Annotated in this window: 97 protein-coding genes and 4 pseudogenes; 64 read left to right on the top strand and 37 right to left on the bottom strand. The window is 38.9% G+C overall.

All coding sequences use genetic code 11. The features are described 5' to 3' along the window. From J582_RS09400 to J582_RS09385, 4 genes are all read left to right on the top strand, one after another. A partial coding sequence (locus J582_RS09400; protein WP_171073039.1) for a BCCT family transporter occupies positions 1 to 217 on the top strand: 217 nt, incomplete at its 5' end. A 117-nt stretch (positions 218 to 334) separates the two neighbouring features. After that, on the top strand, positions 335 to 2,401 hold the full coding sequence (locus J582_RS09395; protein WP_032047801.1) for a choline transporter: 2,067 nt from the start codon (positions 335 to 337) through the stop codon (positions 2,399 to 2,401). Between the two features lie 11 nt (positions 2,402 to 2,412). Then, positions 2,413 to 3,027, top strand: coding sequence for a MarC family protein (locus tag J582_RS09390; RefSeq protein ID WP_002054351.1), 615 nt, complete (start codon positions 2,413 to 2,415; stop codon positions 3,025 to 3,027). Between the two features lie 261 nt (positions 3,028 to 3,288). After that, a complete protein-coding gene (locus J582_RS09385) occupies positions 3,289 to 3,804 on the top strand; it encodes an acyl-CoA thioesterase (RefSeq protein WP_002054353.1) in 516 nt (171 codons plus the stop codon). A gap of 130 nt (positions 3,805 to 3,934) precedes the next feature. Here J582_RS09385 and J582_RS09380 read toward each other — a convergent pair whose 3' ends face one another. Further along, on the bottom strand, positions 3,935 to 4,132 hold the full coding sequence (locus tag J582_RS09380) for a hypothetical protein (RefSeq protein ID WP_002054416.1): 198 nt from the start codon (positions 4,130 to 4,132) through the stop codon (positions 3,935 to 3,937). Positions 4,133 to 4,634: 502 nt separating this feature from the next. Between J582_RS09380 and J582_RS09375 the strand changes: the two genes are divergently transcribed. Next, positions 4,635 to 5,633, top strand: a complete 999-nt coding sequence (locus J582_RS09375) for a CobW family GTP-binding protein (RefSeq protein ID WP_032047799.1) — start codon at positions 4,635 to 4,637, stop codon at positions 5,631 to 5,633. A gap of 40 nt (positions 5,634 to 5,673) precedes the next feature. Here the strand turns inward: J582_RS09375 and dctA are convergent, their stop codons facing one another. Continuing rightward, positions 5,674 to 6,936, bottom strand: coding sequence for a C4-dicarboxylate transporter DctA (gene dctA, locus J582_RS09370; RefSeq protein WP_002054365.1), 1,263 nt, complete (start codon positions 6,934 to 6,936; stop codon positions 5,674 to 5,676). Positions 6,937 to 7,125: 189 nt separating this feature from the next. Between dctA and J582_RS09365 the strand changes: the two genes are divergently transcribed. From J582_RS09365 to pgaD, 5 genes are all read left to right on the top strand, one after another. After that, positions 7,126 to 7,656, top strand: a complete 531-nt coding sequence (locus tag J582_RS09365) for a YaeQ family protein (protein WP_002054386.1) — start codon at positions 7,126 to 7,128, stop codon at positions 7,654 to 7,656. Between the two features lie 87 nt (positions 7,657 to 7,743). Continuing rightward, positions 7,744 to 8,085, top strand: a complete 342-nt coding sequence (locus tag J582_RS09360; protein WP_002054441.1) for an FKBP-type peptidyl-prolyl cis-trans isomerase — start codon at positions 7,744 to 7,746, stop codon at positions 8,083 to 8,085. Positions 8,086 to 8,321: 236 nt separating this feature from the next. Further along, the gene (gene pgaB / locus J582_RS09355; protein ID WP_032047797.1) at positions 8,322 to 10,316 is read left to right on the top strand and encodes a poly-beta-1,6-N-acetyl-D-glucosamine N-deacetylase PgaB; all 1,995 of its coding nucleotides are present in this window, start codon (positions 8,322 to 8,324) and stop codon (positions 10,314 to 10,316) included. Positions 10,317 to 10,329: 13 nt separating this feature from the next. Further along, the gene (pgaC, locus tag J582_RS09350; RefSeq protein WP_004888283.1) at positions 10,330 to 11,586 is read left to right on the top strand and encodes a poly-beta-1,6-N-acetyl-D-glucosamine synthase; all 1,257 of its coding nucleotides are present in this window, start codon (positions 10,330 to 10,332) and stop codon (positions 11,584 to 11,586) included. A gap of 85 nt (positions 11,587 to 11,671) precedes the next feature. Next, positions 11,672 to 12,091, top strand: coding sequence for a poly-beta-1,6-N-acetyl-D-glucosamine biosynthesis protein PgaD (gene pgaD, locus J582_RS09345; RefSeq protein ID WP_022575072.1), 420 nt, complete (start codon positions 11,672 to 11,674; stop codon positions 12,089 to 12,091). Positions 12,092 to 12,198: 107 nt separating this feature from the next. Here the strand turns inward: pgaD and J582_RS09340 are convergent, their stop codons facing one another. Continuing rightward, on the bottom strand, positions 12,199 to 12,987 hold the full coding sequence (locus tag J582_RS09340; protein WP_032047796.1) for a crotonase/enoyl-CoA hydratase family protein: 789 nt from the start codon (positions 12,985 to 12,987) through the stop codon (positions 12,199 to 12,201). A 247-nt stretch (positions 12,988 to 13,234) separates the two neighbouring features. On the opposite strand from J582_RS09340, the gene pnuC reads away from it, so the two are divergent. The 4 genes from pnuC to J582_RS09320 are packed head-to-tail and all read left to right on the top strand — an operon-like array spanning position 13,235 to position 15,285. Beyond that, positions 13,235 to 13,825 (top strand): nicotinamide riboside transporter PnuC, encoded by a 591-nt coding sequence (pnuC, locus tag J582_RS09335; RefSeq protein ID WP_022575070.1) that lies wholly within the window; start codon positions 13,235 to 13,237, stop codon positions 13,823 to 13,825. 46 nt (positions 13,826 to 13,871) lie between these two features. After that, the gene (locus tag J582_RS09330) at positions 13,872 to 14,471 is read left to right on the top strand and encodes a hypothetical protein (protein ID WP_032047795.1); all 600 of its coding nucleotides are present in this window, start codon (positions 13,872 to 13,874) and stop codon (positions 14,469 to 14,471) included. A 21-nt stretch (positions 14,472 to 14,492) separates the two neighbouring features. Next, the gene (locus J582_RS09325) at positions 14,493 to 14,960 is read left to right on the top strand and encodes a hypothetical protein (RefSeq protein ID WP_004710151.1); all 468 of its coding nucleotides are present in this window, start codon (positions 14,493 to 14,495) and stop codon (positions 14,958 to 14,960) included. A 22-nt stretch (positions 14,961 to 14,982) separates the two neighbouring features. After that, positions 14,983 to 15,285, top strand: a complete 303-nt coding sequence (locus J582_RS09320; RefSeq protein ID WP_032047794.1) for a hypothetical protein — start codon at positions 14,983 to 14,985, stop codon at positions 15,283 to 15,285. Between the two features lie 41 nt (positions 15,286 to 15,326). On the opposite strand, the gene J582_RS09315 is transcribed toward J582_RS09320, so the two are convergent. Continuing rightward, complete coding sequence (locus tag J582_RS09315) at positions 15,327 to 16,139, bottom strand: IclR family transcriptional regulator (RefSeq protein WP_032047793.1); 813 nt, start codon at positions 16,137 to 16,139, stop codon at positions 15,327 to 15,329. 273 nt (positions 16,140 to 16,412) lie between these two features. On the opposite strand from J582_RS09315, the gene J582_RS09310 reads away from it, so the two are divergent. The 14 genes from J582_RS09310 to J582_RS09245 all read left to right on the top strand — a co-directional run bounded on the left by J582_RS09310 (position 16,413) and on the right by J582_RS09245 (position 29,868). Next, positions 16,413 to 16,718, top strand: a complete 306-nt coding sequence (locus J582_RS09310) for a non-heme iron oxygenase ferredoxin subunit (protein WP_000118514.1) — start codon at positions 16,413 to 16,415, stop codon at positions 16,716 to 16,718. A gap of 27 nt (positions 16,719 to 16,745) precedes the next feature. Further along, positions 16,746 to 17,045, top strand: coding sequence for a recombinase-like helix-turn-helix domain-containing protein (locus tag J582_RS09305; RefSeq protein ID WP_000847096.1), 300 nt, complete (start codon positions 16,746 to 16,748; stop codon positions 17,043 to 17,045). Between the two features lie 16 nt (positions 17,046 to 17,061). Further along, positions 17,062 to 18,129: an aromatic ring-hydroxylating oxygenase subunit alpha gene (locus J582_RS09300; protein ID WP_032047792.1), complete on the top strand. Its 1,068-nt coding sequence runs from the start codon at positions 17,062 to 17,064 to the stop codon at positions 18,127 to 18,129. After that, positions 18,122 to 18,886, top strand: coding sequence for an SDR family oxidoreductase (locus J582_RS09295; protein ID WP_032047791.1), 765 nt, complete (start codon positions 18,122 to 18,124; stop codon positions 18,884 to 18,886). Before J582_RS09300 ends, J582_RS09295 begins: the two co-directional genes overlap by 8 nt. A gap of 11 nt (positions 18,887 to 18,897) precedes the next feature. Further along, positions 18,898 to 19,827 (top strand): VOC family protein, encoded by a 930-nt coding sequence (locus J582_RS09290; protein WP_000627784.1) that lies wholly within the window; start codon positions 18,898 to 18,900, stop codon positions 19,825 to 19,827. A gap of 29 nt (positions 19,828 to 19,856) precedes the next feature. Next, complete coding sequence (locus tag J582_RS09285; protein WP_032047790.1) at positions 19,857 to 21,068, top strand: NAD(P)/FAD-dependent oxidoreductase; 1,212 nt, start codon at positions 19,857 to 19,859, stop codon at positions 21,066 to 21,068. A 42-nt stretch (positions 21,069 to 21,110) separates the two neighbouring features. After that, positions 21,111 to 22,334, top strand: coding sequence for an MFS transporter (locus J582_RS09280; RefSeq protein WP_016804087.1), 1,224 nt, complete (start codon positions 21,111 to 21,113; stop codon positions 22,332 to 22,334). A 23-nt stretch (positions 22,335 to 22,357) separates the two neighbouring features. After that, positions 22,358 to 22,879, top strand: coding sequence for a cupin domain-containing protein (locus tag J582_RS09275; protein WP_000211626.1), 522 nt, complete (start codon positions 22,358 to 22,360; stop codon positions 22,877 to 22,879). 36 nt (positions 22,880 to 22,915) lie between these two features. After that, on the top strand, positions 22,916 to 23,740 hold the full coding sequence (locus tag J582_RS09270; RefSeq protein ID WP_032010796.1) for an alpha/beta fold hydrolase: 825 nt from the start codon (positions 22,916 to 22,918) through the stop codon (positions 23,738 to 23,740). A gap of 15 nt (positions 23,741 to 23,755) precedes the next feature. Continuing rightward, a complete protein-coding gene (locus J582_RS09265) occupies positions 23,756 to 24,550 on the top strand; it encodes an SDR family oxidoreductase (protein ID WP_002132569.1) in 795 nt (264 codons plus the stop codon). Between the two features lie 15 nt (positions 24,551 to 24,565). Beyond that, positions 24,566 to 25,357 carry an aspartate dehydrogenase gene (locus tag J582_RS09260; protein WP_032047789.1) on the top strand — a complete coding sequence of 264 codons (792 nt, stop codon included), beginning with the start codon at positions 24,566 to 24,568 and terminating at the stop codon, positions 25,355 to 25,357. A 13-nt stretch (positions 25,358 to 25,370) separates the two neighbouring features. Beyond that, a complete protein-coding gene (locus J582_RS09255) occupies positions 25,371 to 26,837 on the top strand; it encodes an aldehyde dehydrogenase (RefSeq protein ID WP_032047788.1) in 1,467 nt (488 codons plus the stop codon). Between the two features lie 38 nt (positions 26,838 to 26,875). After that, positions 26,876 to 28,516, top strand: coding sequence for a thiamine pyrophosphate-binding protein (locus J582_RS09250; RefSeq protein ID WP_032047787.1), 1,641 nt, complete (start codon positions 26,876 to 26,878; stop codon positions 28,514 to 28,516). Positions 28,517 to 28,671: 155 nt separating this feature from the next. After that, positions 28,672 to 29,868 (top strand): hypothetical protein, encoded by a 1,197-nt coding sequence (locus tag J582_RS09245; RefSeq protein WP_032047786.1) that lies wholly within the window; start codon positions 28,672 to 28,674, stop codon positions 29,866 to 29,868. A gap of 62 nt (positions 29,869 to 29,930) precedes the next feature. On the opposite strand, the gene J582_RS09240 is transcribed toward J582_RS09245, so the two are convergent. After that, a complete protein-coding gene (locus J582_RS09240) occupies positions 29,931 to 31,229 on the bottom strand; it encodes an MFS transporter (RefSeq protein ID WP_032047785.1) in 1,299 nt (432 codons plus the stop codon). 234 nt (positions 31,230 to 31,463) lie between these two features. On the opposite strand from J582_RS09240, the gene def reads away from it, so the two are divergent. Continuing rightward, positions 31,464 to 31,946 carry a peptide deformylase gene (gene def / locus J582_RS09235; RefSeq protein WP_016804077.1) on the top strand — a complete coding sequence of 161 codons (483 nt, stop codon included), beginning with the start codon at positions 31,464 to 31,466 and terminating at the stop codon, positions 31,944 to 31,946. Between the two features lie 178 nt (positions 31,947 to 32,124). Continuing rightward, a complete protein-coding gene (locus tag J582_RS09230; RefSeq protein ID WP_032047784.1) occupies positions 32,125 to 33,447 on the top strand; it encodes a glutaminase in 1,323 nt (440 codons plus the stop codon). Here the strand turns inward: J582_RS09230 and J582_RS09225 are convergent. Continuing rightward, positions 33,414 to 34,202: an AraC family transcriptional regulator gene (locus J582_RS09225; RefSeq protein WP_002054435.1), complete on the bottom strand. Its 789-nt coding sequence runs from the start codon at positions 34,200 to 34,202 to the stop codon at positions 33,414 to 33,416. The genes J582_RS09230 and J582_RS09225 overlap by 34 nt on opposite strands. Before the next feature lie 106 nt (positions 34,203 to 34,308). Between J582_RS09225 and J582_RS09220 the strand changes: the two genes are divergently transcribed. After that, a complete protein-coding gene (locus tag J582_RS09220; RefSeq protein ID WP_032047783.1) occupies positions 34,309 to 35,529 on the top strand; it encodes an MFS transporter in 1,221 nt (406 codons plus the stop codon). Between the two features lie 67 nt (positions 35,530 to 35,596). On the opposite strand, the gene J582_RS09215 is transcribed toward J582_RS09220, so the two are convergent. Continuing rightward, positions 35,597 to 36,742, bottom strand: coding sequence for an aldose epimerase family protein (locus tag J582_RS09215; RefSeq protein WP_032047782.1), 1,146 nt, complete (start codon positions 36,740 to 36,742; stop codon positions 35,597 to 35,599). A gap of 192 nt (positions 36,743 to 36,934) precedes the next feature. Between J582_RS09215 and J582_RS09210 the strand changes: the two genes are divergently transcribed. Continuing rightward, the gene (locus J582_RS09210) at positions 36,935 to 37,381 is read left to right on the top strand and encodes a hypothetical protein (protein ID WP_022575055.1); all 447 of its coding nucleotides are present in this window, start codon (positions 36,935 to 36,937) and stop codon (positions 37,379 to 37,381) included. A gap of 67 nt (positions 37,382 to 37,448) precedes the next feature. Here J582_RS09210 and metH read toward each other — a convergent pair whose 3' ends face one another. Beyond that, complete coding sequence (metH, locus tag J582_RS09205) at positions 37,449 to 41,135, bottom strand: methionine synthase (protein WP_004710100.1); 3,687 nt, start codon at positions 41,133 to 41,135, stop codon at positions 37,449 to 37,451. A 463-nt stretch (positions 41,136 to 41,598) separates the two neighbouring features. Between metH and J582_RS09195 the strand changes: the two genes are divergently transcribed. Continuing rightward, the gene (locus J582_RS09195; RefSeq protein WP_004710095.1) at positions 41,599 to 43,230 is read left to right on the top strand and encodes an inorganic phosphate transporter; all 1,632 of its coding nucleotides are present in this window, start codon (positions 41,599 to 41,601) and stop codon (positions 43,228 to 43,230) included. Between the two features lie 162 nt (positions 43,231 to 43,392). Next, positions 43,393 to 44,727: a D-serine ammonia-lyase gene (locus tag J582_RS09190; protein ID WP_032047781.1), complete on the top strand. Its 1,335-nt coding sequence runs from the start codon at positions 43,393 to 43,395 to the stop codon at positions 44,725 to 44,727. A gap of 43 nt (positions 44,728 to 44,770) precedes the next feature. Here J582_RS09190 and J582_RS0104510 read toward each other — a convergent pair. The 5 genes and pseudogenes from J582_RS0104510 to J582_RS09175 all read right to left on the bottom strand — a co-directional run bounded on the left by J582_RS0104510 (position 44,771) and on the right by J582_RS09175 (position 50,609). Beyond that, positions 44,771 to 46,316 (bottom strand): annotated as a pseudogene (locus J582_RS0104510) (hypothetical protein). Between the two features lie 541 nt (positions 46,317 to 46,857). Further along, entirely contained in the window at positions 46,858 to 47,022 is a 165-nt protein-coding gene (locus tag J582_RS25845) for a hypothetical protein (protein ID WP_004710089.1), read from the bottom strand. Between the two features lie 120 nt (positions 47,023 to 47,142). Further along, a complete protein-coding gene (locus J582_RS09180; RefSeq protein WP_031997351.1) occupies positions 47,143 to 48,150 on the bottom strand; it encodes an SUMF1/EgtB/PvdO family nonheme iron enzyme in 1,008 nt (335 codons plus the stop codon). Continuing rightward, positions 48,147 to 49,822, bottom strand: a pseudogene (locus J582_RS0104505) (arylsulfatase). Before J582_RS0104505 ends, J582_RS09180 begins: the two are co-directional and overlap by 4 nt. Positions 49,823 to 49,991: 169 nt before the next feature. Further along, positions 49,992 to 50,609 carry a rhomboid family intramembrane serine protease gene (locus tag J582_RS09175; protein ID WP_032047780.1) on the bottom strand — a complete coding sequence of 206 codons (618 nt, stop codon included), beginning with the start codon at positions 50,607 to 50,609 and terminating at the stop codon, positions 49,992 to 49,994. A gap of 158 nt (positions 50,610 to 50,767) precedes the next feature. Between J582_RS09175 and nfuA the strand changes: the two genes are divergently transcribed. Beyond that, the gene (nfuA, locus tag J582_RS09170; RefSeq protein WP_002054458.1) at positions 50,768 to 51,406 is read left to right on the top strand and encodes a Fe-S biogenesis protein NfuA; all 639 of its coding nucleotides are present in this window, start codon (positions 50,768 to 50,770) and stop codon (positions 51,404 to 51,406) included. A 168-nt stretch (positions 51,407 to 51,574) separates the two neighbouring features. Then, positions 51,575 to 53,839 carry a TonB-dependent siderophore receptor gene (locus tag J582_RS09165; protein WP_032047779.1) on the top strand — a complete coding sequence of 755 codons (2,265 nt, stop codon included), beginning with the start codon at positions 51,575 to 51,577 and terminating at the stop codon, positions 53,837 to 53,839. A gap of 23 nt (positions 53,840 to 53,862) precedes the next feature. Here J582_RS09165 and J582_RS09160 read toward each other — a convergent pair whose 3' ends face one another. Continuing rightward, positions 53,863 to 54,870: a hypothetical protein gene (locus J582_RS09160; RefSeq protein WP_031997342.1), complete on the bottom strand. Its 1,008-nt coding sequence runs from the start codon at positions 54,868 to 54,870 to the stop codon at positions 53,863 to 53,865. Positions 54,871 to 54,896: 26 nt separating this feature from the next. After that, positions 54,897 to 55,922 (bottom strand): alpha/beta fold hydrolase, encoded by a 1,026-nt coding sequence (locus J582_RS09155; RefSeq protein ID WP_004888237.1) that lies wholly within the window; start codon positions 55,920 to 55,922, stop codon positions 54,897 to 54,899. Positions 55,923 to 56,207: 285 nt separating this feature from the next. Between J582_RS09155 and J582_RS0104500 the strand changes: the two are divergent. Beyond that, positions 56,208 to 56,820 (top strand): annotated as a pseudogene (locus J582_RS0104500) (carbonic anhydrase). Between the two features lie 32 nt (positions 56,821 to 56,852). Here the strand turns inward: J582_RS0104500 and J582_RS09150 are convergent. Continuing rightward, positions 56,853 to 57,476 carry an arylesterase gene (locus tag J582_RS09150; RefSeq protein WP_002054308.1) on the bottom strand — a complete coding sequence of 208 codons (624 nt, stop codon included), beginning with the start codon at positions 57,474 to 57,476 and terminating at the stop codon, positions 56,853 to 56,855. Between the two features lie 44 nt (positions 57,477 to 57,520). Here J582_RS09150 and J582_RS09145 point away from each other — a divergent pair, with 44 nt between their 5' ends. Together J582_RS09145 and J582_RS09140 are read left to right on the top strand one after the other, a co-directional pair. Continuing rightward, positions 57,521 to 58,213, top strand: a complete 693-nt coding sequence (locus J582_RS09145; protein ID WP_002054374.1) for an ABC transporter ATP-binding protein — start codon at positions 57,521 to 57,523, stop codon at positions 58,211 to 58,213. Between the two features lie 3 nt (positions 58,214 to 58,216). After that, positions 58,217 to 60,676 (top strand): ABC transporter permease, encoded by a 2,460-nt coding sequence (locus J582_RS09140; protein ID WP_032047778.1) that lies wholly within the window; start codon positions 58,217 to 58,219, stop codon positions 60,674 to 60,676. Position 60,677: 1 nt separating this feature from the next. Here J582_RS09140 and J582_RS09135 read toward each other — a convergent pair whose 3' ends face one another. Continuing rightward, positions 60,678 to 61,487 carry a rhomboid family intramembrane serine protease gene (locus J582_RS09135; protein WP_004710072.1) on the bottom strand — a complete coding sequence of 270 codons (810 nt, stop codon included), beginning with the start codon at positions 61,485 to 61,487 and terminating at the stop codon, positions 60,678 to 60,680. A 76-nt stretch (positions 61,488 to 61,563) separates the two neighbouring features. Here J582_RS09135 and mtgA point away from each other — a divergent pair, with 76 nt between their 5' ends. The 3 genes from mtgA (at position 61,564) to J582_RS09120 (ending at position 65,252) form a co-directional block, all read left to right on the top strand. Further along, positions 61,564 to 62,241 carry a monofunctional biosynthetic peptidoglycan transglycosylase gene (mtgA, locus tag J582_RS09130; protein ID WP_004710069.1) on the top strand — a complete coding sequence of 226 codons (678 nt, stop codon included), beginning with the start codon at positions 61,564 to 61,566 and terminating at the stop codon, positions 62,239 to 62,241. 104 nt (positions 62,242 to 62,345) lie between these two features. Continuing rightward, entirely contained in the window at positions 62,346 to 64,424 is a 2,079-nt protein-coding gene (ppk1, locus tag J582_RS09125; RefSeq protein ID WP_004710068.1) for a polyphosphate kinase 1, read from the top strand. Between the two features lie 237 nt (positions 64,425 to 64,661). Further along, a complete protein-coding gene (locus tag J582_RS09120) occupies positions 64,662 to 65,252 on the top strand; it encodes an SPOR domain-containing protein (RefSeq protein WP_031997335.1) in 591 nt (196 codons plus the stop codon). Positions 65,253 to 65,283: 31 nt separating this feature from the next. On the opposite strand, the gene oxyR is transcribed toward J582_RS09120, so the two are convergent. The 4 genes from oxyR to rubA all read right to left on the bottom strand — a co-directional run bounded on the left by oxyR (position 65,284) and on the right by rubA (position 68,635). Beyond that, positions 65,284 to 66,192 (bottom strand): LysR family transcriptional regulator OxyR, encoded by a 909-nt coding sequence (gene oxyR / locus J582_RS09115; protein ID WP_002054474.1) that lies wholly within the window; start codon positions 66,190 to 66,192, stop codon positions 65,284 to 65,286. A gap of 6 nt (positions 66,193 to 66,198) precedes the next feature. Continuing rightward, positions 66,199 to 67,143 (bottom strand): esterase EstB, encoded by a 945-nt coding sequence (estB, locus tag J582_RS09110; protein ID WP_002054414.1) that lies wholly within the window; start codon positions 67,141 to 67,143, stop codon positions 66,199 to 66,201. Positions 67,144 to 67,196: 53 nt separating this feature from the next. Then, on the bottom strand, positions 67,197 to 68,378 hold the full coding sequence (gene rubB / locus J582_RS09105) for a rubredoxin reductase RubB (RefSeq protein WP_004888226.1): 1,182 nt from the start codon (positions 68,376 to 68,378) through the stop codon (positions 67,197 to 67,199). A 92-nt stretch (positions 68,379 to 68,470) separates the two neighbouring features. Continuing rightward, entirely contained in the window at positions 68,471 to 68,635 is a 165-nt protein-coding gene (gene rubA / locus J582_RS09100) for a rubredoxin RubA (RefSeq protein WP_000760495.1), read from the bottom strand. Positions 68,636 to 69,077: 442 nt separating this feature from the next. On the opposite strand from rubA, the gene J582_RS09095 reads away from it, so the two are divergent. Beyond that, entirely contained in the window at positions 69,078 to 69,518 is a 441-nt protein-coding gene (locus tag J582_RS09095) for an SRPBCC family protein (protein WP_031997183.1), read from the top strand. Positions 69,519 to 69,540: 22 nt separating this feature from the next. Here J582_RS09095 and J582_RS09090 read toward each other — a convergent pair whose 3' ends face one another. Further along, positions 69,541 to 70,029 carry a YqiA/YcfP family alpha/beta fold hydrolase gene (locus J582_RS09090; protein WP_004710061.1) on the bottom strand — a complete coding sequence of 163 codons (489 nt, stop codon included), beginning with the start codon at positions 70,027 to 70,029 and terminating at the stop codon, positions 69,541 to 69,543. A 257-nt stretch (positions 70,030 to 70,286) separates the two neighbouring features. Between J582_RS09090 and lysS the strand changes: the two genes are divergently transcribed. The 5 genes from lysS (at position 70,287) to cysN (ending at position 76,378) form a co-directional block, all read left to right on the top strand. Further along, positions 70,287 to 71,816 carry a lysine--tRNA ligase gene (gene lysS / locus J582_RS09085; RefSeq protein ID WP_031997181.1) on the top strand — a complete coding sequence of 510 codons (1,530 nt, stop codon included), beginning with the start codon at positions 70,287 to 70,289 and terminating at the stop codon, positions 71,814 to 71,816. Between the two features lie 186 nt (positions 71,817 to 72,002). Continuing rightward, complete coding sequence (locus J582_RS09080) at positions 72,003 to 73,445, top strand: capsule assembly Wzi family protein (RefSeq protein ID WP_031997179.1); 1,443 nt, start codon at positions 72,003 to 72,005, stop codon at positions 73,443 to 73,445. 256 nt (positions 73,446 to 73,701) lie between these two features. Then, on the top strand, positions 73,702 to 73,833 hold the full coding sequence (locus tag J582_RS25835) for a hypothetical protein (protein WP_002054314.1): 132 nt from the start codon (positions 73,702 to 73,704) through the stop codon (positions 73,831 to 73,833). After that, complete coding sequence (cysD, locus tag J582_RS09075; protein WP_000140408.1) at positions 73,826 to 74,734, top strand: sulfate adenylyltransferase subunit CysD; 909 nt, start codon at positions 73,826 to 73,828, stop codon at positions 74,732 to 74,734. Before J582_RS25835 ends, cysD begins: the two co-directional genes overlap by 8 nt. Before the next feature lie 30 nt (positions 74,735 to 74,764). Beyond that, positions 74,765 to 76,378: a sulfate adenylyltransferase subunit CysN gene (gene cysN / locus J582_RS09070; RefSeq protein ID WP_031997177.1), complete on the top strand. Its 1,614-nt coding sequence runs from the start codon at positions 74,765 to 74,767 to the stop codon at positions 76,376 to 76,378. A 52-nt stretch (positions 76,379 to 76,430) separates the two neighbouring features. Here the strand turns inward: cysN and J582_RS09065 are convergent, their stop codons facing one another. Then, positions 76,431 to 76,979, bottom strand: coding sequence for a DUF2239 family protein (locus J582_RS09065; protein ID WP_031997175.1), 549 nt, complete (start codon positions 76,977 to 76,979; stop codon positions 76,431 to 76,433). 222 nt (positions 76,980 to 77,201) lie between these two features. Here J582_RS09065 and J582_RS09060 point away from each other — a divergent pair, with 222 nt between their 5' ends. Then, on the top strand, positions 77,202 to 77,714 hold the full coding sequence (locus tag J582_RS09060; RefSeq protein ID WP_002054476.1) for a hypothetical protein: 513 nt from the start codon (positions 77,202 to 77,204) through the stop codon (positions 77,712 to 77,714). A gap of 46 nt (positions 77,715 to 77,760) precedes the next feature. On the opposite strand, the gene J582_RS09055 is transcribed toward J582_RS09060, so the two are convergent. The 3 genes from J582_RS09055 to J582_RS09045 form a co-directional block, all read right to left on the bottom strand. After that, entirely contained in the window at positions 77,761 to 79,098 is a 1,338-nt protein-coding gene (locus J582_RS09055) for a CitMHS family transporter (protein ID WP_002054475.1), read from the bottom strand. Positions 79,099 to 79,649: 551 nt separating this feature from the next. After that, positions 79,650 to 80,975, bottom strand: a complete 1,326-nt coding sequence (locus J582_RS09050) for a hemolysin family protein (protein ID WP_002054376.1) — start codon at positions 80,973 to 80,975, stop codon at positions 79,650 to 79,652. A 122-nt stretch (positions 80,976 to 81,097) separates the two neighbouring features. Then, positions 81,098 to 82,087, bottom strand: coding sequence for a LysR family transcriptional regulator (locus J582_RS09045; RefSeq protein WP_001047619.1), 990 nt, complete (start codon positions 82,085 to 82,087; stop codon positions 81,098 to 81,100). Positions 82,088 to 82,675: 588 nt separating this feature from the next. Here J582_RS09045 and J582_RS09040 point away from each other — a divergent pair. Further along, the gene (locus tag J582_RS09040) at positions 82,676 to 84,280 is read left to right on the top strand and encodes an isocitrate lyase (RefSeq protein WP_002054455.1); all 1,605 of its coding nucleotides are present in this window, start codon (positions 82,676 to 82,678) and stop codon (positions 84,278 to 84,280) included. A gap of 61 nt (positions 84,281 to 84,341) precedes the next feature. On the opposite strand, the gene J582_RS09035 is transcribed toward J582_RS09040, so the two are convergent. Together J582_RS09035 and J582_RS09030 are read right to left on the bottom strand one after the other, a co-directional pair. Next, a complete protein-coding gene (locus tag J582_RS09035; RefSeq protein ID WP_022575036.1) occupies positions 84,342 to 84,821 on the bottom strand; it encodes a copper resistance protein NlpE in 480 nt (159 codons plus the stop codon). A 203-nt stretch (positions 84,822 to 85,024) separates the two neighbouring features. Next, the gene (locus J582_RS09030) at positions 85,025 to 85,348 is read right to left on the bottom strand and encodes a hypothetical protein (RefSeq protein ID WP_004710055.1); all 324 of its coding nucleotides are present in this window, start codon (positions 85,346 to 85,348) and stop codon (positions 85,025 to 85,027) included. Positions 85,349 to 85,542: 194 nt separating this feature from the next. Here J582_RS09030 and J582_RS09025 point away from each other — a divergent pair, with 194 nt between their 5' ends. From J582_RS09025 to J582_RS0104490, 9 genes are all read left to right on the top strand, one after another. After that, positions 85,543 to 86,418, top strand: a complete 876-nt coding sequence (locus J582_RS09025; protein WP_031997169.1) for an urease accessory protein UreD — start codon at positions 85,543 to 85,545, stop codon at positions 86,416 to 86,418. 100 nt (positions 86,419 to 86,518) lie between these two features. After that, positions 86,519 to 86,821, top strand: a complete 303-nt coding sequence (gene ureA, locus J582_RS09020; protein ID WP_002054385.1) for an urease subunit gamma — start codon at positions 86,519 to 86,521, stop codon at positions 86,819 to 86,821. 11 nt (positions 86,822 to 86,832) lie between these two features. Beyond that, on the top strand, positions 86,833 to 87,141 hold the full coding sequence (locus J582_RS09015) for an urease subunit beta (protein ID WP_031997167.1): 309 nt from the start codon (positions 86,833 to 86,835) through the stop codon (positions 87,139 to 87,141). A 37-nt stretch (positions 87,142 to 87,178) separates the two neighbouring features. After that, positions 87,179 to 88,879 carry an urease subunit alpha gene (ureC, locus tag J582_RS09010; protein ID WP_032047777.1) on the top strand — a complete coding sequence of 567 codons (1,701 nt, stop codon included), beginning with the start codon at positions 87,179 to 87,181 and terminating at the stop codon, positions 88,877 to 88,879. Between the two features lie 69 nt (positions 88,880 to 88,948). After that, positions 88,949 to 89,431, top strand: a complete 483-nt coding sequence (ureE, locus tag J582_RS09005; protein ID WP_031997163.1) for an urease accessory protein UreE — start codon at positions 88,949 to 88,951, stop codon at positions 89,429 to 89,431. Next, positions 89,418 to 90,083, top strand: coding sequence for an urease accessory protein UreF (locus J582_RS09000; RefSeq protein ID WP_031997161.1), 666 nt, complete (start codon positions 89,418 to 89,420; stop codon positions 90,081 to 90,083). Before ureE ends, J582_RS09000 begins: the two co-directional genes overlap by 14 nt. A 26-nt stretch (positions 90,084 to 90,109) precedes the next feature. Further along, positions 90,110 to 90,724, top strand: coding sequence for an urease accessory protein UreG (gene ureG, locus J582_RS08995; protein WP_000140200.1), 615 nt, complete (start codon positions 90,110 to 90,112; stop codon positions 90,722 to 90,724). A gap of 9 nt (positions 90,725 to 90,733) precedes the next feature. Further along, a complete protein-coding gene (locus J582_RS08990) occupies positions 90,734 to 91,303 on the top strand; it encodes a HupE/UreJ family protein (RefSeq protein ID WP_031997158.1) in 570 nt (189 codons plus the stop codon). A 57-nt stretch (positions 91,304 to 91,360) separates the two neighbouring features. Next, entirely contained in the window at positions 91,361 to 91,819 is a 459-nt protein-coding gene (locus J582_RS0104490) for a hypothetical protein (protein ID WP_031997155.1), read from the top strand. A 73-nt stretch (positions 91,820 to 91,892) separates the two neighbouring features. Here the strand turns inward: J582_RS0104490 and rsmD are convergent, their stop codons facing one another. Together rsmD and mrdA are read right to left on the bottom strand one after the other, a co-directional pair. Next, positions 91,893 to 92,438, bottom strand: coding sequence for a 16S rRNA (guanine(966)-N(2))-methyltransferase RsmD (gene rsmD / locus J582_RS08985; RefSeq protein WP_016804902.1), 546 nt, complete (start codon positions 92,436 to 92,438; stop codon positions 91,893 to 91,895). After that, the gene (gene mrdA, locus J582_RS08980; protein WP_032047776.1) at positions 92,438 to 94,456 is read right to left on the bottom strand and encodes a penicillin-binding protein 2; all 2,019 of its coding nucleotides are present in this window, start codon (positions 94,454 to 94,456) and stop codon (positions 92,438 to 92,440) included. Before mrdA ends, rsmD begins: the two co-directional genes overlap by 1 nt. Before the next feature lie 236 nt (positions 94,457 to 94,692). Between mrdA and J582_RS08975 the strand changes: the two genes are divergently transcribed. The 4 genes from J582_RS08975 to J582_RS08960 all read left to right on the top strand — a co-directional run bounded on the left by J582_RS08975 (position 94,693) and on the right by J582_RS08960 (position 97,576). Further along, positions 94,693 to 95,211, top strand: coding sequence for a hypothetical protein (locus J582_RS08975; RefSeq protein ID WP_031997151.1), 519 nt, complete (start codon positions 94,693 to 94,695; stop codon positions 95,209 to 95,211). Positions 95,212 to 95,272: 61 nt separating this feature from the next. Then, the gene (locus J582_RS08970; protein ID WP_004710044.1) at positions 95,273 to 96,586 is read left to right on the top strand and encodes a membrane protein; all 1,314 of its coding nucleotides are present in this window, start codon (positions 95,273 to 95,275) and stop codon (positions 96,584 to 96,586) included. A gap of 85 nt (positions 96,587 to 96,671) precedes the next feature. Further along, the gene (gene adk / locus J582_RS08965; protein WP_002054405.1) at positions 96,672 to 97,325 is read left to right on the top strand and encodes an adenylate kinase; all 654 of its coding nucleotides are present in this window, start codon (positions 96,672 to 96,674) and stop codon (positions 97,323 to 97,325) included. Between the two features lie 71 nt (positions 97,326 to 97,396). After that, positions 97,397 to 97,576: a hypothetical protein gene (locus J582_RS08960; protein WP_002054380.1), complete on the top strand. Its 180-nt coding sequence runs from the start codon at positions 97,397 to 97,399 to the stop codon at positions 97,574 to 97,576. On the opposite strand, the gene nth is transcribed toward J582_RS08960, so the two are convergent. Then, positions 97,573 to 98,259: an endonuclease III gene (gene nth / locus J582_RS08955; RefSeq protein WP_022575029.1), complete on the bottom strand. Its 687-nt coding sequence runs from the start codon at positions 98,257 to 98,259 to the stop codon at positions 97,573 to 97,575. The two genes, J582_RS08960 and nth, sit on opposite strands and share 4 nt — an antisense overlap. Then, complete coding sequence (locus J582_RS08950) at positions 98,260 to 99,051, bottom strand: RnfABCDGE type electron transport complex subunit B (RefSeq protein ID WP_022575028.1); 792 nt, start codon at positions 99,049 to 99,051, stop codon at positions 98,260 to 98,262. Positions 99,052 to 99,322: 271 nt separating this feature from the next. On the opposite strand from J582_RS08950, the gene gdhA reads away from it, so the two are divergent. Next, positions 99,323 to 100,726: an NADP-specific glutamate dehydrogenase gene (gene gdhA, locus J582_RS08945; protein ID WP_079378112.1), complete on the top strand. Its 1,404-nt coding sequence runs from the start codon at positions 99,323 to 99,325 to the stop codon at positions 100,724 to 100,726. A 54-nt stretch (positions 100,727 to 100,780) separates the two neighbouring features. Here the strand turns inward: gdhA and J582_RS08940 are convergent, their stop codons facing one another. The 5 genes and pseudogenes from J582_RS08940 to J582_RS0104485 all read right to left on the bottom strand — a co-directional run. After that, complete coding sequence (locus J582_RS08940; RefSeq protein WP_031997139.1) at positions 100,781 to 101,890, bottom strand: META and DUF4377 domain-containing protein; 1,110 nt, start codon at positions 101,888 to 101,890, stop codon at positions 100,781 to 100,783. Between the two features lie 170 nt (positions 101,891 to 102,060). Then, the gene (locus J582_RS08935; RefSeq protein WP_031997137.1) at positions 102,061 to 102,837 is read right to left on the bottom strand and encodes a dioxygenase; all 777 of its coding nucleotides are present in this window, start codon (positions 102,835 to 102,837) and stop codon (positions 102,061 to 102,063) included. Positions 102,838 to 102,949: 112 nt separating this feature from the next. Next, positions 102,950 to 103,429: a 23S rRNA (pseudouridine(1915)-N(3))-methyltransferase RlmH gene (gene rlmH / locus J582_RS08930; RefSeq protein ID WP_031997135.1), complete on the bottom strand. Its 480-nt coding sequence runs from the start codon at positions 103,427 to 103,429 to the stop codon at positions 102,950 to 102,952. A gap of 300 nt (positions 103,430 to 103,729) precedes the next feature. Continuing rightward, positions 103,730 to 106,159: an endopeptidase La gene (lon, locus tag J582_RS08925; RefSeq protein ID WP_004710036.1), complete on the bottom strand. Its 2,430-nt coding sequence runs from the start codon at positions 106,157 to 106,159 to the stop codon at positions 103,730 to 103,732. A 337-nt stretch (positions 106,160 to 106,496) separates the two neighbouring features. Continuing rightward, positions 106,497 to 106,885: pseudogene (locus J582_RS0104485) on the bottom strand (IS5-like element ISAba27 family transposase); the annotation flags it as partial.

Here is a 106,885-nt window from a genome sequence, read left to right as displayed (position 1 = left end):
CTTATTATTAGCAGGTAGTTTTAACTCCATGCAAAGTGCAGTGGTGTTATGTGGTTTACCATTTTCTGTGATTATTTTGCTTTATATGTTTGGCCTAGCCAAAGCCCTAAAGCAAGATGATTTTGACCCGAATGTTGCGAAAAAGCAGTTAGCTATTTCAAAAGACATTTCTATTCCATCGAATTGTGACCAGAACAAAGTGACCGAAGTTTTATAACCTTGGTTCATCACATTTATTTATATTTTTTGCGTTCAAAGCAGTCTTTTCATTATTGTTAAATAGTGAAAAGACTAAATTGAATATTTTATTTTTCTTCTATTCCTTGAGGATTGTATGGCAACAGATAATCCAAGAGCAGTTGATGATTTAACATTATCTAAATCTAAAAAAGACCCGCTTAACCGTGTGGTTTTTTATATTTCAGCTCTAATCATTTTAATCTTTTCTCTCGTTACTTTTTTATTTAACGATTTCGCAAATCGAACCATTAACACCGTTCTTGCGTGGGTAACGTCAACCTTTGGCTGGTATTATTTACTGGCTGCTACGCTGTATATGGTGTTTGTCATTTTCATTGCCTGTTCACGATATGGTGAAATTAAACTTGGTCCTAAACACTCAAAGCCTGAGTTTAGTTTACTGAGTTGGTCTGCCATGCTGTTTTCGGCAGGTATTGGTATCGATTTAATGTTCTTCTCGGTGGCCGAGCCATTATCTCATTATATGCAGCCGCCTGTTGGTGTAGGCCAGACCTATGAAGCGGCACGCCAAAGTATGGTGTGGACGCTGTTTCACTATGGTTTGACCGGATGGTGTATGTATGCCTTGATTGGTATGGCACTTGGTTATTTCAGTTATCGCTATAACTTACCGCTTACCATTCGTTCTGCACTTTACCCAATTTTTGGGAACAGAATTAATGGGGCAATTGGCCATAGTGTAGATACTGCCGCCGTCATCGGGACAATTTTTGGTATTGCGACCACCTGCGGGATTGGCGTAGTACAGCTGAACTATGGTTTACATGTTTTATTAGGACTGCCAGAGAATATCTGGATGCAGTTTGCACTCATTGCCATTGCAGTCGGTATTAGTATTATTTCAGTGACATCTGGGGTGAATAAAGGCCTTAGGATTTTGTCTGAAATCAACATTTATGTATCAATTGGTCTTTTACTGTTTATTTTGTTCTTGGGCAATACCGAGTTTTTACTCAATGCGCTGGTACAAAATATTGGTGATTATTTAACTCGCTTCCCAACCTTAGCCTTACAAAGTTTTGCTTTTGAGCAACCTAAAGATTGGATGAGCAGTTGGACCTTGTTCTTCTGGGCATGGTGGATTGCTTGGTCGCCATTTGTAGGTTTGTTTTTGGCTCGTATTTCTAGAGGCCGTACTATTCGTGAGTTTGTGTGCGGGACTTTAATTATTCCTCTGTTATTTACCTTAACGTGGTTATCCATTTTTGGTAATAGCGCATTGCACAGCGTGATTTTTGAAGGCAACCAAACTTTGGCTGCAACGGTATTATCAAATCCGGCACATGGTTTTTATGACCTGTTAGCGCAGTACCCAGGTTTTACCTTCATTGCTTCAATCGCAACAGTGACAGGTCTTTTGTTCTATGTGACTTCTGCCGATTCGGGTGCATTGGTTTTAGGTAACTTCACCACTAAGCTTACTCATATTGATAATGATGCACCGCGTTGGTTAAGCGTGTTTTGGGCAATTGCCATTGGGTTATTAACGCTCGCTATGCTGATGACCAACGGGATTACCGCTTTGCAAAATGCAACCATCATTATGGGATTGCCGTTTAGTTTCGTGATGTTCCTTGTCATGGCGGGGCTTTATAAGTCGCTCAGACTTGAAGACTATAGGCATGCCAGCCGAAGTATGAATGCAGCACCTGTAGTGGGTAACGTCGATATTCTCAATTGGAAACAGCGTTTGACTCGGGTTATGCATCATCCGGGAACGTCTGAAACCAGACGAATGCTCGATACCGTTTGCAAACCTGCTGTTCAAGCTGTTGCCGATGAACTCATTAAGCAAGGTATGAATGTAGACGTGCAGCAAACACCACTTGAAGATGAAGAGGCGCTATATCACCTCGATCTCACCATTCATTTGGAAGAAGAGCAAAACTTCGTTTATCAGATTTGGCCAGTCCGTTATAGCGCGCCTAACTTTAGTCAGCGTGTAAAACGAGGCAAACAGTTCTATTACCGTCTCGAAACCTATCTTTATGAAGGTTCTCAAGACAATGACCTTGTGGGTTACAGTAAAGAACAGGTTATTAATGACATTTTAGATAAGTATGAAAGACATATGACATTCTTGCATATTAATCGTATTAGCCCTGGGAACCGTCCATTATTCCCAGATCCACAAGCTTAAGGGGAATATGCATGGTTTCACCATATCTGCATTCTTTTGCTTTATTTTTCTCGTTGCTCAATCCATTTTTAATGAGCATTTATATGATTGGCCTGATCCGCCATTCAGAAACCAAGGTATTTAACAAAGCCTTAATTCAGGGCAGCTTGATTGCTTATATCGTCTTTATGCTGTTTGCATGGGGTGGTGAAGCAATCTTTAGTAAATACCTGAATGTACGCTTTGAGGCTTTCCAGATTTTTGGTGGTCTTATCTTTTTAGTGATTGGTTATCGCTATGTGTTTCAGGGAGCCGATACGATTGGTGAAATGCGCGGTGCACCTGAGCATTTAGCTGGAACGATCGCTATGCCTTTTATGATCGGGCCGGGCACCATTAGTGCTGCTGTGGTGACAGGCATTGAAATGTCGATTGGTGCTGCGGCACTTGTGATCGGGTTTACCATGTTTTTAACATGCAGTATTTTGATTTTGATGAAATTTTCACATGATCATTTACGCTATAAACATGCAAAATACATTGATCGCTATTTCGATATTGTCGGGCGTTTATCTGCTTTATTAATCGGTACGATTGCTGTTGATATGATTATTAATGGTATTACCGGACTGATCCATAAAGTATAGCGAACCTCATATAAAACGATGCTATGTCATTTAAAATGGAACAAAATGGCATAGCATCTTTTGATTATTTTTGACCGCTCACTAACTGCTTATTTAAGAAAAACTAAAAAATTATTAAAAATAATAGCTTAAAAAATATTCGTTCAAAAAAAGAATTAACAATATTAAAAAATACGATGCTATGTAGTGGATTTAAGCATGTTTTTTTTGTGAATTATCAACCATAATGTTTTCTGAGCTTGTTTGAGACAGAGTTGAGTCATGCCTACATTAGATGAAATGACAACCGTAACTGATGATCAGTCAGAATTAACCATGTCAGTTTTAATGACGCCGGATATGGCAAATTTTTCAGGTAATGTTCATGGTGGAACAATTCTAAAGCTGCTAGACCAAGTGGCCTATGCTTGTGCAAGTCGTTATTCAGGCAGCTACGTCGTAACGTTGTCTGTAGACAAAGTAAATTTTAAAGAACCGATTTATGTGGGCGAACTCGTTACATTTTTAGCGAGTGTCAACCATGTGGGTCGTACTTCAATGGAAGTGGGTATTCGTGTAGAAGCACAGAATATTCAAAAGCGTACCGTGCGCCACACCAATAGCTGTTATTTCACGATGGTTTCGGTTGATGAGAATGGTAAACCTCGTGAAGTGCCTCAATTAAAACTCGATACAGAGTGGAAACGCTGTCGATTTGAAGCGGCAGAACACCGCAAGGTATTACGCCTACAAGAAAATCATAATCCTTCTTGTAGTATGTATAAGAAAACTTCTTAAAAAGAAAAATGACTAAAATAAAAAAGATCGAACCGCAGCATGGTTCGATCTTTTTTTATTCACTGAAATTCAACTTCCTGTTTCGTTTCAGCAAAATTATCTCTGAGCTTGGAGGAGAGTACAGAGATAATTATTGAGCAGCAGGAGCAGCTTCAGAAGCAGAACCTACCGCTTCAGATGCAGCATTTGCAGTGTTTGCTTGTTCTTGAGTTGAAACTACAACTTTATCTTCTGCTGGAGCATGAACTTTATCATGTTTAGAAGCAGCAAAAGTTGAAGCAGCAGTTAAAGCTAGGGTAGTAGCGAGTAAAGTTTTAGCTAATTTCATTTTATGGCATCCTTAAATTCATTAAAAAATAAATCAAACCTAATCGTTCAACCTAACGGAGATAAAACATGTATGGCTGAATGACTAAGCTAGGACACATGCTAAGCCGAGCTTTGGATTACATCAATTAACTTAACAATCTATTACGCCTATCTTAACAATATGAAATATACGGGCCGTTTATGTGCGTCTACTGTAAAATTAAAGCGCTAGTTGAATGCTAAAAATGTGAAAGAATATTTCTTGTTGAGTAAAAAAAAGCCAAATTGTTTACGTAAACAAAACACTCTGGCATGAATTATGAATGCCTATAAATAGAATATTCCGTTTAATTCTTTTTTATCTAAAGTTAATTTAAATAATTGATGAGATTTATGTCACATAAAGGTTGTTTTAGCCGGATAATTGAAAACTATAGCTTCAAAATGAAAAAACATTTTCATAGTAGTTAAACAGTGATATACCTTTTTTAGTTTTTAAACCTTGTTGATTTGAGCCACCTGTGAAAATTATTGCCCAAAAAACTGTTCCTACCCATATTATTTCAGGGTTTTTAGGGGCAGGGAAAACGACGTTATTACAGCATTTGTTAAGTCAAAAACCCAAAAATGAAGTGTGGGCGGTTTTAATGAATGAGTTTGGGCAAATTGGAGTAGATCAACAGCTCTTACCACAAGATCAGGGCTATGCAGTAAAGGAATTATTGGGCGGCTGTTTATGTTGTAGTAGTCAACTCCCAATGCATATTGCTTTGGCTCGCTTGTTAAGTGAACAAAAGCCAGACCGACTTTTTATTGAACCTACTGGGCTTGGCCACCCTTCGCAATTATTTGATCAGTTAACTGAACCGCATTGGCAAAACAGCTTGGCTATACGTGCATTGGTTACAGTTGTCGATGGTAGCCGTTTGCATGACACCAATTGGGTTAAACAAAATCTGTATGAAGATCAGTTAAAAGCTGCACAAATTGTAGTGGTCTCTCATGCTGACACCATGACTTTTGAAGATGAACAGGCACTGGTTGAGCTTAAAGAAGAATACCAACCTTATCACCAGCAATGGCTAAAGACCGAGCATGGTCAACTTGAACTAGCACAAATTGATGTGCCTGCTCGTTTAACTGCACGCTCTATACAACCTTTACTGAAGCTTCAAAAACAAATGACCGAAGCTGAAGTTGCTAAAGAAATTCATCAATTGCCATATCACTATGTTGAATCGGCACAAGGTTACATTGTGGCGGGTTGGAAATTACCTAAACGTTGGAAGTTTGAATTTTATGCTCTGCTCGATGTGTTATGTGCACAGAAAGGCTGGCTACGTATTAAAGGAATTTTTAATACAGATCAGGGATGGAAGACCTTTAACTTTAATCCTGAACAGTTTAATTATAAGTCTGGTGAAGAAGGGATTGATAATCGTGTTGAAATGATTAGTCAACATGACCACGACTGGCTGGCATTTGAAACTGAATTATTAGACTGCAGAATTGCTGAATAGAGAACATTGAAAAGATACTTCAATGTTCTCCATAAGAAATTCAATTTTTTATATCAAGTACTTGTTTTGCTTGTGCATGGTCGATGTCTTTTTCCCAATGGGCAATGACTACGGTCGCAACACAGTTACCAATGAGGTTGGTACAGGCACGGATAATCCCGATAAACCAGTCTACAGACAGTAAAAGTACTAAACCAATTGCAGGTAAGCTTGGAATGACTGAAAGTGTTGCAGCAAGAATCACTAAGGCAGATCCCGGAATACCATGTGCGCCTTTAGAGGTAATGAGCGAAACCAGCAAAATAGCCAACAAGTCATGCATAGAAAGATCGATATTGCAGGCCTGTGCAATAAAGATCACCCCTAGAGTTAAGTAAATTGAAAAGCCATCTAAATTAAAAGAATAACCGGTTGGGATGACCAGACCGACTGTTGAATCTTTAATGCCTAGGTTTTTAAGCTTTTTCATGACTTGAGGAAGTACCGAGTCAGAAGAGGCGGTCCCTAATACAATCGCGAGCTCATCTTTAAAATAGCCCACAAACTTGAAAATGTTCAGGCCGGTAAGCTTTAGAATTGAACCTAAAACAATCACAACAAATAAAATGCAGGTTGCATAAAAGAGTAAAACCAGATAACCGAGTTGCAGGAGTGAGTCTGATCCAAATTTTGCAGTGGTATAGGCAACTGAACCGAATACACCAATTGGAGCTAGGCGAATAATCAGTCCCATAATTTTAAAGAAAACTTCAGAAAAAGCTTCAAGTGCCTGACGTACCAGTTCTGCTAAATGTTTAGGAATTAAAAGGAGAGAAACACCAAACAAAATCGCGATGAGTAAAATCTGTAAAATATCGCCGTTGGCAAAAGCAGCCGTAAATGTTTTAGGAATAATATTAAGCAGAAAGTCCGAACCCGTATGCATGTCGTGAGCACGGTCGGTATAGGTACTTAAATCTTTAGCATCTAAATGGCTAATATCAATATTCATGCCGACGCCCGGTTTAAAGACATAAGCAACAATAATTCCCAAAATTAAAGCAATACTGGTGACGACTTCAAAATAAAGAATTGTTTTTGCACCGACTTTGCCCATTTTTTTAATGTCGTTCGCACCATAGATTCCCAGTACTACTACACAGAATACAATTGGAGCAATCAACATTTTAATGAGAGAAATAAAACCATCACCAAGAGGTTTTAAAGCTAGGGAGAAATCATGAAAAGCAAGACCCACTGCAATACCAAGGAAGAGAGCGCAGAGGACTTGTAGAAATAAACTACGTTTAAGTTTTTGCCACATAAGTCATCAAATCAAAAGAGAGGAATACAACCCTTTAAAGCAAAAAGCCCGCCAACTTTGGAAGTACTCGGCTGTTTTGGAATAAGATGCAAATGAAGCATGAAAGAAGTTTTGTATTACTGAGTTTTTTCTATAATTTTGTAATTAAAATCGAGTATTCTTAGCGCCAAATTTTTGGACATCTCAACTATGGCGCTTAAAGCAACAATTTATAAGGCAGACTTGAATATTGCCAATATGGATGACCATATTTATGGCGATTATCAATTGACTCTTGCCTTACATCCTTCAGAAACTTTAGAACGATTAATGGTTCGTGTTATGGCATTTGCACGCTTTGCCAGTGATAGTCTTGAATTCACCAAAGACCTTTTTGAAACCGATGAGCCAGCACTTTGGCAAAAAGACCTAACAGGGCAGTTAGAAACCTGGATTGAAGTTGGTTTACCATCTGAAGATAAAGTCAGAAAAGCCAGTGCTCGTTGTAAAACTGTGGCAATTGTTGCCTATGGTTCCCAAGTCGAAGACTGGTGGAAGAGAAACAGTAAAATTAAAACACTGGGTAATGTTCAAGTATGGCAAATCGCGCCTGAAAGTACAGCAGAGTTAGAACAACTTTGTGAACGTACCATGCAGCTACAGTTAAATGTTATGGATAACGAATGGACTTTGTTAAGTGACAAGGGCCAAGCAAATGTGGTGTGGACACAATTACAGTAAAACTGAAAAGCGCAACAAATTTTACAACTTCACTTGCTAGACTAAAGATTGAGTCTGAGCTGTGAAATTAAATGAAACGGAAATGTTATGATCACTGAATTAGAAATTATCGATTTAAAAGTAGGCGAAGGTAAAGAAGCGGTTAAAGGCGCCTTGATTACCACTCACTATACAGGGTGGTTAGAAGATGGTACTAAATTTGACTCTTCTATTGATCGCGGAAATTATTTCGAATGTGTGATTGGTACAGGCCGTGTCATTAAAGGTTGGGACCAAGGCATCATGGGAATGAAAGTTGGTGGTAAACGTAAACTTATTGTTCCTGCGCATTTGGCTTATGGCGAACGCAAAATGGGTAAAATTATTCCGGCAAACTCAAACTTGATTTTTGAAATTGAATTGTTTGATGTAAAAACTCGTGATGAATGAAATCAAAATTTTACCGTTTGATTTTTTTATATAAGCTTTAAATATGAATATATTCGTTATTTATATTTTAGCTTTTTGAATATTTAAGATTATTTTCAGTTTATTTCATTATAAAGGTGAACTGAAAAACTGTTCTTTTGGGGCAGTTTGAACTTAAGAACTAAATAAATAAGAGTTTTAGTTCTTAAGTTTAAATTTCACATAAATAATCTATATTGCTATTGAGACGCTATTTCATGATTACCCGTTTTGCATCTCCTTTGTTGAATCTAACGCTTGGCTTAGCTTTAGCAGGCTTGTCAGGTATAGCACTAGCTAAGCCTCCTAAAATAGATGCTTCAGAACTTACTGTTATTGGCTATCATGAAATTACCGATACTAAAAATGCCTTAATTCCTCAATATGCAGTGACCACAAAACAATTTGGTGAGCATATCGATTGGCTGCAAAAAAATGGTTTCCATTTTATTACTGTAGATCAGTTGATTCGTGCTCATCAGGGCAAAGCTGCACTGCCGACCAAACCAGTTTTATTAACCGTAGATGATGGTTATCAGTCTTTTTATCAAAATGCCTATCCAGTTATTAAGGCTAAAAAAATCCCGGTAGTGCTTGCCGTTGTTGGTTCATGGCTAGAGCCAAAAGCAAATCAAAAAGTAGATTTTTCTGGCGAAGAAATTTCACGTGATAAAATCTTAAGCTGGCCTGAACTTAAAGAAATGCAAGACAGTGGTTTTGTTGAAATTGCAAGCCACAGCTATCATTTACACCGTGGTATTACCGGTAACCCACAAGGCAATTCTGAACCTGCGGCGACAACTCGTTTTTATGACGTAAAAACTAAAACGTATGAAAACGACAGCCAATATCAGACCCGAATTTATAATGATTTAAAAAAGAATAATCAGTTGCTTAAAGAACATGGTATACGTTCACCACGTATTATGGTGTGGCCATATGGTCGCTATAATATGCAAACTGTTCAAATTGCTAAAAAGCTTGGTATGCCAATTACTATCACACTTGATGATGGGGCAGATCATGCAAAACAGTCTCTACAAAATATGAGTCGTATTTTGGTAGAGGGTGGAATGAGCACGAATGATTTAGCTCAAGAAATTAAAAATCGTGAGTTAAATTTAACGGATAATAATCGTCCGCAAAAAATCATGCATGTGGATCTCGACTATATTTATGATCCAGACCCGCAACAGCAAGAGCGTAATTTAGGTAATTTACTCGACCGTATTAATGCAATGGGTGTAAATACAGTTTATTTGCAGGCTTTCTCTGATGCAGATGCGAACGGTTCTGCCGATATGGTATACTTCCCAAATCGACATATTCCTATGCGTGCTGATTTATTCAACCGTGTTGCATGGCAAATTCAAACACGTACTCCTGTAAGCCGTATTTATGCGTGGATGCCATTATTGGCATGGGAACTACCAAAAACTGATCCAGTATCAAAAGACTTGGTTGTGACCCAACAGGATAAGACGAGTGGACACCTCAATATGGGATACATTCGTTTAAGTCCTTTTTCACCAGAAGCGCGTCAAACTATCCGTGAAATATATGAAGATTTAGCAAAATCATCGTCTTTTAATGGAATTTTATTCCATGACGATGTGACCTTGTCTGATTATGAAGATGCAAGTCCAGATGCTTTAAAAGCTTATGCAAAACAAGGCTTACCAACAGACTTGGCAAAAATTCGTGCGAATGACGAAGATTTGCAAAAGTGGACTGCATTTAAAACAAGATATTTAGATGATTTTGCAATGCAGCTTGTTGATGAGGTTCGTCAATATGAACCGTTCCTGTTAACAGCACGTAATTTATATGCGCAAGTGGCTTTAAAACCATATGCGGAAAACTGGTACTCTCAGTCACTTGAAGAGTCACTAAACCGTTATGATTTTACTGCTATTATGGCGATGCCATATATGGAGCAAGTGAAAAATCCAGATCAATTCTATAAAGATATGGTTGATCGCGTGAAAAAATATCCAAATGGCATTAAGAAAACAGTTTTTGAGCTACAGGCAACAAACTGGCGTAATAACGAAAAGGTACCTTCAACTGAAATGGCTGCGACGATTCATTCTCTCTATGAACAAGGTGCAATGCATGTTGCATACTATCCAGATGACCCAATTAAAGATCATCCGGACGTGAACGTGATGCATAAAGCATTTGCTGAAAAGTCATCTCGTCTTGTGCCATAGACGAGGCTGAAACATGACAATCTTTGCTGCAATATGGTCGCACGCCCTAAAATTCGTTTTTTATTATCCATTGTTTATGTCATATCTATGGATGATTGGTGCGATCATTTTCTATTGGAAGGAACGTAAGGCTCCACCTTATGATCAACCCGCTCCATTAGAAAGCTATCCGAAAGTTGCTGTACTCATCCCTTGCTTTAACGAAGGTGATAATGCAGAGGAAACCATTAGCCATGCTTTAAAACTGGATTATCCAAATTTTGAAGTCATTGCGATTAATGATGGTAGTTCGGATAATACGGGTGAAGTGCTCGATCGTTTAGCTGAACAATACGAAAAACTTCGTGTTGTTCATCTTGCACAAAACCAAGGAAAAGCGATGGGACTACAGGCGGGCAGCCTGATGACTGATGCCGAATTTTTAATTGGTATCGATGGCGATGCTTTGCTTGACCCACATGCAGCAAAATGGATGATTCGTCATTTTCTTCAGAACCCAACGGTTGCAGCTGTAACTGGAAACCCACGTATACGCACGCGTTCAACTTTGTTAGGCCGTATTCAAGTCGGTGAGTTTTCTTCGATTGTGGGAATGATTAAACGTGCTCAGCGTACATTTGGTCGTTTATTTACAGTGTCTGGTGTAATTACAGCTTTCCGTAAAAGTGCTGTTCATCAAGTCGATTATTGGTCACCAAATATGTTGACTGAAGACATCGACATTACTTGGAAGTTGCAGCGTGCAGGCTGGGACATTCGTTTTGAACCGAATGCCTTGGTTTGGATTTTGATGCCTGAAACTTTGAATGGTTTATGGAAACAGCGTTTACGTTGGGCAATGGGTGGAGCACAGGTTTTAATTAAAAACATTGATGTGTTCACCAAACCAAAATTGAATTTTTTATGGCCTCTCATGTTTGAGCTTTGCTTAACTTTAGTATGGTCATATTTAATGCTGGCAATGGCTTTATTGTGGTTGGTACATTTTATTTTACCAATCCCTGCTTTAGCCGTTGTGAGTTCCCCATTTTTACCGTATGGTAGCGGTATTTTATTGGGGGCAACCTGTCTAATTCAGTTTGCTTTAAGCAAATGGATGGATAGTCGCTATGAACCGCATCTAGGAAAAAATTATTTCTGGATGATCTGGTATCCATTGGTCTTTTGGCTAATCACCATTTCGGCAACCATTGTGGCATTTCCTAAGGTCTTACGACGTGGAGATGAGAAACGAGCACGTTGGGTGAGCCCGGATCGGGGCATTCGTTAGATGAAATGCAAGAGTCATGAGATTTTAAAGATCGTGCTGTATTGATGTCTGGGGAAAACCGCAGCACTTCGTTAGGTAAAGAGAAATGAAGACAAATTCGTTGATTATTGATTTACGTCGTCAACTACCATGGCACAAACGCTATGTTTCTACAACAAGCACAGCCATGATGTGGGGCGGTTGGTTGTTGTTGTGGCGTCCGTTTGTATTTATTTGGGTATTGGCAGAGCTCCAAAAAACTCATTTAGTACATCGTTTGTTTAGTGCTTTTGGTGTAGGAATTGAACATGGCATTACTGCTCTGATTGCTTGTGCAATTGGCTTGCTGCTCTGGAGTCATGTGTTGCCTGAACGCCGTGTTGGAGGGAGTGCACTTAACATGAAACAGACAGATGATTATGCACGTTACTTTGATTTGCCAGAACAAGAAATTGAACAGGGCCGTAGCCAAAAAATTACGGTCGTTCACCATGATGAATTTGGTAAAATCGTTAGAGTTGAATAAATCTAATAAATAAAAGAAAGCCCACTTCATGTGGGCTTTCTTTTTTGCATATTTACTCTTAGTGAGTCATAAATTTTAGACCCCGAAGCCTAGTGTTTAAATCGATTTTATTTACCTTTAAAAACAGGCGGTCTTTTTTGTAGCATAGCGAAAACACCCTCTTGAACATCTTGTGTGGTCAGTAAAGGTTGTAGATGATTTTGCAATTGATGAAAAGCAACCTCGTAACCTTCATTAATAGCTTCACGTGCAGAGGCAAGAGTGGCTTTTACGGCAAGGGGCGCTGCTTGAGTAATATGTTCAGCGAGTTCTATGGCACGGTTAAGCTCCGTACCTTCTAGGCAAACTTCTGTAATCAGGTTCATATCCAAGGCTGCTTTGGCATCAAAAGAGTCACCTGTAAGCAAATAGCGCATGGCTTTGGCCCAACCCGCGGCTTGAGTGAAACGTGCAGTTGCTCCCCCAAAAGGTAAGATACCACGTTGAACCTCCATTTGAGCAAACTGAGTATTTTCACTTGCAATCGCAATATCTGCGTTAAGAAATAGTTCTATGCCAGCGGTATAGCAATAACCCTGTACTGCCACAATCAAAGGTTTACTCAGTTTTCGGCCTACTGTGCCCCACGGGTTAATTTCATTTTCACTAAAATCAAAAACACCTGTAGCAAGCTTAGGTTGTAACTCAACCAAATCTAAGCCAGCTGTAAAATGGTCACCGTGAGCAAAAACAATCGCACAGCGCAGGGCGTCATTATTTTCATATTCGGTGAGCGCTAGTGATAAGTCTTTAATCATGTGACTATCAAAGGCATTACGTTTTGCTGCGCGATCTAAGCCAATTAAAAAAATATGTCCGCGAGTTTCACGGCTGACTTTTCCTTCTTGATTTGACATATTTTCAAGCTCTTTTATTTGTCTCTCATTATCTTTTAAACAATCATTTAAAAACTAGCAAATAGAAATTGTTAGTGACTTGATCAGTATTTCTTTTGTCTATGTATTGAAGTAAATCAATTTCATACGAAAAGACAGATCCTAAGATAATGTCAATTTTCATGATTTATTTAAATTAGCAGTTTGCTTAGTCTCATATTTTTCTCATAATACGCTGTTAAATTGATCTCAATAAGCAGCTTCTCTTATGTCACCTCTAGAAATTTTTGCAGTCTTAATTAGCCTCATTGGAGTCGGATTAACGGTAATCCGTAATATGTGGTGCTGGCTGTTTAATTTCTTCGCCTTTGTTTTATACGCTTATTTGTTTTACGAATTTAAGCTTTATGGTGAAACGATTTTGCAGTTCTTTTTTATGGCTGTAAATTTTTATGGCTTTTACTATTGGCTCAAAGGAAAGCAGCAAGATCATGACATTCGTATAGAACCAATAGCTCGTAAAGTTGCAATTTTTCAAATGGTCATTGCCGCGGTAGGTGGCTTGCTCTTTGGTCTGATACTTAAAAATTTTACCGATGCAGCGGTGCCTATGCTCGACTCACAGCTTGCCGCATTTAGTTTGCTTGCCACTTACTGGACCAGCCGAAAGCATATTGCGACATGGATACTTTGGGTATTTGTCGACATTATTTATGTGGGAATGTTTATTTATAAAGATCTATTTTTAACTTCTGCCTTATATGCAGCCTTTGTCTTAATGGCAGCTTATGGTTGGTATCAATGGGAAAAGGTGAAAAGAAAGCAGGTTGATCATATAGATTTAAAAAAAACTATTTAATGTATGAGAAAATATTAAAACAATAATCCTGTTTGGAAATTATTTGATGACTCATACTTTAAAAAAACTTTTATTTTGTTTATTTCTTTGTTCTGGTTATGCAAATGCTCAGATTAACGCTGTTCCTTTAAAGCAGCTTAGTAAATTACCGGATTCATGTCAGAAAGATGAAGCTGTTGAAAATAATAAATTAGCTATACAGACGGCACAGGTAAAAATACAAAGCTATTCTTGCTTTAAGCCTGATATAGCTGATGCGCTAGGCTATAACGTATTTGCTATCAATTTAGATAAAAATAAAACCTATTATTTTAAAGCGCAAACTCAGGATATATCCTCAATAGCAGGTCAGACTATACATAAAATTGATTCTGAAACCTTTGCAATAGACAATTATCAGGAGCGTGGTGGAAATTTTATTATTTTTTGGATAGCGGACTGGTCAAATATTTATACACAAGATATTTCTTACTATACGGATGATGAAACTTCCATAGATAGTTTTATTAAAGACAGACAGATTTATTTACAGAAGAAAAAATATTTGGATAATACCAAAACTAAAAAAGTTGGATCTCCTTTAATCATTATGAAAGACAAACAAAAAGGTTTGATCATAAATAAGAGTGAGGCACAAAACTTTTAAATCATTAATTTCTGGATTTTTATGAAAAATTTAACTCATATATTTTTATTTTGTATTGGCTTTTTAGTAGCAACTACCTCTTATGCGCAAGTAAATATTAAACCATTATGGCATGGTAAAGTATTGAACAGTTTTGATATTCCTTTAAATAATTTGAAAAAGCCAAAGCAGGTTATTAAAGGTGAGGCTGATGAATGCAATGGTGGTTATTTTCCAGATCAATGGGTATATGAAGATGGAGTGATACTCTCTACGGGATCTTTAGATAAGGTATATGTAAGCCAGCAAAATGGTCTAAAGTATGGTTCTCGATTATTTAATCATTTAACTACCGAGAATGATTTTAAAAAGTTTTTTGGTAAACAAATAGTTATATCTGAAAATCATACTTACTCTATATTTCCTTGGGAAGGTAGTAATGATGGCTTGCACTTTCATTTCCGTAATGGAAAACTACATTACTATACGTACTCTATTGATGACTGTTAATGATTAACCTTTAAGAATAGCCATGATCCTGAATTTAGTCATATATAAACAGCAACAGTTTGATGCGATGGCCCAAAAAATTATGGCCGAACCCACAAAATATATAGATTTTAATTCAGTGTCAGATTTTTATAAGGCTGCATGGCTCAAGGATTTTCCACAAGGCACACAGGTCTCTGCGACTGGTTTAGATGATGGTGCTGAAGAGTTTTATGCCGTAATACAGTTTAAACAGCAGTATTTAAAGTTTGATATTAAAGAAAATCATTTGCTACTGAGTTTTCAGGATATGAATGGTGAAGTTTTTAAAGTAGTTTTTAATTGATGAAATAAAAGCACAAAAAAAGCGACTTAACGTCGCTTTTTTTAATAGATAAATTTTGAAATTTTATCTGCCGTTGCGATGACCAGAGCGGCAATATCTTCTTTAAAGGTCTTTTCATCATAAGTGGTAATTGGGCAGCTCACCGAAAGAACCGCCACCATTTTTCCATTTGATTGTTTGAAAATAGGGGCAGCACAAGCAGCCATATCGTGGTTGTAATGACCCCAGCTCACCATCGATTTTTGAGTTTTTACATAACTCAACTTTTGTAAGAGTGCTTTCAAACTGGTTGGGGTCAGTTCTGAGTAACTATCCCACTCATTGAAATTACGGTAACGTTGTCGTACTTCTGCCTCTGGTAAATCTGACAATAACATTTGACCAATGACGGTTGCATGGGCAGGCCAGCGAGTACCTAAACTAATATTGCTGGTAAACGTTCCCATAGATTGAACGTTATTTACAAAAACAATGTGTGTACCTTCTAAAACGGTCAGATGTACTGCCAGTTTGGTCTGGTCGCGTAGTTCTTTCATTAAGGGCGTCGATAAATCGAGTAATGAAAGTTTAGATAAACTGTTAAAACCAAGCTCCATGACTTTTGAATCGAGAGCATACGTTTTTTGTGAAGCTTTCCTTAAGTAACCGCAAGCTTCAAGTGTGTAGATCAGACGAAATGCACTAGAACGGTTCACTTCCAAAATTTCGGCAATTTCTGTAATCGTCATTTCTTGTGCTTGTTGATTAAAAGCTTGCAAGATGGCTAAACCACGCACAAGCCCTGGTACTAAATACCGATCATCATTTTTTGTTGTTTCTGATTCTTGAGAATCTTCTTCAATCTCTAGGCTCATTCGTGTTGTTTTCCTATAAATAAAACAGGGTTCGAATTAGGGCATTATGCTTTATTTTAGAACAATTGTAATTATAAAGATTACATAAAACAATTTTTATATTTAAAACAATGTTTCTATTCTTAAACGTAACAAATTATTTAAAATTTATTAGTTAATTGATTTAAATAATTATTTTTACTTTGACAAAAAATAACCAAGAGGATTATGCTTAGCTTGTGTTTTGAAAATCAAATTATGTTTTGTATATAAAACAAAATGAGGACGCAAGGTATGAGTTGGATCTCAGTTTGTCAGCAGGGTGACGTTAGCGAAGATGAGCCGAAAGCCGTCGAAGTTGAAGGGAAAAAAATTGGTGTTTTTTTTGTCGATGAAAATTACTTCGCTATCGAAAATGTTTGCCCTCATGCGTATGCCTTATTAACGGAAGGATTTATTGAAGATCAAACTGTGGAATGTCCATTGCACGAAGCAATTTTTGACATTCAGACAGGTGAGCTAAAAAGTGGACCCGGGTGTAGAAACCTATGTACGTACCCAGTTCGTGTTGAAGGACAGGATATTCAAATTCAACTCTAGTCCTCACATGTACAAGGAAGCAGAACAATGAAGACATTTAATGAAAAGTTGGCAAGCTGGATTCATGCAACGCCGGCAACCGAAGCAGGTATCAACAATATTCAAGTTCCAGGTCAATCTGAATTGTTGGTTTGGCAAACACGTTATAAAGAACCGACTCTCTACGAACAAGACTTTGTAAAGAACTTGATTCAGGCATTTTCTGCAGGCGCAACAGAATTAGATGAGGTTGTTTCTGCACTTAATCAGCAAGGTTTCCGTTGTGAATCTGGTGATGAATGGACTTCTGAGAGCTTTACAGAAGAAATGCAACGTTTAGGTTATTGATTCAGGGAAGAATAAAATGAACGCAATCGTATCAACTTCACAAAGCGCTGAAGAATATTTAGAACTTGGTTTACGTGACCAATGGCATCCGGTTTTAGCAAGTTGGGAAGTCGCTGCTAATCCGGTTGGGATTACCCGTTTAGGTGAAAACATTGTGGTTTGGCGTGATGCCGAAGGTCAGATTCATGCGCTTGAAGATCGCTGTCCACACCGCGGTGCTCGTCTTTCACTCGGCTGGAACTTGGGTGATCGAGTTGCTTGCTGGTATCACGGTGTTGAAGTTCGTGCTGATGGTGTGGTTGCCGATGTACCAGCCGTTCATGAATGCCCAATGACTGGAACCAAGTGTTTAAAGAGCTATCCGGTCATTGAACAGCATGGTGCAATCTTCATCTGGTTTGGGATTGATGCAAATGAACAACCCGCACCGCTTGAGTTCCCAGAACAACTGGCAAGCGAAGAGTGGAGTTCATTCCTTTGCCAAGCAGACTGGAAAGTAAACCATCAATATGCCATTGATAACGTGATGGACCCAATGCACGGTACATATTTGCACTGTACTTCACACTCAATGGCAGAAGGTGAACGTACCGCAGAGATGAAACACCGCACAACTGAAAATGGTTTTGTTTTTGAAAAAGAAGGCCAAACAGGTGTGAACTTTGACTGGGTTGAATATGGTTCGACTGGTGCAAGTTGGTTACGCCTTTCAATTCCTTACCGTAAACAGTTTGGTCCGGGTGGTGAATTCTGGATTGTGGGTTACGCAACGCCAATTGATGCCAACAATACCCGTGTATTTTTCTGGCGCTGCCGTAAGGTGAGTGGTTGGCAACGTAATGTATGGCGCTTCTTATATCGCAATCATTTAGAACAATTGCATTGGGATGTATTGGAACAAGACCGCATTATTTTAGAAAACCTTGCGCCAAATGCACGTGCAAGAGAATTCTTATATCAACACGACGTTGGGCTTGCACGTTTACGCCGTTTAATGAAGAAAGAAGCTGAGAAGCAATTAAAGAAAATTGCTGCACTAAATGCATCAAACCGTATCGAGATGCAGGAAGAAGCTCATGGCTAATGTAGCGTTGTTGCAAGGCAAAAAAGTTTTAGTGACTGGTGCTGCACGTGGTTTAGGGCGAGATTTCGCTCAAGCCATTGCTGAGGCTGGTGCTGAAGTTGTAATGGCAGATATTTTATCTGACCTCGTGCAACAAGAAGCGCAAGCCTTACAAAAACAAGGACTCAAGGTCCATGCAGTCACTATTGACCTTGCCAATGCAGACTCTATTGAAAATGCTGTCGTAAAAAGCGTTGAACTGTTAAATGGTTTGGATGGTCTTGTGAACTGCGCAGCGCTTGCGACCAATGTCGGTGGAAAAAATATGATTGATTACGATCCTGAACTTTGGGATCGGGTCATGAATATTAATGTGAAAGGTACATGGTTAATTACAAAAGCCTGTATTCCACATTTAAAACAATCGGCTGCCGGTAAGATTATTAATGTTGCGTCAGATACAGCACTTTGGGGCGCACCGAACCTGATGGCTTATGTTGCAAGTAAAGGTGCAATTGTTGCCATGACACGTTCAATGGCAAGAGAGTTGGGTCAGTTCAATATCTGTGTCAATACTTTGTCTCCGGGGCTGACTCTGGTTGAAGCAACCGAGTATGTGCCACAGGAACGTCATGATTTATATGTCAACGGAAGAGCGATTCAACGCCAGCAACTTCCACAAGATTTAAATGGAACAGCATTGTATCTACTGTCGGATTTGTCCTCTTTTGTGACAGGTCAAAATATTCCGGTCAATGGCGGTTTTGTCTTTAACTAAGGAGTAGTCAAATGATTACAGGGATCGAGATTTTAAAGTTTGGAGTTGAAGATAGAGCCGCTTCAAACAAATTTTTGGCAGATTTTGGTTTAAGCCAAAGTACTTCTGATATTGAAGGTGCAGATTTATACCAGACTCAAAACGGCAGCAAGATTTATCTATTTAATTGTGATGATAACCGTTTGCCGCCTGCTATTGAGCAAGGTTCAACTTTACGTGAAGTCACTTGGGGTGTTGATAGTCTTCAAGACCTTGAAGACTTGGCAGCTCGTTTGGCCGATGTAGACGGTTTTAAACGTACTGAAAATACAGTTCAGTGTCTTGACCCAAATGGCATGACCATTCGTTTTGAACAAAGTTTTGTTAAGGAAGTACCTGAACTTAAAACGGAAGGTATTAACCAATACGGCAATATTCAGCGTGTTAATGCAGCAAGTCCTGTTTATGAAAAAGGTCAACCTGTTGCGATTGGACATGTGGTGTTTTTCACACCGGATTTGGCAACTACTGAAAACTTCTATATTGAAAAAGTAGGCTTCCACTTATCTGATGCTTACAAAAATCGCGGTGCATTCTTACGTTGCCGCGGTGAAGGTTATCACCACGATTTATTCTTACTTAGCGTTCCAAATAAACCAGCGGGTCTAAATCACGTTGCGTTTGTTGTTCGTGATATTCATGAGGTGATTGGAGGCGGCTTACATATGAACCGTTCAGAGTGGTCAACCTTTATTGGACCGGGACGTCATCCAATTTCTTCTGCTTATTTCTGGTACGTCAACTCACCATTGGGTGGTGCATTTGAATATTACACCAACGATGATTATTTGACTGAAGAATGGCAGCCACGTGTAGAAGAACATCGTCTAGAGCTTTTCACCGAGTGGGCGATTGAAGGTGGTCTTGATGACAAAACCCGCCGTCAGGTAAAGCCTGTGTAACAGGCATTGCTTTACAAGGAAGAAAGGCTATGGAAAAGATTGTAATTGTAGGGGCGGGGCAGGCTGCAGGTTGGGCAGTTAGTACCTTACGTCAAAATGGATATGTGGGGGAAATTCATGTGGTCTCAAATGAAGATCAGGTGTTTTATGAGCGTCCGCCACTGTCTAAGCAAGTACTTTCAAAAGAAGCAACGTATGAAAGTTTAAATCTGTTCTCTCCAGAACAGGTCCAAGAGTTCAACATTCAATGGCACAAACCGGAAATTGCAACAAAAGTCGATCGCGAGCAAAAGCAGGTTCATTTAGAAAGTGGTCAGATTTTGCCGTATGACAAATTGCTGATCGCAACTGGAAGTCGTACACGTGTACCCGTTAATACATGGCAGTTCATTCCTAATGTTGTGACTTTACGCAATGTACATGACTGTGAACGTCTGGCTGAAATTTTAAAGAATGCAAAAAATGTGGCTGTGATTGGCGGCGGCTGGATTGGTTTGGAAATCGCTGCAACCGCACGTAAGCAAGGCAAAGAGGTTCATATTTTTGAATATGGCGACCGTTTGTGTGCAAGAAGTGTGAGTCCGGAAGTTTCTGCATTTTTAAAAAATATGCATGAGACCCAAGGTACAAAAATTCATTTAGACAGCAAGAGCCTTCATTTGGTGGAAGCACCAGATCAAAAAGTTGAAGTGGTGAACCATCCTCAACATAGCCAGTTATTTGATTGTGTCGTAGTGGGTGCAGGTGCCGAAATTGCTAAAGAGTTAGGCGTGCATGCTGGGCTCGATGTGAAAGATGGCATTGTGGTGAATTGTTTTGGACAGACCTCAGATCAAGACATTTATGCCGCAGGTGATGTCGCGATTCATCCGGGCTTGGGTTATTGCATTCAGTCTTGGGCAAATGCACAAAATCAGGCGATTGCAGCTGCGAAATCAATGCTCGGAATTGAAACTGAATATACCGATATTCCTTGGCTCTGGTCTGATCAATACCACTTTAATATCCAGATTTTAGGAACGTATCAACCTGAAAAAACCAAAGAAATGGTGATTCGCCAAGGCGGTGAAGATCAGGTGAGCTATTTATATCTGGACCATGAAAATCGCTTGCTGAATATGATAGCCATTAATGACTCTAAATTGATCAAACTAGCAAAGCGTTGGATGCAAGCCAACACCGTTTTAGATCCAAAATTATTAGCAGATGCTGAATTTAATGTCATGAAGTTAAAACCGTAAACATTAAATCTGGTTCTCATTACCAAATCGAAGGAATGACACATGAGTAATGAAGAAAAAAGTGGATTAAAGCATTGGGTGCCTGCTTTTGTCCTTATGGTGTGTGTGGTACTGGCCTTTTTCGACAAGATCAGTATTGCGGTTTTATTTTCAGACCCACATTTTCAAAGCTCGATGGGAATTGCTGAAGATAAAGCCAAGCTCGGATGGCTCATGACAAGCTTTTTACTTGCTTATGGGTTTTCATCAGTCTTTCTAAGCTTTTTAGGCGACATTTTTAACCCAAAGAAAATGCTGTTCTGGAGTGTGACTTCTTGGGGTTTACTCATGCTTTGCATGGGCTTTACCACCAGCTACTCAGGCATGTTGATTTTACGGGTTTTACTTGGTTTGGCAGAAGGTCCGCTATTTGCTTTGGCATACACCATTGTTAAGCAGACTTACACAGACCGTCAGCAGGCACGTGCCTCAACCATGTTCTTACTGGGTACACCGATTGGTGCATTCCTTGGTTTCCCGATCACTGCAAATGTTTTAGCTCATCACGACTGGCACACCACTTTTTTTGTGATGGCTGGTTTAACACTGATCGCTATTTTTAGCATTGTTTTTGGTTTACGTAACTTACAGCTCAAGAAAACTGTCGAAATTGAGGGCGAGAGTAAACGCACCAACTTCAAGGGTCACATTGCCAATACTAAATTGCTGCTCAGCAACAGCGCATTCTGGTTGGTTTGCCTCTTTAACATTGCATTGATGACTTATTTGTGGGGCTTAAACAGTTGGGTTCCTTCTTATCTTATGCAAGACAAAGGATTCAATCTCAAAGAGTTTGGGATGTATTCAAGCTTTCCATTCATCGCCATGTTAATTGGCGAAGTGGTGGGTGCGTTTTTATCTGACAAGTTAGGCCGCCGCGCTATTCAGGTATTTAGCGGTTTATTACTCGCGGGCATCTTCATGTATGTGATGGTCATTATGACCCAGCCATTATTGATTATTGCTGCCATGTCTTTAAGTGCAATGGCGTGGGGCTTTGGAGTAGCTGCGGTATTTGCTCTGCTTGCCCGAGTAACCACCTCAAATGTAGGTGCGACAGCGGGTGGAATATTTAACGGTTTAGGCAATTTTGCAAGTGCAATTGCACCTGTTCTTATCGGTTACATCGTGATGCAAACACATAGTTTTAATTTGGGAATTACCTTCTTGGCTGCAGTCGCTGTCATTGGGTCGTTGTTCTTGGTTCCTCTTTTAAAACGTTATTAATTCACTGTATAGGAGTTTAAAAAATGACTACACAACAATTCGAATCGTGGAAACAGCCAGAAGGCGCTTCTTTAGAAGATTGGTTAAACACACGTATTGCTCGCTTTGAGACTCGTAAATATGACTTTGAGGCTTTGAAGTTCCAAGCCGATTACGACCCGAAATATCGTCGTGCTCAAATGCGTTATATGGGTACGGGTGCAACTGGTGTTGCAAATGACAGCAACACTGTACCTGCCGAGAACTTTACGTTTTCGACTATGGTGCTACCACCACAGTGTGAAGGTCCTTTGCACATTCACCACGACGTTGAAGAAGTTTTCTTTATGCTCCGCGGCGAAATTGATTTGTTTATTGAGCACAACGGCGAGAAATTCCAGACCCGTTTAAAAGAGCGTGACCTGATTTCAATTCCACCGGGGATCTACCGTGGTTTGTTTAACCCAGGTCAAGAAGATGCCTTGATGTGCGTGATGTTGGGAACAGGTAAACCAACCATTCCTAATTATCCACCAGAGCATCCATTGTCTCAAATCAAACGTTAATTGTTTGATGAAGTGAATGAAGGGAAAGAATTGAAAATGATGACACTCATTGAAAAGTTAGCAGAATTTCCGGTGAAAACGGTCAATGTTCAAGGCCAGCAGCAAGCCTATCGGGAAGCTGGTCAGGGCGAATACCTTGTGCTGTTGCATGGCATTAGTTCAGGTTCTGCTTCATGGGTAAACCAACTTGAAGTGCTGTCTCATCATTTTCATGTCATTGCCTGGGACGCACCGGGCTATGGCAAATCAGATGAACTTTTAACGGATCAACCGAATGCAACCGACTACGCAAAGCGTTTGGCAGCGTTATTCGATGTTTTAAAAATTGAAAAAGCGATTGTGGTCGGACACTCATTAGGCGCCTTACAGGCGAGTGCATTTGCTGCACTTTACCCAGAGCGAGTGGAACACTTAGTTGTTGCTAACTTAGCTCAAGGCTACCAACGTCACGATGAACAAACACAAATTCAGGTTTTTGAAAAAAGACCAAAAATGTTGAAAGAACTCGGCGCTAAAGGTATGGCCCAAAGCCGTGGACCTCATTTGATTTATAAACAAGAGCCACAAGCCTTAGCTTTAGTTTCAGAAGTGATGCAACAGTTGACCCTACAGGGTTTCACACATGCATCGTACTTATTGGCATATGACGAAATACGTAATTACTTAACCGATTTAAAAGTCCCATGCACAGTGATTGCAGGGCAGCAAGATCAAATCACTCCTGCGTTAGGTATACAAGAGCTTGCTCAGGAATTGCAGTTGGAACAGCGCTTCGTCATAGAAGATGCAGGACATTTAAGTTATGTCGACCAACCGCAAGCATTTAACCAAATTATGTTGACGATTCAGGAACAATCGTAAGAGAGATTAAGGATTATGAGCTTCCAAGTTGAAGGAAAAGTTGCAGTTGTTACCGGTGGCTCATCTGGGATTGGGCTGGCTGCTGTTGAAATACTGGTTGCAGAGGGTGCAAAAGTTGCGTGGTGTGGTCGCGATGAAGAACGTTTAAATGCTTCTAAGCGCTATATTTTAGAAAAATTTCCACATGCCAATATTTTTACCAAAGCATGTAATGTGTTGAAAAAAGAAGAAGTTCAGCAATTTGCCAAAGAGGTCAAACTCAATTTGGGCAATGTGGACATGCTCATTAACAATGCTGGGCAAGGCCGTGTTTCAAATTTTGAAAATACGCAAGATGAAGACTGGATGAAAGAAATTGAGCTGAAATATTTCAGTGTTTTACATCCGGTACGGGCTTTTCTAGATGACTTAAAACAGTCGGCAAATGCCTCAATTACCAATGTGAACTCGTTACTGGCATTGCAACCAGAACCACACATGATTGCGACTTCATCTGCACGCGCTGCACTGTTGAATTTAACCCATTCATTGGCGCATGAGTTTACTCAATATGGCGTTCGTGTGAACTCGATTTTACTCGGTATGGTTGAGTCTGCGCAGTGGAAACGTCGTTATGAAACTCGTTCAGATTTGAATCTCTCATGGGAAGAGTGGACAGGCAATATCGCAAAAAACCGTGGTATTCCCATGCAGCGTTTAGGCCGTCCAGAAGAGCCTGCACGTGCTTTAGTTTTCTTGGCATCACCATTGGCATCTTACACCACAGGTTCGGCAATAGATGTCTCAGGTGGTTTTAACAAACATTTATAAATATCAGGTGCTGTCATGAAAAAGTTGATGATGATTGGTTTTGGCGCAATGGCAGCAGAAGTGTATGCCCATTTACCCCAAGATCTGCAACTCAAATGGATTGTCGTGCCATCTCGCAGCATTGAGAAAGTTCAATCACAAGTCTCGTCTGACATTCAGGTGATTTCAGATATTGAGGAGTGTGATGGTACGCCAGACTATGTCATTGAAGTGGCAGGTCAAGCAGCAGTGAAAGAGCATGCTCAAAAAGTTTTAGCGAAAGGCTGGACTATTGGTCTGATTTCGGTGGGTACTTTGGCTGATAACGAGTTTTTAATTCAGCTTAAGCAAACTGCCGAAAAAAATGATGCACATTTGCATTTGCTTGCAGGGGCTATCGCAGGCATTGACGGTATTTCTGCGGCTAAAGAAGGTGGTTTGCAAAAAGTCACTTACAAAGGCTGTAAAAGTCCAAAAAGTTGGAAGGGCAGTTATGCAGAACAATTGGTCGATTTAGATCACGTTTCAGAACCTACGGTCTTTTTTACAGGAACTGCCCGTGAAGCTGCCATGAAATTTCCGGCCAATGCCAACGTTGCAGCAACCATTGCGCTTGCAGGGCTTGGAATGGATGAAACCATGGTTGAGTTAACTGTTGATCCAACCATCAACAAAAACAAACACACCATTGTGGCAGAAGGTGGCTTTGGACAAATGACTATTGAACTGGTGGGTGTGCCATTGCCAAGTAACCCGAAAACATCAACTTTGGCTGCGCTTAGCGTGATTCGTGCTTGTCGCAATAGTGTAGAAGCAATACAGATTTAAGAAGGATTTGATCATGGCAAAGGAAATTTATATTGCAGGTGAATGGCGTTTAGGCCGTGGTGCAGTCATTCAAAGCCTGTTTCCGGCAGATCAGTCGGTAAACGCTGAGCTTTCAACAGCAACGCTTGAAGATGTAAATGAAGCAATTGAAAAAGCGAATCAGGCTTGGCGTCAACCCAGCTGGAGAAACAGCTTGCCGCATGAGCGTGCACGTATTCTCTATAAAGTTGCAGACATTATTGAAGCGCGTGTAGATGAATTATCAAATCTGCAAACCCGCGATAATGGGAAGCCTTTAACCGAAACTCGTGGTTTGGTGATGAGCGCGGCGGCAACCGCACGTTATGTTGCTGCGGCATGTGAAACGCTAAATGATGAGTTAACTACTCAGCGTGCTCCAGACTTTATGACCATGAGTGTGCATGAACCTGTAGGCGTTGTGGCAGCCATTACGCCTTGGAACTCTCCAATTGCGAGTGAAGTTCAAAAGCTTGCTCCAGCTTTGGCAGCAGGAAATGCCGTGGTGTTAAAACCAGCAGAAGCAACTTCACTCATTGCTTTAGAGCTTGCCAAAATTTTTGAAGAGGCTGGTTTACCAAAAGGCTTACTCAGTGTGTTAGTGGGGCGTGGTTCTATCATTGGTGACGCAATTGCTCAACATCCATTGGTTCGCAAAATTTCTTTTACAGGTGGGACAACCACGGGTCGTCATTTGGCACACATTGCCGCTGACAAACTGATTACCACTTCACTTGAGTTGGGTGGTAAGTCACCAACCATCGTTTTGCCGGATGCAGACGTTGAATTGGCTGCTAAAGGTGTGGCGTACGGAATTTTTAGCTCGGCAGGCCAAGCGTGTATCGCAGGTTCTCGCTTGTTTATTCATAGCAGTCTTTACGATCAGTTTTTAACGCGTTTAGTTGAAATTACCAAAGGCTTACGTGTTGGCCATCCGGAACAAGCTGGTGTGCATTTAGGTCCACTGGTCAATGACAAACATTTGCAGTCAGTTGATCGCTATGTGCAACTTGCTAAAAGCGAAGGTGGTCAGGTTCTGATTGGTGGTGAGGCACTTACCACTGGTGACTATGCCAAAGGAAGCTATTACTTACCAACCATTATCACGGGCTTAAATAACAGTGCTCAAACCTGTCAGGAAGAAATTTTTGGTCCTGTTTTAGTCGTTATGAAATATGACAATGAGCAAGATTTAATTGCCCAAGCCAATGACAGTTGTTTTGGACTTGCCGCAGGTATCTGGACTGAAAGCTATCGTAAAGCTTGGCGTATTGCACGTGCATTAGAAGTGGGAACGGTATGGATTAATACCTACAAAAAATTCTCGATTAGTGCGCCGTTTGGTGGCTTTAAAGACAGTGGGATTGGGCGCGAAAAAGGCCGTTTGGGCATTTTATCGTACATGCAACAAAAGAGTATTTATATGGGGCTGAATGAACAGCCTAACCCTTGGTGCGATTAATAAATTCAAGGACTGAAAACAAATTTTGAGGAACAGACATGACTGAACGTGTAAATGTAGGCGAAGCAATCGCAAGAGTTTTAGAAGCGCACCAAGTTGATAGTATTTATGGTGTTATTTCCATCCACAATTTACCTATTGCCGATGCGGTAGGGCGCCGTGAAAAAATGCGCTTTGTCGCAGCCCGTGGTGAAGCTGGTGCGGTCACTATGGCAGATGCACACTCACGCTTTAAAGGTCTAGGTGTAGCGCTGACCAGTACGGGTGCTGGTGCAGGTAATGCAGTGGGGTCACTGATTGAAGCAATGAATGCAGGTAGCCCTGTATTGCATTTAACTGGTCAGGTTGAGCGTGAATATCTCGACCGTGATGCAAGCTTCATTCATGAAACTAAAGACCAACTTACATTCTTACGTGCATCAAGCAAAGCGGCGTTCCGTATTACCAGCCCAGACAATGCTGTTGGTGTGATTCGTGAAGCCATCCGTGTCGCAACCACTGTTCCAATGGGACCGGTAAGTGTTGAGCTACCCATTGATGTACAAGCAGCAGAGATTGATTTGCCACTTAATCTTGGGCCAGTGAAAGCACTTGAGTTGCCACAGGCAGAGCAAGCTGAAATTGATCTTCTTGTAAGCGAAATCAAAAAAGCAAAACGTCCGATTTTCTGGATTGGCGGTGGAACTTTAAATAGCGTTGCAGAAGTTAAAGCAATTGCAGATTTAGGTATTCCGGTTGTTTCATCGACTCATGCTCGTGGGGTGTTGCCAGATGATCATCCACGTAGTTTAGGTGCTTTCCATAATTCGGCAGGTGTTGAGCAATTATTAAAAGATGCTGACTTAATGGTTGTGGTGGGTTCTCGTTTACGTAGTAATGAAACCAAAACTTATTCGGTTGAATTCCCTGAAAACATTATTCAGGTAGATGCCAACCCAGTGGCTCAGCAACGTAATTACAAAATCCGCAACTTCATTTGTGGCGATGCCAAAGATGTCTTAACACGTGTGTTAGAACAACTTCAAGGTACTTCAAAAGTTGATGCCGATTACGATGCTGCTGTAGTGGCGGCTAAACAAGCTGCCATTGATGCACTGCGCAAGCAAATCGATCAGTACGCATTAATTTGTGATCACTTACGTGCAGCTTTACCTCAAGACGGCATTTTTGTACGTGACATCACCATGTCGGGTAGTACATGGGGCAGTCGTTTATTCCCTGTACAAGCACCAAACCAAAACATCCACTCACTCGCGGGTGCAATTGGTTTAGGCCTTGCAACAGCAATTGGTGCTTCGGTTGCTAACCCTGACAAAAAAGTAATTGGTTTAGTCGGCGATGGCGGCTTAATGCTTGGTATTGGTGAAATTGCAACTATGGTGCAAGAAAACACCAATATGGTCTTAATGATTATGAATGACGGTGGTTATGGCGTAATGCGTGGCATTCAAAATAACTACTTCGGTGGTCGCCAGTATTTCAATGAACTGCATACTCCAGACTATAAACTTCTTGGCGAATCAATGGGTGTGAAAAGCTGGAAAGTGGGTAGTGCAGAAGAGTTTAAAACGGTTATTCAAGAGGCTATCGCTTTTGAAGGGCCAACCGTGATTGAGCTCGATATGAACTCGATTGGACCATTAAACTTTGCGGGTCCACCGCAAAAGAAACTGTATTAACCAGTTTGGATGGTTTAGTACATATGCGATGGGAGCTGCTAAGCCATCCTTTTTTTAGATAAATTTTTTTGTCTAAAAAACAATAAAAACGAAGTTTTACAGGTAAAACAAATAAAGTTCCAGCAGGACGCTGGAACTCAATCAAGGATGTAGAGATGAAAAAGACTTCATTGATCATGGCATTCATTGCACCGTTTACGCTGGGGGTAAGCGTCAATGCATTTGCAAAAGACTCATTGCTTGAATGGAAAAGTGATGACGGCACCGACTCATTAAAGTTAGGTGGGGTGGTTCGGTTAAATCAGCGCTATGAAGATTGGGAAGGCCCAAACCGCGGTTTCGGTAAGCTCTATTTTGATATTTTCAGAGTCGATTTAAAAGGTAAGTTTGATGATGCTTACATCAATGCCAGCTATCTATTTCAAGATCAGCAGAAAACATCTATTGAAAAGGCATACGTTGGCTATAACTTAAATGCCAATAACAGCATTGAAGCAGGTCTGGTTTATAAACCTTTTACAATTTATCCCTATCCGCAAAATGGCTGGACCTATCACATTCCATTCTTTTTAGGGTATGGAAATAACATTGCGCCGGGACTTAACTGGAATTATCACGACAAAGATTGGGATGTAAAACTCGGTTACTACCCGCAAATGTTAGAGACCAACTTGCGTTATTCACCTGAGAGTGCAACTTATGATGATTTGGCAGGAAATGCATTTCCATCTCAAAAAGCCTATCAAAATGAAAAGCGCAATCAAATCAATACCCGCATTGTTCGCAAGTTAGAAACCGATTTTGGTAAGCAGGAGTTTGGTGTTTCTGGCGCGATTGCACAGTTACATAACAAAGTGACCGATAAAGACGGCAAATATTATGCAGTCGGTTTGCATACCGAAAACAACTACAATCGCTTTAATTTACAAAGTTCTGTCATTCACTATCAATATGATGCTAAAAACCCAGATGGTGTAAATAATGATATGACTTTAATGGGCAATAATGGCTTTACACCTGCTTATTTCATTGCTTCAGAAGGTACGATTGCCAGTTTAAACCTTGCTTATACGTTACCTGTGACCAATATGGGCAAACTAAAAGCCATTAAGTTTTATAATGACTATAGTTATCTCGATAAAAAACGTGATGATTGGTCAGACTCGCAAATGAACACTACAGGCATGATGTTTATTGCTTCGCCATTTATGGTTTGGGCAGACTATACGTGGGGTAAAAACTCCAACATTATTGGTGGGGCAACCAACTCAACAGGGTATACCTCTGCCACTTCACCAAATAGTGATAAGTGGCTATACCGTATTAACTTTAATATCGGGTTTACTTTCTAAAGTAAGCAGCATTAAAAAAACCACGCAATCGGCGTGGTTTTTTATTTAATAAGTTAAAGCGTTTAATATCTGTTTTTTTCAAACTTATTCCAAAACACAAAGGCAGTTAAAAAGGCCAAAATAGTTAGCGCGAAAATATAATACATCGCACCAATATCACTATATTGGCTGAGCCAATGCACTAAAGGCAGCGTCATACCACCCACAATTGCATAAGACAAATTATAAGAAAACGAAATGCCAGAGAAGCGAACAGGCGCGGGGAACATTTTGACCATACTGCTCGACACCATACCGACAGTACCTGAGCATAGGCCCAACAGCATATATAAACCAAAAATGGTTGAATGTGCGGCATGACCTAAACTGTTATAAAAAACTGCTGCTGTAAGTGCCACAGCAAGCGCACCGGCCATCATGACTTTGCCACAGCCAAAACGGTCAGCAAAATAGCCTGCCAAAATACAGCCAATCATTTGCATGACAATGGCTGCACTTTGCATTTCAAAAGTCTGTGCACGATCAAAACCAAATGAACCAATCAACAAATTTGGCATGGCTAAAATCACCACCACCACACAACCCGTTAAAAACCATGTAAATAACATGCCAATCGCAACGGCTGTTTTATGCGTTTTTAAGACTTGTTTTACAGGCATTTCTTTTGAAATTTCTTTACGTGCCTGCATGGCTTTAAATACAGGTGTTTCTTTTAAATACGTTCTTAAATAAAGTGCAACTAGACCAAAAATACCACCTGCAATAAAAGGTATACGCCAAGCCCAGTCATGGATTTGTCCTTCACTAAAATTCAGTGAAATCCATAAAGACATCAGTGCACCCAGTAAAATTCCTAAAGAAAGCCCAGCGGTGAGTAACCCATTTGCCAGTCCGATTTTTCTTTCAGGGACATGTTCCGATACAAAGGTCCATGCAGCTGGAATTTCACCCCCAATCGCAATCCCTTGCACCACACGCATAAGCAATAAAAGTAGCGGTGCCAAATATCCGATATTTTCAAAGGTGGGCAATATCCCGATAAATAGGGTAGGCAGTGCCATCAGCAAAATTGAAAGTGAAAAGAGCTTCTTACGCCCGACCAAGTCACCAAAATGGGCCATGACAACCCCACCTAAAGGGCGGAAAAAGTAACCTGCTGCAAAAATGCCGTAAGTGTTGAGCATGGCCCAAAACGGACTAAGCGTGCTTGGAAAAAAGAGGTCGGAAATGATTTTTGCGTAAAATACATAAATCACAAAATCGTAAAACTCTAAAGCGCCACCCAATGAAGAAAGGGCGAGAGTTCGTTTATCTTCTTTAGTGAGGTAGTTCGCGTCCTGCAAAGTTAATTCTTGATCCATTTTTTACTTAGTTGTTGTAATTGAAGTTAGGATATTAATGGAAAAGTGAAATAAAAGTAAATGGAGGAAATTTGTTCTATAGGGATATGTGGATTTTACTTAGTAAGCTAAAAAAGCTTTAAAACAAAAAATGCTTTAGATGAAACAAAAACAGATGTCGGAATGACTTTTCTTTTGGCCTGTTCAGCGACACAATAAAACTTGTCATAGCCAGTTTAATGAGAGATTCAAAGGATGAGCGTAGTTTTACCTGTTGCGAAGCGTGGTGAAGATATTTTGAAATTGATTGCGGCTCCTGTTTCGGCAAATGAGCTAAACAGTAATTGGCTTTATCAACTTGCTGACGCTATGCATGCAACAATGCTTGAACGTAATGGGGTGGGAATTGCAGCACCGCAAGTTTATATCTCTAAACGCGTCATTATTGTGGCATCTCGACCAAATCCACGCTATCCGGATGCACCTGAAATGGATGCTGTGGTTATGGTAAATCCTGAAATTTTAGAGTTCTCAAACGAAGTTTGTTTAGGTGAAGAAGGCTGCTTAAGTGTGCCAGACGAACGTGGACAAGTTGAACGCGCAGAAATGGTTAAGGTGAAATACTTAACACTTCAGGGTGAGACGATTGAAAGCGTTTTTCATGGTTTTCCTGCTCGTATTGTTCAACACGAGGTCGATCATTTAAATGGGATCTTGTTTGTAGAAAGAATAAGCTAACCATCTCTTTAAAGTTTTGAAAAACCTATAATGAGCTTGAAATGGGGAAGTTATAGGAATTACAATACTTATAGCGTGATATTTAAATCATTACAAAAGATATAATTTTAATATTATCAGCAGGTTGTGCTGAAATTTTACGCGATGTTGTAAATCTCCTCATTTAAGGTTACTGACCATGAAAACCCCTCTCCCAGATTATTTGGCAAATGTTATAGAAGCCTGTGACGTCGATAACAGCGGTCATCTCGCCGATTATATTCCTGAGTTGGCAAATGCAAACCCAAATCGATTAGCTTTAGCAATGTCTACGGTAGATGGGGAAATTTATTCGGTCGGCGATGATGATGTTGAGTTCACCATACAATCGATTTCTAAACCTTTTGTATATGCCTACGTTTTGCAACAACTTGGCATTGATGCAGTACTCGCGAAAGTAGGGGTGGAGCCGTCAGGGGAAGCCTTTAATGAAATTTCATTGGGTAAAGATGGCCGACCAAAAAATCCGATGATCAACTCTGGTGCAATTACTGTACATTCCTTGATTCAGGTCAAACATGGTTTGCATAGCGCAGAAATTCTACGCCGTTTTATGAGCGAGCTTGCAGGCCGCGAATTAAGTTTTGATGAGTCTGTTTATGATTCGGAAGTCAAAACAGCCTACCGTAATCTTTCGATCGGTTATATGTTGCGAACGGTGGGGATTTTAGAAACTGACCCAGTCGATATTGTGAATGGGTACATTCGCCAATGTGCGATTATGGTTACAGTGAAAGATTTGGTACGCATGGGCAGTGTACTTGCCAATGGTGGAGTCGACCCTAAAACTGGAAAGCGCTTATTAAACCGATCTGTGGTTAAACAAGTACTTAGTGTCATGATGAGCTGCGGTATGTATGATGCTGCGGGTGACTGGCTTTCAACTGTAGGTATTCCTGCTAAAAGTGGTGTAGCAGGTGGTATCTTGGGCGTGCTACCGGGTCAGGTCAGTATGGCTGCTTTTTCACCTCGACTAGATGAGCATGGTCATAGTGTTCGAGGTATCGATATTTTAGAACGATTATCTCGTGACATGGGGTTACACCTCATGGAAGGAACACCTTCTGCACAAACCATTGTACAAAGCCATTATCGCACTGGAAAAGATGCATCATTGAGTGTGTATGTGCTGCGTGGTGTGTTGAAGTTTACTGAAGCTGAAATGTTATTGCGTATTTTACAAGACGAGACAATTGATCAAAGCACAATCGTCATTGATTTAACCCAGATTTCACTTATCCACGATGTGGGTAAACGTATGTTTTTAGAAGGCTTAGATCGTTTAATTGATGATGGACATACACTTGTTTTAGTCGATCCAGAACAGCGTCTAGATCATGCGAGAACTGGTAAAGACAGAGAACTTCATGTTTATCACGATTTCGATGATTTGCTCGAAAAGCATGACCTCCCTGCAAAAAAAAAGACTTATAGCGACATCGCGGCACTTCTAAATTGCTGAGGTGTTTTTCCTAGATGTCGCTTAAACATCGCACTGAACGCGCTGGGGTTTGTATACCCCAGTGACTCTGAAATTTGAGAAATAGATTCACCATTCGCGATTTTACTCAAGGCAAGTGCAATATGCATTTGCTGTATCCATGCCCGATATGACAGCCCGGTTTCTTTCTGGAACATACGCATTAAAGTTCTAGAACTCGTGCCAATATCATCAGCCCAATCTGTTAAATCTTTTGAACTATCAGGCATATGTAATAACTCTTGGCAAATTTTTAAGAGTCTTTTGTCTTTCGGCCACGGTATCTGGATAGGCAATAAATTGGCCCGATGTATTTCTTCAAAAATCAAAATTTGTAAAGAACGGGAAAGCTCTTGAGAGGTTGCTGTATTTGGAGTTTCCTCTCGTTCAATTTCATTTAAACGTATTAAAAGTTCATGCAACAGGTTACTCACCCGAATAATAAAGCAATGTTGTCCCATTAGAGCGGCTGCATTTACTTCAACCAATGCCGTATTTAACTTCACGTGACTCAGTGAAATCACACTGTGCTCTACATGTGCTGGAATCCATAACGCACACATGGGTGGCACAATCCACACATTATTCGGTGTAAACACCTGAATAGTTCCAGTAGATGCATATAAAAACTGCGCACGTGTATGCGTATGGGTAGGGGTGATTTCTCGGTAAGAATGCTCGGAAGATAGCCCAATCACCAGTTCAGACAAATCGGACTGAATAAGAGAATCGGACATAAATTATCCTAGAAATTGTCACTTATACGATAATTATTGGAAGATAACTTTATAAGCGACAATTTACAATAAGCATCTCATTTAAAAATATTGGAGTTTTTCAGGTATGACGTCTTCAATACAATTGAAAGATGGTTTTGCCAATACCGTTGCAAATGATCAGCCTCAAGGAATGATTATTAAAATTGTAGGCGCCGTGGCAGTCGCACATTTACTGAATGATTTAATTCAAGCGGTGCTACCAGCTATCTATCCAATGCTAAAAGCAAACTTTTCGCTGAGTTTTGCGGAGGTTGGCCTGATTTCGTTTGTATATCAAATTACAGGTTCTTTGCTACAGCCTTGGATTGGACTTTATACCGATAAACATCCAAAACCGTATCTTCTTCCACTCGGAATGGTCGTCACATTCTGCGGCATTATCTTGTTAGCCTTTTCACCAAGTTTTGCTGTGTTGTTATGTGCATCTGCGCTTATTGGGGTAGGGTCTGCAACCTTTCATCCAGAAGCTTCACGGGTAGCACGAATGGCATCGGGCGGGCGCTTCGGTACAGCTCAGTCGACTTTCCAAGTGGGCGGAAACACAGGTACTGCGATTGGCCCATTATTAGCAGCGTTATTAATTGTTCCATTTGGGCAGCATGCAGTTGCGGGTTTGGTGATATTTGCACTTTTAGCAATTTGGGTTTTATTTGGCGTAAGCCGTTGGACCGTGAGTCATGCTAAAAGTCAGGTAGTTGCGCGTGCTACCCAAGCACATACTAAATTGCATGGCCGTAAGCTCATTATCGCCTTGGGCACAATTAGTTTGTTGATGTTTGCCAAATTTACCTACATTGCGAGCATTAGTAACTACTTTACCTTTTACTTAATTCAAAAGTTCCATATCAGCATCCAGACCGCCCAATTGCATTTGTTTGCATTCTTGGCTGCTGTTGCTTTAGGTACATTTGCAGGTGGCCCAATTGGAGACAAAATTGGCCGTAAAGCGGTTATCTGGGTTTCATTTATTGGTATGGCGCCGTTTGCATTAATGATGCCGTATGCAAACTTATTCTGGACAACAGTTTTCTCAATTATTGCAGGTTTGGTGTTGTCGTCTGCTTTTGCCGCAATGGTGGTTTACGCACAAGAAGCTGTTCCGGGCCGTGTGGGTATGATTGCAGGTTTAATGTTTGGTCTTATGTTTGGGGTAAGTGGTATTGCCGCAGCAGGATTAGGGCATTTAGCTGATATTAACGGCATTGAATGGGTATTTGGTTTATGTTCATTGTTGCCATTACTTGGATTTGCCACCGCATTTTTACCCAACACAAAAGTTAAATAAATGAAAAGACTCTCAGTCATATTCGGCTGAGAGTTTTTTTAAATAAATATAGTGTCAATTCACAATACTATTTTTGAACACCAAACTTAAATACAGTGACACTGTTATAAGTTTGATTTGGGTTCAAACGTGTAGAAGGGAAGGATGGTTGGTTCGGACTATCTGGAAAATGCTGTGTTTCTAATGCTAGCGCATCTGCTTGTCGATAGAGTACGCCGTTTGCACCAACAACATTTCCGAGTAAATGATTCGCCGTATACATTTGGACGCTTGGTTCAGTGGTTAAGACTTGCATGGTCCGTTTAGATTTTGGGTCAACCACAATCGCTGCAAGATTAAGTTTCCCTTGAGACTTTTGATTAATTACCCAAGTTTGGTCATAGCCATACCCATAGGCCAATTGCTGATGATTCGCTCGAATATCTTTCACAATGGCCTTAGGCTTCCGAAAGTCAAAAGGCGTACCTGCAACTGAAGCAATTTCACCTGTTGGTAAGGAGTTTTGGTCGGTTACCAATATACGGTCTGCATTGAGTTGTACAATATGATCGAGCACGCCATAAGGGTTATTGCCAGCGCCCGACAGGTTGAAATAACTGTGGTTGGTGAGATTAACGACCGTAGGTTGATCAGTTTTGGCTTTATATTCAATCTGGAATTCATTTTGATCTGAAAGACTGTAGATCACCTCTACATCTAATTTTCCGGGAAAGCCTTGATCTCCATTTGGACTGGTTAACTTAAGAGAAGCTTTAACGGTTTCGCCTTTGGAAACGAGAGGCTTAACTTGCCAAACACGTTTATCAAAACCGGGATTACCGCTATGCAATGAATTCGCACCATTATTCTTTTCAAGATTATACGTTTTTCCATCTAAGCTAAATTGAGCATTACCAATACGGTTCGCATAACGACCAATTAACCCACCAAAATGAATGCCTTCCTTAGTATCAGTGACTTCATAGCCTTTTAGGTCATCGAAGCCCAAAACGATATTATTTTGTTTACCTTGGGCATCGGGAGTCAAAATTTGTGTAATTACACCACCGAAGCTAATAAAAGAAACTGAGACTCCTTTGTTATTGCTCATGGTGTATAGATCGACTTTTTGACCGTCTTGAGTCGTGCCATAGGGTTTTACATTTAACGTTGCTGCATTGGTAAGTTGTGCAAAGCTATAAACCGTAACACCTAAAATTGCTAATTTTTTCATACTTATACTCTATTTTTTAATAGTAAGACTGAATGAATATAAGATTGATTTTTCATCTTTTTAAAGAGGTTTTTATTATATATAGTGTTAATAATAATCGAGCAGTGAATGTTAAGTATTGGAAAAATTGGTTCAATTTACGCTTATAAAGAAATTAATCTTATGAGCAAAACTCAACGGTAAGCTATTTTTATGACTCATCCCGACTCGGTTTTAAAATTTTCACTTGGTCTAAATAGTCTCTCGTTTGATGTAGACAGCCAACACATTCACCTTGAGCAGGGCTTAGGTTTTGTTAATTCAAAAAGTATCAACCATGGTGTTATTGATGAACTTGCTATCGAAAAGATGATTTATTTTATTGAAGAAATCATCGAGTCAAAGCCACTCAGAAATTTAAATATAAGTGGTGTAGCTGTTACATCTGATGCAGCCATGGCACAACTCAGTGAGTTATTTTTTAGTGCTAAAAAGCAAATCAGCCGTATCGAGCTTGAACATAGATTCAATGATTTTATTGAGCGTTTAAGCTACTACACAAACCAAGTGTCTCCAGATCAGCTTTATATTTTTACCTACTTTGTATTTGTTCGAGAGATGATGCATCACTTAAGAATTGAGGAAATTCAGGTAAGATAAATTTCAGTAACTCCAATAAATAAAAAAATCCCCTCACTAGAGGGGATTTTTTTATTACTACTTAAACTTAAACAATCGAGTCGTCTAAATTAGGCGCTAACCAACGCTTCGCTTCATCTAGTGTCCAACCTTTACGTTTTGCATAATCTTCAAGTTGGTCTTGAGAGATTTTGCCCACGTTAAAGTATTCACTTTGTGGATGAGAATAATAGAAACCACTCACCGAAGATGGTGGCATCATTGCAAAGTGTTCAGTCAGTTTAGTACCAATTTTATCTGTAGAGCCTAACCAGTCAAACAACACTGCCTTTTCAGAGTGCTCAGGGCAAGCAGGGTAACCTGGTGCAGGGCGAATACCGACATATTTCTCTTTAATCAGATCTTCATTGCTGAGCTGTTCATCAGCTTTATAGCCCCAGAATTCTTTACGAATGCGTTCATGTAAGTGTTCGGCAAAAGCTTCAGCAAAACGGTCAGCTAATGACTGAACTAAAATTGCAGAGTAGTCATCACCTTTGGCTTTGTATTCATTTGCCAATTCTTCTGCACCAAAAATTGATACAGTGAATCCACCTAAGTAGTCTTGTTGCTCGCGGTCATTACGAATGTAATCTGCCAAAGACAAGTTTGGTTTGCCTGTCACTTTGTCAGATTGCTGGCGTAAGTGCTCAAAAGTATGCGTAACATTTTGACCCGCTTCATCAAATACGCTTACTGTGTCTGCATCAGTGCGCTGAGCAGGGAACATACCGAATACGGCACGAGCATCAAAACGGTTGTTGTCGATAATATCTTTTAACATTGCTTGAGCTTGATTGTACAAATCTGTTGCAGCTTCACCAACCACTTCATCTTCTAAAATTTTCGGGAATTTACCTGCCAAGCTCCAAGAAATAAAGAATGGTGTCCAGTCAAAATAATCCACGAGTGTAGCAAGCGGATAATTCTTTAAAACTTGTGTTCCCAAAAGATTTGGTTTTGGTGGCACGTAGCTTTCATCAATTTTAAAACCATTTTCAACCGACTCTTTATAAGTCAGTTTGGCCGCTTTTGGTTGCTTGTTGGCTAAACGTTCACGAATTTTGGCATATTCAGCACGGTGTTCTTCAATAAATGCACCTCGCATGTCTTTAGAAAGCAAGGTTGTAGCAACACCTACAGCACGTGAAGCATCGGCAACATAAATTACTGCATCATTCTGATACTGAGGATCAATTTTTACTGCCGTGTGGGCTTTAGACGTCGTCGCACCACCAATTAATAGAGGAATGTTAAAGCCTTTGCGTTGCATTTCTTTCGCAACAAATACCATTTCATCTAAAGATGGAGTGATCAGACCAGACAAGCCGATGATGTCACATTTTTCATCAATTGCGGTTTGTAAGATTTTCTCGCAAGGTACCATTACACCAAGGTCAACAATGTCATAACCATTACAGCCAAGTACCACGCCTACAATATTCTTACCAATATCGTGTACGTCGCCTTTTACCGTTGCCATCAGGACTTTACCTTTAGATTGTCCTTCAGACTTCTCAGCTTCAATGTATGGGTTGAGCCATGCTACAGCTTGTTTCATTACACGGGCAGATTTCACAACCTGTGGTAAGAACATTTTGCCTGAACCAAACAAGTCACCAACCACGTTCATACCGTCCATCAGTGGTCCTTCAATCACATCTAAAGGACGTTTAGATTTTAAGCGAGCTTCTTCAGTGTCTTGGTCAATATAAGTGGTAATACCTTTAACCAATGCATATTCAAGACGTTTTTCAACCGACTCATTACGCCATTCAAGGTTCTCGGCTTCTTTGGCAGCACCGCCTTGTCCGCGGTATTTTTCTGCTACTTCAAGCAGTTTCTCAGTCGCAGCTTGACCAGATTCACCTTGGTTTTGGTTTAATATGACATCTTCAACAGCTTCTTTTAGCTCGGCTGGAATATCATCATAAATTGCCATTTGCCCAGCGTTCACAATACCCATGGTCATGCCTTGCTTAATGGCATGGTACAAGAACACCGAGTGAATGGCTTCACGAACTGGTTCATTACCACGGAACGAGAACGAAACGTTCGATACACCACCAGAAATCATGGCATGTGGTAAGTTTTGTTTAATCCAACCTGTTGCCTCAATAAAATCGACCGCATAGTTGTTGTGTTCTTCAATACCAGTTGCCACTGCGAACACGTTCGGGTCAAAAATAATATCTTCAGCAGGGAAGCCCACTTCATTCACTAGAATATCGTATGAACGCTTACAGATTTCGCGTTTACGTTCAGCAGTGTCAGCCTGTCCAGCTTCATCAAATGCCATTACAATAATTGCGGCACCATATTGACGGCAGAGGCGGGCTTTTTCGACAAACTCGTCATAACCTTCTTTTAAGGAAATGGAGTTAACAACCGGTTTACCTTGTACGCATTTTAAGCCAGCTTCAATGATTTCCCATTTGGATGAGTCAATCATGATTGGCACACGTGAAATATCAGGTTCTGATGCTACAAGGTTTAAGAAATGCACCATCGCATTTTGCGAATCGAGCATCCCTTCATCCATGTTAATATCAATAATCTGTGCGCCAGCTTCCACTTGTTGCTGTGCAACTTCTAAAGCTTCGGCAAAGTTTTCTTCACGAATGAGGCGTAAGAATTTTTTAGAACCGGTAACGTTAGTACGTTCACCAACGTTTACAAAGAGAGAGTCATCATAAATATTAAATGGCTCTAAACCACTTAAGCGACAAGCAGGTACGGTTTCAGGTACTTGGCGAGGTGCAATGTCTTTTACTGCATTAGCAATAGCGCGAATATGGTCTGGTGTCGTACCACAGCAACCACCAGTAATATTAATTAAACCGCTTTCAGCAAATTCTTTTAAGAAAGCTGCAGTTTGCTCAGGTGTTTCGTCATATCCACCAAATGCGTTTGGTAAGCCCGCATTGGGGTGTGCTGAAACGAAAGTATCTGCGACATCAGAAATGGTTTTTACGTGAGGACGCATAGCATCTGCACCAAGGGCACAGTTAAAACCGATTGAAAGCAAATCACCATGGCGCACAGAGTTCCAGAAAGCTTCCGCAGTCTGACCTGTTAAAGTACGACCTGATGCATCGGTAATTGTCCCTGAAATCATAATTGGTAATTCACGACCAATTTGTTTAAAGACTTCTTTGACTGCAAAAATCGCTGCTTTACAGTTTAATGTATCAAATACGGTTTCAATCAAAATGATATCTACACCGCCTTCAATCAGTGCATGAGTCGCTTCAATGTAGTTTTCTTTTAACTCATCAAAGGTAATGTTGCGAAAAGCAGGGTCATTTACATTCGGTGAAATTGAACAAGTACGCGATGTCGGTCCAAGTACACCAGCAACAAAACGTGGTTTTTCTGGAGTTGAATACTTTTCACAAGCTGCTTTGGCTAAACGTGCTGCTTCACGGTTAATCTCTGGAACAAGATCTTCCATGTGATAGTCAGACATTGAAACACGTGTGCCGTTAAAGCTGTTGGTTTCAATAATGTCTGCACCAGCATCAAGATAAGCTTCATGAATGCCTTGAATAATTTGAGGTTGTGTCAAAACTAAAAGGTCATTATTACCCTTTAAGTCATGTGCCCAATCGGCAAAACGCTCACCACGGTAGTCGGCTTCTTCTAATTTATGGCGCTGGATCATGGTTCCCATAGCACCATCAATAATCAGAATGCGTTTAGCAAGAAGCGCTTTTAGGGTGGCAAGCGTAGACATAGAAAACCCCGATCTTTTATATGAATTTAAAAATGCGGCGCTATTGTAACAGAATAGCAGCACAAATGATGACCTACGAAGGTCATGAGACAATAAGTAAAAAAATAAAAAAGAGGGTGTTTTATGACAAAAACGAAAGAATTTTCATGAAATATTCATCAAATGATCATGATATTGAAATATTTCATGCTCAATATGCCGAAATATTACAGTTGTTCTGTATGAAAAATAGACATATAGGTCATTTTATTTATTTTTTTGCTGTAAAAATAAGCATAAAAGGAGCTCATAAATAATGAATTAAGTTATTGTATTTTAAAAATAAAATAAAAATGATCGGGGAAAGGTGCATCAAATGAGGTCAAAATATAAAAAATTGACTTCATCAGGCGGCTCTTTGTCATATAATTGTCATAATTTAATTTAAGAATACAGAGGATTTTATTATCCTCTTACCGTCTGCATGAATTCTAATCTACCCCCTGTTTCGGATTCAAAACTTGCGGCAAACCTGCAAGCAAAATCGACGAATGTACACGTCCCAACACCGAAATTTTTTATGCCGGTGTTTCTGACGATTATTGTTGCAACACTTATTTATATTGGGTTTCAGGTTAGTGCTGATTTAGCGCATGTTCCACCTTTGAGCCTTTATTCGGTTATTCTTTTATCTACTGCACTTTTCATTGCATTGGGCTTTGAATTTGTAAACGGTTTCCACGATACTGCTAATGCAGTTGCAACGGTCATTTATACAAATGCATTGCCTGCACCAGTTGCAGTCATGTGGGCTGGTTTTTGTAATTTTCTTGGGGTAATGGTCGCAAGTGGTGCTGTTGCTTATGGCATTATTGCATTGCTTCCTGTTGAACTTATCATGAACATGGGTAGCGGTGCTGGCTTTGCAATGGTTTTTGCATTGTTAATCGCTGCAATTCTTTGGAACCTTGGTACTTGGTTCTTAGGAATCCCAGCTTCTAGCTCTCACACCTTGATTGGTTCAATCTTGGGTGTGGGTATTATGAACCATCTATTGAGTGCATCGACTGGCGTAACGACCAGTGGTGTAGATATGGATCAGGTGATTAAAGTAGGTAAGGCATTATTATTTTCACCTTTAATTGGTTTTGCTTTTGCAGCAATCTTATTCTTGTTGGTTAAAACTATTTTCAAACGCCAATTAGAATTATTCCAGCCACCTGAAGGTAATAAGCCACCACCAGCAATCATTCGTGCAATTTTAATCTTTACCTGTACAGGTGTAAGTTTTGCACACGGTTCAAATGACGGCCAAAAAGGTATGGGTCTCATCATGCTCATTTTGGTTGGTTTAGTACCGTTAGCTTATTCAATAAATAAAAACCTAGATACACAACAGGTTCAATCATTCCACCAGCTTTCTTCTCAAACTGCTGTTTTGTTAAACCATAATCAGCAAGAATTGACTGATGAAAAAGCGCGTGAAGTTTTAACTAAATATATTCAAACCAAGCAACAGACACCTGAAGTTGTACCTGCATTGGCAAGTATGACTGATCATTTAGGTGCTCGTGTTTCTAGCTATAGCGACTTAAAAGATATTCCTGAAGCTGCGATTAGTGAAATTCGTAATGATATGTATTTAAGCACAACCACGTTTAAACGTTTGGACAAAGCAGATGCTTTACCAAAAATGGATGATTCACAGAAAAAGCTTGTGAAAGATTATCGCGGTAGCTTGGATTCATTCTTACAGTACATTCCAAACTGGGTGAAAGTTGCGGTTGCATTAGCGCTTGGTCTTGGCACTATGGTTGGTTGGAAACGTATTGTGGTGACTGTAGGTGAGCGTATTGGTAAGAACCATATGACTTATGGTCAAGGTATGTCTGCTGAGCTTATTGCAATGAGTACTATTGCAGCAGCAGATGGTTTAGGTATGCCAGTTTCAACTACTCATGTTTTAAACAGTGCTGTTGCGGGTACCATGGTTGCAAATAAATCAGGTCTAAACTTTAATACCATTAAGACAATTTTGTCAGCTTGGATATTTACTTTACCTGCGACCATCTGTTTGTCAGGTGGTTTATATTGGTTGTTCTTAAAGTTCATTTAAGTTGTCTGCTTAAATCTAAAAAGCCACTATTATTAGTGGCTTTTTTATTGTCACATTTAAAAAAAAGATCGCTTTTTTCAAATAAACTCAGTAAAGAATGAATGATTACTGCAAATACTTATTGCTAGGTGACTAGCTCAAAAATTGATGAAAGGATATAGGATGAAAACGGTTCAACTCGATCAACTCAAACAACAATTCCCACTCATTCAAACATTACAAGATTACCAAGAAACATTTTGGTTTAATCCGAGCCGTTATCCTTTAAAAGAAGCTCTCGCGAAAGTAGGACTGACAGAGCAAGATGTAAAAGATGCCGAAGCAAGGCTAGAACGTTTTGCACCTTACTTAGCAAAAGTATTTCCAGAAACTCAAGCACTACATGGAAAAATTGAATCAGAACTAGTTGAAATTGCAGATATGCAACAAGCCTTATCTGTAGAAAAACAACAGAGGCTTACTGGAAAGCTTTGGCTTAAAAAAGATAGTCATTTACCTATTTCGGGTTCAATTAAGGCACGTGGTGGAATTTATGAAGTCTTGGCTCATGCTGAAAAGTTAGCAATTGAGGCAGGGCTTCTCAAGTTAGATGATGATTACAGTCAACTTGACCAAGATGCATTTCGAGCATTTTTTTCCAAATATCAAATTGCAGTAGGTTCTACAGGTAATCTTGGTTTATCGATCGGTATTATGAGCGCGAAGCTCGGTTTTAGAGTGACCGTGCATATGTCTGCCGATGCAAGACAGTGGAAGAAAGATAAACTGCGTTCATTAGGTGTCAATGTTGTGGAATACGCCATTGATTATGGTGTCGCTGTAGAGCAGGGACGTAAAGCAGCAGAACAAGATCCAAATTGTTTTTTTATTGATGATGAGAATTCGACGACTCTATTTTTAGGTTATGCAGTAGCAGGAATACGCTTAAAACAACAGTGTGAGCAAAAACAGATTAAAGTCGATGCAGAACACCCATTATTTGTTTATTTGCCATGTGGTGTCGGTGGTGGCCCTGGTGGAGTGAGTTTTGGGTTAAAACTCGCTTTTGGTGAGCATGTACATTGTATATTTGCAGAACCGACTCACTCTCCATGTATGTTACTAGGTGTTTATACAGGGCTGCATGATCAGATTTCAGTAAACGATATTGGTTTAGATAACATTACTGCTGCAGATGGATTGGCTGTTGGCCGTGCTTCTGGTTTTGTCGGCCGTGCTATGCAGCAGTTAATTGACGGTTACTACACCATTCATGATGAATGTTTATATGAGCTGATTGCGCTTTTAAATCAAACTGAGAATATTCAAGTTGAGCCCTCGGCAGCGGCAGGCATGATGGGGCCATATTATGTGCAAACTACTCCTGATTATTTGGCCTTGCATGAATTGTCAGCTGTAAAGTTACAGCATGCGACACATGTAGTATGGGCGACTGGTGGAGGTATGGTTCCACCTGACGAAATGCAAAAGTATTTAACGCATAGTCAAAACAAATAATTGTATAAAAAAGCCCAATTCTAAAATTGGGCTTTTAACTTCATTATTTTTTAGAAAATTTCTTAAATGGAAGCTTTTCGGCCGCAAAACCATAGATTGCAGCAAAAGGAAGGGCTGTACGGGCTAAATAAGCCACACGCCATAGACCGCCATGGTTGGCACCTTCCATCATCAACTCTAGAGGATGGTCAAGCACAGTTTCAGGATTTGCGACAGAAGATTCATTTCTTAAGTCATGGATCCAGAGTGCCGCCATAATGGCATTTGTGGTTTCTGGACTAAACGCTTCTACATCAAAAAGTTCCGCACCGTTAAAAGCGGCTTTAAGGAGTGGATTTTTTGTGACTGAATGAGTTGTCGTAGATGGAGCAATATTAATACTCACGCGTTGGCCTTGATGACGGGCAAGTGTTGCTCGCCATTGTTGAATACGTTTAGCTAATGCGTAGTTTGGCCCTTGTTCAACTACCAAGCAGTCTGCAATACCATAAGTTTTGCCATTTTCGCTGGTAATCAAGTCTTGATAAGGTGCTTGGAAAAAACGTTTGAGCGATAGTGTAGAGACACCTTTTGCAGCCATTTTTTGTAGTTGTGAACGAGATTTAAATTTCTCTTGAGCTGCCTCTGCAACTTCTTTAGGTACTGCGTAAACATCGGTTGGAGTACACATAAACATTAAGCTTGTATCAGCTTTATGTTCACTCACATATTGCATAATACTGTCCATAGCCATTGAGACGCGGACATGTTTTTCACCATCTAGATAAGCAATAGCAGCTAAATCTAATTTTTGAGGAAATTGAACTAACCACTGTGCAATTTCTGGTATTTGAGTCAGTAAATTGGCACCTAATTTATCTCTTAATTCAGAAGCTTTTGCTGTTGAGTCAACTGATTCAATTGTAGGTGCAATCAGCGTTGCGTTTCCTTGCTGAATTGTATTTAAAATTTTCCCCCAAACTCGTGGGTTCGGTAAATCAATTGCAACAATATTCGCTTTCCACTTTGCTAACCAAGGTAAAGGGCCAGCTTCTGAAGCTGCACCAAACAGAACCATGGTTCGATCATAAATCAAACCATTCTGGATGAGCGGCAGCTTCACGTAAAGCCTTGGCATGGCTTGGTTCAATAATACCTGCATTTTCCCATTTTTGAATTTGATCAAGTAAGCTTTGCCCGCTAAGTTTTTGGCCTTTATATGGAACATACCATTCTGGTGCAGCTTCACTTTCACCTTTAAATTTAACTGTATTTAAAGGCTTAGTGGTAGGGATGTGCAGAGCATCTTTTAAAAGATAGTGTTTACCATCGCGGAAATAGTCAAAAAGATGATGAGCCTTATGTAAGCCCTGTTTGGCGATGGTAATCGGATTGTTGTTATTAGAAAGCCCATGTTGAACAAGTGATTTAAAGTATCTTGGATAGTTTTTCCGCCAGTTTTTTTCAGTCAAAATCTGTTGAGCAGTTTTATTATCTACAATAGATAAAGCTTCTGACAAAATCTCTTGGCCTGTGCGAGAAGTACTTTGTTTTTTTGTTGAAGCGTGTATCGGAAATTGTAGACCTTCGTCTGGACTCTGGCTGGACATAAAATATCTCACTTGGACGGTAGTATTAATATACAGGTGTATACATTATCTATGCCAATTAAAAGAAACGAGTGGCAATAACTGACAAAATGAAAATTAAATTATTTTTGTGATGAAGGTAGTTTGAGTGAATTTTTATGATAATTTGATCTCATTTTAACTTCATTTTTTTTCACATTTCTAGAACATTTTTATAGACTTACGTTACATAAATGATTATTTTGTATAGAGCGAATTCATCAGATCTAAGCTGAAGATAAAATGTTCAAAATGTATCAATAAAAAAGATACGATGATGAGTAAAAAACTAGACTTTTTTATTAAATGATAAGAAAAGTCAAACGGAATAAGAAAGAATTGGGGTGAAACTAGATGGAAGACAACGTAAGATTGTCTTTTAAAAATCTTGGGGATATGGTGATTTTTTTACACCATAATTTTCTAGTTTCGCCCCATCTAATTTTGGGTGAAGCCCTATACATAAGCTGTAAATCATCTTTCTAAATAGTCAGATTAATTTGCTTATAGTCTATCTAAACTTTTAACAACGACCTTTCTTGGCCTGACCTGGTGGACAAAAATCTCCTGGATGATTGTGATAAGGCGAATCCGGATCAACTACTACACTGCCAGCAGGGGTATAAACTGCACAAGCCGATAGTGATAGTGTGAAAATTGCTGCTGCACAAACTAGAAATTTTTTCATCATATTGTTCTCTCTTTTTATCATTCTCCCTTTTACTATTTACTATAGAAATTATTAGATTGTTTTTCGATCTATTTTTGGTTAAGAAATATCAACACTCTAAACTAGTTTTTTTAGCGATTAAGGCGTACGTAAAATTGTACGAAAACCTACATGAGTAGCGGCTAAATCAAAATCTTGTGGGTAGCGACTACTATTACGGTAACGTGAACAGTAATTTTCAGCACACAAAAATGAGCCTCCTTTAATCACATATTGAGTGCTGCTCATTTCTTTTTGTCTTAAATCAGAATAATTACCCATATGTTGATCATGCGCACCTTGATAGGGAGAGGATGTCCATTCCCAAACATTTCCAATCATATCGAATAGCTTAAAGCCGTTGGATTTAAAACAGCCGACAGGAGCAACACCAGTAAAATGGTCGTGATTCAAATTTTCAAAAGGGAATGTACCTTGCCAGTAATTTGCTTGTGGATGCTGATGTTCATCGGTAGGTGCTTGGTGTAAAGGTGTGTCAGTTTTTGAGTTTGCTTTAGCGGCGTATTCCCATTCTAATTCTGTTGGTAAATCACGTCCTAGCCAAACTGCATAATGTTCAGCATCATTTTTCGTTACGTATCTTACAGGCTCATGAGGATGAGGGAGAGCTCCATTTTTGCCATTTGGAGTTTTCCATGTATATCCTGATTTGAGTTGCCACCATTGTTGGGGATGACGTGGATCTGGAGTAAAAACAGCAGCCTGTTTTTGTTTTTCAGCATCGGTAATATAACCAGTTGCCTTCACAAAACTGGCGAATTGAGCAACAGTGACTTCAGTTTGATCAATCCAGAAACCTTTAACTTCCCGTTGTTTTTTCCCAAAGTTAAGTTCATCTGGATAAGCTTTTTCAGAACCAAAATTCAATTGTCCATCTGGTATGAATACCATACCTGCGGTTGTATTTTTAAGCCAGTTTGTAGGAAGCCCTGTATAGCTTTTACACTGTTCGATAGAACCCAAAGCAGCCGATGAGATGGCTTGCTTTGGTAAAACTGTTTTCAGGTCAGCTTTATGTTCAGACTTACTACAGCCTGTGATGAATAACAGGCTGAGTGTAGTACTCAAAAGCAGTTTTAATTTCATTTGGCGTTATATTCCTGTACGCCATTTTGCTCAGTATATTTCTGATAAACCGCTAATAGCTCTTGAACTTTTGCAGGGTAAAGCTGCGCAACATTATGATTTTCACCACGATCAGTAGCAATGTTATAGAGTTCCCAAGAACCTGATCCTAATTCAGGGCGTCCTTGAAGTGCAATTTTCCATTCACCTTGTTTAGCATATTTACTACCGTGTAATTCATCGGCAAAGCTGAAATTAGCTGGACGGATAGTTTGTGATTTATTTTCAAGTACAGACTTCCAAGAGTAACCACTTGGTGTATTAATGGTTCGGCCTTTATATTGTCCTTGAGGTACCGGAATATGGGCATAATCTAATAATGTTGGAAAAACATCGAGTACAGATGCGAAGCTATGATTGGTTTCTTCAGCTTTTTTCTGATTTGGTAATTTCACAATAGCAGGAGCTGTAGTTGCACCTTCGCCAGCTGTATCTTTCCATAAATGAAAAGGTGCCGCGCTGACTTCAGCCCAACGTGGTCCAATATAGTGGTAGGAAGTAGGGTGCCTACGTTTGTTACAGAGTTATCAAAACCAGATTCACTGCCATACCCACCACGAATGAAACCTTCTGCACCATTGTCAGAAACAAAGAAAATTAAAGTATTTTCATAAAGATTATTTTGTTTTAGGTATTGGATAATTCGGCCTACATTTGCATCAAGATTTTCTACCATACCTGCGTAGATTTCCATTTTACGGGCTTCAAGTGCTTTCTGCTCAGCTGTTAACTCCTTCCATTTTCCATATTTTTGTGGTGCATTTTGAGTGGCGATTGGTTCTGCTGCTTCAAAGTTTGCTGGAATAATTCCAAGCTGTTTTTGGCGTGCTATACGTGCTTTTCTAATGGCGTCATAACCGACATCGTAAACGCCACGATATTTGTCACGGTATTCTGCTGGAGCCTGTATAGGCCAGTGAGGTGCTGTATAGGCAGCATAAGCAAAGAATGGCTTACCGCTATTTTTACCTGACTCTAAATAGCTCAGCAATTTATCGGTAAAATAATTGGTCGAGAAAAAGTCATCAGGTAATGCTGAAATTGGAATAATTTGCCCATCTTCGGTATAGGTTGAATTTCGTTTAAACGCGCTTGGAGCTTGTTTAAAGTGATGGTCTAAACCTTGTAATAAGGTAAATGAATGATCAAAACCTTTGGCATGTGCATTGGTTTCAGGGGTTAGCCCCAAATGCCATTTACCACTAATATATGTCCGATAACCATTGTCTTTGAGCACCTGCGCAATTGATAAAGAGCGTTCATTTAAATAGCCTTCGTAACCTGGTTGGCCTTTTAAATGGTCTGGTGTAAGCTCTGCCATAGCACCTATGCCTGCTAGGTGATGATCAGTTCCTGAAATAAGCTGCGAGCGAGTAGGGGAACAAGTGGGTGCAGTATGATAATCCGTTAAAAGTCGACCTTCTTGCGCCAAACTATCAATATTAGGCGTATGAATTTCACCGCCAAATGCTCCTAAATCTGAATAGCCTAAGTCATCGGCCATAATAAATAAAATATTGGGCTGCTTTGGAGTACTTACCGTGGTTTCTTGTGAATCATTATCGTTACAGCCAGCTAAAGATAAGCTAAATAATGCAATTGAAAGACTAGATAAAAGAGCTTTGTACTTCATTGTATCATCTGAATTATTAAAAGAATTGTGCTTGAGTTTAATCAGATGGTTTTTGCAATCAAAACAAGGAATTGATCAAAGAAAATCAGAAAAATATCTGAGAATTTATCGTGATAAATAAATGAGAAAAAAAGAAAAGCCCATATCGGGCTTTTCAAAAATATTAAGTTTAAAACGGTAAGCGGGTAAGTTGATCTAAGAAATGTGGAATCACTCTTGGTTCAATCAAAATCGTTACAATTACTCCGTAAGCCGCACCCCATAAATGGGCACTATGATTGATATGCGTATTGCCACGTTTACCTGCCCAAATGCTATAAGCAACATATAAAACTGCAAAAATAATAGCGGGTACTGGAATAAAAAATACAAAAATCAGTTTCCATGGCTGAAACAGGATATAGGCAAATAAAACCGCAGATACGGCTCCTGAAGCTCCAAGACTTGCCCAGTTTGCATCATTTTTATGTTGTAGATAGCTTGGTAAAATCGCAAAAATTAACCCGCCCAAATAGAACAAGACAAAGCCCATGTCGTAGAAATATTGGCGATAAAAACTTTCAATGATGCTGCCAAAGAAAAACAGGGTAATCATATTAAAGAGTAAATGAGTACCATCTGCGTGAATAAAGCCATGTGTGATGAAGCGATCAAATTGTCCACGTTGCATCGCAGGCGGCCAAAAGATTAGGCGGTTCATAACGTTTTGATTGCTAAAAGCAAGTAAAGAGAGAATGACCGTAATAATAATAAGGGTAATGGTATGGTTAAACGGCAAATGCAACATAAGAAATATTTAAAAAATGATCGATACTGAGGTCAATAATGCCATTAAAAATACAACTTGAAACCCCGTTGTGTATAAATCCGACAAATTTAGTTGATTTTTTTTAAATCCACCTCATCTTCGGTTAATATAAAGGCATCAGCTTGAGGAATATTGTTATGTCGACTGAGAACACCAACACTGCTGTTGCAGAAGAAATTCCGAACCTTTTGATTACACCATCTGCACAAGAGTATTTGCACGAATTATTGGCGAAGCAAAATACTCCGGGAATTGGCGTTCGAATTTTTGTTGAACATCCGGGTACACCACGTGCAGAGTGCTGTATGGCATATAGTGCACCAGAAGAAGTGGTGCCAACGGACTATAAACAGGACTATCCTGATTTCCCTGCATACATTGATGCGCCGTCTATTCCATATCTTTTAGACGCTGTTATTGACTACAACAAAGATCGTTTTGGTGGTCAGTTAACTTTCCGTGCACCAAACTCTAAAGTGCCGCGTGTAGGGCCAGATGCATCAATTGAAGAACGTATTACTTATGTACTTCAAGCGGAAATTAACCCGGGTCTTGCAGGGCACGGCGGTAACTGTAGCTTAGTTGAAGTGCAAGATGATCCTGAACATGGCTTAACTGCTGTATTGAAGTTCGGTGGTGGTTGCCAAGGTTGTTCTGCAATTGATGTAACCTTGAAACAAGGTGTAGAAACAACATTAAGAGAACACATTCCTGAACTACAACGTGTGGTTGACCAAACAGACCATACGCAAGCAGAAGGTGCTTATTTCAAATAATTAAATTATTTGAAAAGTGAAATAAAAAAGCCTCGAATGAGGTTTTTTTATTTCCCAATATAAATAATGATAATTATTATCAATATCATTTGTAATTTTATTTATCTTTGTTACAATGCGAAACAGAAAATGAGAGATGTTTAATAAATCAATATATTGGGAATACTTATGTCGAAGCGTATTATCCAGTCAGTGCTTTCTGTTTCAGTACTGGCAAGTATGATGTCTATGGCTTTTGCTGCACAAAATGAGCAAGAACAAGCTGAACAAACATTAGAAAAGCCTGCTGAACCTGTGAAATTGGAAACAATTTTTGTAACAGCGGAAGAGCAAGTGAAGCAATCGCTTGGTGTATCGGTTATTACCAAAGATGATTTAGAAAAACTACCAGTTCGTAATGATATTTCTGACTATGTACGTCGTATGCCAGGTGTCAACCTGACAGGCAATAGTGCAACAGGGCAGCGTGGTAATAATAGACAAATTGATATTCGTGGAATGGGGCCTGAAAACACACTTATTTTAGTGGACGGTAAACCAATTAACTCTCGTAACTCAGTCCGTTATGGCTGGAAAGGAGAGCGTGATACACGAGGCGACTCAAACTGGGTACCAGCAGAAGCAATCGAGTCGATCGAAGTTTTACGTGGACCAGCAGCTGCGCGATATGGCTCAGGTGCTGCTGGTGGTGTAGTTAACATCATTACTAAAAAAGTAACTAATGAAACTCATGGTTCAGTAGAGTTCTATACTTCACAGCCTGAAGACTCCAAAGAAGGTTCATCAAATCGTGTTGGTTTTAATGTAAGTGGGCCATTAATTAAAGACGTTTTGTCTTATCGTTTATATGGTAATTACAATAAAACGGAAGCTGATGATGTTGATATTAATAAATCTATTGGTAGTACAGCAGCTGGCCGTGAAGGTGTTAAAAATAAAGATATTTCAGGCCGTTTAGCTTGGCAGGCAACAGACCAACAAACTGTCTTGTTCGATGTTTCTTCTAGCAAACAAGGTAATATTTATTCTGGCGACTCTCAGTTAAATGCAAACGCAGAAGCAGATGCGATTCTTTCGCAGCTCATCGGTAAAGAAACCAATACCATGTATCGTGATAGCTATGCGGTAACGCACGAGGGCGATTGGTCTTGGGGTAAGAGTAAACTCGTTGCTCAATATGATAAAACGCATAACAAACGTCTACCTGAAGGTTTAGCGGGGAGTGTAGAAGGAAAAATTAATAACCTTGATGATAAAGCCACCTCACGTTTAGAAACTCTTCGCTTTAACGGTGAGGCTAATATTCCTTTCGAATACTATATACCCCAAGTATTAACTGTAGGTACGGAATGGGTTGAAGACAGATTTAAAGATAATATCTCGACAAATCAAGGTAAAGACAGCAGTGGTTCAGGTTATGGCGATCAATTGGTGAAAGGTGATCGTAGTAAAATGGAATCACGTATTGCTTCTGCATATATTGAAGATAACCTGAAAGTTACAGACAGCACAGATGTTGTATTAGGCTTACGTTTTGATGACCATAGTAAATCTGGTTCTAACTGGAGCCCAAGCTTAAATATTACCCAAAGACTTAACGATTATTTCACTTTAAAAGGTGGGGTAGCAAAAGCTTATAAAGCACCAAATATGTATCAAAATGCCGAAGGGTATTTATTAAGTACAAATGGTAATGGTTGTCCAGCCAATATTGATTCACGTTGTTTGTTACAAGGTAATGGCGATTTAAAACCTGAAACATCGGTAAACAAAGAGCTCGGTATTCAGTTTCAAAAAGATATCGTGAATGCGAGCTTAACTTGGTTCCGTAATGACTATAAAGATAAAATTGTAGCTGGTACAAATGTTGTCGGAACAGTTGATGGTTCAAGTACGAATGCAAATACAGGAGCTGTGACGAATACGAAGTGGAATATTCTGCGTTGGGAAAATACGCCTAAAGCTCTAATTCAAGGTTTTGAGGGAAGCTTAGGGTTAGACTTTGGTGATATCCGCTGGACTAACAACTTTACTTATATGATGGACTCGAAAGATAAACAAACAGGGAACCCATTATCTTTAGTACCAAACTATACGATTAACTCAATTTTTGATTATGACATTACGGATCAGTTAGATGTAAATTTTGTATTTACTCAATATGGTCGTCAAAAATCACGCCAGTTTGCAGAAAATAGACTTGAATCTGGTATAGGTTCAGGAGGTGCGAATTCTGCGCTTAAGCCAAGTACTGTAAAAAGCTATAGTATTGCTGGAATTAATGTCGGTTATAAATTTTCAGACAATATAAGTACACGCGTTGGTGTAAGTAATCTATTTGATAAACAAATTTTAAGAGACAGTAATTCTATTAGCCAAACTTATAATGAGCCAGGTCGAGCTTATTACGCTTCTTTAAAATATTCTTTCTAATCAATAAAAGTAACAAAGGCGCTTCAAGCGCCTTTGTTATTTAAAATATCTAAAGCTTTTTCAGAATAATAAAACTTCTCTAAATACACACGGGCACGGCGTCTTAAATGTCCTGTTGTAACGAGTTGTTGTAATACGGGTACAAGCAAGTCGGTGAGTTCATGCTTCACCAAACTTTCATCAATATTGAGGTCACGGAGTAGTAAGTCAAAACTACGTTCCTGATTACGGACATACCAAGTATAGATACCATCGTGGACTTGCTGTTTTAGATAATCGGTTTGACGAATGTGGTCCCAGATTTCATGCCCTAGACCTACAGTTTTTGTTAAATCTTGAACTTCTACATAATTTTTTAAAACAGAAAGTGGCATAGTTTTAACTTTGTGCCAAACATTTGCCTGAAAATGATAGAGCTTATCATTGTCAAAATGTTGGTTTAAAACGCGCTCACTCATTTGGCTAAGTTTTAAAATATTCTTTTGCAAATAATGGTTAATTGTATCGTCCAGATTAGAATCGGTCACTGTTTCTAATACTGATTTACCCATTTTCATGAAGCGTCCTACACTTGGCACGCGTTTTGACATTGATTCATCTAAATAATCATGCATTGTTTGTTGAATCAACTGAGTCAAAAGAGCTGAAAAAGCTGGATTATTTACAATTGTTTTAATCAGTTTTTTACGATGCTCTTCTTTACTTGCAACATACTGTGCAATGCGGTCAATCGTTAAAACAGGAATAACATCTTCAACTGTTGCCGTCTCATTTGCAGGATGAATCAGGGCGAAGCGAATATGCTCTGCAATTTGTTCGATCAGAAAATCAGAAGCGGGGGTATCTAAAATCTGCTTTTGAATGAGATGTTGAATCTGTTCAAAAGTCCAAAGGTGTTGTAATTGCCGACTCCCCAACCAATGGTAAAACTGTTCAAACTCTTGTTGAATCACCTGAGCCTGAACAAATTGCTCATCTAAAAAATCTAGATGAGCTTCAATAAGTTTTTCAATAATTGGTTGGGTAGACATAAGGTCTCACAAGTCCGGAGTTTTATTTAAGGTGTTGCCGTTTTTACTGACTGATTCGATTCTACTTTAAGTAAAAATGGTACGTATTGTTGAATGACCAGTTGTTCAGCTTCCAAAATCGGCATATGACCTACATTTTCTAAAATAACTGGCGGTTGTGCATTTTTTAAAAGTCGTTTGAGTTCACTCGCCACTTCTACATTAATAATCTTATCTTGTTTGCCCCATAAAATAAGTGTAGGCGCGTCGATCGTTTTGGTAAGTACAGCAAATGAATCTGGAGTATAGACTTTATTGAGTGCAATTAGTTGGTCGACTAGTTTTTGTGTTTGAGGTGCCTGATTAATCATCAATTTTTCTTGAGCTTGTAAGAATTCTTTAGGAATAAACGGAGGATTAAACATGGTTTGTTTTAACAAATAGTTAAAGTCACCTTTTTTAGAGACTAACAGTTGTTTTAGATAGGTAGGGTCTTTGAGATAAATTGTGTTGGCAGAACGGAAAATACCACCGCTATCAACTAAAAATAGACTTTTAGTTTCAAATGGATATTGTCCCGCATAAAGTAGGGCAATTGAGCCGCCAAGTGAGTGCCCCGCAATATGAATAGGCCCCTTCAAATTTGCAGCTTCAACAAAGCGGCGTAATTTTTCAGCAAGGTTCGGAACCGAATAATCGAAGTCTTGCGTAACGATAGTTTCGCCACTACCTGGTAAGTCCGGAATAATCACGTGGTAATTCGTAGTTAAGTAATGCGCCATGCGATTCCAATTATCGCGGCTGCCACCTAAACCATGAATAAGTAACAAGGTCGGTTTTGTGGTTGAACCACCTTCACTATATGACCAAGTAATATCACCTACTTTTAATTTTTTACTTTGCAGTCCGGCCCAGCTACGTTCTTGCTGTAATATTGTTTGAAAACTGACATCAATATTATCGGCTGCCTGCGTTTGAGAAATACTAGTTACTGACAACAAACTACAAGCTAGAGTCAATGCAGTAGCAGTTTTTTTCATAGAGGCTTTAATTGGAGCGGACAGCCTTATCATACATTTCATCCTTGAAGCTTAAACGAGTTTGAAAAATTATTGAAAAACTTTGCCAATGAGTCATTTGCCAAACGTTTGGAATGAAGAAAATTATAGTCAATCTATAAACTAAAGTATGTCTATTTTTTCACTAAACAGTAGGGAATTGTGCGGTTATCCTTCTTATAAAACTCATTAAAGCTTTAAAAATATTTTCTTAGAAAAGGATTCATTTTTTGTCAGTGACATTCAAATTTTGACACATTAAAATGATTTCTAACCTTGAAAAAACAATGGAAATATAAAATGCCTACTGCGCAAGAAGTTTTAGACCGTTTGAAAGCAGGTAATCAACGATTTGTAAATGGAAATACTTCCCTTGCAAAAACCTTATCGCATCATGAACGCGCTGAAATGGCAAAGGATCAAAATCCGTTTGCAATTGTATTAGGCTGTTCAGATTCTCGTGTACCAGCAGAAATGGTATTTGATCAAGGTCTTGGTGACTTATTCGTAATCCGTGTTGCTGGTAATGTTGTTGCGCCTTCACAAGTTGGTAGTGTTGAGTTTGCGGCAGAACGTTATGATTGTCCGGTTGTAGTTGTATTAGGGCATAGTCATTGCGGTGCGATTCAAGCGACTATTGATACGTTGATGAACCCTGATCATCCGCCTTCATCTAACTTAATGTCGATTGTGAACCGTGTTCGACCATCAGTTGAAATTTTAATGCAAACTGATGAAAAATGATTTGAAAAAACTTTCATGTCATGCAGTACGTTCAAATGTTTTTGCTTCGGTCAATCAATTACGTCATGGCTCGGCTGTATTAGAAAACCTGATTGCAAAAGGCGAGTTGATTGTTGTTGGTGCTGAGTATTCATTAGAAACTGGTGAAGTTACTTTTTTTGACTTCTAATCAGTCTATAAAGATTTAAAACTAAAAGGTGCCTATAGGGCACCTTTTATGTATGGATAAGCTAAATTAAGTAATTTTGACTGCGCTTGGGCATTTGGATGAATCAAGTCATTTTGCATTAGTTGTCTTTGTCCAGCGACGCCATCAAGGAAAAACGGTAGCAGTTTCACCTGATATTTTTGGCTTACAGTTTTATAATTGGTTTCAAATGCTTTGCTATAAGCTGTGCCATAATTAGGCGGAATCTTCATACCAAAAAGAATAACCTGCGCCTTTTGTTGTTGGCTTAAATGGACGAGCTGCGACAGATTTTGTTGAATCATTTGTGGTGGTTGACCTCGTAAACCATCATTCCCACCTAATTCAATAACTACGACTTCGGGTTTATACGTTTGTAAAAGCTTAGGTAATCTGGCCAAAGCGCCACTTGTGGTTTCACCACTCATACTTGCATTGACCACTTTATGTTGTTTGGGATACTGTTGGTCTAGACGTTTTTGTAGTAATTGTACCCAACCTTGTTTAGGGTCTATTCCGTAACCGGCACTAATACTATCTCCTAAAATTAAAATAGTTTTGGCCGAGACCAACATAGGCAACATGCTCAATGCGATGAGCAAGAGACTTTTAGAACCAGACAAATAAGATTTATACATTTGTGTTTCGACCCGAATACTAAATATATAGGACTGTCCCCATCATGCCACAACCTATCATTGCTGCCCATCAAGTTACACAAACTATTCAGATTAACCAAAATCAATTTACGATTTTAAAAAATATCGATTTAGATATTTATGAAGGGGAGCAGGTAGCCATTACGGGACGTTCTGGTTCAGGAAAATCGACTTTACTTGGTATCTTAGCGACTTTAGACCAACCGTCTGAAGGCGAAGTATGGTTATGTGGTCAGCCTGTTCATGAGTTGACGGAGGAACAGCGCGCCCAGATCAGAATGCAGCATGTTGGCTTTGTATTTCAGTCTTTCCAACTTTTACCGCAGTTAAGTGCGCTTGAAAACGTGATGTTGCCGCTTCGGTTACGTAAAGATTTTGATTATAAAATTGCTGAGCAGAAAGCTTTAGATTGGTTGCATCGGGTAGGTTTAAGCCGTCAAGCGGAACAAACGCCTAAAGTCTTATCTGGTGGAGAGCAGCAACGTGTGGCAATAGCACGGGCACTTATTGCAGAACCACAAATTATTTTTGCAGATGAACCTACTGGAAACCTAGATGGTCAAACAGCCCAAGAAATTGAACGACTACTTTTTGATTTAAATAAAGAGCTCGGTACAACGCTTATTTTGGTCACACATGACCGTAATTTGGCTGGACTTTGCCAACGTCATGTTGAATTAAATGATGGCCGACTAAAGACAGTACAGGGTAGTTAGACTATGCGTAATCTACTTAAGCCACTTTTGCTACAAAGCTTTCGCACTGGAGGGTTATATTTACTCATCATTGCGCTTTCACTTGCGATTAGTGCGACCACGGCTCTTAAGTTTAGTAATGACCAAGTTAAAAATGCGGTTAGCCTACAAGCCTCGCAAATGTTAGCAGCTGATTTGGTTCTATCAAATAACGAACCTCTAGACACTAAATGGCAAAAAAAGGCGGAACAGATTGGATTAAAGCAGACTCATGTGACTATGTTTAGTTCAATGGCACATACTCAAGATCAGTTTGTAATGGTCAATGTGAAAGCTATAGAACCTGCGTTTCCATTAAGAGGAAAACTTGAGATTGAGCCTAGAGCACAGAGTATTCAACCTGGTCAAGTGTGGCTAAGTCAAAGAGCAGCTGATTTACTTAAAGTTAAACTTGGCGATACGGTATCTATTGCAGATGCCCAATTTCGCTTTAGCGGCGTAATTGTGCGAGATTCAAATCAAGAACTCGTTTTTTCAGGTTTTTCGCCCACAGTTATTATTCATCAAGCCGATATTGCTAAAACCCATGCAATTCAAACTGGAAGTAGAATCGATTATAGACTGTTAATGTCTGGTCAACCTAATCAAGTACAAAACTTTAGCAAGCAATTTAAACAACAACATAAAACTGTAAATGATCAGGAAGAAACCATAGGGTTGCGTTTACGCGATGCTAGTGAATCAAATAGCAGATTATTACGACCGCTAGAAAACCTAGATACCTTTTTGCAACTTGCCAATATTTTAACGATTTTATTGTGTGGTATTGCTATTGCTTTAACAAGCCAACGTTATGTTCAGCAAAACCAAGATCATATTGCTGTAATACGTTGCTTTGGTGCTAGCAAGTTCCAAATTTTATGGGCCTATATTGGGCTACTTTGCGTAGTCAGCGTAATTTCAATTGTGATTGGTAGTCTATTAGGAATAATGATGGGCTATGGTTTACTTGAGCTCATGTTACAACTGATTCCACAACTGGAATTAAGTTTTTCTGTAGTTGGATTTTTACTTGGTCCCTTACCAATTGCCATTTTTACCAGTGTAATTGTGCTACTTGGGTTTATTTTGCCAAGCATTTGGGAATTGTTAAATACGCCACCTATTCGAGTTATTCGCGAACAGGCAAAATCCCGAAAATCATTATACTTTATGTTTTTTGCAGGCATCACCAGTCTTGTTATTTTTAGCTTAGTTTTAAGTGAAAACTTAATGCTCAGCATTATAGTTTTGGCTGCCATTATCGTTCTTTGTATTTTGCTGTACACCGTTGTTTGGGGTTTGCTTCGTAGTTTAAAAAAGATGAAAACTCGTTTGGCTTTTTATATTCGTTCACCATCGCAAAGTGCCTTACAAATTACTGCTTTGGCTTTAGGGTTAAGTCTTATTACAGTGTTAAGCGTGCTCAGAACAGATTTACTAGAACGCTGGCAACAGCAGTTACCTGAGGGTACACCAAACCAGTTTGTATACGGGTTGCCTCCATTTGATTTAAAAGCTTTTGAGCAACAATTAAAACAAAATGGTTGGCAAAGCACACCGTTATATCCCAATGTTCGGGGGCGATTACTCGCAAAGAATGATATTCCTTTTTCTGAAGATGCGATCAAGCAAAATAATTCTTTAAGACGTGAATTAAATTTAACTCAGTCAAGTACATTACTAAATGACAATGTCATTACAAAGGGGCAGGCCACTTTTAATGCTGTAGGGCAAGTTTCGGTCGAGGCAAAAACTGCTGAAAGTCTAGGTATCCAGCTTGGCGATAAGCTTACTTTTAGCCTGCCCGACGGTACTTTACAGGCTAAAGTTGTGAATTTTAGAAATGTTGAATGGGAAAGTTTTAGCCCAAACTTCTTCTTTATATTTTCACCTAAAACTTTAGATGAAAATGCTGGTAGTTACTTGGGCAGTTTTTATGTGCCAAAACAAGATCAACCTAAAATGATCCATATGATTCAGCAATTTTCAAATACGGTTTTTATTGATGTTGACCGTATTTTGGATGAAGTAAAGCGCTTAATGAATGTCTTGGTTAAAATTGTGACTGTGCTTGCAGCTTTAGTTGGCTTCTCTGGAATACTCGTTTTAATTGCTTGTTTAAATCTATTAATGGATGAACGCCGTCGGGAAGTGGCTTTGTTACGTTCATTTGGTTTGTCTAAAAATAAAATGAAGCAAATGCTCAGTTTAGAAATTGGTTTTTTAGGGCTGTTAGCAGGCATTGTTGCCTGCTGTTTTGCCGAGGTAATTAGTGCAATTGCAAGTTATAAAATGAAGATGGCTTTACAGGGGCATATTGAAATATGGTTAATTTTACCGCTTGCCATGATGTTACTTTGTGCTCTTATTGGTCGATATAGACTAGGTTATCTTTGTAATTTACCGCCACTACAAAGTTTAAGAGAGTTGAACCAGATTTAAGTTAGGGCAGTATTTCTGGATTCTGAATTAAAACTTCATGCCAAAGTGGAAGTAATGGTGAGTTAAGCTGATTACAGTAAATATAGAAACCGACAGTCATGAAAAGTCCTCCCACTAACCCTAAGAATTTTAGGAGGCTTTTAAATTGAGTGCGGTAGCTTAAATACCAAATGAGTGCGAGTAAGGCACCCATAATCATACCGCCGACATGTGCAGCATTATTAATACCTGTGGCAACTAGACCAAATATAAGGTTAATGGCCATAATCATTAATAATGCTTTTTTATCAAGTATATAGGCTTGATGTGGCAAGGGTGGAAATAAAGAAAGAACGGTCAACGCTGCACCTAATCCCATCACAGCACCCGATGCACCTGCACTTACGTGAGGAAGTAAGCTTTGATCAAAATGTTGTAGTAATTCATGTCCATTTTGAATATTGATATAACTACTCAAAAGACTACCAAACAAACCTGCAAGTAAATATAGACCAATAAAATATAAGCGACCAAATAAAGCTTCAGCGACATTACCAAAAATATATAGGGCCCACATGTTGAGCATAAGATGAATAATACCAAAGTGAAAAAACATGCTGGTAAATAAACGTTCTGGCTGTCCAGAGAAAGTAAGTGGTGTAAAATCTGCTCCCCAGCGAAGTGCATCTTTTATAGCTGGGTCACTTATGTCCACCCCAGATACAATTTGCCAGATGAACAAACCTACATTGATCGAGATCAGTAGGGCGGTCAGCCACCAAGCTTGTACATTGAGTTTACGATTAATGTGCGGAGGCTGAGTTTGAGTCATGCTATGCTTTTGTTATATATGAACATGCTTTACAGCTTAACATGAAAAAAGTTGAATACAGGAGATCAAGACGAACATGAAAGCTTTTATTGTTCGCGTGTTGTTAATTTTTATTGGGGCAATTCTCCTTATTCAGCTTTGGATCTTTTCAAGTTTGGTTTGGTGGCGTACACATGAAGTTGATACCACCATGTTTATGCGAATTGATTATTGGTCAGATACATCTCGGCCGATTGTTCATGAATGGCTCGACTATGATGATATTAGCGACAATTTCAAACATGCGATTTTGGCAGGCGAAGATGCAAAATTTATTCATCATCATGGCTTTGACTGGGATGGTATCCGTTTTGCTCTAGAGCGTAATAATGAAGAAGGTGAAGTTGTCGCAGGTGGTTCTACCGTGTCTCAACAACTTGCAAAGAACTTGTTCTTATATAATCAGCGCTCATTTATTCGTAAAGGCCAAGAAACGATAGCAACGTGGATGATGGAGCGCATGTGGTCAAAACGCCGAATTCTTGAGGTGTATATGAACTCGGTTGAATTTGGTAAACATTTATATGGGGTTGAAGCAGCTGCTCAATATTATTATGGTAAAAGTGCTAAAAGCTTAACACGCGAACAAGCAGCTTTTTTAGCAGCCTTATTGCCTGATCCGAAATATTATCAAGATCACCGCAATGATCGTAAACTACAATATCGAAAACGCGTAATTTTACGTTATATGAATAGCACCCCAATTCCTGAATAACACTGTCTTAAAGATGTGTTATTTTTTTAATTTTTATAAAATTGACATAATTTTGCAGCATACTGTTTTGCAGAGATTTTGGTTGGAAAGAGATAGATTTAGACATGAATACAGCGATTACAGCAACGACCCCAACAGAATATAGTTATAACGACCGTTATATTAATCGTGAGTTGTCTATTCTTGACTTTCATTTGCGTGTATTGGAACAGGCAGTCGACCCTTTACATCCTCTATTAGAGCGAATGAATTTCTTACTGATTTTTTCGCGTAATTTAGATGAGTTTTTTGAAATTCGTGTGGCGGGAGTCATGGAGCAATATGCTCTAGGTAATGAAAGTCGAAGTCCAGATGGCTTAACACCAAGACAAGTCTTACAAAAAATCTCTGAAACTGCTCATGCTGCAATTGAACGTCAATATCGTATTTTAAACGAAGAAATTTTACCTAAACTTCGTGAGGAAGATATTTGCTTCTTGCGTCGTGGGGAGTTAACACCAGCTCAATCGGCGTGGGTGAAAAAGTATTTTCAGGAACAGGTCGCACCTGTGTTGACACCAATTAGCTTAGATCCAGCCCATCCATTTCCACGCTTAGTCAATAAAAGCTTAAACTTTATTGTGACCTTAGAAGGTAAAGATGCGTTTGGCCGTCAAATTGATTTAGCTGTTGTACCAGCGCCGCGTTCATTGCCACGTGTTGTACGATTACCAGACGAACTAACGGGTGGCAAAGAGCATCATGTTATGCTGTCCGCAATTATTCATGAACACGTATCAGACTTGTTCCCTGGCATGACTGCAACTGGATGCTATCAATTCCGCGTAACTCGTAATGCGGACTTGGCGCTTAATGAAGACGTTGAAGATTTAGCTAAAGCTTTAAAAGGTGAATTAAGTTCACGTCGATTTGGTCGTGCAGTTCGTTTGGAAGTAACTCACAACTGTCCACAACATATTTATGAATATTTGCTTGAAGAATTCGACTTAAACGAAGAACAACTATACAAAGTTGATGGCCCTGTAAATCTAGCTCGTCTGGTTTCAAACTTTAAACGTCCTCATTTACGTTACGACTCACACACGCCAGTCGTACCGAAAGTGTTTAAAAAAACCGAGAGTATTTTCTCGGCTATGCAAAAGCAGGATATTTTACTGCATCATCCATTTGAGTCTTTTGCACCTGTTATTCAGTTACTTCGTGAAGCAGCACGTGACCCACAGGTGCTCGCAATTAAACAAACGCTTTACCGCAGTGGAGCGGACTCTGAAATAGTTCAAGTCTTGGCCGAAGCTGCACGTAATGGAAAAGAAGTAACAGCAGTCATTGAATTACGTGCCCGTTTTGATGAGGAATCAAATATTGAAGTGGCAAATGTACTTCAAGAAGCAGGGGCGGTAGTTGTTTACGGTATTGTGGGTTATAAAACACATGCCAAAATGATTATGGTGGTACGCCGTGAAAACAATAAACTGGTACGTTATGTTCATTTAGGAACAGGTAACTACCATGCTATGAATGCCCGTATCTATACCGATTATGGTCTCATGACGACCGATAAAGACTTGTGTGAAGATGTACACCGCATTTTCCAAGAGCTGACTGGTATGGGCAAAATGGCAAAACTGAAAAAGTTACTCCATGCTCCTTTTACTTTGCATGCTCAGCTCATCAATTTCATTGATGAAGAGATTGCCAATGCAAAGGCTGGTCGTAAAGCCCAAATTATTGTGAAAGTAAATGCATTAACTGAAGTTCAACTCATTAATAAATTATACGAAGCTTCTCAAGCTGGCGTGCAGGTAGATCTCATTATTCGTTCGATTTGTTGCTTACGTCCAGGTTTACCAAATTTATCGGAGAATATTCGGGTACGTTCAATTGTAGGACGTTTCCTTGAACATACACGTGTTTATTACTTTAGTAATAATGGTGATGCCCGCATTTATTGTTCAAGTGCTGACTGGATGGACCGTAACTTATTTAATCGTGTTGAAGCATGTTTCCCAATTGAAGATCCTGCGTTGAAAAAACGTATTTATCAGCAAGGTCTCCTTAATTATTTGCAAGATAACCAGCAAGCTTGGTTATTACAAGGGGATGGTACTTGGGTACGTGCGCAGCCTGCTGAGGGTGAAAAATTACACAATGCTCAAAGAGAATTATTAGAAACATTTAAATAAAACTTAATATTAAAAAGCCGACTTCGTGTCGGCTTTTTAATTATTTGAAATTCATAGTAATTTAATATGATTTCTTAAATGGTTGCAGGATATACGATAATAATTTGAAACACCGCAATATGTTTTAAAAATATGTGATTCTTTACATAAAACCTTGAATTTTAAAAATATACAAATTACGTGAAATCTACTTTAATACGCGGCATTAAATATACTTAACTTTGGTAAGTGAATAATATGCAAGGCTTTATTAAAAGTTTATTTATTAGAATATTTTTAGGGGTAATGCCAGTGACTGCATATGCAGATCAAAAGTGCTATGGAGATATTATTGTTTTTCATAAATATGATGATCAAATGATATATCCCTACTTTGTACAACCTTCTAAGGAAAAAAATAAGAAAAATGAAACACAAACCAAGGTAATAACGGTCCAGAAAAGAAAACCTATTCAAGATGAACTGGTAGCACAAAAGAAAGTTGAAGATACTCAATTAAAAAAAATAGATGAAAAGAAAAATCTTGAGAATAAAAAACAGCTTGATGCAGCGGTCGCTAAAGAAATTTTAGAAAATGGCGAAAAAAAATGGATGGTACAGGTAGCGTTGGCACCTAATCAAAATAAAGCAAATATGATCCAGTCACAATTGCAGGCGAAAGGATATAAGATTGTGACTAGCCCAACCACAAAAGGAATAAGGGTTATGGTAGACCCCGCTAATGATTTTGCGATTGCACAAATTATTCGAGAAAAAATAATTTCAGATGAGAGTTTAGATTTAAAATCGGCTTGGGTTTTTAAATGGGCTTCTTTAACAGCACAGTAAAAGAAAAAGGAGTCTGAAGACTCCTTTTTTTTTATTCATGTAAATTTGTTGTGATCTTCTGCATGATTTGCAGTAGTACGTCAAACTCGCTTTGCAATGGCGTACTTTTACGCGTAACGAGTGCTAGAGTACGACTTGGTGCATCTTCAATTGGTTTTGCAGTAATCTGATCATTAAACTTGATCATACTATTTTCAATTGCGATTTCTGGTAAAAGCGTAAAACCTAAATTAGAAGAAACCATTTCGACTAATGTTGGTAATGAACTTGCTTTTAAACGGTTATCGTTTTTACGTTCACCAATTGGACAAGCACTTAACACATGGTCACGTAAACAGTGGCCTTCTTCAAGCAAAATAAGGCGTGACAAATCAAGGTCATCGAGAGAGTTTGCTTGAAGTGCATTTGTATCTTGCTTACTACAAACAAGATATAAATTTTCTTTTGAAATTTCAGCTACTTTTAGACTTCTTGTGTCAAAAGGTAGGGCAAGGACGATCATGTCCAAATTACCGTGTTCTAAGCGTTCTACAATTTTCTCACTTTGAGCTTCATGTAAATGCAACTGAATCTTCGGTAATTGTTGATGCACTTCATCAAGTAACCGTGTCAGGATAAAAGGTGCAATGGTTGGAATAACACCTAAATGAAGATCACCAGTTAATGGTTCACTCATTTCACGGCTTAAACGCATTAAATCCTGAGCATCTGCTAGCAATACACGGGCTCGAGCAACGACTTGTTCACCTAATGGCGTTAAACGCACATTTTGACGGTCACGCTCAACCAGAACGCCACCTAATAGCCTTTCCAGCTCCATGATACCGCCCGATAAAGTCGATTGGGTAACAAAAGAGCGTCGTGCTGCTTCAGTAAAATGCAAAGTTTCCGACAACGTAACTAAATATGATAGCTGTCTTAGTGAGGGTAATGCAGCCATAGTGTCCTAGTATGATGATTTAAAATGATGCGCAAATAAACCGCTAAGCTGTGGAATAAAATGGGCAGGGATATCATGCCCCATTCCATCAATTAATTCAAACTTAGCACCGGAAATTGCTTTTGCTACAGCCTTACCGTGGCTTGGTGGAAGTAAGCGGTCACGCGAGCCATGTAGGACTATAGTGGGTTGCTTAATTTCACGGTCCAGTTGCAGTAAGGAACCTGTACATAATATTGCTAAAAACTGTTGAAGTACACCAGCAGGATAATAGCTACGTTGATAAAGTTTTCGTGCAGTTTGTACAGCTTCAATATGGTTAATATAACCAGGAGAACCAATCAATTGGAATAATTTTAAGCTGTGGTTAACAATCCCTTCTTCATCACGTGATTCTGGCTTGCCAATTAAGCTTAAAAGTTGTTTAGGAAACGGTGGAGGTAAAAACGGTTGGTTGTTACTTGTAAACATTAAACCTAATTTTTCTACTTTTTCCGGATATTTTGCAGCAAGTATCTGAGCAATCATGCCGCCCATTGAGGCACCGATCACATGCGCTTTACTTATGCCTAAACGGTCGAGAAGCATCGATACATCATCTGCCATATCATAGAGCGTATAAGGTGCACCTTGATTACTTAACCCTAAAGCAAAGCGCCCCATCAATTTCATGGTATTTAAACGTTTACCCTGATGACGTACTTTCGAAGAAAGGCCAATATCACGGTTATCAAAACGAATAACACGAAAACCTTGATCAATGAGCGATTTACAGAAAAAGTCCGGCCAAAATAGCATTTGGGCACCTAGACCCATAATCAGCAAAATGGTCGGATGTTCTGCTTTTCCTCCTACTTCTACATGCAATTCAATACCATTGCCTAAGTTGACTTTGGTTTCTTGCATAAAAGGAGTGTAGGGTGAAATACTAAATTGTAAGGCGCTATTCATGTTATGCATTCCTTGAAGGGAATACTCTCGAGCGAGCATTCCCAATTTAAACCTTATGCTTGGGCAGGAATAAGATCTGGAACAAGCTTAGTTAACGTTAAACGTTGCTTGCCTGCTGTTGCACCTAACAATACGAAACCACGCAATGTTCCTTCATTGTCAATTGCTTTGGCAAGCATACCATCGTCGAATTCTTCAGTTTCCCAATTTACATCGACATCAACCGGAGCCGGTAAAACTGTAAGCGGTGCAGCCGGAGTTTTTACCGCAACTGGCATAGCGGGGTAATGTACATTTGTCTGTTGACCGCTTAATGTTTTTGCTAGAGCACGCGCTTGTTGCATAATTGGCATTACATAAGGAAGCAGGGTACCGTTCACTTCTGCACAGTCACCAATTGCATAAATATCGGCTTGATTGGTTTCAAGCAAGCTATTGGTAATTACACCACGGCTAGTTTGAATATTTGCGCTTTGAGCAAGAGAAATATTCGGTTGTAAGCCAATGGCTGAAAGCACAATATCAGCGACCAAAGTCTGACCATTTGCCAATGTAACCGCGTAATCTTCACCGTTATTGATTTTACTTACTTTTTCAACAGTTGTGCCTAAAGCAAATTTAACCCCAGCTTCTTCAAGATTTTCTTGGAAAGCTGAAGCAATGTGTGAAGGTAATAAACGGCCTAATGGTTGAGGCGCTAAATCAATTACCGTTACATCATATTCGCTATGAAGTAAGTCATTGGCAAATTCACAACCAATCAAACCAGCACCCAAAATCACAACACGTTTATCTTTGCGCTGAGCTAGATTTTCACGGAAAGAACGATAATCAATAAGAGAGTTCACCACATGAATGTCATCACTGCCATCACCTGCAATTGCAAGACGAATCGGGTTAGCACCAACGGCTAAAATCAGTTTTGAATACGGTTGATTTGAAGTTACCCCATCTTTTTCCAAAACAAGCTCATGACGCTCAGCTAAAATTTCTTTTACCCATGTAAAAGGTTCAATACGCATATTGAGCTGCGCACTCATTTTTGCGGCATCACCTAAAGGAATCTGTTCCGGAGCCTTTTTACCTGCAAAAGCGTTAGATAACGTTGGTTTTGCATAGTTCACTGCATCATCCGCACAAATCATCACAAGTTCTTGCTCTGGGTTAAGCTTACGGAACTCACGTGCTAAGGTATAACCCGCCATGCCTGATCCGATAATGACGATTGGATGCATTTTTTTCTCCAGAATTAGAATTGTTCATTTAATACGGTGATTGGTGATATATAAAAAAGACCATGTAAATCATGGCCTTTTAATTTAAGACATTAGATCTCGATCATTTCAAAGTCAGCTTTTGAAACGCCACAATCAGGGCAAGTCCAATCATCAGGGATATCTTCCCATTTTGTTCCAGCTGCAATGCCGTCTTGTGGCCAACCTTCTGCTTCATCGTAAATCCATCCACAAACGATACATTGATATTTTTTCATGAGACTCTCCGCACTGATAAGTTTGCTCAAAGCTGCCTTTCAGTAAAACTATTCCATCTATTAATAATGTAACTACGATCCGTTCAATAATAACTAATGTAGCTTTGATCGGGTATCAAATTTTTACGCAGTTCTACATTTAAAGTAAAGCACATAAGGGAGTTTAATCATTCGTAAGCAAAGATGAATGGCATATCAAGACAAATAACTGGTTATTTAGGCAAAACTTCCACTTAAACGCATAATAAATCATATGTTTTTATTCACTTATTAATGTAATAAGGTTTTAAGTGATATGAAGGGTTACAAAAAGAACAAAGCATTTATATAAATAAAGCTCTTAAAAACATAAGCTGATTAATAAATAGACAGATAAATTGATGTTTATATAAAACGAGAAAGTTTATTGAACACTTGAGTAACAGAGATAAGGAAATTGAATATGGAAATTCTAGTATATGAAGTAGAAATTAATGCGCCTATAGAAAAAGTATGGGACATACTCTGGAATAGTGAAACATATAATGCATGGACAAAATTCTTTGCACCGGATTCTTCAATGAAGACGGACTGGAAAGTTGGCGGTAATACATATTTTCTAGACGGAGAAGGAAATGGAATGGTTTCAACCATTGAAGAAATGAAAAAGCCTGAAGTATTAATTTTTAAACATTTAGGAATGATTAAAGAAGGAAAAGAAGACTTAGAAAGTGAAGAGGTGAAAAGCTGGAGTGGTTCGTTAGAAAAATATTTTTTAAGCCAAAATGGGAATACTACGACTTTAAAAGTTGAATTGGCCACCTTACCTGAATATATCGGTATGTTAAAAAGTGGCTTTGTTCAAGGTTTTGAAGTTGTAAAACATAGTGCTGAAGGAAGTTAATTTATCTTATTCAGTTAATTGTTTAGGCAAAGTATTTTTTATGAATTTTAGAAATAAGATCATTGAGACGAGAAGGATAAGCAAGACGATGATGGCCTCCGTCATATGTTTCTACTGTCATATAAGGTGAAAGCTTTTCCTGTACTTGATACATATCAAGTTGTTCGTCTCCTAACTCTAAATAAGCCATTTTAGGATTGGAGTGATCAAGATCTTCATCACAAAGATGAGGATAATCGTTACGAAAACTAGGGTTAAGACTTGGGTTGGCAACAACAACAGCTAATTTATGTTGAGCAGCTGTTTTTAAAGCCCAATAGCCACCAAGGCTATGACCGACTAATAAATCTGGTTTAATCGTTTCAATTGCCTGATGATAAAAGTCCTTCACTGAGGCATAACTCAAGTTACGATAGTCAACATCAATACAAAATTTTTCAGGATGTAAAATGGCATGGAATTTTGTTGATTCACGAGAAGAATCCAAGCCATGTAAAAATAGAATTTTCATTATTTGCTACACAATCTCATAGATAAAATAAAAGGCAAAATAGGCCTTTTAAAAATCGAGGTTATTTGGATTTTTTTATATTTTACTTAAAGCTAAAAAAAATGATCTTAGCGATTGGTCTAACTAATTTTCATCATTCAAACCGCCTTTAATTTGATGGCTTTGACTTTTTTCATTTTTGTTTGATTGAAATCATTCGAAAAACCTCAGCAATCTGTTAAGCTATGCCACTTCATTTTTACTTAATCGAGGCAGAGATGACGCAACAAAACGCTCAATCGACTTCTGAACCAACTATTTCCGAAAACGATTTAATTGCACAGCGTCATGCCAAATTAAAGCAAATCCAAGATGTTGCAAAGGGTACTGGAAAGAGTCCTTGGCCAAATACATTCAAACGTGAACATTACGCTGCTGATTTACAAGAACAATTTAAAGATCAGTCGAAAGAACAAATTGAAAGCGCTGAACATGTATATGTAAAAGTCGCTGGCCGTGTCATGTTAAACCGTGGTTCTTTTATGGTGATTCAAGATATGACTGGTCGCATTCAGTTATATGTTGACCGTAAAGGTTTACCAAAAGATACGCTTGAAACTATTAAAGGTTTAGACCTAGGCGACATTATTGCTGCTGAAGGTTATATTGGTCGTTCAGGCAAAGGTGACTTGTATGTACACCTTGAAGGTTTTGAACTTCTTACAAAATCACTTCGTCCGTTACCAGATAAATTTCATGGTTTGAACGATACAGAAGTTAAATACCGTAAACGTTACCTCGACTTAATCGTGAATGAAGAAACTCGTAAGACTTTTGAAATTCGTGCCAAAGTCGTTGCAGGTATTCGCGCATTTTTAACAAATGAACGTTTCATGGAAGTTGAAACGCCAATGATGCATGTGATTCCAGGTGGTGCGTCTGCACGTCCGTTTGAAACGCATCACAATGCTCTAGATATGCCATTATTCTTACGTATTGCACCTGAGCTTTACTTAAAGCGTTTGGTTGTTGGTGGTTTTGAGCGCGTGTTTGAAATTAACCGTAACTTCCGTAATGAAGGGGTGTCAACGCGTCACAACCCTGAATTTACAATGATCGAGTTTTATCAGGCATATGCTGATTATAAAGACTTGATGGCTTTAACTGAAAACATGCTTGAAAAGCTAGCTCTTGATATTTTAGGTACGACTGATGTGCCTTACCAAGGTGAAGTGTTTAGCTTTAAAGGGCCATTCAAGAAAATCTCTATGTTCGATGCGATTTTAGAGAATAACCCTCAGTTCACACCTGAAAATGTAGGTGATCGTGAGTTCCTTGCAAAATTTGTGCGTGAAGAGCTGAAAGAAGAAGTTAAACCTGGTTTTGGTTTAGGCAAACTTCAAACGATTGTATTTGAAGAAACAGTTGAGACTAAACTTCGTCAACCTACTTTTATTACTGAATATCCAGCGGAAACTTCTCCACTCGCTCGCCGTAATGATGACAATCCACACATTACCGATCGTTTTGAATTTTTCATCGGCGGACGTGAATTGGCAAATGGCTTTAGCGAGTTAAATGATCCGATTGATCAGGCTGAACGTTTCCAAGCTCAGGTTGCGGAAAAAGATGCAGGTGATGATGAAGCAATGCATTACGATGCAGAGTTTGTTGAAGCGCTTGAATATGGTTTACCTCCAACAGCGGGTGAAGGTATTGGTATTGACCGTTTGGTTATGCTTTTTGCAGATGCGCCAAGTATTCGTGATGTAATTTTATTCCCGCATATGCGTCGTAAAGATGGTTAATTTAATCTTTAATAAAAAAGGCAGTGTAAACTGCCTTTTTTATTAACTATTTATATATAAAAAATACTTAAATTATAGAAAACTTAAGACCTCGTTAAAAAATGTAATTGCACAGTTTAACAATTGCAAATTTGCGATAAAAAAATTAATGTGTTGCTCATAAATAACTTTGAGAATTGTGCTGACATGTTTTTAAGAAAAACACTTTCAATTGCATTATTAGCTACTGCCTCATCAGCTGTTTTTGCCCAAGGTTTGGTGCTTAATAATGATGATTTACGTACAGATTTAAATTGGTTGAATCAACAAGGTGTTATTAACATCAGCACTTCTACTTGGCCTTTAAGTGGAGATGAAATTCAACGTGCACTCTCACAGGCTAAAGTAACGCATCCAGCTCAACAAAAAGTTATTAACTCAGTTCTCAATGCATTAAAAGCAGATAATGATACGGTTAAAGTGGGCGCTTTTGCTGGAACAGATATCAAAGATATTCCTCAAGCATTTGGGAATAATCATAAATCACAGTATCAAGGCTCTGTAGAGTTTAATGCTGGTGGTGAAAACTGGGATGCAAAAATCCGTGTAAACGCAGAAAAAGATCCGCAAATTGATAATGGTCATGATGCCAATGTGGAAGGTTCGTATGTCGCTGGTAAAATCTGGAACCAATGGGTTGTTGCCGGTCAAATTCCAACATGGTGGGGACCTGGGCATGATGGTAGTTTAATCCGTGGTGATGCAAGTCGTCCTGTTTATGGGGTGACAGCTCAAAGAGCTATACAAAATGCATTTGATACCAAATGGTTATCTTGGATTGGGCCTTGGCAATACCAACTATTTGCAGGTCAGTTAGATGATTATAAAGCTATTCCACATGCTAAGTTATTAGGTTTGCGTGTTACTGCAAGTCCATTACCTTACTTGGAACTAGGTGCTTCACGAACTTTACAATGGGGTGGTGAAGGGCGTTCTGAAAGTTGGAACTCATTATGGAATGCAATTAAAGGTAATGATAATGTTTATGATGCAGCTGAAGACAGATCTAATCAAATTGCTGGATTTGATGCTCGTTTAAATCTTCAATCACTTTTAAATGCCCCTGTTGGTATTTATGGTCAATATGTAGGTGAAGATGAAGCGGGGCACTTACCATCGAAGAAAATGTATTTAGCTGGTGCTGATTATTCTTCTAGCTATAAAAATATGCCTTATCAACTTTATGCTGAATGGGCAGATACACGTACTAATGGCGATGTAAAAGGAATTTCTTATAACCATTATATTTATACAGATGGTTATTACCAGCATGGTTTCCCTCTAGGGCATGCAATTGGTGGTGATGGTCAAATGTATTCTGTTGGTGGCGATATTCGATTTGACACGATGAATCGCTTAAGTGGTCGTGCAATGGTTGTTAAAGTGAATGAATCTAACTTGGCAATCAATAAAGCTTTCCCTAAAGAAGATAAAATTAAAGCGCTTGATTTAACTTGGACGCATTACATCAAACCAGATCTTCCATTAAAAATTAATGGTTGGATTAGTGACTCTGATTTAGAGGGTAATGATTCAGGTGCATCTATTGGTATTGAAATTCCGTTAGAACGTAAAATGTTTGGTTTCTAAGAATTAAATAATGCTATAGAAAGAGAGAAGCTAAAATGGCTTCTCTTTTTTTATTGTATTTAAAGAAATCTAAAGATGAGATCGTGATTTGCTTCGGTTAACGATGCGAGCTAGGATGGACATGTTATCTATGCGAATCAGTATCTTACATTTATATGATGAATTTGAATATCAATATGAAAAAACAAGCAAAAGAAAACAGTTTTAAATCACTATAATGCATAACTAATGCTATAAGCCTCATAAAGGCTTGTGGTTGGATTATTTATCACAAAAAATTGGAGTTGTTATGGCACTCGTTCCTCCACATGGTCTTCTAAGTGGTGGTTTAATACCACTTCTAGATTTTATGGGCAAAATGGATAGAGAAGGACGTGTTCATGACTGAATCAAGACTTACACATCTCAAGCAACTTGAAGCTGAAAGTATTCATATTATTCGTGAAGTTGCGGCAGAATTTGAAAACCCAGTCATGCTTTACTCAATTGGTAAAGACTCGGCTGTAATGCTCCATCTTGCATTAAAAGCATTTTATCCTGCGAAGCTTCCTTTTCCTTTATTACATGTAGACACTGGATGGAAGTTTAAAGACATGATCGCGTTTCGCGATAACATGGCAAAAACGCATGGCTTTGATTTAATTGTTCATCAGAACAAAGAAGGCCGTGAAGCAGGTATCAATCCATTTGATCATGGTAGCTCAAAATATACAGATATTATGAAAACCCAAGCTTTAAAACAGGCTCTGGACAAATATCAATTTGATGCTGCTTTTGGTGGTGCGCGCCGTGATGAAGAAAAATCACGTGCGAAAGAGCGTGTGTATTCATTCCGTGATAGTAAGCACCGTTGGGATCCTAAAAACCAACGTCCTGAACTTTGGAATCTTTACAATGGTAAAGTGAACAAAGGCGAAAGTATTCGTGTATTCCCATTATCAAACTGGACTGAGTTAGATATTTGGCAATATATCTATTTAGAAAATATTCAAATTGTTCCTCTTTATTTCTCTGCTGTTCGTCCTGTGGTTGAGCGTAGTGGTACGCTCATTATGGTGGATGATGAACGCATGCGTTTAAAAGAGGGTGAAGTTCCGCAAATGAAGTCTGTACGTTTCCGTACGCTAGGCTGTTATCCATTAACAGGTGCAGTCGAGTCTGAAGCTGATACATTGCCAGAAATTATTCAGGAAATGTTATTGGCAACAAGTTCTGAGCGTCAAGGTCGTATGATTGACCATGATGAAGCAGGCTCAATGGAAAAGAAAAAGCAAGAAGGCTATTTCTAAGACAGTTTCTAAATTTGTGGAGTTTGAGCAATGTCTCATCAATCAGACTTAATCAGCCAAGACATTCTGGCTTATTTAAAACAACATGAACAAAAAGACCTTTTACGCTTTTTGACTTGCGGTAATGTAGATGATGGTAAAAGTACCTTAATTGGCCGTTTACTTTACGATTCAAAATTGATTTATGAAGATCAATTGCAAGCTGTAACACGTGACAGTAAGAAAGTGGGTACAACAGGTGATGCACCGGACTTGGCATTACTTGTAGATGGTTTGCAGGCCGAGCGTGAGCAGGGTATTACCATTGATGTAGCTTATCGCTATTTCTCGACTGAAAAGCGTAAATTTATTATTGCTGATACACCGGGACATGAACAATATACCCGTAACATGGCAACTGGTGCATCGACTGCTGATCTTGCAATCATTTTGATTGATGCACGTTATGGTGTACAAACACAAACTCGTCGCCATACATTTATTGCAAGTTTGCTTGGTATTAAGAATATTGTAGTTGCCATTAACAAAATGGACTTGGTTGAATATTCACCTGAGCGCTTTAATGAAATTCAGATTGAATATGATGCATTCGTGAGCCAGTTAGGTAACCGTCGCCCAGCCAATATTTTATTTGTTCCAATTTCTGCTTTGAATGGCGATAACGTTGTAAATCCATCGGCTCATACTCCTTGGTATAAAGGCCAGACTTTGATGAGTATTCTTGAGTCTGTGGAAATTAGCCGTGAGTCAAATAAACATGAATTCCGTTTCCCAGTTCAATATGTGAACCGTCCTAACCTCGATTTCCGTGGCTTTGCGGGTACAGTTGCATTAGGTGAAATTAAAGTTGGTGATGAAATTGTAGCGTTACCTTCTGGTAAACGTTCTACAGTTAAAGAAATTGTTACTTTTGACGGTAACCTTGAGCAGGCAGTTGCAGGTCAGGCAGTTACATTAACGTTAAACGACGAAATTGATATTAGCCGCGGAAACGTGCTGGTACGTGCAGGTGAGCAACCATTAATTTCACGTAGCGTTCGTGCTTCTGTAGTATGGATGAATGAGCATCCACTTGTAAAAGGTAAGTTGTACAATATTAAGATTGGTACACAAACCGTTCCAGCAAAAGTGACGAACATACACTACCGTGTAAATGTGAATACACTTGAGCATACTCAGGTCGAAGAGCTTGAGTTAAATGCGATTGCAGATGTTGTGGTTGAGTTTGATGCTCCAGTCGTGTTTGACCGTTATCAAGATTCGCGTTACACAGGTTCATTTATATTTATTGACCGTTTAAGTAACGTGACTGTTGGCGCGGGCATGGTAGAGGCGGCTGTAGAATGGACTGCTCATAGCAATGCTGTTACTGCCGAAGACCGTGCTGCTCGTTTGGGTCAAAAACCTGCCGCTATTGGTGTTTCTGCACAATTAATTGAAAAAGCTCAAGTCTTAGAAAGTTTGCTGATTCAGCAAGGTGTAGTTGCTATTGCAAAAGCAAGCTTAACAGCTGAGCAATTGGTTCTATTACGCGAGACGGGCGTTGTAATTATCACAACTTCTGTGGAAGGTATAGATACAGAGATAACTGCTGAAACTGTAGAAGAAGCAGCAGAAAAAATCGTGGAATTGGTTCGTCTTTAATAGATTGAAAATGAGTTCTAAAAAACCCGCGTAAGCGGGTTTTTTATTGAGTTTAGAAAATATTTTGAGTTTTTAAAGTTAAATATTCTCTTAAATCTTTAGGATAGTTCTGAATCATCTTTAAAAATGTATTTCGATCACCTTGATATAAGGCACGTGTTGCTTCCTCATAATTTGGCATATTACCTAACATAGCAGACATAAAACGATCGATGGCTTGTTTGGCGAGCATAATATTGCCTTCAGAATTTGGGTTATTTAACTCTTTATCAATTAACTTGCGAATCACTGCTGATGCACTTGCACTTTGTTGATCTAACCAATCCCAATGTTTTTTCTGTAAAGTGATTTCACGCGAAATTACGCCAAGTTTAGGTCGTCCAACTTTTTTAATTTCTTCCGGCTCAGCATAACGTTGTTGAAATTCTTGTTCCGAACCAGAAAGGTCAAGATCAATTTGTTGACCTGTTTGATCATTAAAAATCAGAATATTTTCCGTTGTTTTCGGAAGTTCTTTGAGTTTTTTTGCAAGTTCAACAAGGGAGTCACTCGCAATAAACGTGCTTCCAGTGAAAGCAGTATAGGTGATTTTAGTATTCATTTTAGCCGTATATTTTTATCAGGGTAAAATAATATTATCAGGGTAAAATTAATTTGGCAAATAGTAAAATTCATAACCAAAGAATTATCAGGTTTTATGAATGTAGTCTCTTAGATTAGGACTATAAAAATAGTCAAGATAATCGACCATTTAAAATTTTGTTCTGCTTTAATATTGCTTTTATGAGAGAATATGTCTTTAGTTGTATGTATAAGGACTCCTATGTTTGAGCAATCTCCTGAATCTTTAAGCGATATCGAAATTTTAGACATTTTACAGTCGATGAAAAAAGATAAGCTAGATACGGAAGCACATGAGATCATCCGTAGCGGGGGGAAAGCAGGACGTCAGGAAGCGCATAAACAGGCTTTGGTAGCACTAAATACAAATTTTGAAGAGAAATTTGTAGAGGCAGTTACTCTTGCACTAGGTTTAAATGCAGCTCAAGCTAAAAAAATTCGCTATAAAAAAGATCGAATTCGTATTTTAAAAGCGCGTGGTATTGATTATTTAGCTATTGATGGGGCAGAAACAGCGCAAGTTTTGGCACAAATTTCACAAGCAATTGTTCGTGAAGATGGCATAGTTACCCATGACTTACATGATATCTTCCCATTTTGGAAAGAAGGTTGGCCAATGGTGCAATTTGATAATGCCTATAAAATTTTAGAAGAAGATATTACTTTGCACTTTCATGCGTTCTTAGATGCCATGATTGAGTATGTGAATAAATAAAAAAAAGCCCCAATTGGGGCTTTTATTTTTTTATAGCAGAATATGCTTAGATTGCACTAAAAAGTGGGAAAACACCAATCACTAAAGCTGTACCCATTAACACCATACAAGTAATAAATGCCCATTTAAAAGTGAACTTTTGATGATCTGCAAAATCGACTTTAGCAAGACCACATAACAAGTAAGTTGATGGAACAAGAGGTGATAATAAGTGTACAGGTTGACCTACAATTGAAGCACGAGCAATCGCTTCTGGACTAATACCATAATGTGAAGCAGCTTCGGCAAGAATAGGCAATACACCATAGAAGAATGCATCGTTTGACATAAAGAACGTCAAAGGCATGCTTACCAATGCTGTAATTGGAGCCAGATAAGGTCCCATGCTTGCAGGGATCATTGCGACAAATTCTTTAGACATCGCTTCAACCATGCCTGTGCCAGATAAAATACCTGTAAAAATACCTGCCGCAAAAATTAAACCGACAACAGCCAAGATACTATCTGCATGCATAGCGATACGTTTCTTCTGCATATCAACATCTGGATAGTTAATAAGCATCGCAATACAGAACGCCAGCATGAATAGCACTGACATTGGTAAAATACCTTTGATCAACGCAATCATAAGAATAATGGTGAGTACCATATTTACTTTACGTAAATGTGGACGAGTCGCTTCCGGATCTTTTGAAACGGTAATGTTGTCACCATGGTGACTTTCAAGCTCAATTACCCCTAGACGTTTTTGCTCATAACGACCATATAAATATGCCAAGAAGAATAACCAGCCAATACTAATCACCATTGGAATGATCATTGGTACAAAAATATGGCTTGGGTCGACTTGAAGCGCACTCGCTGCACGAGCAGTAGGGCCTCCCCATGGTGTTAAATTCATGACACCACTACATAACAACATAAGTGCTGTCATGATAAGTGTATTCATACCTAGGCGTTGATAGAGAGGAAGCATTGCTGCAACACATATCATATATGTGGTCGAGCCATCACCATCAAGAGAAACCAATGTAGTTAAAAAAACTGTCCCTAATGTAATTTTTAGAGGGTCACCTTTAACTTTTTTCAAAATCCATTTAACCGGAGGATCGAAAAGACCTGCATCGATCATTAAGGCGAAATATAAAATCGCGAATAATAGCATTACGCCAGTAGGCGCAAGTTTTTTGATGCCTTCTAGCATCATTTCGCTAAGACCCTTGAGCTCAATATGACTTAAGCTTTCAAAATAATGACCAAGGCCCCAGGCGATAAGAGAAAAAATAAATGGGATAAGAATTAAAGCAATAATAGGGCTTAAACGTTTGGACATGATTAAATACATGAAGCATAAAATCATGCCAACACCAAGTAATGTCAGCATACAATCAATCCTTTGCCTTTAGTTTTACTGAACAAGTTTATTCAAAACTCTGACTTTGATTATTCTTATGAATTTTTATTAAAAAGACAAATAATATATTTAGTTTATTTGGTTAATATATATTCATTTGGAAAGGTATATTCTAGGAAAATACTGAATATATATATTATTGGTATAGTCTATTTATAATATATAGTAGTTATTATTAGAGCATATAAAACCTTTATCATATTCGGAATTATCATATATTTTTAACAATTATATTTGTTTTTGAATGCTGAAATGAGAAGTATACCCATTTACATTGCTTGCTATAGCTACGTTACATAAGTAAGAGGAAGCTGTAAATGCTTTATGTGCAAATTTTTATTTCTATTTAATTAAAAATTTTTATTTTAATTAAAGAGTTAATTTATATATTTAAAAATATGATTAAGATAATAAATTAAACTTTTAAAATGACAATATCTTAAAATAAGTATGAGTTTAAAAATTATTTTATTAAAAAAATATCCCGCTTTAATTAGCAGGATATTTTGCACCAAAATAAATCAATTTTCATCTGGTGTTGAGGGGAGGTCAGATTTTTCTAATACACGTGTTACCAGTAACTGATCAATTTTAAAATGGTCCACATCGACAACTTCGAATTTATAACCACCGAATTCAACAAAATCTGCGGGGCGAGGAATTTTGCGTAAACGGTACATCATAAATCCGGCTAATGTTTCATAATTTTCTTCATCAGGCATTTCATCAATTTCTAGAGCATGTCTTAGGTCATCAATTGGTGTACTTCCATCAATTAACCAAGAATTATTATCACGTTTAATAATTTGCTGCTCTTCTTCAATTGGGGTAACCCAATCGCCCATAACGGTAATCATAATATCGCTTAAGGTAATAACACCGACCACAAGCGCGTATTCGTTAATTACAACGGCAAATTTTTCTTTTGTTGAGCGGAAGCGATCAAGTAATTCAGAAAGTGTTAAAGTGTCAGGAATAATGAGAACATTACGTATAGTTGATTCATTTAACTGTGTAGGCGATTGATTATTTAAAATACGAACTAAAAAATCTTTGGCATCTACATAACCAATAACCTGATCAATATTTTCATTACAAACCAAAAATTTAGAATAAGGATATTCCGCTAGTTTTTGTCGAATGCTGTCTTCATGTTCATTTAAAGTAAAATACACAACATTTTCACGCGTTGTCATACTTGACGGCACTGTGCGTTCTTCAAGCTCAAATACATTTTCAATAAAATGATGTTCTTGTTTTTGCAGTACGCCTGCTTGGGCACCAGCATCCATAACTGCTGAAATATCATCAAAAGTTATATTGTCTTCACGTGTTGTATTTACTTTAAATAAGCGAAATAACAAATTTGCGATTGCGTTGATACCCCATGCTAATGGCTTACAGATTTTAATAAAAATCTGAATAGGATTAATCACGCTAATTGCGATTTTTTCAGGTGCAATCATTGCCAATCGTTTTGGCATGAGATCGGCAAATAAAATAAATAAAGAAGTTACCAAGGTGAAAGATAGGGCAAAACCAATGGTTTGCGTCCACGGACCTTGGTAAAAGCGGTCAACTAAGTTGACAAAGAAAGGACGAAATGCAGCTTCACCCAAGATACCGCCTAAGATTGCGACAGCATTTAGGCCAATTTGGGATGCTGCAAAAAAGTCTGCAGATTGTTCTTGTAAATCAAGTACCTGTTGAGCACGTTCTTCGCCAGCTTCGGCCAAAATTTTTAACTTTACTTTTCTGGCACCAGCTAGAGCAATTTCAGTTAAAGATAAAAAGCCTGCTGCGATGATGAGCAGTACGATGATAATGATATTTTGAAAGAGACTCACAAATCACCCGAGGATCATCATTATTATGACTATGTTTTAACACAAAAAAGCGCTGAGGTAATCAGATTGATTGCTCAGCGCTTAAGATAATGTTTGAAAGAGACAATTAAATTAAAATTTATTTAATAGTGGGAAAATTGTGAATTATTGGTTAGGAATTCACGATTTTCCTCTTCGATCATTTGGCGAGCAACGAATAAGATAAGTTGGCGTAACCAGCGATGAGCTGGATGATGATGTAATAATGGACACCATGCCATCTTGAGTTCGAACTCAGGAATATAAAACGGTGGATCCTTAATGACTAATTTTGGATTTTGTGCTTGCAAACGAGCCATTCGAGTTGGAAGCGTTGCAATCAAATCAACATTTTGAGCAAGTAATGCTGGCATTTGATAGTGGCGCGTAAACACAGAAATTTTACGACGTTGACCAATACGTTCTAATGCCTGATCAATCCAGCCTAGGCCACCTTGTTTGTCAGGGTTTACCCCAAAACCTACACCCATACCAGTTTTAGATACCCAAATATGTTGAGCATCTAAATAGCTTTTTAAGTTTAAATGAGTAACAGCAGGGTGTTTGTCATTTAAAATACAGCTAAAGCTATCACGCCAAACTAAAACTTGGTGGAAGCTTTGTGGAATTTCATTGAAGCGATTAATTGCTAGATCAACTTTACCTTGCTCCATGTCTCTATATGACACGTCACTTGGAGTGAGAAAATCGAGTACAACGTTGGGTGCTTCAGAGCGTAGAGCTTTAACAAGACGAGGAACTAGGGTTGCTTCTGCATAGTCAGAAGTCATAATACGGAAAACGCGATTACTGGTATAAGGGCGAAATTCGGTACGCGGTTCCAAAATCATGGAAAGATCAGAAAGGGCATCGCGAATACGTGGTTGTAATTCAAGCGCACGTTCTGTCGGCGTCATCCCTTCAGATGAACGGATCAGGAGAGGGTCATTAAATAAATTACGCAAACGGCGTAAAATATTACTCATGGCAGGTTGAGTAACACCAAGTTGTTCGGCTGCGCGAGTAACATTTTTTTCACGAAGAAGAACATCAAGATATATTAATAGATTAAGATCTACCCGCTCCAAATTCATAAAAAAAATACCGAAAATAAAACCCTAAAATTGTTTCAAATTATGCCATATTTAAAGAACATTGTGTGAAAAAATGATGAGAAAAACGACATTTTTTGTTGAAATTAAGTATGCCTGAAAAGCACCTCAAATGCTCGATTTTGTTATCTTTGATATGTTTTTATATTTGTAGTTATGGAAGAAATATTTTTAATTAATATTTAGTATTGTTCTAGCATGTTGATTGACTTTTTTCATTGGCAAAAGTCGCCTAATTTACAATTGACTTTTAACACTAAAAATGAATGGAAAAATCTTGAAAACTGTATAAAAATAAAACTTGGAGAGTTTTTTGATCAAAATACTATACTCCTTTAGGATTATTTTGTTTTTATAAACAAGGTGTTATGTTTTTTAGTTTTGCTTATAATATCGATTTATTGGTATATTTTTTAAATAAATACTGAAGATTAACGAAGGATATTGGATTAATTGATTGGCTAAGTCTAAGCTGTGTACATGAAGAAGCAGCTGGTGTCATAAGAAATTTAAGTAACATGACTCTAGGCTTCGATCGATGAAATCCTAAAATGAATACAGGACAATATCATGACTACATATCAAACAGCGATTGATGCAGTACGTGAATTAAAATCAAAATTCGGCAACACTTGGGCAGACATTAGCCCAGAAGATGCTGCTCGTATGCAACTTCAAAACCGTTTCAAAACAGGTTTAGATATTGCTAAGTATACAGCTGCGATTATGCGTCGTGATATGGCTGAATACGATGCTGATTCAAGCAAATATACTCAATCATTAGGTTGCTGGCATGGTTTCATCGCTCAACAAAAAATGATTGCTAACAAAAAATACTTCGGTACTACTAGCAAACGTTATATCTACCTTTCTGGTTGGATGGTTGCTGCACTTCGTTCAGAATTCGGTCCACTTCCTGACCAATCTATGCACGAAAAAACTTCAGTACCTGCTTTAATCGAAGAAATCTACACTTTCTTACGTCAAGCTGATGCAAAAGAATTAAATGACTTGTTCCGTGCTTTAAACAAAGCAAAAGAAGCGGGTGACTCTGCGAAAGTAGCTGAAATCACAGCTCAAATCGACAACTTCGAAACTCACGTTGTGCCAATTATTGCGGACATCGATGCTGGTTTCGGTAATGAAGAAGCAACTTATTTACTTGCTAAGAAAATGATTGAAGCTGGTGCTTGTGCGCTTCAAATCGAAAACCAAGTATCTGATGCAAAACAATGTGGTCACCAAGCTGGTAAAGTAACTGTTCCACATGCTGACTTCATCGCTAAGATCCATGCTCTTCGTTATGCATTCTTAGAATTAGGTGTAGAAGAAGGCGTTATTGTTGCTCGTACTGACTCTGAAGGTGCTGACCTTACTCAAAGCATCCCAGTAGTTAAAGAACCAGGTGATATCGCATCTAAATATATTAGCTACTTAGACACTCAAGAAATTGATATCTCTGAAGCAACTGATGATGAAATCTTAATTAAACGTGATGGCAAGTTACACCGCCCAACTCGTTTAGCTTCTGGTTTATATCAATTCCGTGAAGGCACTCAGATTGACCGTGTTGTACTTGACTGTATCACTAGCCTTCAAAATGGTGCTGACTTACTTTGGATCGAAACTCCGACTCCAAACGTAAAAGAAATTGCTCACATGGTTAACCGTGTTAAAGAAGTAGTTCCAAATGCGAAGCTTGTTTACAACAACAGCCCATCATTCAACTGGACTTTAAACTTCCGTCAACAAGCGTATGACCGTTGGGTTGCTGAAGGTAAAGATGTGTCTGCTTACGACCGTGCTAAATTAATGAGCGCTGAGTACGACAACACTGAATTAGCTGCTGATGCTGATGAAAAAATCCGTACTTTCCAAGCAGACGCTGCGCGTGAAGCTGGTGTGTTCCATCACTTGATCACACTTCCTACATACCACACTGCTGCTCTTTCTACTCACGAATTGGCACAAGGTTACTTCGGTGATCAAGGTATGTTAGCTTATGTTGCTGGCGTACAACGTAAAGAAATCCGTGGCGGTATCGCATGTGTGAAACACCAAGCAATGGCTGGTTCAGACATCGGTGATGATCACAAAGAAATCTTCGCTGGTGAAAATGCACTTAAAGCTGGTGATGACTCTAAAAACACAATGAACCAATTCTCAGCTCACTAAGAATTGACTTCATAAAAAACCGCTCAAATGAGCGGTTTTTTTATTTATATTGAAAAATTTATTAGTCTTCTTTTTTCAACACATAATGTTCAGCCAAAGAACCTTCAACTTTTTTACCTTCCATGTCTAATGCAGTAGCAGTATTCTCACCAATAAAGAATTTACGGTTTTGAGCTTTATCATCTAAGGTAATAACAGAAGTGTTGTCTTTATCGAAAGCAAACTTACCGTGTGTTTCAAATGGGTTTGTATCACCTTTACCTAAATAAGTTTCAGTCAACTCATAAGTTTTATCATCTTTTAATTTTAATTCAGTTTTGATGCCTTCACAGTCTGCGCAAGGAAGTGTTCCTTTGTATTTACCATTCCAGTCGAGAGAGTTCTCTGCTGTATGTTCAGTATCTACGGCAACAGCATTACTTGCTTCAGTAGTTTGTACAGGGGTAGATGCATCAGAAGTTGTCTCTGTTTTATTTTCGTGTTTATTACATGCGACAAGAAGAGTGCTCATAAGTGCAATTGCTAATAATGATTTTTTCATAATGACCAAAACCTCAAAATAAAAAATAAAAAGTATTTAAAGCCTAGAAAAAAAGAAAATAAAATAAAAGCGTTACTATGTTGCTTAATTTTATCAAAAGGTAAAGTGAATGCTTATTAGGAACCTTTTAATAGTAATTTTTAAAATTAAGTTGGTGGGGTAGAGGTATCCATTCGGGTGATTTAATGGATACCTGTTTTTAATTATGGCTGTGCAGAAACTCCACCTAGAGAGTCGCATGCTGCTTTATAAAGTTCATATTGCTTCTTTACCACTTCATCTAAAGGCATAGCGAATAATTCTTCACCCTCTTTATAACTTTCTACATAAGAGGTCGCTTTATCTTTACTCACAGCTAAAGTTTGTTGGTAATAAGAATTGATAGAGCTTGTAGGCATTTCACTGGTTTCAACATTTTTACATTGAAAATTATTTAATAGTTTTTCTGCACGTTTGAGCTCACTAGATTGGCCAAAAATACACCCAGTTAAAAATACAAAAGGTACTAACACGAAAAAGATTTTCATGGAAAAAATTTATAAGAGCGAGGATGGGCGCTATTGTATAAATAATTCCATGCTTTACTGTGGTTTTATGTTAGACATTGACTATTTTTTAACTCATTAAAATAAAAAAATTGTTTCTAAGTTTGTAATGACCTCTTTTTGTATTTGGTGCATATTTTGCTTATTAAAAAAGCCATTATTAAAAATGAGCCAAAATGAATCGGATTCAGCAATTTTCTCAAACTTCTTTAGCACCATTTTGGTATGCACAATTAGAGCTTGGTTTTAGTTTTAAAAATTATCGCACCATAATGAGTCATAGAAAACATCATGGCCCTGTTCGGGTGCAAAAAATGCTCTGGCCCGAAAAAACTGGAGTTTGCCACGCTATTATTGTTCATCCACCAGCAGGAATTGCAGGAGGAGATCATCTTACTTTCCAAATTGAAACAGCAGAGCAGGCACATGCAGTTATTACCACACCTGGAGCTGGGAAATGGTATAGAACCAATGGTAAACAGGCTTTTCAGCATATTTATCTGACTGTAAAAAATGACTCTATTTTAGAGTGGATGCCACAAGAAACGATGTTATTTGATGGTGCTGTAGCACATTCGGAAACACATATTCACCTTGAACAAACAGCAAGTTTTATTGGATGGGATATGCTGGTTTTGGGCCGACAGGCTCGAGCTGAGAATTTTGTTCATGGAAGTTATCACAATCAATTTAAGTTATGGCGTGAGAATAAATTACTAGTTGCCGATACTTTATATTTTGAGGGGGGAGATCGCTGGTTAAGCTCATGTTTAGGAATGAATAATCTGGCTGTAATGGCAAGTTTTTGGGCTGTACCGCCAGCAAAATTCCGTTCTTCATTTTATTTAGAGCAACATATTGAACTCATTCGTGAACTCATTATGCGTATGGATGTGCCTGTGACTTTGACGTTACTAGAAGATGTGCTGTGTGCGCGGTTTTTAGGAAATGATGTGCGAGTTTGCCATGATGCTTTCGCGGCTATAAGAGCAAGATTAAGACGGTATTGGTTTGATTTAGATGAGGAATTCCCAAGAATTTGGAAAACTTAATTTACGTTAAATTGCGTATTTTAAAAACGATTAAAACAAGTATGCTGCTTTTGAGCACGCATTTTGCTTAAAGAAAACTAGATGCTATTAGGAAAGAGATATGGAACTCAATCCAACAGAAAAAGATAAGTTACTCATTTTTACCGCAGGTTTGGTGGCTGAGCGTCGTAAAGCACGAGGTTTAAAGCTGAATTATCCAGAAGCTGTTGCGTTTATTTCGGCAGCCTTACTTGAAGGTGCTCGAGATGGAATGACGGTGAGTGAACTTATGCACTTTGGCACGACTTTATTAAAGCGTGAAGATGTTATGGATGGCGTAGCGGAAATGATTGCTGAGGTTCAGGTCGAAGCAACTTTTCCTGACGGTTCGAAATTAGTCACTGTTCATCAGCCAATAGTATAAAAGGAACGCTTATGATCCCCGGTGAGGTTATTACTCCAGACACTGATATTGAACTGAATGTCGGACGAGAAACTTTAAAAGTTGTAGTGGCTAATCTTGGCGACAGGCCTATTCAGGTGGGTTCACATTTTCATTTTTATGAAGCAAACGATGCCTTAGAGTTTGATCGTGAGATAGCAAAGGGTTTTCGCTTAAATATTGCGGCGGGTACTGCGATACGTTTTGAACCGGGACAAAGTCGAGAAGTGGAGCTTGTTGCTTTAGCTGGTAAGCGAGAAGTATATGGTTTTGCAGGCCGAGTCATGGGCAAGTTGGATTAAACATAACAACCATAATGAAAGATATGAGTAAAAAATTATGAAAATGTCACGTCGTGCATATGCTGAAATGTTTGGTCCAACAGTTGGAGATCGTATTCGCCTAGCTGATACAGAGCTTTTTATTGAGGTTGAACAAGATTTAACGACATATGGTGAAGAAGTTAAATTTGGCGGTGGTAAAGTCATTCGTGACGGGATGGGGCAATCGCAACTTTTAGCCGATGAAGTTGCTGACACAGTCATTACCAATGCTTTAATTGTGGATTGGTGGGGAATTGTTAAAGCCGATGTAGGTTTAAAAAATGGGCGAATCTGGAAAATAGGAAAAGCCGGTAACCCCGATATTCAACCCGACATTACCATCCCTTTAGGTGCAGCGACAGAAGTAATTGCAGGTGAAGGACAAATTTTAACAGCTGGTGGTATTGATACTCACATTCACTGGATCTGCCCGCAGCAGGTTGAAACCGCTCTTATGGCGGGTACAACAACAATGGTAGGTGGGGGGACAGGACCAGCAGCCGGAACTTCGGCAACCACAGTAACTCCAGGCCCTTGGCATATTGCGACCATGTTGCAGGCGATTGATGATTTGCCTATGAATATTGGCCTACTAGGCAAAGGTAATCTGAGTTTGCCAGATCCAATTCGTGAGCAAATTAAGGCTGGCGTAATTGGGTTAAAACTGCATGAAGACTGGGGCTCAACACCAGCAGCAATTGATAACTGCTTGAGTGTGGCAGACGAGTTTGATGTTCAGGTCGCAATTCACACGGATACTTTAAATGAAGGTGGTTTTTTAGAGGAAACCCTAGCAGCTTTTAAAGATCGTACCATTCATACGTACCATACTGAAGGTGCAGGTGGTGGACATGCTCCCGATATTTTAAAAGCAATTGGGCAAAGTAATGTCTTGCCGTCTTCGACCAACCCAACACGACCTTATACCATTAATACCATTGACGAGCATTTAGATATGCTGATGGTATGCCACCATTTAGACCCAGCAATTGCTGAAGATATTGCTTTTGCGGAAAGTCGTATTCGACGTGAAACCATTGCTGCCGAAGATATTCTGCAAGACTTAGGTGCAATTGCCATGATGTCATCAGACTCGCAGGCGATGGGGCGCGTGGGTGAAGTCATTTTACGTACTTGGCAAACTGCCCACAAAATGAAAGTACAACGTGGCCCATTAGAGGGTGACAATGAGCTTCATGATAATAATCGGGTTAAACGCTACATTGCCAAATATACAATTAACCCAGCAATTACCCATGGTTTAAGCCATGAAATCGGTTCGGTTGAAGTCGGAAAACTTGCTGATTTAGTGTTATGGAAGCCTGCGTTTTTTGGCGTGAAACCTTCCATGATTATTAAAGGTGGCATGATTGCAGCTGCACCGATGGGTGACATTAATGCTTCCATTCCAACCCCTCAACCTGTGCATTACCGTCCAATGTTTGGGGCTTATCCGCGTGGTGTGCATAACACTTGTATTACCTTTTTATCTCAAGCAGCAATTGATGAAAAAGTTGCTGAGAAACTAAATCTGAGAAAGTTAATTAGCGCATGTAAAAATACGCGTTCAATTACCAAAGCCGATATGAAACACAATACATATTGTCCAGTTATGCATGTGCATCCCGAAACTTACGAGGTACGAGCAGATGGTGAATTACTAACATGTGAGCCTGCTGACGTGTTACCAATGGCACAGCGTTATTTCTTGTTTTAATGAATTTATAGAGGTGATTTGCCTCACTACCTTATATGTGAAAGAAATAAGTAAGGAGAGAAAAGCTAAATGAAAATTTACACCCAACGTCTTGAAGATATTTCTCCTAATCAGACATTTGAAACGGTTGAGCTAACGTTTGATACCCGTCAGAAATCACGTTTTCGAGCGGCTTTAGCAAGTGGCGTAGATATCGGTGCGGATTTGCCTCGTACTGGCATTTTGCGTAGTGGTTCATATATTGCAACGCAAGAGGGCGATGTATTGCGAGTTGATGCAAAACCTGAACGGTTAATGCAAGTCACGGCTCAATCCGAATTTGATTTGCTTAAAGCGGCCTATCATTTAGGTAACCGACATGTGCCATTAATGCTGACACCAACAGCTTTATATTTTGAGCCTGATCATGTACTTGCTGAAATGGTAGAAGGTTTGGGGCTTACAGTAACAGAAACTGATCATCCATTTGAACCTGAAAGCGGTGCCTATGCACAGCATAGCCATGATCATCGTTTAAGTCCAATCAAAGCTTTGCACCATGTCCATTCATAACGCAGCACAATTACTTCAACTGCTGACACTGTCTTCGACGGCATTGCCAGTTGGAGCGTATTGTTATTCACAAGGTGTAGAAACAGCCATTGATATTGGCTTAATACACGATGAAAGCTCTGCCATTGATTACTTTGAAGAAATGCTTGAAATGTTGCTGGTACGCTTTGAGTTACCTGTACTTAAGCGTCTTATGCATCATTATGATGACTCAGACGAGTTCTTGACTTGGGCACATTTTTATAAGGCAAGCCGAGAAAGTAAAGAGCTACTTGCTGAATCTCAGCAACTAGCATTTTCTTTAAATGCATGGATTAAAGATGTTTTGAAAAAGCCAGTTGAGGTTAAAAAGCAGTTTGGTTTTGTACCTGTCTATGCACAGCTTTGTGGGCGTTTAGAGCTTAAAGATATTGATGTACTCACGGCGTATACCTTTACTGTTTTAGAAAATCAGGTTTTAGCAGCCGTAAAAACAGTCCCATTGGGACAAATGGCAGGACAAAGAATTTTGTGGCATTTGCATGGGCGAGTACCACACGCTGTAGAGAAGGCTTTAAAACTTAAAGATGAGCAACTGAGTAGTGCTTTACCTCGCTATGCCATGCTGAGTATGAAACACGAAACACAATATTCACGGTTATTCAGATCTTAAAATTAGGAAATAAAAGGATAAAAATCATGACAGAACGTAGTCCATTACGAGTTGGAATTGGCGGACCAGTCGGTTCAGGTAAAACAGCACTTACGCTTAACTTATGCCGTGCCTTACGTGATAAATACAATATGGCTGTAGTGACAAATGATATTTATACCAAAGAAGACTCAAACTTTTTAACCCGTAATGAAGCGATGTCACCAGATCGTATTGTGGGTGTGGAAACAGGTGGTTGCCCTCATACAGCAATTCGTGAAGATGCCTCAATTAACTTGGCCGCGATTGATGATTTGTGTGAGAAATTTGATGGCTTAGAACTCATTATTATTGAAAGCGGTGGCGATAATTTGGCCGCAACATTTAGCCCAGAACTTTCTGATTTAACCTTGTATGTTATTGACGTGGCAGGTGGTGAAAAAATTCCACGTAAAGGTGGACCAGGTATTACCAAATCAGATTTACTGATTATTAATAAAACTGACCTCGCACCTATGGTTGGTGCAAATCTTGATGTGATGGACCAAGATGCTAAACGCATGCGCGGTGAAAAACCATTTTTATTTTCAAACATGAAAACACAAGATGGGCTTGAAGAAATTATTCAATTTATTGAGAAGCAAGGGCTGTTTAAAGCTTAAGGAGTAACTATGAACTTCATTAAGAAATGGGGCATTGGGCTCCTTAGCATGTTACCGGCATTAGCCATGGCACACCCGGGTCATGATCATACGCATTCTGGATTTGTAGCAGGTTTTATTCACCCTTTTACTGGTCTCGATCATTTAGTGATGGCTTTAGGTTTTGGTATCTTGTTATGGTCAGCAGCTAAACAATGGAAAATTGCCGGTATCATTACTCTAAGTATTGCTTTGATTGTAGGCTTTTTAGTAGGTGCCCAAGGTCTAATACCAGAGAGTATCGCTGAATATGGGATTATTGCTTCTTTGATTGTTACAGCGATTGCATTATGGACAAAATCAAATCGGATATGGCCTATGGCTGCTGCTTTACTCGCAAGTTTTCATGGAGTAGCTCATGGAGTTGAGTTAGCACATGCAGGGCATATTGTTGCATTAGTAACTGGTATGGTTACCGGTATGGCACTTATTTATTGTGCTGGACTTGCATTAGGCGCAATATTTACACGATATGTACCTTATGGCAAAAAAATTATGGGTACCTGCGCAGCAATTGTGGCAGTCATTGGTTTAAGTTAATTAAAACCTTGCAAAAAAAGGTAGCTTTAAGCTACCTTTTTGAATTTGCAAAATAAAATGTGTGTAGAGAAAATTTTTTATACTGTTTTTACAGTGATCACTATGCTTTATAGTGGATATGTTCAGGCTTATGATTTTTTTCAACCAGAAAGCGATGATTCTGCTTTATTAAATACAGATCAGTTGTTAGATCAATCAGATTTAAACTTGGAACAAAGGCGGTTGGCAATTGAGCATGATGATGAAATTAATAACTATAATGTGCTTAAAAACGAATTTTATTCAAATGAACGTTGGGTAATTTATAATTATACAGCCTATGATACGGGGCAACTTCACAGCAAAAGCATCACTGGTTTAACGAATCATATTAATATTCAAGATTTATCCATTTCAGTTGGGTATGGAGTTAACTATAGTGTTAATCCAAGACTAAAAATTGGTTATGAATATATTTCGAGTTTTCCTTACGACCGAGGTCAACTCATACGATTTTTTACGATCTATTTATTCTGAAATGCAAAATTAAAATAATCTAATTCAGATAAATAGATCAGTTAAAGTAATTCGTTATAAAAATTCTACATGATTAAATTTTCTGATAAAGACCTGCGTGGACTGTACCAGCTTTAGTGGTTTTAACTTGTTGCCATGTTGCAGGAAGTTGAAGCTGAGATAAATCTCGGTCAGCTTCAACATAAATGTATCCATTCTTTTTAATATGTGAATCTGCCAAGTGAGCGAGCTCTTGCCATAAATCGAGGCTATAAGGCGGATCTAAAAAAACTACATCAAATTGTTCTTTTAAGCGCGGTAATGCTTGTTGAGCAGTTGCATTAACTAAATGACAATTTTGCGCTTTTAGCAGTTGAATATTCTCTTTTAAAAATCGTGCTTGGGTCTTATCTGGTTCAATCATATAAACAGATGCGGCACCGCGCGAAAGTGCTTCAAAGCCTAATGCACCAGAACCTGTACAAATATCGAGGACCTGAGCATTTTGAATGTCCCACATGAGCCAATTAAATAACGTTTCACGGACACGATCTGGGGTTGGTCTTAAACCCTCAATACTGGCAAATGGCAAAACTCGTCTTTTCCATTCGCCCCCAATAATGCGCAACTGATTTTTCATTATTCATCGATCTCATTTGTAGCAGGGCGAGCAGGAGCAGCTTGTGGAGCAGATGTTGCTGCTGCGGTAGTTGTAGCAGCTACTGGAGTAGAGCTAGCTGTTTCGCCGCCACTTGGAAGCTCGCCCGGTTTAATTCCGGCTGTCATAAGGCCACCATTAACTTGATGGTTGGCTGGACGAATTGGATTTTTATTGCGGGTTAATAACCAGTAATCAAATATTGGCTTAGCAAGTTGAGCTGCGGAACCACCATGACGACCATTTTCCCAAATGACTGCGATTGCGATTTCAGGTTTATCGGCAGGTGCAAACCCAACAAAAAGACCATGGTCAAGTTGGCGTTCACTAAGCGCAGCTTCATTGTAGCGTTTACCTTGCGCAATACTCTTAACCTGTGCCGTACCTGTTTTTCCGGCAATTTGATAGAGCGATGTACGGATACCACGTCCAGTACCTGATTGAATTACATCAATCATGGCTTCTCGCATTTTTACCCAGTCTTCGTCTGTACCGTTGAAATTAATTTTTCCATCAGGCGCATTACGGACTGTAAAAGGTTTTGCACCATGCGATGCACGTAAAACATGTGGAACTACATGAGAGCCGTGATTCGCTGTAATAGCAGTTGCCATTGCAAGTTGTAATGGAGTTGCAGTAAATGCACCTTGACCAATACTGACGGAAATTGTTTCACCTTTCATCCATTTAGTTTTGCGTGTACGCATTTTCCATTCTGGACTTGGGTATAAACCTTCACTTTCACTTGGTAAGTCGACACCTGTTTTTTGACCAAAGCCAAATTGGCGCATCCATTGGTTCATCTGGTCGATGCCCATTTGATTTGCCAAAATATAAAAATAGGTATCGCAAGACATGATAATCGCTTTATGCATGTTCACGATGCCATGACCAGTTTTTTTCCAGTCACGGAATTTATGAGAGTCTCCAGGTAAATGGAAGTAGCCCGGATCGGAAATAGCAGTAGACCAGTCGACAATACCATAATGTAAACCGCCCATCGCTTCCATTGGTTTAATGGTCGAACCAGGAGGGTATGCCCCTTGAACAGCACGGTTATAAAGAGGTTGATCGATGTTGTCACGTAGCGAGCTATAATCTTTATGATTAATACCCGTCACAAATAAGTTTGGGTTAAAGCTTGGACTTGAGACCAACGCAAGAATTTCACCTGTACGTGGGTCTATCGCAACAATTGCACCACGGCGTCCAGCAAGTTGCTGTGATGCTACGACTTGTAAACCATAATCTAATGATAAGTACAGGTCATTACCACGAGTTGGGTCTTTACGTCCTAAATGACGCAATACATTACTATGAGCATCTGCTTCTACAGATTCATAACCCGGTGTTCCATGAAGTAAATCTTCGTAACTTTTCTCTACGCCGATTTTACCAATCAGGTTTGTTCCAGCGTATAAATCTTTATCAATACTTTTTAATTCTTTATCGTTAATACGGCCCACATATCCAATCACATGAGCAAACAATTCACCATGCGGATAATAGCGCGTCATTTGGGTTTCAATTCTAACCCCAGGGAATTTGTATTTAACTTCACTAAACTTGGCAATATTTGTCTCGGTTAAGTTCAGCTTAATTGCTACGCGTTCGGTTTTACGCGCCGTTTTAATACGGCTTTTAAAACGGTCTACATCTTCTTGAGTCAGCTCTAAAATGGGTTGTAATTGTTCAATAACCGCATCCGGATCTTCAACATCTGCCTTACTTAATGTTGCGGTAAAAACAGGATAGTTATCTGCTAGTAAAACCCCATTACGGTCATAAATGTAACCACGAGCAGGTGGCAGAGGTTGTAAGCGAATACGGTTTTTATCCGATGCGGTCGAGAACTCATCGTAATGAAAAATTTGTAGATAGGCGTATCGGCTTGCTAATACTAATAGACAAATAATCACAAGACCTACGGCAAAAAATATACGACCTCGATAAATGCGCTTTTCTTGCTGGATATCTTTTAAAGGAAAGTGCTGTTTCATACGGATCGACTTAATGACATAGGATGAGAAAAATAGCTGCTTATTCTAACGCAAGCGCAGTTAAAATATTGCATAATTTTCAAAGTTTCAGTGAAGAAACAAATTGGCTTTTTTGACTTTGTAGACAACAAAATTGTAGAGTCTTGTATATAAGAAGCAAAATAATTCTGTTAAAGTCTCTCATTCAATAGAATAGGGTTGTTCTCACCATACGATTAGGGAAAATGGAGAAAATAATGAGAAAAATTTATCCCTTACTTGCAGTTTTGACAGTAAGTAGTTGGGCTCATGCTCAAGATTATTCATTTCTTCCAGAAGCAAATTTAGCAGATCATAAAGCAGCGACTTGGAATGTAGGCGCAGGTTTTACTCAAAAATTGTTACATCTCAATGGTGAGTGGGTAAATCCTTATGGGATTGCTTATGCAAAAGTTGGTGCATTTTTAAATGGTGATAAAACTGCCGGTGGACAAGTCGGATTTCGCTATCCTTACTACCTTACCGGAACTGATAAGAATGGTTACTATATTGGCTTTTATGCTGGACATCTTGATAGCAAATCTGTAGACGGAGATTATAAATCTCGTTTAGGTGCTGGCGTCGATTTGGCATATGTATTGTTGAATTCAGAAAGGATTAGTACCTTTAGTGTGGGTATTGGAGCAGCTGAAAAATTAACTGATCAAAATGGAGCCGTTGCTGCCAATACAAAACCGCAAATACAATTTTCTTATTCTCTAAGTTTTGGTTTATAAAACAAAGCAGCTTATCGTTAACTCGCCATAAGCAGAGCACAAATAAATACGAGAGTCTTACATGTTAGAGTACGTCAGCGGATTGTGGCAGACCTTTTTACACAGACCTGATTTTTGGGCCGTTTTGAGTATCATTCCGGTCACTGCCTTTGTCACATGGGCACATGTGTGGATGGCTTTAAAAATGGTGTTTTACCCAATCAAGTTTTGGGGATTCCATTTAGGTCCTTTACCAGTCGGCTGGCAAGGTATTGTGCCACGTAAAGCAGGACGTATCTCAGGAATTATTACCGATAATACTCTATCTAAGTTAGGTTCTTTGCGTGAGTTTTTAGAGGCAATGGACCCTGAAGACATGGCACGTATTATTGGTGAACAAGTCGGATTTGAACTTGAGCATTTGATTGATGAAGTGATGATCGATCGTAATGCAGTGCTTTGGGAAAATTTACCTTATTCGATTAAACGCCGTATTTATGCTCAAGCACATAAGCAGTTACCAGGTGTGCTAAGAGAATTAGTGACTGAACTGACCATGAATGTCGAGTCATTGGTTGATATGCGTGAAATGGTGGTGAGCCAAATGGAAGGTGACCGCCGTTTAATGGTACGTATGTTTTTAAAAGTTGGGCAAAAAGAAATCAACTTTATTTGGCATATTAGTGCTCTAATCGGGATGTTCTTCGGTATTTTTCAGATGGTTGTCTGGTTTGTTGTACCTTGGCATTGGACGGTACCATTTTGGGCATCTATTTGGGGCTTTTTAACCAACTGGATTGCAATCTGGATGGTATTTAACCCAATTGAGCCACATTACGTTCGTTATCCGCAAATATTTAGATTAACCAAAGATCGCAAGTTCCCTTGGATTGTGCCTGTTTTACGAATCGGTACCTATAATTTCCAAGGTGCTTTCATGAAGCGTCAAGAAGAAGTCTCTGAAGTCTTTTCTAGTGTAGTGACAGAAGACCTAATTACGTTAAAATCGATTATGACAGAAATGATGTACGGTTCACGCAAGGACAAAACACGTCGTATTGTTAAACGTCATATTAACGAAATTATGGAAACTCCACTTGTTCGTACATCTTTACAGCTTTCTTTGGGCCCAAGAGAGTACGCAAGATTAAAGACGGACTTGATTGATCGTTCAATTGAAATTACGATGGGACCCGTATGTGACCCTGCACTGAATGCAAGCCGGGCACAGAAGATTTTTCAAATGTTTAAAGAGCGTATTCGTGAACTGACACCAAAAGAGTTTCAGAATTTGTTACGTCCAGCATTCCAAGAGGACGAGTGGATTCTTATTGTACTAGGTGGGGTAACCGGATTTATTGCTGGTACAATACATTTGTTTGTGGCTTTCTTATAATTCGAAGTCGGGCAGGATCTATCAGGATCAACGAAATTAAATCTGCCAGACCTCACATTCATTGTTTTAAATGAGGATGTTTTTTATGCGCATTATCTTACTCGGACCACCTGGGGCAGGCAAAGGTACTCAGGCTCAGTTGATCTGTAAGCGCTACAATATCCCACAAATTTCAACCGGTGATATGCTCCGTGCTGCAATTCGTGAAGGTACTGAATTAGGTTTAAAAGCTAAAAGTGTAATGGAATCTGGCGGTTTAGTTTCAGATGAACTCATTATTGGTTTAGTAAAAGAACGTATTGCTCAACCGGACTGCGTGAATGGTTGTATTTTTGACGGCTTCCCACGCACGATTCCTCAAGCAGAAGCATTGGAAAAAGAAGGCATCAGCATCGATCACGTGATTGAAATTGATGTACCTGACGAAGAAATCGTAAAACGTCTCTCTGGTCGCCGTCAGCACCCAGCTTCTGGCCGTGTTTACCACACTGTATACAATCCACCTAAAGTGGAAGGTAAAGATGACGAAACTGGTGAAGATCTTGTTCAACGTCCAGATGACCAAGAAGAAACCATCCGTAAGCGTCTAGCGTCTTATCATACTGAAACAGAGCAATTAGTTGGTTTCTATCAAGGCCGTGCTGCTTCTGGTGAAAATGCGCCAACTTATGACAAGCTTGATGGCTTGCGCACTATTGAAGATGTACAAAAAGATTTGTTCAACATCTTAGACAAATAATTTAATATTATTTGTGATAAAGAGCCCTCTTTATGAGGGCTCTTTTCTTTCATTGAGTGCGGGAGAACGATATGAAAATCATTTTGATTTTAGTGGTATTGCTGAGTCTGGCACTATTGTTATTTTTACTATATCAAAGTCAAAAAATGTTGCGTCATGTGCAGAAACAACAAGCTTTGGAAAATAAAAAGAACGGACGAGAACGTCAACTACATCCCAAATTGCAGCAGCTTAAAAAACCTCAGGATTAACTGAGGTTTTTTGTTGGAATTACTTTTGTGGCGCCAAATTCAAAGCGGTCTGGCCAGTTACATACATCAGCAACAACACACTCGAAACATTTCGGTTTACGAGCGATACAGCAATAACGGCCGTGTAATATCAGCCAGTGGTGTGCATCTATAATAAATTCTTTTGGAATTACCTTAACTAAACGGTGTTCAACTTCAAGAACATTTTTACCTACTGCTAAGCCAGTACGATTTCCCACACGGAAAATGTGTGTGTCGACAGCCATAGTGGGTTGCCCGAATGCTGTATTTAAAACCACATTGGCTGTTTTACGACCTACACCTGGTAAAGCTTCCAAGTCTTTTCGATTACTTGGAACTTCGCCGTTAAATTGCTCCATTAGAATCTTACAGGTTTTAATAACATTTTCAGCTTTCGCGTTATAAAGGCCGATGGTCTTTATATATTCTTTTAAGCCGTCTACACCTAAGTTATAGATTTTTTCAGCAGTATTGGCGACAGGATAAAGCTTATCTGTTGCTTTGTTTACGCTAACATCGGTTGCTTGTGCCGATAACATGACGGCAATTAATAATTCAAAAGGTGATGAATATTTTAATTCGGTTTCTGGAGAAGGTCTTTGTTCACGAAGGCGTTCAAAGAAAATTTGAATCTGCTTTTTCGTCATGTTTTTGACGGCCATTCAGACCTCCTGTAATTGAATGAGTTGCTGATGTAGTTCATCAAGTTGAAGACGTTTTTTTGCATCTTCTCGAACACTGAGCTGCTTTTCCAACTTTTTAATTTGTGTGCGAATTTTAGCTAATTCAATCGTAGTTTTTGCATCATTTACAACCGCTTCTTTTGGCTTCTCAATGATTTGAATTGAAGGTAAATCATCAAGTGCTTGAGAAAACTGTGCAAAAAGTTGTGTATCAATTTCAGCGCGTACAACAGGCCCTTTACGATGTATACGACGTTTTTCTTCGCGTTGAATATGCGCGTAGTAACGTTGTCTTAAATCATCTTGCTCTGCAATGCGTTGTTGTTCGTTCGGCAAAGCTTGAGTGTCTTCGACCAGATCAATACAGTCAACTGGGCAGGGTGGAATACATAACTCACAACCTGTACACAAATCAGTCAAGATGGTATGCATGAGCTTACCACTACCAATAATGGCATCTACAGGACAAGCATTAATACATTTTGTACATCCGATACATTCGTCTTCGCGAATAATCGCTTTCATGCGTTGCGGGCGTCCATCGGCTTGTACTGGCCAGACACTTGTTTCAGCAGGTAACGATGAGCGATTTAATAATTTTGCGAGCGCATCGGCCACTGGCTGTCCACCAGGAACACATTTATTTGCTTCTTCACCTTCAGCAATGGACTTTGCGTAAGGTAGACAGCCGTCACGGTGTCCACATAAACCACATTGCGTTTGTGGTAATAACGCATCAATCTCGCGTATGAGAGAAATAGATGGATTCATAGAGGAAAATAGCTTGCTTAAAACGATGCGATAATGAAGAAAAACCTAAGTAAGGTCAATGGATTTTAACGAATTTATTGGCTTTTTGATTGACCTAAAATGTAGCTAATATTGCACAATAATAGATCAATAAAACTGAAAAGATAAATGACTATTTTTGATTTTTAGATAGTTTTTCTAAAAATAAGTTTATGATAATTAAGAAAAATAAAATAATTTAAAATAACTATTGTTAAAAATGATGGAAAGCGATTTAATATTTTGCTGCTAAATGATGCATTTTAAAATGTATTGCACCAATTTAATTCATTACTATGCTGAGGACCGTGCATTGAAATATAACAACCTGAATGAATTCCTGAATTACGTGCAAGCGCGTGATCCGCATCAACCTGAGTTTTTACAAGCTGTCGAAGAAGTCATGACAAGTTTGTGGCCATTCATTGAAAAAAATCCGGAATATGCAGAGCAGGGATTGTTAGAGCGTTTGGTTGAACCTGAGCGTGTGATTCAATTTCGTGTTTCATGGATGGATGATCAAGGGCAGACTCAAGTAAACCGTGCTTTCCGTGTTCAATACAATTCAGCAATTGGTCCATTCAAGGGTGGTATGCGTTTCCATCCGTCGGTCAACCTATCTATTTTAAAATTTTTAGGATTTGAGCAAACTTTTAAAAACTCACTGACTACTTTGCCGATGGGTGGAGGAAAAGGAGGTTCAGATTTTGACCCTAAAGGTAAATCTGATGCTGAAATTATGAGATTCTGTCAGGCACTCATGATTGAGCTTTACCGTCATTTAGGTCCCAATACTGATATCCCAGCTGGAGATATTGGCGTGGGTGCGCGTGAAGTAGGTTACATGGCTGGCATGATGAAAAAGCTCAGTAATGACACGGCATGTGTATTTACTGGTAAAGGAATTTCATTTGGTGGTAGCTTAATGCGCCCGGAAGCAACAGGTTATGGTACGGTTTATTTTGCAGAAGAAATGCTAAAAACACGTGGGCTATCTTTTGCTGGTAAAACTGTTTCAGTATCTGGTTCTGGTAACGTTGCTCAATATGCTGCGGAAAAGGCAATGTTCTTGGGCGCAAAAGTGGTTACCTTGTCGGACTCGAACGGTACTGTTTATCTAAAAAATGGCTTTACAGATGAATTGCTGGCTGAGGTCATGGAGCTGAAAAACGTTAAGCGTGGGCGTATTTCGGAGTTTGCTTCTAAGCATGGTTTTGAATATTTTGAAGGTAAAACCCCTTGGCATATTCCTGTAGATATTGCTTTACCATGTGCTACACAAAATGAATTAACAGGCGAAGATGCTAAAACACTTATTGCTAATAATGTCATTTGTGTAGCTGAAGGCGCTAACATGCCATCTACACTTGAGGCAGTTGAGCATTTTATTGAAGCTAAGATTTTATATGCCCCTGGTAAAGCATCTAATGCAGGTGGTGTGGCAACTTCTGGCTTAGAAATGTCCCAAAATGCAATTCGCTTGGGCTGGACACATGCTGAAGTCGATGAACGTTTACATGCAATCATGAAAGACATTCATGCCAATTGTGTAAGATACGGTACAAAAGAAGACGGTACTGTGAACTATGTAGATGGTGCCAATATTGCGGGCTTTGTAAAAGTTGCTGATGCTATGCTTGCACAAGGTATTTATTAAAATATAGAAATAAAAAATCCGATGCTTTTGCATCGGATTTTTTTAGTCTAAAAATTATTTTTTAGGCTTTTTAACCATTTCTTGCTCTACAATCATATCTAACACATCTGCTTGGCTAGATTGATCAGCTGCTGGGTTTTTCACTTCAAAACGTTTTACACGTAAGATTACGCGTTGGTTTGGATTGTGTTCAAAACCTTCGATTTGACCATAATATAATGACCAGTTTTTGTCGGCATAAGTTTTTACGCCTTTGTCATCATATTTAACTTCACGAACTTGCAAGCAAGTTTGTGGCGCAACACCCGTACAAGATTTAGTTTCTGGTGCTACTTCAAGGAAAACAGTTTTACCTTCAGACTGGTATTTTGCTTCAGGTGTCATTTTACCTGTGAAAGTATATTTCTGACCTTGAGCATCAAGGATTGTTAATGTTGGTTGATCAGCATTTGTCGTATTAAGTTCAAATGGAATCGCACGTTTTTGGAACAGGCTGCTAGAGAATTGTTCCTGTTTCATTAAAGCAGGTTCACACGCCATCATTGTCGACATGACATCAGCAGTTACGATGGTATTGTTTTCAACTTTCCAAGTTGTACCTTGACGGTTACAACCTGTTGCGATAGACAAACGGTCGTTTGTGAAGTTAAGAACGATCGGCTTTTTAGTATTTTCAGGTTGGTATGACCATGAATAATCAGTTAAAGCTTGAGTATTAGTTGCTTTTACGCCTTGGAAAATATGCTTTTGACCTGCTTTATCTGTCACGCTTAAGATTACCTGACCATTGCTATTACTAATTTCGATTGGCAATTTTGCTTCACTAAAGATGCTATTAGACAATTGTTCTTGTTTCATTAAATCGTCTTGGCAAGCCATCATTGTCGATGCGAGAGGAGAGGTTACAAGTTGGTTGCCTTCAACTTTCCAAGTACCACCTTGACCATTACAACCTGTGTTAATTGCTAATTTACCATCTGCATTAAAATTAAGAACAAGTGGCTTAGAAGCTTTTACATTTTGATAAGTCCAAGCATATTCACTTAAAGTTGCTGCAAAATTTTGTTGTTGCTCAGATACAATTGGAGCTTGAGTATTTGAAACTGTTTGACACGCCATCAAAGAAAAAGGTAACAACGCAAGAATTAAATATTTAATTTTCATTTAAAAAACTTCAAGTAAAAAAACAACAGCACTAAGCTTAAAACATTCTTAAAAAAATAAAATGTAAACATATGATTGTTTCGGTTTTTAAAATGTATAAGTTTGTAAATTATTCGAATTTTTAATAAAAATAGTGGTATACCCCGCAAAAACGGGGTATTTCCTAAAAATTAATCAAAACGGTATATATCCATACCTAAAGAGCCCATTGTGAAGCTGCTATGAACAATCGTAAAACGATGGCCAGTTCCCATTGCAAAAAACAACGGCGCAAAATGTTCAAGAGTTGGATGATTACGTTTTATATAAGGCAATGATTGCCATTCCAACACGCCATCGTAATCTTGATGTGAAAGTTTATTAACCACAGTATTTCTAAACGTTGAAGCCCATTCAGGAACTTTTGAACTATCACCTTGCCAAGACAATTCAGCAAGATTATGGGTAATACTTCCAGAACCAATCAGTAAAATTTGCTTTTCACGTAAAGGCCCAAGTGTTTGCCCAATTCTATAAATTTCTTGTGCGCTTAAGCTCATTGGTAAAGAAATCTCAACAACAGGAATGTCTGCATCTGGATACATATGTAAAAGAGGCATCCATACACCGTGGTCGCGAGGGCGGGTACTATTGGCATGAGCAACAAAATGAGCGTCTGCCAACAACTTTAAGATTTCTTCGGCAAGTTCTGGTTGACCTGGTGCGCTATAGCGAATCTCATACAACTCTGGTGGGAAACCACGGAAGTCATGCCATGTTTCTGGACGTGTTGAACTACTTACTTCAAGTGCTTTACTTTCCCAGTGAGCAGACATCACGATGATTGCCTTTGGGTTAGGTAGATTCACACTAAGACGATGTAAGGCAGGACCCACTTGTTCTGGATCAAGTGCAAGCATGGGTGAACCATGTGAAATAAACAGTCCGGGAAGGGTTTGTAGTTCCATTTCATTACACCTGAGTTGAAAAGCAGAATAATAGTCATTATGCCAAAATCAGGACATGTTAAAAGTATCCTGATTTCAACGGATTGTTCTTAAAATGAAACGTTTGTTCTTTTTATGCACGGTGATAAGGATGATTATGATTAATAGACATCGCTCGGTAAAGTTGTTCGATTAATAAAACACGAACTAAAGGATGAGGCATGGTAAGTTTTGAGAGTGACCAATGCCAGGCAGCAGCTTTACGTACCTGATCAGACAAGCCATCTGGGCCACCAATAGCCAGTGCAACATCATTACCTTCAAGCATCCATTGTTTCATGGTGTCAGCTAGTTTTTCTGTACTGAGTTCGCGTCCTCCAACTTCTAAAGCAATAAGTGTCTCGTTGGATTTTAAAGCATTTAAAATACTTTCACCTTCAATTTGGCAGTATTTTAAAATATCTGCTTCTGAGTCATTTTTGCCGCGTTTTGCCATTGGAAGTTCAATCACTTGAGTCTGAACAAAAGGTTGGATGCGTTTGAAATAATCTTCAAAACCAGTAAGTACCCAAGCAGGCATTTTTTGACCAATGGTCAGAATACGAATTTTCATGTGGTCTATTCAGTCAAAACAGCTGACGTATTATACCTGAGGAGACAATAACTGCGGGGGAGTAAGTGAGCATAAAAAACGCAGTCCAAAAAACAGTGTTGGACTGCGATCAAATGATCATCTGTCTGGAGTTCAGATGATCATAGAGAATAAAAACAAGGCTATCTGTAACATAAGATAGATAAGAGTAAATAATAAAATTAATCACTCTTACTTCTTATTATGAGGATGGTTGGATATTTTTAAATCAAATTATGTAACAAAAAAAAGAGAGCCGAAGCTCTCTTTTTTATTTTTTAATTAGTGACGTGCTGCTTTTGAGCCTTCCACCGGTTTTACAATCGGTGTTTTTGGTAAAGGCTTTGGCATTGAAGTTAATGCTAAAGGCAAGATCTCATCAATACTTTTCACAGCTTTGATTTCTAATCCTTCTTTCACATTGTCAGGGATCTCTGCCAAATCACGAACGTTATCTTGAGGAATAAAGACAAGCTTAATTCCACCACGATGTGCAGCAAGAAGTTTCTCTTTCAAGCCACCGATACGCATCGCACGACCACCAAGACTTGTTTCACCTGTCATCGCGATGTCTGGACGAATCGCAATACCTGTAAATGCTGATACAAGTGCAGTTGTTAATGCCAAACCAGCAGATGGTCCATCTTTTGGAGTTGCGCCTTCAGGTAAGTGAACGTGTACATCAGTTTCTTCAAAACGAGATGCTTCAATACCAAGTTCATCAGCACGTGTACGTACTACAGTCATTGCTGCGGTAATTGATTCTTTCATTACGTCACCGAGTGAACCGGTTGTAATAAATTTACCTTTACCTTTAACAGCTGCAACTTCAATAGTAAGTAACTCGCCGCCTACAGAAGTCCATGCCAAGCCATTTACACGGCCTACTTGTGCTTCATCTTCAGCAATACCAAAGTCAAATTTATGTGGACCTAGGTATTCAGGAAGATTGGCAGAGGTAACATCAAGCTGTAAGTTTTTAGATTTTTTACTTACGGCTTCTTTTACCACTTTACGCGCAATCTTAGAAACTTCACGCTCTAAACTACGAACACCAGCTTCACGTGTATAACGTTGAACAATGTCACGAATCGCTTCTTCATGAATTGTTAACTCTTTTGGACGTAATCCATTGTTCTTAATTGCTTTAGGAACAAGGTAACGTTCAGCAATGTTTACTTTTTCATCTTCGGTATAACCCGGTAGACGAATGACTTCCATACGGTCAAGTAATGCTTCTGGAATATTCATACTGTTCGCAGTACAAATAAACATTACTTCAGAAAGGTCAAGATCAAGATCTAAATAATGATCGTTGAACTTACTGTTTTGTGATGGATCAAGTACTTCAAGCAATGCAGAAGCTGGATCACCACGGTAATCTTGTGCCATCTTGTCAATTTCGTCGAGTAAGAACAATGGGTTCTTCACGCCAACTTTTGTTAAAGACTGCACAATTTTACCTGGCATCGCACCAATATAAGTACGACGATGTCCACGAATTTCTGCTTCGTCACGTACGCCACCAAGCGCCATGCGAACAAATTCACGACCTGTTGCTTTAGCTACTGATTCACCGAGTGAAGTTTTACCAACCCCAGGAGGACCTACTAAACAAAGGATAGGACCTTTGAGTTTTTTCACACGTGATTGAACAGCTAAGTATTCAACAATACGGTCTTTAACATCATCAAGACCATAGTGGTCAGCATCAAGAATTTCTTGAGCTTTATTTAAGTTAATACTGACTTTACTTGCTTTGTTCCACGGCGTATCTAAAATCACTTCTAGATAGTTACGTACCACAGCAGCTTCACTAGATGCAGGCTGCATTGCTTTAAGTTTGCGGAACTCAGCTTCGGCTTTTTTACGTACGTGTTCAGGTAAATCAGCTTCAGCAAGACGTTTCTCAATTTCAGCAACGTCATCTTCAGCGCCGCCATTCATATCGGAAAGCTCACGTTGAATGACTTTCATTTTTTCATTTAGAAAGTATTCACGTTGGTTCTTTTCCATTTGGCGTTTTACGCTGTCATGTAAAGTTTGCTCAATTTGCTGTTCAGCAGATTGATTCATCAAGTAGTTCATCAACTCTTGCAAATGAGCTTCAAACTCATCGTACTCTAAAAATTTCTGTTTAATTTCAATATTTAGAGGTACACGAGTTGCTACGAAGAACATCAATTGCAATAAGTCTTCGATTTTATTGGCAGCAGCTACCAGTTCACGTGCATTACGTAATTTTGCTTCTGCATATTGAGCAAATAGGTTACGTAACTCTTGTAAACGAGTTTCTTGAGTTGCCTTATCTACATTAATAGTCATTGGGCTTAAATCGTGTTCAGCAGTCAAATAACTATCTTCATCGATAATTTTTGTGAGCTTAGAACGATGCAAGCCTTCAATAAGTACTTTAATGCAGTTTTCATCATTTTCATGATTAACTACTTGTACAATCTTAGCGACTGTACCGTACTGGTATAAATTGTCGTGATCAATTTCTTCTGTAAGCGAATCTTTTTGCGCAACTACAAATACTAAATTGTCACTGTTACGAGCCACATCAACTGCATTGATCGATTTTTCACGACCCACGAATAGCGCAATTTGCATGTGTGGATAAACCACCACATCACGTAAGGCTAATAGTGGTAATACACTTGGAACCTGAGGCTCTAAGTCAGTTTTTTCATTCATAATAAGTTCAGACATGGGCACTCCTAATGAGTGACAACGAGGTTGCCATTTTTTTTATAGTGATGTGTATTTTAAAAATTACAAGGGCATGACAATAGAAAATGTTGAAAAAAGGACTAATTTAGTCAACTTTTTTTTAAAAATGTTATGAATCAATAGATTAATTCTTAAGAAGAATGAAATTTTGTAGTGAAGCTGAGCATTTTTACTTAATAATTATTCTTGGCCGTACAAGTAAGGCGGTCAGCTTTAAAAAAAACTTTATTTAGTTTTATTTTATAATAAGTGTTTTTATTAAGTATATTTAAATTTTTATTTATTTTATAATTTATTAGACCTCTTGCGAAAGTCGTTATTGCAAGTTCATCCGATTTACCAGTGCAGCGATTAAGTTAATGCGTAAACCGAATCTTTTCCGTCTATTTCGATAGCGTTCACTTAATATTCTAAATGTTTTCAATTGACTATTAATATGTTCGATCACAACTCGTATTTTTCCAATCATTTTATTGTACTTTTTCTCAACATCAAATAAGGGTAAATTCTTCTTTTTCTTTATTGGCATCAATAATTTAAAGCCATCTTGCTCTAATCCGTAGTACCCTAAATCGGTCATAACATATTTACAATGTTTGAATTTTTTAACCGTTCTTCTTGCCAATTTAATGTCATGCTGACTGCCATTCGATATATCTAGCCCTATGATTTGTTTGCTGTTCGGATGATAGATCACTTGTGCTT

Source organism: Acinetobacter sp. 1566109, assembly GCF_000582255.1.
GTDB classification, from domain to species: domain Bacteria; phylum Pseudomonadota; class Gammaproteobacteria; order Pseudomonadales; family Moraxellaceae; genus Acinetobacter; species Acinetobacter nosocomialis.
The sequence above is the reverse complement of the archived record's forward strand: the minus strand, read 5'-3'. Positions and strand labels throughout refer to the sequence as shown.

Excerpts from the sequence above, each read along its gene's own strand:
- J582_RS09240 (WP_032047785.1), bottom strand. The coding sequence starts at position 31,229 with ATGGATCAAGAATTAACTTTGCAGGACGCGAACTACCTCACTAAAGAA.
- mtgA (WP_004710069.1), top strand. The coding sequence starts at position 61,564 with ATGAAAGCTTTTATTGTTCGCGTGTTGTTAATTTTTATTGGGGCAATT.
- J582_RS09140 (WP_032047778.1), top strand. The coding sequence starts at position 58,217 with ATGCGTAATCTACTTAAGCCACTTTTGCTACAAAGCTTTCGCACTGGA.
- J582_RS09095 (WP_031997183.1), top strand. The coding sequence starts at position 69,078 with ATGGAAATTCTAGTATATGAAGTAGAAATTAATGCGCCTATAGAAAAA.
- ureC (WP_032047777.1), top strand. The coding sequence starts at position 87,179 with ATGAAAATGTCACGTCGTGCATATGCTGAAATGTTTGGTCCAACAGTT.
- pgaC (WP_004888283.1), top strand. The coding sequence starts at position 10,330 with ATGACAATCTTTGCTGCAATATGGTCGCACGCCCTAAAATTCGTTTTT.
- ureA (WP_002054385.1), top strand. The coding sequence starts at position 86,519 with ATGGAACTCAATCCAACAGAAAAAGATAAGTTACTCATTTTTACCGCA.
- J582_RS09160 (WP_031997342.1), bottom strand. The coding sequence starts at position 54,870 with ATGTCTACCCAACCAATTATTGAAAAACTTATTGAAGCTCATCTAGAT.
- J582_RS09270 (WP_032010796.1), top strand. The coding sequence starts at position 22,916 with ATGATGACACTCATTGAAAAGTTAGCAGAATTTCCGGTGAAAACGGTC.
- rsmD (WP_016804902.1), bottom strand. The coding sequence starts at position 92,438 with ATGAAAAATCAGTTGCGCATTATTGGGGGCGAATGGAAAAGACGAGTT.
- J582_RS09390 (WP_002054351.1), top strand. The coding sequence starts at position 2,413 with ATGGTTTCACCATATCTGCATTCTTTTGCTTTATTTTTCTCGTTGCTC.
- J582_RS09325 (WP_004710151.1), top strand. The coding sequence starts at position 14,493 with ATGAAAAATTTAACTCATATATTTTTATTTTGTATTGGCTTTTTAGTA.
- adk (WP_002054405.1), top strand. The coding sequence starts at position 96,672 with ATGCGCATTATCTTACTCGGACCACCTGGGGCAGGCAAAGGTACTCAG.
- ureE (WP_031997163.1), top strand. The coding sequence starts at position 88,949 with ATGAAAATTTACACCCAACGTCTTGAAGATATTTCTCCTAATCAGACA.
- J582_RS09225 (WP_002054435.1), bottom strand. The coding sequence starts at position 34,202 with ATGTCCGATTCTCTTATTCAGTCCGATTTGTCTGAACTGGTGATTGGG.
- J582_RS09385 (WP_002054353.1), top strand. The coding sequence starts at position 3,289 with ATGCCTACATTAGATGAAATGACAACCGTAACTGATGATCAGTCAGAA.
- J582_RS09315 (WP_032047793.1), bottom strand. The coding sequence starts at position 16,139 with ATGAGCCTAGAGATTGAAGAAGATTCTCAAGAATCAGAAACAACAAAA.
- J582_RS09250 (WP_032047787.1), top strand. The coding sequence starts at position 26,876 with ATGACTGAACGTGTAAATGTAGGCGAAGCAATCGCAAGAGTTTTAGAA.
- rubB (WP_004888226.1), bottom strand. The coding sequence starts at position 68,378 with ATGCATCCAATCGTCATTATCGGATCAGGCATGGCGGGTTATACCTTA.
- J582_RS09080 (WP_031997179.1), top strand. The coding sequence starts at position 72,003 with ATGTTTTTAAGAAAAACACTTTCAATTGCATTATTAGCTACTGCCTCA.
- J582_RS09395 (WP_032047801.1), top strand. The coding sequence starts at position 335 with ATGGCAACAGATAATCCAAGAGCAGTTGATGATTTAACATTATCTAAA.
- J582_RS09275 (WP_000211626.1), top strand. The coding sequence starts at position 22,358 with ATGACTACACAACAATTCGAATCGTGGAAACAGCCAGAAGGCGCTTCT.
- J582_RS09360 (WP_002054441.1), top strand. The coding sequence starts at position 7,744 with ATGATCACTGAATTAGAAATTATCGATTTAAAAGTAGGCGAAGGTAAA.
- J582_RS09120 (WP_031997335.1), top strand. The coding sequence starts at position 64,662 with ATGCAAGGCTTTATTAAAAGTTTATTTATTAGAATATTTTTAGGGGTA.
- J582_RS09300 (WP_032047792.1), top strand. The coding sequence starts at position 17,062 with ATGAACGCAATCGTATCAACTTCACAAAGCGCTGAAGAATATTTAGAA.
- J582_RS08960 (WP_002054380.1), top strand. The coding sequence starts at position 97,397 with ATGAAAATCATTTTGATTTTAGTGGTATTGCTGAGTCTGGCACTATTG.
- J582_RS09210 (WP_022575055.1), top strand. The coding sequence starts at position 36,935 with ATGACTCATCCCGACTCGGTTTTAAAATTTTCACTTGGTCTAAATAGT.
- J582_RS09230 (WP_032047784.1), top strand. The coding sequence starts at position 32,125 with ATGAAAACCCCTCTCCCAGATTATTTGGCAAATGTTATAGAAGCCTGT.
- J582_RS08950 (WP_022575028.1), bottom strand. The coding sequence starts at position 99,051 with ATGAATCCATCTATTTCTCTCATACGCGAGATTGATGCGTTATTACCA.
- J582_RS09280 (WP_016804087.1), top strand. The coding sequence starts at position 21,111 with ATGAGTAATGAAGAAAAAAGTGGATTAAAGCATTGGGTGCCTGCTTTT.
- J582_RS09060 (WP_002054476.1), top strand. The coding sequence starts at position 77,202 with ATGTTTGAGCAATCTCCTGAATCTTTAAGCGATATCGAAATTTTAGAC.
- cysD (WP_000140408.1), top strand. The coding sequence starts at position 73,826 with ATGACTGAATCAAGACTTACACATCTCAAGCAACTTGAAGCTGAAAGT.
- J582_RS25845 (WP_004710089.1), bottom strand. The coding sequence starts at position 47,022 with ATGAAAAAATTTCTAGTTTGTGCAGCAGCAATTTTCACACTATCACTA.
- J582_RS09265 (WP_002132569.1), top strand. The coding sequence starts at position 23,756 with ATGAGCTTCCAAGTTGAAGGAAAAGTTGCAGTTGTTACCGGTGGCTCA.
- pgaD (WP_022575072.1), top strand. The coding sequence starts at position 11,672 with ATGAAGACAAATTCGTTGATTATTGATTTACGTCGTCAACTACCATGG.
- J582_RS09000 (WP_031997161.1), top strand. The coding sequence starts at position 89,418 with ATGTCCATTCATAACGCAGCACAATTACTTCAACTGCTGACACTGTCT.
- J582_RS09025 (WP_031997169.1), top strand. The coding sequence starts at position 85,543 with ATGAATCGGATTCAGCAATTTTCTCAAACTTCTTTAGCACCATTTTGG.
- J582_RS09380 (WP_002054416.1), bottom strand. The coding sequence starts at position 4,132 with ATGAAATTAGCTAAAACTTTACTCGCTACTACCCTAGCTTTAACTGCT.
- ureG (WP_000140200.1), top strand. The coding sequence starts at position 90,110 with ATGACAGAACGTAGTCCATTACGAGTTGGAATTGGCGGACCAGTCGGT.
- metH (WP_004710100.1), bottom strand. The coding sequence starts at position 41,135 with ATGTCTACGCTTGCCACCCTAAAAGCGCTTCTTGCTAAACGCATTCTG.
- rlmH (WP_031997135.1), bottom strand. The coding sequence starts at position 103,429 with ATGAAAATTCGTATTCTGACCATTGGTCAAAAAATGCCTGCTTGGGTA.
- J582_RS08990 (WP_031997158.1), top strand. The coding sequence starts at position 90,734 with ATGAACTTCATTAAGAAATGGGGCATTGGGCTCCTTAGCATGTTACCG.
- J582_RS09030 (WP_004710055.1), bottom strand. The coding sequence starts at position 85,348 with ATGAAAATCTTTTTCGTGTTAGTACCTTTTGTATTTTTAACTGGGTGT.
- J582_RS09180 (WP_031997351.1), bottom strand. The coding sequence starts at position 48,150 with ATGAAATTAAAACTGCTTTTGAGTACTACACTCAGCCTGTTATTCATC.
- J582_RS0104490 (WP_031997155.1), top strand. The coding sequence starts at position 91,361 with ATGTGTGTAGAGAAAATTTTTTATACTGTTTTTACAGTGATCACTATG.
- J582_RS09165 (WP_032047779.1), top strand. The coding sequence starts at position 51,575 with ATGTCGAAGCGTATTATCCAGTCAGTGCTTTCTGTTTCAGTACTGGCA.
- J582_RS09135 (WP_004710072.1), bottom strand. The coding sequence starts at position 61,487 with ATGACTCAAACTCAGCCTCCGCACATTAATCGTAAACTCAATGTACAA.
- J582_RS09255 (WP_032047788.1), top strand. The coding sequence starts at position 25,371 with ATGGCAAAGGAAATTTATATTGCAGGTGAATGGCGTTTAGGCCGTGGT.
- J582_RS09090 (WP_004710061.1), bottom strand. The coding sequence starts at position 70,029 with ATGAAAATTCTATTTTTACATGGCTTGGATTCTTCTCGTGAATCAACA.
- J582_RS09285 (WP_032047790.1), top strand. The coding sequence starts at position 19,857 with ATGGAAAAGATTGTAATTGTAGGGGCGGGGCAGGCTGCAGGTTGGGCA.
- J582_RS08975 (WP_031997151.1), top strand. The coding sequence starts at position 94,693 with ATGAGAAAAATTTATCCCTTACTTGCAGTTTTGACAGTAAGTAGTTGG.
- lysS (WP_031997181.1), top strand. The coding sequence starts at position 70,287 with ATGACGCAACAAAACGCTCAATCGACTTCTGAACCAACTATTTCCGAA.
- J582_RS09295 (WP_032047791.1), top strand. The coding sequence starts at position 18,122 with ATGGCTAATGTAGCGTTGTTGCAAGGCAAAAAAGTTTTAGTGACTGGT.
- J582_RS09330 (WP_032047795.1), top strand. The coding sequence starts at position 13,872 with ATGACTCATACTTTAAAAAAACTTTTATTTTGTTTATTTCTTTGTTCT.
- J582_RS09260 (WP_032047789.1), top strand. The coding sequence starts at position 24,566 with ATGAAAAAGTTGATGATGATTGGTTTTGGCGCAATGGCAGCAGAAGTG.
- J582_RS09195 (WP_004710095.1), top strand. The coding sequence starts at position 41,599 with ATGAATTCTAATCTACCCCCTGTTTCGGATTCAAAACTTGCGGCAAAC.
- J582_RS08935 (WP_031997137.1), bottom strand. The coding sequence starts at position 102,837 with ATGGAACTACAAACCCTTCCCGGACTGTTTATTTCACATGGTTCACCC.
- nth (WP_022575029.1), bottom strand. The coding sequence starts at position 98,259 with ATGGCCGTCAAAAACATGACGAAAAAGCAGATTCAAATTTTCTTTGAA.
- cysN (WP_031997177.1), top strand. The coding sequence starts at position 74,765 with ATGTCTCATCAATCAGACTTAATCAGCCAAGACATTCTGGCTTATTTA.
- J582_RS09190 (WP_032047781.1), top strand. The coding sequence starts at position 43,393 with ATGAAAACGGTTCAACTCGATCAACTCAAACAACAATTCCCACTCATT.
- lon (WP_004710036.1), bottom strand. The coding sequence starts at position 106,159 with ATGTCTGAACTTATTATGAATGAAAAAACTGACTTAGAGCCTCAGGTT.
- J582_RS09175 (WP_032047780.1), bottom strand. The coding sequence starts at position 50,609 with ATGTTGCATTTGCCGTTTAACCATACCATTACCCTTATTATTATTACG.
- rubA (WP_000760495.1), bottom strand. The coding sequence starts at position 68,635 with ATGAAAAAATATCAATGTATCGTTTGTGGATGGATTTACGATGAAGCA.
- dctA (WP_002054365.1), bottom strand. The coding sequence starts at position 6,936 with ATGTGGCAAAAACTTAAACGTAGTTTATTTCTACAAGTCCTCTGCGCT.
- J582_RS09155 (WP_004888237.1), bottom strand. The coding sequence starts at position 55,922 with ATGATAAGGCTGTCCGCTCCAATTAAAGCCTCTATGAAAAAAACTGCT.
- gdhA (WP_079378112.1), top strand. The coding sequence starts at position 99,323 with ATGATGCATTTTAAAATGTATTGCACCAATTTAATTCATTACTATGCT.
- J582_RS09245 (WP_032047786.1), top strand. The coding sequence starts at position 28,672 with ATGAAAAAGACTTCATTGATCATGGCATTCATTGCACCGTTTACGCTG.
- pgaB (WP_032047797.1), top strand. The coding sequence starts at position 8,322 with ATGATTACCCGTTTTGCATCTCCTTTGTTGAATCTAACGCTTGGCTTA.
- estB (WP_002054414.1), bottom strand. The coding sequence starts at position 67,143 with ATGAATAGCGCCTTACAATTTAGTATTTCACCCTACACTCCTTTTATG.
- ppk1 (WP_004710068.1), top strand. The coding sequence starts at position 62,346 with ATGAATACAGCGATTACAGCAACGACCCCAACAGAATATAGTTATAAC.
- mrdA (WP_032047776.1), bottom strand. The coding sequence starts at position 94,456 with ATGAAACAGCACTTTCCTTTAAAAGATATCCAGCAAGAAAAGCGCATT.
- J582_RS08940 (WP_031997139.1), bottom strand. The coding sequence starts at position 101,890 with ATGAAAATTAAATATTTAATTCTTGCGTTGTTACCTTTTTCTTTGATG.
- J582_RS09150 (WP_002054308.1), bottom strand. The coding sequence starts at position 57,476 with ATGTATAAATCTTATTTGTCTGGTTCTAAAAGTCTCTTGCTCATCGCA.
- J582_RS09215 (WP_032047782.1), bottom strand. The coding sequence starts at position 36,742 with ATGAAAAAATTAGCAATTTTAGGTGTTACGGTTTATAGCTTTGCACAA.
- J582_RS09035 (WP_022575036.1), bottom strand. The coding sequence starts at position 84,821 with ATGAAAAAATCATTATTAGCAATTGCACTTATGAGCACTCTTCTTGTC.
- nfuA (WP_002054458.1), top strand. The coding sequence starts at position 50,768 with ATGTCGACTGAGAACACCAACACTGCTGTTGCAGAAGAAATTCCGAAC.
- J582_RS09310 (WP_000118514.1), top strand. The coding sequence starts at position 16,413 with ATGAGTTGGATCTCAGTTTGTCAGCAGGGTGACGTTAGCGAAGATGAG.
- J582_RS08970 (WP_004710044.1), top strand. The coding sequence starts at position 95,273 with ATGTTAGAGTACGTCAGCGGATTGTGGCAGACCTTTTTACACAGACCT.
- J582_RS09065 (WP_031997175.1), bottom strand. The coding sequence starts at position 76,979 with ATGAATACTAAAATCACCTATACTGCTTTCACTGGAAGCACGTTTATT.
- pnuC (WP_022575070.1), top strand. The coding sequence starts at position 13,235 with ATGTCACCTCTAGAAATTTTTGCAGTCTTAATTAGCCTCATTGGAGTC.
- J582_RS09305 (WP_000847096.1), top strand. The coding sequence starts at position 16,746 with ATGAAGACATTTAATGAAAAGTTGGCAAGCTGGATTCATGCAACGCCG.
- J582_RS09320 (WP_032047794.1), top strand. The coding sequence starts at position 14,983 with ATGATCCTGAATTTAGTCATATATAAACAGCAACAGTTTGATGCGATG.
- J582_RS09015 (WP_031997167.1), top strand. The coding sequence starts at position 86,833 with ATGATCCCCGGTGAGGTTATTACTCCAGACACTGATATTGAACTGAAT.
- J582_RS09340 (WP_032047796.1), bottom strand. The coding sequence starts at position 12,987 with ATGTCAAATCAAGAAGGAAAAGTCAGCCGTGAAACTCGCGGACATATT.
- J582_RS09365 (WP_002054386.1), top strand. The coding sequence starts at position 7,126 with ATGGCGCTTAAAGCAACAATTTATAAGGCAGACTTGAATATTGCCAAT.
- oxyR (WP_002054474.1), bottom strand. The coding sequence starts at position 66,192 with ATGGCTGCATTACCCTCACTAAGACAGCTATCATATTTAGTTACGTTG.
- J582_RS09045 (WP_001047619.1), bottom strand. The coding sequence starts at position 82,087 with ATGAATTTGGAGCGGGTAGATCTTAATCTATTAATATATCTTGATGTT.
- def (WP_016804077.1), top strand. The coding sequence starts at position 31,464 with ATGAGCGTAGTTTTACCTGTTGCGAAGCGTGGTGAAGATATTTTGAAA.
- J582_RS09145 (WP_002054374.1), top strand. The coding sequence starts at position 57,521 with ATGCCACAACCTATCATTGCTGCCCATCAAGTTACACAAACTATTCAG.
- J582_RS09290 (WP_000627784.1), top strand. The coding sequence starts at position 18,898 with ATGATTACAGGGATCGAGATTTTAAAGTTTGGAGTTGAAGATAGAGCC.
- J582_RS09040 (WP_002054455.1), top strand. The coding sequence starts at position 82,676 with ATGACTACATATCAAACAGCGATTGATGCAGTACGTGAATTAAAATCA.
- J582_RS09220 (WP_032047783.1), top strand. The coding sequence starts at position 34,309 with ATGACGTCTTCAATACAATTGAAAGATGGTTTTGCCAATACCGTTGCA.
- J582_RS09055 (WP_002054475.1), bottom strand. The coding sequence starts at position 79,098 with ATGCTGACATTACTTGGTGTTGGCATGATTTTATGCTTCATGTATTTA.